General features: G+C 62.2%; 92 protein-coding genes and 1 pseudogene (1 of these 93 only partly in view). 57 read left to right on the top strand and 36 right to left on the bottom strand.

What is annotated here, in order from left to right; translation table 11 throughout:
* On the bottom strand, nt 1-366 hold the 5' portion of the coding sequence (locus HUK73_RS20840) for a hypothetical protein (protein WP_255326466.1). It extends 99 nt beyond the left edge of the window; 366 of the gene's 465 nt are visible here — the first part of the coding sequence; the start codon lies at nt 364-366; its stop codon lies beyond the left edge, outside the window.
* Nucleotides 367-807: 441 nt separating this feature from the next.
* Here HUK73_RS20840 and HUK73_RS20835 point away from each other — a divergent pair, with 441 nt between their 5' ends.
* The 12 genes from HUK73_RS20835 to HUK73_RS20785 all read left to right on the top strand — a co-directional run bounded on the left by HUK73_RS20835 (nt 808) and on the right by HUK73_RS20785 (nt 13,492).
* Nucleotides 808-1,632, top strand: coding sequence for an IS5 family transposase (locus HUK73_RS20835; protein ID WP_176593755.1), 825 nt, complete (start codon nt 808-810; stop codon nt 1,630-1,632).
* Between the two features lie 131 nt (nt 1,633-1,763).
* Nucleotides 1,764-2,036 carry a DUF4011 domain-containing protein gene (locus HUK73_RS26935; protein WP_255326465.1) on the top strand — a complete coding sequence of 91 codons (273 nt, stop codon included), beginning with the start codon at nt 1,764-1,766 and terminating at the stop codon, nt 2,034-2,036.
* Nucleotides 2,033-2,455, top strand: coding sequence for a hypothetical protein (locus HUK73_RS26930; protein ID WP_255326463.1), 423 nt, complete (start codon nt 2,033-2,035; stop codon nt 2,453-2,455). The genes HUK73_RS26935 and HUK73_RS26930 overlap by 4 nt, the downstream gene beginning before the upstream one ends.
* An 18-nt stretch (nt 2,456-2,473) precedes the next feature.
* A complete protein-coding gene (locus HUK73_RS20825) occupies nt 2,474-3,244 on the top strand; it encodes an SDR family oxidoreductase (RefSeq protein WP_176593754.1) in 771 nt (256 codons plus the stop codon).
* An 18-nt stretch (nt 3,245-3,262) separates the two neighbouring features.
* A complete protein-coding gene (locus HUK73_RS20820; RefSeq protein WP_176593753.1) occupies nt 3,263-3,718 on the top strand; it encodes a nuclear transport factor 2 family protein in 456 nt (151 codons plus the stop codon).
* The gene (locus HUK73_RS20815; protein WP_176593752.1) at nt 3,715-4,488 is read left to right on the top strand and encodes an SDR family NAD(P)-dependent oxidoreductase; all 774 of its coding nucleotides are present in this window, start codon (nt 3,715-3,717) and stop codon (nt 4,486-4,488) included. The genes HUK73_RS20820 and HUK73_RS20815 overlap by 4 nt, the downstream gene beginning before the upstream one ends.
* A gap of 72 nt (nt 4,489-4,560) precedes the next feature.
* Nucleotides 4,561-6,705, top strand: a complete 2,145-nt coding sequence (locus HUK73_RS20810; RefSeq protein WP_176593751.1) for an FAD-dependent oxidoreductase — start codon at nt 4,561-4,563, stop codon at nt 6,703-6,705.
* A complete protein-coding gene (locus HUK73_RS20805; RefSeq protein WP_255326462.1) occupies nt 6,702-7,424 on the top strand; it encodes an SDR family NAD(P)-dependent oxidoreductase in 723 nt (240 codons plus the stop codon). Before HUK73_RS20810 ends, HUK73_RS20805 begins: the two co-directional genes overlap by 4 nt.
* Before the next feature lie 92 nt (nt 7,425-7,516).
* Complete coding sequence (locus tag HUK73_RS20800; protein WP_176593749.1) at nt 7,517-8,647, top strand: LuxR family transcriptional regulator; 1,131 nt, start codon at nt 7,517-7,519, stop codon at nt 8,645-8,647.
* Between the two features lie 162 nt (nt 8,648-8,809).
* Nucleotides 8,810-9,928, top strand: coding sequence for a VOC family protein (locus tag HUK73_RS20795; RefSeq protein WP_369805585.1), 1,119 nt, complete (start codon nt 8,810-8,812; stop codon nt 9,926-9,928).
* Nucleotides 9,929-10,180: 252 nt separating this feature from the next.
* Nucleotides 10,181-12,754 carry a TonB-dependent receptor gene (locus HUK73_RS20790; RefSeq protein WP_176593747.1) on the top strand — a complete coding sequence of 858 codons (2,574 nt, stop codon included), beginning with the start codon at nt 10,181-10,183 and terminating at the stop codon, nt 12,752-12,754.
* Nucleotides 12,755-13,060: 306 nt separating this feature from the next.
* On the top strand, nt 13,061-13,492 hold the full coding sequence (locus HUK73_RS20785; RefSeq protein WP_176593746.1) for a cytochrome c family protein: 432 nt from the start codon (nt 13,061-13,063) through the stop codon (nt 13,490-13,492).
* A 96-nt stretch (nt 13,493-13,588) separates the two neighbouring features.
* Here the strand turns inward: HUK73_RS20785 and HUK73_RS20780 are convergent, their stop codons facing one another.
* Nucleotides 13,589-14,494 carry a transporter gene (locus HUK73_RS20780; RefSeq protein WP_369805584.1) on the bottom strand — a complete coding sequence of 302 codons (906 nt, stop codon included), beginning with the start codon at nt 14,492-14,494 and terminating at the stop codon, nt 13,589-13,591.
* A 255-nt stretch (nt 14,495-14,749) separates the two neighbouring features.
* Between HUK73_RS20780 and HUK73_RS20775 the strand changes: the two genes are divergently transcribed.
* The 3 genes from HUK73_RS20775 to HUK73_RS20765 all read left to right on the top strand — a co-directional run bounded on the left by HUK73_RS20775 (nt 14,750) and on the right by HUK73_RS20765 (nt 16,952).
* Nucleotides 14,750-15,049 (top strand): CYTH domain-containing protein, encoded by a 300-nt coding sequence (locus tag HUK73_RS20775; protein ID WP_176593745.1) that lies wholly within the window; start codon nt 14,750-14,752, stop codon nt 15,047-15,049.
* A gap of 62 nt (nt 15,050-15,111) precedes the next feature.
* The gene (locus HUK73_RS20770) at nt 15,112-16,740 is read left to right on the top strand and encodes a transposase (RefSeq protein ID WP_218036409.1); all 1,629 of its coding nucleotides are present in this window, start codon (nt 15,112-15,114) and stop codon (nt 16,738-16,740) included.
* On the top strand, nt 16,704-16,952 hold the full coding sequence (locus HUK73_RS20765; protein ID WP_176593309.1) for a hypothetical protein: 249 nt from the start codon (nt 16,704-16,706) through the stop codon (nt 16,950-16,952). Before HUK73_RS20770 ends, HUK73_RS20765 begins: the two co-directional genes overlap by 37 nt.
* 14 nt (nt 16,953-16,966) lie before the next feature.
* Here the strand turns inward: HUK73_RS20765 and HUK73_RS20760 are convergent, their stop codons facing one another.
* The gene (locus tag HUK73_RS20760; RefSeq protein WP_176593744.1) at nt 16,967-18,181 is read right to left on the bottom strand and encodes a TetR/AcrR family transcriptional regulator; all 1,215 of its coding nucleotides are present in this window, start codon (nt 18,179-18,181) and stop codon (nt 16,967-16,969) included.
* 375 nt (nt 18,182-18,556) lie between these two features.
* On the opposite strand from HUK73_RS20760, the gene HUK73_RS20755 reads away from it, so the two are divergent.
* From HUK73_RS20755 to HUK73_RS20745, 3 genes are all read left to right on the top strand, one after another.
* Entirely contained in the window at nt 18,557-19,822 is a 1,266-nt protein-coding gene (locus HUK73_RS20755) for a serine/threonine protein phosphatase (RefSeq protein ID WP_176593743.1), read from the top strand.
* A 2-nt stretch (nt 19,823-19,824) separates the two neighbouring features.
* Nucleotides 19,825-21,132 (top strand): MFS transporter, encoded by a 1,308-nt coding sequence (locus HUK73_RS20750; protein ID WP_176593742.1) that lies wholly within the window; start codon nt 19,825-19,827, stop codon nt 21,130-21,132.
* 83 nt (nt 21,133-21,215) lie between these two features.
* Complete coding sequence (locus tag HUK73_RS20745; RefSeq protein WP_176593741.1) at nt 21,216-23,426, top strand: TonB-dependent receptor; 2,211 nt, start codon at nt 21,216-21,218, stop codon at nt 23,424-23,426.
* Between the two features lie 136 nt (nt 23,427-23,562).
* Here HUK73_RS20745 and HUK73_RS20740 read toward each other — a convergent pair whose 3' ends face one another.
* The gene (locus HUK73_RS20740) at nt 23,563-24,327 is read right to left on the bottom strand and encodes an NUDIX hydrolase (RefSeq protein ID WP_218036671.1); all 765 of its coding nucleotides are present in this window, start codon (nt 24,325-24,327) and stop codon (nt 23,563-23,565) included.
* On the opposite strand from HUK73_RS20740, the gene HUK73_RS20735 reads away from it, so the two are divergent.
* On the top strand, nt 24,319-25,203 hold the full coding sequence (locus HUK73_RS20735; RefSeq protein WP_176593740.1) for a hypothetical protein: 885 nt from the start codon (nt 24,319-24,321) through the stop codon (nt 25,201-25,203). The two genes, HUK73_RS20740 and HUK73_RS20735, sit on opposite strands and share 9 nt — an antisense overlap.
* A 1-nt stretch (nt 25,204) precedes the next feature.
* On the top strand, nt 25,205-26,410 hold the full coding sequence (locus tag HUK73_RS20730; RefSeq protein WP_176593739.1) for an adenylosuccinate synthetase: 1,206 nt from the start codon (nt 25,205-25,207) through the stop codon (nt 26,408-26,410).
* A 166-nt stretch (nt 26,411-26,576) separates the two neighbouring features.
* Here the strand turns inward: HUK73_RS20730 and HUK73_RS20725 are convergent, their stop codons facing one another.
* A complete protein-coding gene (locus HUK73_RS20725; protein WP_176593738.1) occupies nt 26,577-27,176 on the bottom strand; it encodes a TetR/AcrR family transcriptional regulator in 600 nt (199 codons plus the stop codon).
* 108 nt (nt 27,177-27,284) lie between these two features.
* On the opposite strand from HUK73_RS20725, the gene HUK73_RS20720 reads away from it, so the two are divergent.
* The 4 genes from HUK73_RS20720 (at nt 27,285) to HUK73_RS20705 (ending at nt 36,118) form a co-directional block, all read left to right on the top strand.
* Nucleotides 27,285-30,263 (top strand): DUF2339 domain-containing protein, encoded by a 2,979-nt coding sequence (locus HUK73_RS20720; protein WP_176593737.1) that lies wholly within the window; start codon nt 27,285-27,287, stop codon nt 30,261-30,263.
* Between the two features lie 24 nt (nt 30,264-30,287).
* Nucleotides 30,288-33,683 carry an acyl-[ACP]--phospholipid O-acyltransferase gene (locus HUK73_RS20715; protein ID WP_255326460.1) on the top strand — a complete coding sequence of 1,132 codons (3,396 nt, stop codon included), beginning with the start codon at nt 30,288-30,290 and terminating at the stop codon, nt 33,681-33,683.
* Between the two features lie 238 nt (nt 33,684-33,921).
* A complete protein-coding gene (locus tag HUK73_RS20710; RefSeq protein ID WP_176593736.1) occupies nt 33,922-34,083 on the top strand; it encodes a hypothetical protein in 162 nt (53 codons plus the stop codon).
* A gap of 382 nt (nt 34,084-34,465) precedes the next feature.
* Nucleotides 34,466-36,118 carry a DUF6065 family protein gene (locus HUK73_RS20705; RefSeq protein ID WP_176593735.1) on the top strand — a complete coding sequence of 551 codons (1,653 nt, stop codon included), beginning with the start codon at nt 34,466-34,468 and terminating at the stop codon, nt 36,116-36,118.
* Nucleotides 36,119-36,169: 51 nt separating this feature from the next.
* On the opposite strand, the gene HUK73_RS20700 is transcribed toward HUK73_RS20705, so the two are convergent.
* The 3 genes from HUK73_RS20700 to HUK73_RS20690 are packed head-to-tail and all read right to left on the bottom strand — an operon-like array spanning nt 36,170 to nt 40,112.
* Complete coding sequence (locus tag HUK73_RS20700; protein ID WP_255326459.1) at nt 36,170-37,786, bottom strand: HAMP domain-containing sensor histidine kinase; 1,617 nt, start codon at nt 37,784-37,786, stop codon at nt 36,170-36,172.
* Complete coding sequence (locus HUK73_RS20695; protein WP_176593733.1) at nt 37,783-38,493, bottom strand: response regulator transcription factor; 711 nt, start codon at nt 38,491-38,493, stop codon at nt 37,783-37,785. The genes HUK73_RS20700 and HUK73_RS20695 overlap by 4 nt, the downstream gene beginning before the upstream one ends.
* An 11-nt stretch (nt 38,494-38,504) precedes the next feature.
* Nucleotides 38,505-40,112, bottom strand: coding sequence for a DUF4153 domain-containing protein (locus HUK73_RS20690; RefSeq protein ID WP_176593732.1), 1,608 nt, complete (start codon nt 40,110-40,112; stop codon nt 38,505-38,507).
* A gap of 392 nt (nt 40,113-40,504) precedes the next feature.
* Between HUK73_RS20690 and HUK73_RS20685 the strand changes: the two genes are divergently transcribed.
* Both HUK73_RS20685 and HUK73_RS20680 read left to right on the top strand, forming a co-directional pair.
* Nucleotides 40,505-41,500 (top strand): IS481 family transposase, encoded by a 996-nt coding sequence (locus tag HUK73_RS20685; RefSeq protein WP_176593731.1) that lies wholly within the window; start codon nt 40,505-40,507, stop codon nt 41,498-41,500.
* Between the two features lie 62 nt (nt 41,501-41,562).
* Nucleotides 41,563-42,972 (top strand): VWA domain-containing protein, encoded by a 1,410-nt coding sequence (locus HUK73_RS20680; RefSeq protein WP_176593730.1) that lies wholly within the window; start codon nt 41,563-41,565, stop codon nt 42,970-42,972.
* 99 nt (nt 42,973-43,071) lie between these two features.
* Here the strand turns inward: HUK73_RS20680 and HUK73_RS20675 are convergent, their stop codons facing one another.
* From HUK73_RS20675 to HUK73_RS20625, 11 genes are all read right to left on the bottom strand, one after another.
* A complete protein-coding gene (locus HUK73_RS20675) occupies nt 43,072-43,998 on the bottom strand; it encodes a hypothetical protein (RefSeq protein ID WP_176593729.1) in 927 nt (308 codons plus the stop codon).
* Nucleotides 43,999-44,006: 8 nt separating this feature from the next.
* Nucleotides 44,007-46,541, bottom strand: coding sequence for a fimbria/pilus outer membrane usher protein (locus tag HUK73_RS20670; RefSeq protein ID WP_176593728.1), 2,535 nt, complete (start codon nt 46,539-46,541; stop codon nt 44,007-44,009).
* Between the two features lie 4 nt (nt 46,542-46,545).
* On the bottom strand, nt 46,546-47,247 hold the full coding sequence (locus HUK73_RS20665; protein ID WP_255326458.1) for a fimbria/pilus periplasmic chaperone: 702 nt from the start codon (nt 47,245-47,247) through the stop codon (nt 46,546-46,548).
* A gap of 92 nt (nt 47,248-47,339) precedes the next feature.
* Nucleotides 47,340-47,915 (bottom strand): hypothetical protein, encoded by a 576-nt coding sequence (locus HUK73_RS20660; protein ID WP_176593726.1) that lies wholly within the window; start codon nt 47,913-47,915, stop codon nt 47,340-47,342.
* Nucleotides 47,916-47,946: 31 nt separating this feature from the next.
* Nucleotides 47,947-48,438 carry a hypothetical protein gene (locus HUK73_RS20655; protein WP_176593725.1) on the bottom strand — a complete coding sequence of 164 codons (492 nt, stop codon included), beginning with the start codon at nt 48,436-48,438 and terminating at the stop codon, nt 47,947-47,949.
* 114 nt (nt 48,439-48,552) lie between these two features.
* The gene (locus HUK73_RS20650) at nt 48,553-49,101 is read right to left on the bottom strand and encodes a hypothetical protein (protein ID WP_176593724.1); all 549 of its coding nucleotides are present in this window, start codon (nt 49,099-49,101) and stop codon (nt 48,553-48,555) included.
* A 316-nt stretch (nt 49,102-49,417) separates the two neighbouring features.
* Complete coding sequence (locus tag HUK73_RS20645; RefSeq protein WP_176593723.1) at nt 49,418-50,107, bottom strand: hypothetical protein; 690 nt, start codon at nt 50,105-50,107, stop codon at nt 49,418-49,420.
* 244 nt (nt 50,108-50,351) lie between these two features.
* Entirely contained in the window at nt 50,352-51,410 is a 1,059-nt protein-coding gene (locus HUK73_RS20640; protein ID WP_176593722.1) for an AI-2E family transporter, read from the bottom strand.
* A gap of 229 nt (nt 51,411-51,639) precedes the next feature.
* Nucleotides 51,640-53,070, bottom strand: coding sequence for an efflux transporter outer membrane subunit (locus HUK73_RS20635; RefSeq protein ID WP_176593721.1), 1,431 nt, complete (start codon nt 53,068-53,070; stop codon nt 51,640-51,642).
* Nucleotides 53,067-56,234 (bottom strand): CusA/CzcA family heavy metal efflux RND transporter, encoded by a 3,168-nt coding sequence (locus HUK73_RS20630; RefSeq protein WP_176593720.1) that lies wholly within the window; start codon nt 56,232-56,234, stop codon nt 53,067-53,069. The genes HUK73_RS20635 and HUK73_RS20630 overlap by 4 nt, the downstream gene beginning before the upstream one ends.
* Nucleotides 56,231-57,493 carry an efflux RND transporter periplasmic adaptor subunit gene (locus tag HUK73_RS20625; protein ID WP_176593719.1) on the bottom strand — a complete coding sequence of 421 codons (1,263 nt, stop codon included), beginning with the start codon at nt 57,491-57,493 and terminating at the stop codon, nt 56,231-56,233. Before HUK73_RS20625 ends, HUK73_RS20630 begins: the two co-directional genes overlap by 4 nt.
* Before the next feature lie 73 nt (nt 57,494-57,566).
* On the opposite strand from HUK73_RS20625, the gene HUK73_RS20620 reads away from it, so the two are divergent.
* Entirely contained in the window at nt 57,567-58,241 is a 675-nt protein-coding gene (locus tag HUK73_RS20620; protein WP_176593718.1) for a response regulator transcription factor, read from the top strand.
* Nucleotides 58,238-59,587, top strand: coding sequence for an ATP-binding protein (locus HUK73_RS20615; protein WP_176593717.1), 1,350 nt, complete (start codon nt 58,238-58,240; stop codon nt 59,585-59,587). The genes HUK73_RS20620 and HUK73_RS20615 overlap by 4 nt, the downstream gene beginning before the upstream one ends.
* A gap of 29 nt (nt 59,588-59,616) precedes the next feature.
* On the opposite strand, the gene HUK73_RS20610 is transcribed toward HUK73_RS20615, so the two are convergent.
* The 5 genes from HUK73_RS20610 to HUK73_RS20590 all read right to left on the bottom strand — a co-directional run bounded on the left by HUK73_RS20610 (nt 59,617) and on the right by HUK73_RS20590 (nt 66,173).
* Entirely contained in the window at nt 59,617-60,564 is a 948-nt protein-coding gene (locus HUK73_RS20610; RefSeq protein ID WP_255326457.1) for a polysaccharide deacetylase family protein, read from the bottom strand.
* Nucleotides 60,565-60,804: 240 nt separating this feature from the next.
* On the bottom strand, nt 60,805-61,758 hold the full coding sequence (locus HUK73_RS20605) for a diguanylate cyclase (protein WP_176593715.1): 954 nt from the start codon (nt 61,756-61,758) through the stop codon (nt 60,805-60,807).
* Complete coding sequence (locus HUK73_RS20600) at nt 61,755-64,583, bottom strand: hybrid sensor histidine kinase/response regulator (RefSeq protein WP_176593714.1); 2,829 nt, start codon at nt 64,581-64,583, stop codon at nt 61,755-61,757. The genes HUK73_RS20605 and HUK73_RS20600 overlap by 4 nt, the downstream gene beginning before the upstream one ends.
* Nucleotides 64,580-64,879 carry a hypothetical protein gene (locus tag HUK73_RS20595; RefSeq protein ID WP_176593713.1) on the bottom strand — a complete coding sequence of 100 codons (300 nt, stop codon included), beginning with the start codon at nt 64,877-64,879 and terminating at the stop codon, nt 64,580-64,582. Before HUK73_RS20595 ends, HUK73_RS20600 begins: the two co-directional genes overlap by 4 nt.
* Before the next feature lie 424 nt (nt 64,880-65,303).
* Nucleotides 65,304-66,173, bottom strand: a complete 870-nt coding sequence (locus HUK73_RS20590) for a pirin family protein (RefSeq protein ID WP_176593712.1) — start codon at nt 66,171-66,173, stop codon at nt 65,304-65,306.
* Nucleotides 66,174-66,298: 125 nt separating this feature from the next.
* On the opposite strand from HUK73_RS20590, the pseudogene HUK73_RS27300 reads away from it, so the two are divergent.
* A pseudogene (locus tag HUK73_RS27300) lies at nt 66,299-66,541 on the top strand (LysR family transcriptional regulator); the annotation flags it as partial.
* Between the two features lie 205 nt (nt 66,542-66,746).
* On the opposite strand, the gene HUK73_RS20580 reads toward HUK73_RS27300, so the two are convergent.
* The 3 genes from HUK73_RS20580 to HUK73_RS20570 form a co-directional block, all read right to left on the bottom strand.
* Complete coding sequence (locus HUK73_RS20580) at nt 66,747-67,502, bottom strand: slipin family protein (protein ID WP_176593711.1); 756 nt, start codon at nt 67,500-67,502, stop codon at nt 66,747-66,749.
* A gap of 3 nt (nt 67,503-67,505) precedes the next feature.
* A complete protein-coding gene (locus tag HUK73_RS20575; RefSeq protein WP_176593710.1) occupies nt 67,506-68,864 on the bottom strand; it encodes a nodulation protein NfeD in 1,359 nt (452 codons plus the stop codon).
* A 198-nt stretch (nt 68,865-69,062) separates the two neighbouring features.
* The gene (locus HUK73_RS20570; protein WP_176593709.1) at nt 69,063-69,959 is read right to left on the bottom strand and encodes a LysR family transcriptional regulator; all 897 of its coding nucleotides are present in this window, start codon (nt 69,957-69,959) and stop codon (nt 69,063-69,065) included.
* A 101-nt stretch (nt 69,960-70,060) separates the two neighbouring features.
* Here HUK73_RS20570 and HUK73_RS20565 point away from each other — a divergent pair, with 101 nt between their 5' ends.
* The 7 genes from HUK73_RS20565 to HUK73_RS20535 all read left to right on the top strand — a co-directional run bounded on the left by HUK73_RS20565 (nt 70,061) and on the right by HUK73_RS20535 (nt 77,951).
* Nucleotides 70,061-71,476, top strand: a complete 1,416-nt coding sequence (locus HUK73_RS20565; RefSeq protein WP_176593708.1) for an aldehyde dehydrogenase family protein — start codon at nt 70,061-70,063, stop codon at nt 71,474-71,476.
* Nucleotides 71,477-72,014: 538 nt separating this feature from the next.
* A complete protein-coding gene (locus tag HUK73_RS20560; protein ID WP_176593707.1) occupies nt 72,015-72,674 on the top strand; it encodes a hydrolase in 660 nt (219 codons plus the stop codon).
* 71 nt (nt 72,675-72,745) lie between these two features.
* Nucleotides 72,746-73,582 carry an alpha/beta fold hydrolase gene (locus HUK73_RS20555; RefSeq protein WP_176593706.1) on the top strand — a complete coding sequence of 279 codons (837 nt, stop codon included), beginning with the start codon at nt 72,746-72,748 and terminating at the stop codon, nt 73,580-73,582.
* Between the two features lie 22 nt (nt 73,583-73,604).
* Entirely contained in the window at nt 73,605-73,853 is a 249-nt protein-coding gene (locus HUK73_RS20550; RefSeq protein ID WP_176593705.1) for a XapX domain-containing protein, read from the top strand.
* The gene (locus HUK73_RS20545; protein WP_176593704.1) at nt 73,850-75,781 is read left to right on the top strand and encodes an amidohydrolase; all 1,932 of its coding nucleotides are present in this window, start codon (nt 73,850-73,852) and stop codon (nt 75,779-75,781) included. Before HUK73_RS20550 ends, HUK73_RS20545 begins: the two co-directional genes overlap by 4 nt.
* A gap of 30 nt (nt 75,782-75,811) precedes the next feature.
* The gene (locus tag HUK73_RS20540) at nt 75,812-76,717 is read left to right on the top strand and encodes a glyoxalase (protein ID WP_176593703.1); all 906 of its coding nucleotides are present in this window, start codon (nt 75,812-75,814) and stop codon (nt 76,715-76,717) included.
* Nucleotides 76,718-76,993: 276 nt separating this feature from the next.
* Nucleotides 76,994-77,951 (top strand): IS630 family transposase gene (locus HUK73_RS20535; protein ID WP_176591283.1). Its coding sequence is split into 2 segments (ribosomal slippage): nt 76,994-77,335 and nt 77,337-77,951, totalling 957 coding nucleotides; the frame shifts between segments, so codons are not numbered across the junction.
* Nucleotides 77,952-78,037: 86 nt separating this feature from the next.
* Here HUK73_RS20535 and HUK73_RS20530 read toward each other — a convergent pair.
* Both HUK73_RS20530 and HUK73_RS20525 read right to left on the bottom strand, forming a co-directional pair.
* Complete coding sequence (locus HUK73_RS20530) at nt 78,038-78,613, bottom strand: TMEM175 family protein (protein WP_176593702.1); 576 nt, start codon at nt 78,611-78,613, stop codon at nt 78,038-78,040.
* A 14-nt stretch (nt 78,614-78,627) separates the two neighbouring features.
* On the bottom strand, nt 78,628-79,557 hold the full coding sequence (locus HUK73_RS20525; RefSeq protein WP_176593701.1) for a LysR family transcriptional regulator: 930 nt from the start codon (nt 79,555-79,557) through the stop codon (nt 78,628-78,630).
* 114 nt (nt 79,558-79,671) lie between these two features.
* Here HUK73_RS20525 and HUK73_RS20520 point away from each other — a divergent pair, with 114 nt between their 5' ends.
* A complete protein-coding gene (locus tag HUK73_RS20520; RefSeq protein ID WP_176593700.1) occupies nt 79,672-80,370 on the top strand; it encodes a pirin family protein in 699 nt (232 codons plus the stop codon).
* A 164-nt stretch (nt 80,371-80,534) separates the two neighbouring features.
* Here the strand turns inward: HUK73_RS20520 and HUK73_RS20515 are convergent, their stop codons facing one another.
* On the bottom strand, nt 80,535-81,695 hold the full coding sequence (locus tag HUK73_RS20515) for a transporter (protein WP_176593699.1): 1,161 nt from the start codon (nt 81,693-81,695) through the stop codon (nt 80,535-80,537).
* On the bottom strand, nt 81,692-82,078 hold the full coding sequence (locus HUK73_RS20510) for a Zn-ribbon domain-containing OB-fold protein (RefSeq protein WP_176593698.1): 387 nt from the start codon (nt 82,076-82,078) through the stop codon (nt 81,692-81,694). The genes HUK73_RS20515 and HUK73_RS20510 overlap by 4 nt, the downstream gene beginning before the upstream one ends.
* A 132-nt stretch (nt 82,079-82,210) precedes the next feature.
* Between HUK73_RS20510 and HUK73_RS20505 the strand changes: the two genes are divergently transcribed.
* Nucleotides 82,211-83,701 carry a class I adenylate-forming enzyme family protein gene (locus tag HUK73_RS20505; RefSeq protein WP_176593697.1) on the top strand — a complete coding sequence of 497 codons (1,491 nt, stop codon included), beginning with the start codon at nt 82,211-82,213 and terminating at the stop codon, nt 83,699-83,701.
* 4 nt (nt 83,702-83,705) lie between these two features.
* Here HUK73_RS20505 and HUK73_RS20500 read toward each other — a convergent pair whose 3' ends face one another.
* Nucleotides 83,706-84,494: an SDR family NAD(P)-dependent oxidoreductase gene (locus HUK73_RS20500; RefSeq protein WP_176593696.1), complete on the bottom strand. Its 789-nt coding sequence runs from the start codon at nt 84,492-84,494 to the stop codon at nt 83,706-83,708.
* Nucleotides 84,491-86,617 (bottom strand): molybdopterin-dependent oxidoreductase, encoded by a 2,127-nt coding sequence (locus HUK73_RS20495; RefSeq protein ID WP_176593695.1) that lies wholly within the window; start codon nt 86,615-86,617, stop codon nt 84,491-84,493. The genes HUK73_RS20500 and HUK73_RS20495 overlap by 4 nt, the downstream gene beginning before the upstream one ends.
* Before the next feature lie 135 nt (nt 86,618-86,752).
* On the opposite strand from HUK73_RS20495, the gene HUK73_RS20490 reads away from it, so the two are divergent.
* From HUK73_RS20490 to HUK73_RS20450, 9 genes are all read left to right on the top strand, one after another.
* A complete protein-coding gene (locus tag HUK73_RS20490; RefSeq protein ID WP_176593694.1) occupies nt 86,753-88,273 on the top strand; it encodes a class I adenylate-forming enzyme family protein in 1,521 nt (506 codons plus the stop codon).
* A gap of 14 nt (nt 88,274-88,287) precedes the next feature.
* Complete coding sequence (locus HUK73_RS20485) at nt 88,288-89,283, top strand: NADPH:quinone oxidoreductase family protein (protein ID WP_176593693.1); 996 nt, start codon at nt 88,288-88,290, stop codon at nt 89,281-89,283.
* A 9-nt stretch (nt 89,284-89,292) separates the two neighbouring features.
* A complete protein-coding gene (locus HUK73_RS20480) occupies nt 89,293-90,081 on the top strand; it encodes an SDR family NAD(P)-dependent oxidoreductase (protein WP_176593692.1) in 789 nt (262 codons plus the stop codon).
* A gap of 70 nt (nt 90,082-90,151) precedes the next feature.
* A complete protein-coding gene (locus tag HUK73_RS20475) occupies nt 90,152-90,913 on the top strand; it encodes an enoyl-CoA hydratase-related protein (protein ID WP_176593691.1) in 762 nt (253 codons plus the stop codon).
* 3 nt (nt 90,914-90,916) lie between these two features.
* Entirely contained in the window at nt 90,917-91,693 is a 777-nt protein-coding gene (locus HUK73_RS20470) for an SDR family NAD(P)-dependent oxidoreductase (RefSeq protein ID WP_176593690.1), read from the top strand.
* Between the two features lie 31 nt (nt 91,694-91,724).
* Nucleotides 91,725-93,791, top strand: coding sequence for a 3-hydroxyacyl-CoA dehydrogenase NAD-binding domain-containing protein (locus HUK73_RS20465; protein WP_369805583.1), 2,067 nt, complete (start codon nt 91,725-91,727; stop codon nt 93,789-93,791).
* A 27-nt stretch (nt 93,792-93,818) separates the two neighbouring features.
* Nucleotides 93,819-94,994: an acetyl-CoA C-acetyltransferase gene (locus HUK73_RS20460; RefSeq protein ID WP_176593688.1), complete on the top strand. Its 1,176-nt coding sequence runs from the start codon at nt 93,819-93,821 to the stop codon at nt 94,992-94,994.
* Nucleotides 94,995-94,996: 2 nt separating this feature from the next.
* Nucleotides 94,997-96,088, top strand: a complete 1,092-nt coding sequence (locus HUK73_RS20455) for a CaiB/BaiF CoA-transferase family protein (RefSeq protein WP_176593687.1) — start codon at nt 94,997-94,999, stop codon at nt 96,086-96,088.
* Nucleotides 96,089-96,174: 86 nt separating this feature from the next.
* On the top strand, nt 96,175-96,825 hold the full coding sequence (locus HUK73_RS20450; protein ID WP_176593686.1) for a TetR family transcriptional regulator: 651 nt from the start codon (nt 96,175-96,177) through the stop codon (nt 96,823-96,825).
* An 86-nt stretch (nt 96,826-96,911) separates the two neighbouring features.
* On the opposite strand, the gene HUK73_RS20445 is transcribed toward HUK73_RS20450, so the two are convergent.
* The 3 genes from HUK73_RS20445 to HUK73_RS20435 all read right to left on the bottom strand — a co-directional run bounded on the left by HUK73_RS20445 (nt 96,912) and on the right by HUK73_RS20435 (nt 99,738).
* A complete protein-coding gene (locus HUK73_RS20445; RefSeq protein ID WP_176593685.1) occupies nt 96,912-98,081 on the bottom strand; it encodes a transporter in 1,170 nt (389 codons plus the stop codon).
* 1 nt (nt 98,082) lies between these two features.
* Nucleotides 98,083-98,502 carry a Zn-ribbon domain-containing OB-fold protein gene (locus HUK73_RS20440; RefSeq protein WP_176593684.1) on the bottom strand — a complete coding sequence of 140 codons (420 nt, stop codon included), beginning with the start codon at nt 98,500-98,502 and terminating at the stop codon, nt 98,083-98,085.
* A 93-nt stretch (nt 98,503-98,595) separates the two neighbouring features.
* Entirely contained in the window at nt 98,596-99,738 is a 1,143-nt protein-coding gene (locus HUK73_RS20435; RefSeq protein WP_176593683.1) for an acyl-CoA dehydrogenase family protein, read from the bottom strand.
* A 130-nt stretch (nt 99,739-99,868) separates the two neighbouring features.
* Here HUK73_RS20435 and HUK73_RS20430 point away from each other — a divergent pair, with 130 nt between their 5' ends.
* From HUK73_RS20430 to HUK73_RS20385, 10 genes are all read left to right on the top strand, one after another.
* A complete protein-coding gene (locus HUK73_RS20430; RefSeq protein ID WP_176593682.1) occupies nt 99,869-101,299 on the top strand; it encodes an aldehyde dehydrogenase family protein in 1,431 nt (476 codons plus the stop codon).
* 5 nt (nt 101,300-101,304) lie between these two features.
* Entirely contained in the window at nt 101,305-102,834 is a 1,530-nt protein-coding gene (locus HUK73_RS20425; protein ID WP_176593681.1) for an acyl-CoA synthetase, read from the top strand.
* Nucleotides 102,835-103,959 (top strand): acyl-CoA dehydrogenase family protein, encoded by a 1,125-nt coding sequence (locus tag HUK73_RS20420; protein ID WP_176593680.1) that lies wholly within the window; start codon nt 102,835-102,837, stop codon nt 103,957-103,959.
* Nucleotides 103,960-103,966: 7 nt separating this feature from the next.
* Nucleotides 103,967-105,166, top strand: a complete 1,200-nt coding sequence (locus tag HUK73_RS20415; protein ID WP_176593679.1) for an acyl-CoA dehydrogenase family protein — start codon at nt 103,967-103,969, stop codon at nt 105,164-105,166.
* An 89-nt stretch (nt 105,167-105,255) separates the two neighbouring features.
* Nucleotides 105,256-107,577: an enoyl-CoA hydratase-related protein gene (locus HUK73_RS20410; protein WP_176593678.1), complete on the top strand. Its 2,322-nt coding sequence runs from the start codon at nt 105,256-105,258 to the stop codon at nt 107,575-107,577.
* A 65-nt stretch (nt 107,578-107,642) separates the two neighbouring features.
* A complete protein-coding gene (locus tag HUK73_RS20405) occupies nt 107,643-108,635 on the top strand; it encodes a nitronate monooxygenase family protein (RefSeq protein WP_176594733.1) in 993 nt (330 codons plus the stop codon).
* Nucleotides 108,635-109,858: an acyl-CoA dehydrogenase family protein gene (locus HUK73_RS20400; protein WP_176593677.1), complete on the top strand. Its 1,224-nt coding sequence runs from the start codon at nt 108,635-108,637 to the stop codon at nt 109,856-109,858. Before HUK73_RS20405 ends, HUK73_RS20400 begins: the two co-directional genes overlap by 1 nt.
* Nucleotides 109,859-110,295: 437 nt before the next feature.
* Entirely contained in the window at nt 110,296-111,474 is a 1,179-nt protein-coding gene (locus HUK73_RS20395) for an aromatic ring-hydroxylating dioxygenase subunit alpha (RefSeq protein WP_176593676.1), read from the top strand.
* A gap of 74 nt (nt 111,475-111,548) precedes the next feature.
* Entirely contained in the window at nt 111,549-112,775 is a 1,227-nt protein-coding gene (locus HUK73_RS20390; protein WP_176593675.1) for a cytochrome P450, read from the top strand.
* Nucleotides 112,776-112,907: 132 nt separating this feature from the next.
* Complete coding sequence (locus HUK73_RS20385; protein WP_176593674.1) at nt 112,908-115,247, top strand: TonB-dependent receptor; 2,340 nt, start codon at nt 112,908-112,910, stop codon at nt 115,245-115,247.
* Nucleotides 115,248-115,343 lie beyond the last annotated feature (96 nt).

Below are 115,343 nucleotides of genomic sequence, written 5' to 3'. Positions count from 1 at the left end.
GCGTTGATAATCGTCGGCGATGTTGCGTGTAAAAACCGGCTCATGGTGGGCAATACGGTTCCGTAAGTGTCGGATTGCACGAAGGTCGCTATACGCAACGAGACGGCATTGGCTAATCGTCTGTTGTGTGGGAGCACCAGGAAAGCATGTGCGAAAGTACTTGTTCCAGATACGTGTTTCCTGCCCAACGGTGAAAATGTTTTCCCAGAATGCGAATTTGAGTTCGGCTATGATCTTGCCCGTCGTCGGGAGCCGTGCCGCGCAGGCCTGAAGATCATTGGCAGGAGTGTAATGGAAATTCTTCTTCGGTCGAGGAAGGCTGCGGATAAAACCGTTGCTCCAAGGCCATGTCGCGCCATGGACCATCTCGATCCCCTCCGCTATGCCATTCCGGATCGCAACTTCGCATACTTGCAAGGGCACGATAAGAGCCGATGAGAGGGCGAGATTCCACTCGTAAAGTTCGAGGGCCTTTATTCATCGCCTGGAGATAGGTGGCAAAGCGGGGCCCCGAAATGACATTAGGCAGCTCGTGAAGCTCGTCCTGAGTGAAAGGCAAGATCGGTTTCCTGTTGGCAACCTATTGACGAGATCGTCAACAGATCTATATAAAGATGCATCGGCTTTGAGAACGCGGGCTTATGCCCCCCCCTCATCGTCTAAGGATATTAAGGCTCGCCGTGAGGCGGGCCTTTTTATTTTTGGGTCTGCTCATGCGACGGAAATCCGCCATTTCGGTACGACAACAGCTTAGAGACCGTTTGAGAATGTATTGAACGCTTGGCGTGTGTGTGATTCAAGCTCGGGATGTGGACCCGAGCGAGCCGTAGCCGAATGGCAGGATTTGAGAAACGATCGAAGCGTTACCCGACCGATCTGACCGACGAGGAATGGCGGTTCATCCAGCCGTTCCTGCCGCCGGTGCCGAAGCGGGGGCGCAAGCCGACGACCGATCTGCGCGATGTTCTCGATGCCCTGCGCTACCTTGCCCGGACAGGCGGCGGCTGGCGGATGCTGCCGAACGACTTTCCGCCTTGGCAAACGGTCTATTGGTGGTTCAGGCGGTTCGTCCGCCGCCTGCTGTTCCGTACGATCCACGACGTTGCCCTGATGCTTGACCGCGAGCGCGAGAACCGGGAGCAAAGTCCGACCGCAGCGGTTGTCGATAGCCAGTCGATCAAGGCGCCAGCAGCAGAAAAGCGCGGCTTTGATGCCGGCAAGAAGATCGTCGGCCGCAAACGCCATATCGCAGTCGACACCGATGGCAGGCTGCTGATGGTCAACCTCACCACCGCCGACATCTCCGACAGCGCCGGTGCCCAGGCCATTGTCGCAGCCATCCGCAAACGCTGGCCCTGGCTCAAGCACCTGTTCGCCGATGGCGCCTATGACCGTACCCGCCTCATGGACGCTGCCGTCTATCGCGACTTCGTCCTCGAAATCGTGCGGCGCACCGATAAGGAGCCGGGCTTCAAGGTGTTGCCCCGACGATGGGTCGTCGAGCGAACCTTCGGCTGGATGACCAGATGGAAGCGCCTCGTCCGGGATTACGAACGACGCCTCGACGTCTCCGAGGCGATGATCCACGTCGCCCTCGGAAGCCTTATGCTTCGCAGAATCGTCCATCCATGACCATTCTCAAACGGACTCTTACATAGACCCAATGGCCAATGGATCAAGATGGTTGACGTCCGACCATGCTCTCGCAACGCTCCTAGCAATCCTACGCCCCTATCGACCTTTACCGCAAGGCGCGCAGTGACATGGCCGAAGGTGGGGCCAGCACGCTGTTCCTCTCCCTCGGATCCCTCAAATGGAAGAAGAAACCGGAAGATGAGGAAAGTTATCGGGCGCCGCTGATCCTGCTTCCCGTCAAGCTGGAGCGGAAAAGCGCGCTGTCCGGCGTCGTGATGACGCATCATGAAGATGATCCGCGCTTCAACCTGACGCTGATCGAACTGTTGCGTCAGGATTTTGAACGCAGCATCCGGTCCAGGAAGGGCCGCTCCCGACTGACGAGAGCGGCATCGACGTGACGGTGGTCGGGAATGTCGTGCGCAGGGCGGTGCGCGACATACCCGGTATCGAAGTCGTGCCCGACGAGGTGCTGGGCACATTTTCTTTCGCCAAATATCTGATGTGGAAGGATCTGGTCGACCGGGCTAATCTGCTGAAACAAAGCCCCGTGGTTCGCCACCTCATCGACCGGGACGGCGGTGCGACGCGAACTGGTGACGCCTTTCCCAAACCGAAAGTTCTGGACGGCAGGATCAATCCCGTCGATCTGTTTACGCCCCTACCTGCGGACAGTTCGCAATTGGCTGCCGTCGTGGCCTCAGCCAATGGGCATAATTTCCTGCTTCCCGGCGTGAACAGTCCGGCTAGTCAAATTGGGGGAAGTGGCGCCAGCCCATCTTCGTTAGCCCATGATCCGACACGCGGTCACTCGCGGTAACGCATGAAGGAGAGAAGAATGATCCTGAAGGACAAGGTGGTGATCATCACGGGTGCTGGTCCGGGCATGGGGCAAGCCCTTTGCCGTGGCGCTGCGGCAGAGGGCGCGAAGGTCGCGATTTCGGCCCGCTCGGCCGATGCAATCGCTGCGATTCGCGATGACATTGTTGCAGCCGGGGGCAAGGCGATCGCCGTACCGACCGACGTCAGCGACGTGTCTCAATGCCAGCGTCTGGTCGATGAGACGCTGAAGGCATTCGGACGTGTCGATGGCTTGGTCCATTCAGCCTATTATCATCCGGACTGGACCCCGCTGGAAAGTGCGGACATAGATCAGATCAGCCGCGCGCTCGACGTGATCGCCGTGGGCGGCCTGCGTATGGCGCAAGCGGTGATCCCGACGATGCGCAATCAGAAATCCGGATCGATCGTCAATATTTCGACGCTGGCGACCCGCAAGCCCAATCCGGGTGAAGGTGGCTATGCCATGGGGAAATCGGCGCTGGCCCAGCTTTCGCGCCAACTTGCCGTCGAGCTGGGCGGCACGGGCATTCGTGTCAACACCGCGCTGATGGGCTGGATGGACGGTGCGCCGCTCGACAATTTCTTCGCCAGCTTGCCCGACGGTGGCGAGGCGCTGCGCGCGGAAACGGCGGCGCGTATTCCGGTCGGCCATATTCCGCCGGACAGGGATTGCGCCAAGGCGGTCTATTTCCTGCTGTCGGACTATGCCAGCGAAGTCAGCGGCGTCGCGCTTGATGTCAATGGCGGCGATTGGGTTTCGCCCTGATCGAAGAGGAGATCGGCCATGACGAGCATCGCCAATCGCGACCTGTTCATCAGGATGCTGACAGCGCTGGGCGCCAAGGATTTCGAGACGTTCGAGGCGTGTCTTGCAGAAGACATCCTGCTGGAATGGCCCTTTCCGGTGATGGAGAGCTTTCCACTCGAACGGCGAGGTGCGCGCTGGTTTCGCGAGATGCTTGAAATCAGCTGGCGCGACTTTGATCCCTATGCCTATCGGATAGAGGCCATTCACGACATGGCGGCCGGCGATATGCTGATTGCCGAATATAGTTCACGCAGCCGCTACCTGCCCACGGGCGCACCTTATTCGAATCGCTATGTGTCGATCGTCGAATTTTCCGGCGGCCTTATCAGCCGTTGGCGGGAATATCTGAACCCGCAGGTGATCGCTCAGGTGCTCGGCACAGGCGCGCAATGGAATGGGGAACCCGGCCCGGTTTCGGGAGAGAAAATATGAGGGAAGGGCGATTTCCCGAGGGCTGCGTCCTGGTGGTCGGTGGCAGCGGCGGGATTGGGGCCGCCGTGGCGAAATGCTTCGCCGACGCCGGAACCGATGTCGCCATCACCTATTACAGCAAGCCAGCTGTGGCCGGCCGGGTGCGGGACGAGATCGGCGCCTTGGGGCGGAAGGCGACTTCGCACCGTGTCGATGTCCGCGATCCCGGCGAAGTCGAAGTGGTCATCGATCAGGCCATCGCCGAGCATGGCCGGATACACACCGTCATTTGGGGGGCCGGCCCATTGGTTGATCAGCAGATTCTGGCCGATACGACGCATGAGCAGTGGAGGCGGGCGATCGATGTCGAGGTGCATGGTTTCTTCAACGTCGTAAAGGCCGCGCTTCCACATTTTCGCACGAGCGGGGGCGGATCGTTCGTCACGCTTGGGTCGGCGGGGCATGACCGTTGGCCGGATAAGGATGGCCTCTCGGTTGCGCCCAAGGCCGCCAATGAGTCGCTGGTGCGCGGCATAGCCCGTGAGGAAGGCCGGCATAATATCCGGGCGAACAGCGTCCTTGTCGGCGTCATAGAGGCAGGCATGTTCCTCGAACTGACCCGGCAGGGGGTTTTCTCGCAGGAATGGGTGGACGAGGTGCAGAAACAGCTGGCGCTGAAGCGCTGGGGGTGCCCGGAGGAAATCGGCCATGCGGCGGTTTTCCTGGCTTCCCGTGAGGCCGCCTATGTCACCGGGCAGACGATCAGCGTGTCTGGTGGGTTCGGCATCTGACCCTCGTTCCAACCAGTCGATATTCAAATTGATCCCGCAGTCTGATCGCGGCTGATTTCAGGAGAGTGACCTATGGCATTCGCGCATCTGCTCCAGCCGGGGCGGATCGGTTCCATGGAATTGCGAAACCGCATTTTCATGACGCCGATGGGCTCGAACCTCGCCGATGAAGACGGTATTTCGGGTGAAAGGTTGCGAGCCTATTATACGGCCAGGGCCAAGGGTGGCGCTGCGTTGATCACCATGGGCTCGGTCTCGATCGGTTTCCCCGAGGGATCGAGCAACTGGCGGCAGGAAGCCGTGTCGGACGAACGGCATGTGCCGGGCATTCGGGCGATCGCCGACGCCGTCCATGCACATGGTGCGAAGCTTGCAGTTCAGCTTCATCATGCCGGTCTTGTCGCAATGAACGACATGCTTGCCGGTCGTCCCATCTGGACGCCGTCCGTTCCCGCCGTCGGCAAGAGCGACGGCGATATGATGGAGGGTTTCCTTGCCGACGAGTTGGCGATCTTCACGGCGCCTTTCGCCAGCATGGGGGAACCTCGCTATCGCGTGATGGATCGGGATGACATCGCCTATATCGTCGACCTGTTCGCGCGCGCCGCCGTCCGGGCAAAGCAGGCGGGTGTCGATGCGATCGAGATTCATGCCGGCCATGGCTATCTGATTTCGGCCTTTCTCAACCCGCTGATCAATCAGCGCACCGACGAATATGGCGGGACGATCGAGAACCGGACGCGTCTGCTATGCGACATCATTCGGGGCATACGTGCGGCTGTGGGGGCCGATACTCCCATCTGGCCCAGGATCGACAGCCAGCATTTCCTGATCGACGGCGGTATCACGGTCGAGGATGCCGCTACGACCGCTCGACTGGCGCAGGAAGCGGGAGCCGATGCGATCCATGTCTCGGCCGATGGCCATCCGGGCAGGGGCCTTACCTACTCCACGGGGCATGCCACCGATATGCGCAACGGTTTTGTCGAGGCGGCCGCCCGGATCAAGGCTGCGGTCGGCATACCCGTCATCTGTCCCGGCCGGATCGAACCGGCCGATGGCGACCGTTTCATTGGCGAAGGCAGGCTCGACTACATCACCATGGGGCGCAAGCTGCTTGCCGATCCCGATCTGCCGAACAAGCTGGCCAGCGGTGACAGTGCGGGCATCCGACCCTGCATCTATTGCTACACCTGCATCAGTCAGATCTTCTTCTCCCGCCCGGTCAAATGCGCGGTCAACCCGGAAACCGGGTTCGAGCGCGAGCGGGCCTTGAGGGTGGCGGTGAAACAGCGGAAAATTGCCGTCATTGGTGGCGGACCCGCCGGTATGGAAGCGTCGCGACGGCTGGCGGCGCAGGGCCATCGGGTGACGCTGGTGGAAGCGAGCGGTACGCTGGGCGGGACCGCGCGTTTCGCATCGATCGCCTATGCGCCCAATGCCGGTATCGTGAACTGGTTGCGGCGCGAAGTTTCGGGCACATCCAACATCACTCTTCGTCTTGGCACGGAAGCGACCGTCGAACTGATGCAGAGGCTGGCGCCCGATCATGTCGTCGTGGCAACGGGCGCGCGCAGGGCCATGCCCCCCATTCCGGGTGCCGATCGCGATTTTGTCTTCAACGGTGATGAAATGCGCAGCTTGATGCTGGCGCAGAATTTGGAATCGCTTGACGGCAAGGTGAACGCCACCACGCGGCTCGCGGTTCGGCTGGGGCGGTTGACGGGCCTGACCAATCGACCGGAGTTCGTGAGGGCGGCGAGCCGGCGCTGGATGCCGTTCGGCAAACGGATCGTCATCATCGGCGGCGAACTGGTTGGCATGGAACTGGCCGAATTTCTGGCGCAGCGCGGGCGACAGGTGACGATCATCGACCAGGCCGATCGCCTGGGCGCTGGACTACAGGTCGTGCGGCGTTGGCGTGTCCTCGACGAACTGCATCATCTGGGCGTCACGATGCTGGCTGATGTCCGGGATGTCGAGATCGGCGATCACCTTGTGCGCTACGCCAATCCCGCCGGGCAGCTACGCACGCTCGCCGCAGATCATGTCATCGTCGCACAGGGAGCGACCGGGGACACATCGCTGGCGGAGACGCTCGCGGTTGCAGGCTTTTCGGTTGATGTCATCGGGGATGCCAAGGGCGTCGGCTATATCGAAGGCGCGATGCAGGACGCCGCTGAACTGGCGCGGAAATGGGGAGAAGAGATCGTATGACGTTCGGTTTTTCCGACCGATTGGTCCTCGTCACGGGAGGGAGCAGCGGTATCGGCGCCGCGCTGGCGCAGGCGGTTTCTGACGCGGGCGCCCATGTCACGATCACCGGCACGGCGCCGGATGGCGGGGCATATGACGCTTTGCCGTCCCACGCCCGTTATCTGCCGATGAACCTGCTCGACCGCGCCAGCGTGGAGGCGGTGGCCGATGCCTGCCCGAAGCTCGATATCCTGATCAACAATGCCGGGCGCACCGCGATACCGGAGGATTTTGACGCCGCGATTGATGCCGGTCTGAAGGGCACTCATGCCCTTACCACGGCGTTGTTGCCGAAACTGGCGGAAAGCCGGCACGATGGTGGCGGCGCGGTGCTTTCCATGGCCTCCATGACGGCATTTTGGGGCAGCACTGTCCTGCCCGGTTATGGCGCGGCGAAAGCGGGTCTGCTCATATTGACGCGATCGTTGGCGCAGGCCTGGGGCGCACGAGGGGTGCGCGTCAATGCTCTGGCGCCCGGTGCCATCCGCACGCCGATGACCGCTGCGTTTGCGGACGACCCGGTTTATGGGCCGGGCACCGCGTCGCGCATTGCGCTTGGCCGCTGGGGTGAGGCGGAGGACATGGTCGGTCCTGCCCTGTTCCTGTGCAGCGGTGCGGCGCGCTATGTGACAGGGGAATGTCTGTCGGCCAGTGGCGGCTATATGATCGCGGACTCCTGACAGAGGTGCAAAACGGACTGGAGTTGGACGAAGGAATGGCGCTACGATCGGAGGAAACGTTGTTGAGAAGCGGTTCCGCCGGAGAAATTGAGTTGGGTATTCCTGTTGATCCGGTGGAGAGTTTCTCGACACTTGTTCTGAGCCTGAACACGTCGCTGGTGAGTGATAACCCCTGGCGCCGCTTTCTTCTGGAACTCAGTGCCCAGATCGATGCCAAGCATGGCACCCTCATCCTCGTCCCGCCTGATGCGGGCGGGCGTGGCACGATGATTACGCCCACATCGACGCCGCAGGAAATTCAGGAATATATTGACCGCTATCTGCTGATCGATCCGTTCGTGCGCTTGCCCGAGGGGCAGGTCGTTGCGCATTATGAATATATCGGGCCGGCCGCGCTCGAAAATGTACCGCCGGACTACAAGGAGTGGCTGGGGTCGATCGATGCTTCGCATATCCTTGGGGTCGACCTGCGGCTGGCAAGCGGGTTCGAGGCGCGCCTACGGCTATCGCGGGCGCCCGGGGGGGATGCTTTCACCCCCGATGAGAGGCGCTGGGTCGAAAAGATACTGCCGCATCTGCGCCAGGCGCTCGAAATCTATCAACGGCTGGAACTCTCCCGGTCCGAGCGGGCGGTGATGATCGACACCGTGGAGCAGTTCTCTGTCGGCACGGTTCTGCTTGATGCCGCTTTTTCCGTCCTCAAGGTCAACGAAGTCGCGGCGTCGATTCTGGCCGAGGCGGATGGGATGAAGCTCGCGGACGGCAAAATCCTGCTTTCCAACGCCGAAGCCGACCGGGATTTCAATGTTCTGTTGGCCGAGGCGCGAGAGGCACCCGCTGGCGCGCGCAACTTGTTCCCGGTCGAGCGGCCTTCGGGACGTGGTGATATCATGGTCATCGTGCAGCCGGTTCCGATACCTGAATTCATGCATGCAGGGGCTGTGCCTGCGGTGGCGCTGCTGATTACCGACCCGGCGCGCAACCGGCAGATTGACGGGACGACGGTCTGTCGGCTGTTTGGGCTAACGCCGACCGAAGGCGCGATTTCGGCGGCACTGGCGAACGGGGCGTCGGTGGGTGAAGCGGCGCAACAATTGGGGATCGCCGACAATACGGTACGCGCGCATCTGCGCTCGATATTTTCGAAGCTGGGCGTCAACCGGCAACTGCAGTTGGTGCACCTCATTCACACCAGTTTCCCCGAAACGCTATCGGCCAGCTGAGCCCCTGCCCTTTAACGGCGGAGACCGGGAGCGTTCGACGGTAACAGTTCATAATCGTTTGATTATAAGAATTGCTCTCCTTTGGTCCGCGTCGCTCGAGGACGGGATTGAAGGGGTGTCGGCGCGCATCTACTCCATTTTGACGAGGTCAGGCATCAGCCGATGTGCAAGACCGCTTCTCCACGCAAATGGATGATCAGGCGGCACCGGACAGATCCACAGGAGCGGATGAATGGGTTCACTCGAAGGCAATGTTGGGATTATTGCCGCCGCTGCATCCGGCATGGGGTGAACCGCGGCGCACGCGGACGAATGGGGCAACAATCACATAAGGTTCAAAGGACGCATCCAGCCGACGCCGGATGGCGATCCCAACATCAAGGAGCGAGGATCATGGTCAGACTGTCACATCGCGGGATTTGCGTGAGCGATATTGCGGTATCGGAGCGGTTCTACCGGGAGGCGCTGGGCTTCGAGCCTTATCAGGATCACGGCATCATCGAAGGCCCCGACATGTCCAGGACCATGGAGATTCCGGATGTCCGGTTGCGGGCGGTGATGCTCAAGCGCCCGGACGGGCCGGTCATCGAACTGCTGCAGTTTCTGAATCCGCCAGCCACCGGCGCCCGCGAAAAGCGGTCCACCCTGCAATATGGCCTGGTGCACATATCCTTCTATGTGGACGACATCGACAGCTGGGCGACGCGCATCACCGAGGCGGGCGGCACGGTATATGAAGAAACCAGGGCTTATTTCGCCGGTAACACCACCACCTTGCTTTACTGTACCGATCCGGATGGCGTGCGGGTTGAACTGATGAATGCGCCGGGCGAAGCGGAACGATTTTCTCATAGCGGTATCTGTGTGGATGATATCGAAGTCGCCGTCTCTTACTATGAGGCGCTCGGGTTCGTGCCTGCGGAAAACTATGTCCTTGATGAGGGCTACGACTGGCTTGGCGTGATCAACGAAGTGCCAGGGATCAAATTGCGTGCCCAGATGGTGCGGGACCCGGAGGGCAACACAATCGAGCTGTTGAAGGTATTTGAGCCGGCCAGCTTTGGATCGCGCGAACGCCAGCCGCTCAACCGGTTCGGTCTGACGCATCTGGCCTTTTGGGATGACGATCCGACCGCCACGGCAGCAATGCTGACCGATCGGGGCGGTTACTTCGTCGAAGAGGCCCATGTGAAGACCCCCGCCATCGAACTGATGCACGGCGCCGACCCGAATGGTGTCCGCATCGAACTGATGCGGTTACCGTCATCTGTCGGTTCATGACTGGAAACTGAGACTGCAAAGTTCCGGTCGCTGGTTCTTGGATCCCAGCCATGGCTGGCGGTGCGGAAGGCGGGCGCTCTGTGGGAGGGGAGCGACCGCTCCCACAGCTTGGCTGTCCGCCAGTCGTTGTGGTCAGCAGTGGCCTGGAAAATTCGAACCCTAGTCTGTTTTAAGGTATTGGCCACACGGCCGTAGCGTGAAACTGTACGCCTGCCACCGACATAAACGGGGCGAATCGAGAGGGAGGATTTTATGCGAAGCTTGCGCGCAATTCTGGCCGCCTCGCCAGCGGCTCTGGTGCTTTTGCCTACAGGGGTATTTGCACAGAGTACCGTCCAGCCAGCCCCGCCTCAACTGGCGACGCCGACCAGCGATATCATCGTCACCGCCCAGCGCCGCGAAGAACGCGCGCAGGACGTTCCCATCGCGATCAGTGCATTTTCCGGTCAGCAACTCGAGCAGCGAAATGTGAAGCAGGCGCAGGATCTGTACGGCAGCGTACCGTCGCTGGTCGTCGGCAATCAGGGGCAGGCGGTGCGCGATGTACAGTCCTATTCGATCCGCGGCCAGTCGACCGGCTTCCTGGCCTCGCCCGCCGTCGCAGTCTACCTGGCCGAAGTTCCATTGCCTGCGTCGGTCAATTTCAACTTGCAGGGTTCGCCTGGCATGTTTCTCGACCTTGAGAACGCCCAGGTGCTTGAAGGACCGCAGGGCACGCTGTTCGGCCGTAACACGACAGGCGGCGCGGTTCTGCTCGTTCCCAAAAAGCCTACGAACAAGTTCGAGGGCTATATAGAGGGCACCGCGGGGAATTATAACCTGCGCGGGATCGAGGGCGCGATCAACATTCCGATCATCAGCGACGTGCTGATGATCCGGGCCGCCGGCGCCTATCGCGATCGCGACGGTTATACGCAGGACCTCGTCTGGAACAAATCGCGCGACGATGTCCATTATTATACCGGCCGGATCGGGGTCATGTTCCGGCCGACCGAGCGGTTCGAAAACTATCTGATGGCCTATGGCACGAATTCGGACAATAATGGCGCAGGGCATATCCATCGGGGATGGAATTATGATCTGTTGAAGGCGGTCGGCTTCTGCTCCGACACCGTGCCGGTTCCGGGCCTGGGCGTGTCATGCGACGTCTATCGCCGCCAGACGCAGATCGCCGACCAGAACGGCCCGCGCAAGACCCGCAATGCGGTCGACGAGTTCGCCAAGATCAAGAATTGGGGTATTACCAACACGACCTCCTATGAACTGTCAGACGAACTGACGCTCCGTAACATCGTCAGTTTCCAGAAGCTGAAGGACCAATTCACAGTCGACCAGGACGGCACGCCGATCCAGCAATATGACACGTTCATTTTGAACAACCGCTTTCCCAGTGCCCCGATTACAGGGCTTTCGGAATTCGGCCTCCCGCTCACGCCGGGTAATGCCTATGTCAATGCTGACCCCAGCTTCAACCTGCCCGAAGACAATATCAAGCAGTTCACAGAGGAACTTCAGATACAGGGGAACATGCTGGACAAGCATCTGACGTTCACGGCTGGCGGTTTCTATTATAACGCCAAGCCGGATGGTCTGTGGGGGCGGCATAATCTTAATTTCTGTCCGGCACTGTTCACGGGTCTGTGCGGCCTTGGCAGCGCGTATAGCGGCGTCACGAACAAGTCGAAGGCGCTCTATGCGCAGGGCACGTTCGACTTCGGCGCGGTGTCGCCCGCACTTGAAAATCTGCGGCTGACCGCGGGCTATCGCTATACCTGGGACACGGTCAGCGGCTTCTCCTCCAGCTGGCGGCCGAACAGCGATCCGACAGCGCCGGGGACCGTCATCTGCAGCTCGACCGGGGCGATCAAGCCGGATGCGACGGCGCTCGCCGATTGCCGGTTCGACACGGTCTTGAAGAGCAAGGCGCCAACCTGGACGTTCGGGCTGGATTACAAGCCGGTTCAGAACCTGATGCTCTATGGCAAGGTCAGCCGGGGCTACAAGGCGGGCGGCATCAACACCTTCGCCGTGCATGTCGAGACGGAATCCTTCCAGCCGGAGAAGCTGACCAGCTATGAGGTCGGCTTCAAGTCCGACTGGCATGTGGGCAGCATGCCGGTCCGGCTCAACGCCAACTATTATTATTCCGACTATAAGAATGTGCAGCGGCCGGCGGGCGACTTCAACCCGGCGACCGGCGCGCAGGGGGCGCAGGTGCTCGGCGCTACCGCACGGATCCAGGGCTTTGAGGCGGAAGGCTCGATCCGTCCGATCCAGGGGATCGAGATTGGCGGGAACATCAGCTACACCGATGCGAAGTACAAGAAGTTCGAGCAGGTGGTGCTCTCGCCCGCCGGACAGATCGCCTGCAACAGCACGATCGTCGGCGGCAATGTCATTCCGGTCCCAGAGGGCAGCGTCGCCGACTATAGCTGCAACAAGTTCCAGTTCGTCACGCCATGGATCATCAATGCCCATGCCACCGTGGACATCCCGATTCCGGAGCGGCTCGGCGCGCTGTCGGTGTTCGTCAACTACTCGCATGTGTCGAGCCAGAACACGTCCCCACTCAGCCCGCCGTCCATAGGAGGAGTGCCGGTCGAGCCGGGCGTGTTGCTGGAAGGCTATGGCCTGCTTAACGGATCGATCGACTGGCGGAACATTGGCCAGACCGGGGTGGATGCCAGCCTGTTTGTCACCAACCTGACCAACAAGCTCTATCGCGTCAGCAATTCGGGTGTTTTCCAGACGCTGGGGGTCTGGTCGGAGCTGTATGGCGAACCGCGCATGTACGGGTTAAGGCTGCGCTACCGCTTCGGTGGCTGATCTGGTTGGAGGGGGCTGGCCTGTCAGCCAGCGCCCTCCAATCCTTCCGCGAGTGTGAACAGGGCTTGATCGCGACGCTTGACGTCGGATCGGGCCGATGGGCGGAGTTTAGGGAATGGATGCGACCGCCCGGTTGTCGCTTATCACGCACGGCGCGGGCATTCGGATCGACCAACGGCCAAGCCTTTCGAACTGATCTGGAGCGGTCTGCCCGAGCAGCTGCTTTTGGGATTGGAGCTGGGACAATCTGTCTGCTGCTGGCGCTGGTTCCAATCATGCTATGACGCGCATGAAAGGAGCAATGACATGCGGGGTCGGATAGTGGTAGCCTTGATGCTTGTCCTTTCAGGTTGCGGGAACGATCGCCATGACGAGCGCCTCCGCGCCGCAGGTCCCAATCCGACCCTCGATGCTCTCCTGAAAGTGGCCGATGCCAATGCCGGCGCACGCAAGTTCAGCCAGTGCGAAGGCTGCCACAAGATCAGCAGGGATGCGCCCGATATCGGCGGCCCCAATCTTCACGGCGTGTTCGGACGGCGCATGGGGCAGGGGAGTGCGCGCTACAGCTATACGGCTGCATTGATCGATGCGGGCGGCCGTTGGGACAGCCGGACGCTGGATGCCTGGATCGCCAACCCGCAGGAGGTGGTGCCGGGCACCAAAATGCAATTTGCGGGCGTTGCCGATCCCCTTGACCGGGCGGACATCATCGCCTTCCTGAAGCAACAATCGGACTGAGGCTGTGACTGGGACATTTAATTCAGGATCGCCGGCAGTACAGGATCGCCGGACGCCAGAGGCAATCGCGTAACTCGCGAACACGGGCCCGCCAGTTCAGCGTCGCATGAAGCCCATCCAGCGTAGCAGCGCATAGGTGATGGCGGCCGCACCGCCCGCCAGACCCGTCGCATGCCACGTCCCCCAAGGTCCTTCTGCAAAGGGCAGGCCGCCCGTATTCATGCCGAAAATGCCCGTCACCAATGTCGCCGGCAGCATCAGCGCGGTTACGATCGAGAGGATGTAGAGATTCTGGTTGGTGCGCTGCGCCTCCTGAATATCCAGTTCCTCCCGCAACAGGCGAAGCTGGCCCTGCACGCCCAATATGTCAGCATCGAGCGACTGGAGCCGCTGCGCAACCTGCTCGACACTGGGCAGAAGCGGGGCGGGCAGTTCCCGATCCTTCTCCAGTCGCTGGAACACGTTGCGCATGCCAGACAGCAGCCGGTGAAGCTGCGCCAGCCGGCGCCGGATGCCGATCAGGTCGCGCGCGGAAGGGGGGTGATGGCCTTCGAGAAACGCGTCCTCGGCCCGCTGCACATCCAGACTCAGCGTGCGGCTGATGTCAGCGATATTGTCCGCGATCGCATCGACCAGCAATTCCAGTGCCCGTGCGGGATCGATCACAGCGGTTTTATGCTCCAGCCTTTGGCGGACGATATCGGCGGATCGCAAGGGGTGCATCCGCGTGGTCAGCATCAGATCGGGCGTCAGCGCGATCCGCAGCGCGCCGATGCGGGCCGTGTCGATCACATCGAAATCGCGCTCGAAATCGTGCAGCACGCATCCGACCGTCTCACCGTCGACCAGCGAGAGTTGATGGGTGTCGGGGGACAGCAGCATTTCCCGCACGGAAGGAGGCAGGCTGGCCGCCCTCTCAATCCAGGCGCGGGTGCCGCGATCGGCCAGATTGAGATGCAGCCAACGGAAAGTCCCGGCGCGATCGGCATCGCACCGGTTCACCGACTGCGATCCTCCTGCCGTGAAATCCAGGCCCCATATGAGGCCCGGCCCCATATCCGCCATCGGCACGGAGACGCGAATGAGCGGGTCCTGCTGAACAGTCGTGGCGCGTGCCTCCCGTCGAAAGGACCGCATAGAGCGGCAGGATGACACTATCATGGCATCGACCGACAAAGCGAGACTCGCTTTCGGGCGGCAGGGAAGCTAATCTGGATCAGTTCGCCCCTCTCCCGGCGATCCCATGGCAGGACATGTATGCCGGTAGAGATCGAACGCAAATTCCTGGTCGTAAGCGACGCATGGCGGCGGACGGCGGATGGAGGGCGCCTCCTGCGTCAAGCCTATGTCGCGCATGAAGCGCATGCGAGCGTTCGTATCCGTCTTTCCGGCGAGCGGGCCTGGCTCACGCTGAAGAGCGGACGGGCGGGCATCATGCGGGACGAGTTCGAATATGAGATATCCTTGGCCGATGCGGAGGATATGCTCGACAGGCTGTGCGTCGGCCCGGTGATCGAGAAGACACGCTACCGCGTTCCCCACGCCGGGAAGGTGTAAGCGGGGCAAATTTCCGGGCAGGGGGACTGGACAAGGTTGGTTTGGCGTGATTCACACTGCCGATGACTTCGGGCAACGACATTGGCGGTACAAGAGGCGAGGAGGATATTCGTCGGGTTGTTGCTGCGCTGGTTGAGCGTTGCGACCGTCTGGAAGCGACGAACCAGGATCTGCTGATCGAGAGGGCGGCTGACAAGCTGGAGATCCAGGCATTACGGGACGAGATTGCGCGATTGAAGGGCGATCCGCCGCGTCCCCGCTTCAAGTCGAAGCCATCGGGGATGGAGAAGTCGACGTCACCGACACCGGGGAAGAAGCGGAGCAAGCGGAGGCGTGGGGCGGTGCAATCGAAGCTCACCGTCAGCCGGGATGTGACGCTGAAAGCGGCAGTTCCTGATGGCTCACGTTTCAAGGGTTACGAAGACGTCTTGGTGCAGGATCTTCGGCTTGAAGTTGACGTCATCCGCTATCGTCGCGAGATTTGGCGGGGTCCTGATGGTAAGCGGATCGCAGCAGAGTTGCCGGCGGGCATTTTGGGAGGCTTTGGCCCCGAGCTACGGCGCTTTATCACGGCGGGTCATTTCCAAGGTCAGATCACCAGCGAACGGCTGTGCTCGATGTTGAACGGGATGGGTTTGGCCATTTCCAAACGCCAGGTCGTACGACTGCTCAGCCGTGGGCTCGACGATCTGGTTGCCGAAGATCGGGCGATTTTAGCCACGGGGATTTCCACGGCGCAATGGATCAATGTCGACGACACTTCCGCTCCGCATGCTCGCAAGAATGGGTATGTCACCCATCTTGGGGATCGGCGCTTCGCGGTGTTTCGCAGCAGCTTTTCCAAATCGCGGCGCAATTTTCTCAATCTTCTTCAGGCGGGCATCAGCCATTTTGTCGTCAACGACGAAGCGCTAGCCAAAATGCGCGAGATGAACCTCGCGTCCGAACCGATTGCCGTGCTGGAAGCCCACGAAGCCAAGCATTTTGAGAGCCCCGAGGCGTGGCAGGCGCATCTTTGCGCGCTGGGCTTTGACAAGTTGAGCGTCACGCCCGATCCCACCAAGGTCGCGACCGAAGGCGCGCTATGGGGCGCCCTTTGCGAACAAGGTCTGCTCGGCGACACAGCTATCGTCTCCGATGGCGCCGGTCAGTTCCGCGTCGGCAGCAACCATGCGTTGTGCTGGGTACATGCAGAAAGGCTGGTCCACAAACTCCATCCCCGCTCGAAGAAAGATCGTGAAGCGCTCGAACTCATCCGCACGTTGATCTGGTGGTTCTACGCCGATCTCAAAGCCTGGCAAAAGCATCCGGATCCCAAACGGGGCCGTGCCCTCAGGGTTCGTTTTGACCGGATCTTTGCCCGCAAAACCGGCTTTGTGATGCTCGATCGGCAATTGGCACGCCTCTACCGCCAGAAAAACGATCTCCTGCGCGTTCTGACACGTCCCGAAATCCCGTTGCATACCAACGGTTCGGAAAACGATATCCGCAGCTTTGTCACCAAGCGCAAAATTTCCGGTGGCACCGTTAGCGAACAAGGACGGATCGCTCGCGACATCATGCTCGGCCTGATCAAAACCTGTGCCAAGCTTGGCGTCTCCTTCTACCAATTCCTCGGTGATCGCTTCGCCGTTCCCGGCGCGCCATCCGTTCCATGGCTGCCGGACCTCGTCAGCGCCGCTCCCGCCTGACCGCCCGGGAGTTTGCCCCGCTTACCGGGAAGGTCTGGGAAGTGGATGTCTTTGCAGGGCGGGCGGACGGGCTGGTTCTGGCTGAAATCGAACTGAATGCTCCGGGCGAACAGTTCGATCTTCCGGACTGGGTCGGCAAGGAGGTCACGGACGACCCCTGTTTCCGCAATTCCGCGATTGCCTTGATACCCGTGGCCGGAGTCGCTGCCTGAAAACCGTCCGCCGTTTAAAGCGCGCCGTCGAACACCAGCTTCAGGGTCAGTTCGGTCATCCCGGCTATGGCTGTCGATTGATCCTCTTGCGGCATGAAGCGGATCAGGCGGTAGCGCCCGGCCAGCATCGAAGCCCAGAGATAGGCGTCGAGATGATCGACGGCCAGGCCCAGTCTGCGGAGCAGTACAATGGAGGCCACGCCCCGCGTCTGGCGGATGAGCTGTGCGGTGCCGGTCAGTTCGGGCATCCTGACGGCGGCACGTAGAAGCGCGTCCATGGCCTTCATCCCTGACAGGCTGGCGGCATCGCGAAAGGCCAGCATCTGCGCAGCGGACTTATGTGGCGCATCGGTCATGCCATCTGGTAGCGTCAAACAATGTTGGCGACAGAGTTCGGAAAAGGCGGCACTGATGAGGTCGCTCTTGGTGCGGAAGAAATAGGTGATCGCCGCCAGCGAGACGCCAGCCCTTGTGGCCACTTCCCGCTGGGTCAGCCGTTCCGGGCCTTTTTCCGCGATGACGTCGAGCGCCGCGCCCAGAATTGCTTCGGTCGTCTCGCTTTCCGGCGCGGCCGCGGCGAGCCGCGCCGCATCCGGGCCGCCCAGCGCGATCAGATCGACGGGGCGATGGCGTAGCCGCTGACGCAGGCGTGTGGCCGGAGCGGATAGCCAGGGGGAGCGCCGGGCGGCATCGCCCTCCGACAGCATCAGTCCGGTCAGTCCCAGCGCCAGGCTGACCCAGATCTCGGCGGCGTCGACGCTTTCGCCATAGCTGATCGCGAGATCGCGCCAGAAATCGGCTTCCGTTGCCATTTCTTGTGCCAGTGCGGCGCGGATCGCCGGCTTTTCCCCGCCGGCCGTTTCATGTTCCAGCTCCTGCAACAGCGCAAGAACCATCCGGCTCTGGCTCAGCCGGTCCTGCAACAGCCCGGTGAAGACATGATCGAAATCGGCCCATTCGGGGGCCTGCGTCTCCTGCAAACTGGCGCGGCGGCCGCGCCAGTGCTGCGAGGTTTCGATGGCAAAGGCGCTGATCTCCGAAATCAGCAGGTCACGATTGCCATAATAATAATTGATCGCGGAGGGGCTCATCCCTGTCTCCCGCGACAGGGAACGGGCGCTGAGCGCTGCCAGGCCCTGATCCTGCGCCATGGCATAGGCGGTGTCCTTCAGCCGGGCGGCCTGTGGCGAGTCGGCTGTCAAAACCTTGTTGGAGGACGGTCGCGTCATTGAACCTCTGTACAAATGTTTGAATATTTCCAGTTGATAGCTGGCAGCCTTGGGGTGAGTGATTAGGCTCTGGATTGGCTTCGGGCAAGCAAATCCTTGCGAAAATCAGCAATCCTATGGATGAAATAATAATGTAATATGCATTGATGCCGGAATTTTTCCGCCGAAAAATTTTAACCTGTCATAGAAGCGTCAAACAGAAACCATAGCTGTACATCTGTTTCGATTCACGGAGAGGTCGCAGGAGCGGTGGACCGTGCAGGGCCGAATGGGGTCGCTGCGCGGCTGCATGCTTGCGCCTTTCCGCGAGAGGAATTGCCGCTCCCCCAGCTCGTGCCGGGGCAGGGCGGTCAGGCCCATTATTGGAGACATGAAGTGACCATATCGACCGAACCGTTCAGCGTGGCCGTGATCTGCGACACGCAAAATTATTCCAGCTACCGCAACCAGCGTGAGGCTGGTTTTCCGTTCAACGCCCGCGAAATGCTGTGGGACGTCATGCAGTATATCGCCCGTAATGCGCGCAAAAATGGCGGCGATATCGCTTTCGTGTCCGGTCTTGGTGACAGCTGGCAGCATCCCAGCAGCTGGGAACCTGACGCTCCGCATGTGGAACGCGGTGTTGCCACCATCCCCAATCCGGCGATCGAGGCGCTGATCCCCGCTTCCCCGCGCGAAGTGCTGGAGGTCGAAATCCCGGCGATCCGCAAGGCCTGGGAAATCATCGCGGACGAGCTGCCCTTCTTCCTCGTCCCCGGCAATCACGACCATGACAATATCTGGAGCGATCCTGCTTTCCCGCCGGAACCCAATGGCTGGATTCGCGACGGCATGTCCTGGGGTCTGGGCGCGCTGCATGTCGGTTCCCTCGACAATTGGACTGCGCACTTCGGCAGCGAGTCCGATCTGTTCCGCGGCAAGCCCTGGTATGTCGCCTCCTACAAGGATGGCTGCAACGCCGCCCAGGTCTTCGAAGGTGGCGGCTACAAGTTCCTGCATATCGGCATCGAAATGTGCCCGCAGGACGACATTATCGACTGGGCGCAGTCCGTGATCGACACGCATAAGGGCCTGCCCACCATTATCTCGATCCACGAATTCATCAACGAGAAGGGCGAGCGTCAGTCGATCGACTGTTTCGACCTGACCCGGATCGACCCGGAACGCAACAGCCCGCAAATGCTCTGGGACAGGCTGGTCGCGCCCAATGACCAGATCCTCTGCACGCTGAACGGCCATTTCCACGGCGTGATGAACCGTGTCGACACCAACAATTTCGGCCATAAAGTCTATCAGTTCCTGGTCAATTATCAGTGTCGCAAGCAGAGCTTCAAGACGACCGGATCGGACGTGGCGATCCTGGACGGCATCGGTGACGGCTGGCTGCGCCTGATGACCTTCGATCTGGCGGGCGAGAAGCCGACGCTGCGCCTGCGTGCCTATTCGACGCATTACAAGGCCTTCGCCTCGGACCTGCCGCTCTATACCGAGTGGTATGGCAATGAGCATCCGGAGATGAGCGATGCGGAATTTGTCGGCCTCGACGAATGCAGCTTCGATCTCGATGACTTTCGCGCCCGTTTCGGCATGCCCTCGTCGCAGGGTTCGGCCGAGCGTGAGCTGGCATTGGCCGGCGAATAATCATGGCCTCGCTCGCCGACTCCCTGCCCAATGGTGCCATCGCGGCATCATCTTCGGTCCGGCCGCGCAGGCAGGCCTTCTACGTCCTTGCGCTGCTGTGCCTGATCTCTCTGCTGGGCTATTATGACCGCTATCTGATCGCGATCCTGGTAGAGAGCATCAAGCATGATCTGGGCGTCAGCGATGGCGAGGTCGGTCTGCTGACCGGCTTTGCCTTCGCCTTCGTCTATTCGATCATGGCGGTGCCGGTGGCCCGCTATTCGGACGGGGGACGGCGAGTGCTTGTCCTGGGTGTCTCGCTGCTCATCTGGTCGGCGATGACGGCGTTGTGCGGTTTCGCGTCGAGCTTTGCGATCCTGCTGGTCGCCCGGCTCGGCGTCGGCATGGGGGAGGCGGGTGGCATCCCTACCACCCATGCGCTGGTGTCCGATACTTTCCCGGCACGCTGGCGGGCAACGGCGCTTTCCGCGACCGTAGTGATCGGCGGCATCGGCTTCATGATCGCCAATGCGGCAGGCGGTTGGGTGGCGGATCATTGGGGCTGGCGGGCGGCCTTTCTTGTCGGTGCTGCACCGGCGCCTTTGCTGGCCCTGCTGCTGTTCACCACCGTCCGGGAACCAGCCGTCTCCGCCCGCCAGGCGGAGGCGACCCCGGCGAGCCTGTGGCGCGCGGTCGGTACGCTGCTCTCCCGCCGGAGCTACGCGCTGCTGTGTCTGGGCATGGCGGTGGCGACGGTGGCGTCTTCGGCCATGCTGAACTGGATACCGGCTTTCCTCATGCGCAGCCATGGGATGACGGCGGGGCAGGTCGGGGGCAGCTATGGCCTGATCATGGGGCTTGCCACCATCGCCGCGCTGCTGCTGGGCGGGGTGCTGGGGGACGCGCTGTCCCGCATGAACCCGCGCTGGGGCATTCGCTTGCCGGCGCTCGCTTTCTGTCTGACCGCGCCGATGACCCTGGCCTTTCTGTTCACCCATGATCTGACCGTCGCCCTGATCATCGCCGCGCCCATGAATCTGGTCGGCACCGTTGCCACGACGCCCGCCTATGCCCTTGTCCAGCGGCTGGCCGGATCAGGCAACCGGGCCACGGCCACCGCCCTCTATCTGCTGATCGTCAATCTCTTCGGCATGGGGTTGGGGCCAGCCTTGGCCGGCTGGATCAGCGATGCGCTGGCGGAGCGATTCGGTCCGCAATCGCTCCAATATGCCCTTGCTCTTGTTTCCTGCGCCTATCTTGCCGGCGGCCTGCTGATCGCCAGTGGAGCGCGCAGCGTCATGCGGGACAGCGCCGCCGCCAACGGCGCCTGACCCGCTCCCCTCCCCAGCCTTCCGGTCGTCGGTGCATCGCTGTGCCGTCGTGCCATATCGCTCACCCTTTCAGGATCATTGCCATGAACAGCCTTTCTTTCCTTCCCATACGGCGCACTCTCCTCACCGGCGCGGCCTTGCTTGCGCTCACGGCTTCGCCCGTCCATGCCGAAGAGGACGCCGCGGGCGGCGAAATCATCGTCACCGCACAGAAGCGCGAACAGCGACTGATCGACGTTCCCTCAACCGTCAATGTCCTCAGCCCCGCCGCGCTGCGTGAGGCGGGCGTCAAGGATCTGATCGACGCCTCGCGCCTGACCCCCGGCGTGGTCGTGTCGCCGCAGATTTCGGGCGGGCGCACCATCCAGACCTTCACCATCCGCGGCATCGGCTATGACGATTTCCGCCCCAACGGCAACCCGTCTGCGGCCGTCAGCATCGACGGCGCCTATCAGGGATCGGCGGCGCTGGTCGGCGGCCAGATGTTCGATATCGAACGGGTCGAAATCCTCAAAGGCCCGCAGGGTACGCTATACGGCCAGAACACCACGGCGGGCGCGGTCAACATCATCTCCCGCCAACCAACGGATGAATGGCAAGGCGAAGCCCATGCCGAATATGGCCGGTTCAACAGTTGGCGGGCGGAAGCTGGCGTGGGTGGCCGTCTGGCAGAGGGCGTCAAGCTGCGTATCGCGGGTGTTTATGACAGCACCGACGGCTTCATGACCAATATCGGAACGCATGGTGTCACCGGATCAACCAATCCCGCCGTGCCCGCGCTCGCTGACCCCGGCGTCAACAACAAGGCCAATCGCTCCGAATATTATGGCGGGCGTGCCATCCTGTTGCTGGAACCTACGGACCGCACATCCGTTACCTTCAATACCCATGGATTCAAGGAATCCGGAGCCGTGCAGTTCTTCGAGCGCACCGCGACCGTCCGCGGTTTCGCCCCGCTTGCGCCCTTCACGACCGACTCCGCGATCGAACCGTCGCTCGAAAAGACCAGTTACGGCACTTCGCTGACCTTCAACCAGAAGGTGGGCGACGACATGCAACTGGTGGCCATTTTCGGCTGGGAAAAGCTGAAACAGCGCTATGCAGCGGCGGGTGACGTCGTGCCGACGCGCATCGGCGACACCATCTATCGTGATAATGTGGAGCAGGGCACCGCGGAAATCCGCCTGCAAAATGCGACGCCCGGCCGCTTCGATTGGGTCGTGGGCGCCAACGCCTACAAGGACAAGGTCCGGCTGCGCAGCACCCTTGATCTCAGTGACATCATCCTCAGCGTTCTGTCGGCGGACTATACCCAGCGCCGCCGTAGTGTCGCGGGCTTCGCTGATGGCAGCATCAAGTTGGGCGACCACTGGAAGATCGGCGCCGGCCTGCGCTACACCCATGATGAAAGCACCTTCAATGGCGTGACGGCGGATCTCAATCCCTATGGCATCAGCATCGCTCAAGCCGTTTTCGGCCCGATGCCCTTTGCCTTCGACCGCGACTTTGCCGACAACAGTCTGTCGGGGCGCCTGAATGTCAGTTATGAGATTTCGCCTTCCGCTACCACCTATGTCTCGGTCAGCCGGGGCTTCAAGGCGGGCGGCTTTGATGGATCGACCTCCTTCACCATGCCCGAAACCGACCCCTTCAAGTCGGAACGGGTATGGACCTATGAGGCAGGCATCAAGTTCCTGCCGCAAGGCGGACCGGTCCAGATCGACGCATCCATCTATTACAATGACTTCAACAATCTTCAGGCAAGCCTCAACAAGCTTATCAAGGGGCTGCCCAGCAATATCCGTACCAATGTCGGCAGCGCGCGGACTTTTGGTTTCGAAGCCAATGTGACTGTGCGGCCGGTCACGGGACTGGAAATTCAGGCCGGCGTCTCGCTGCTCGACAGCAAGATACTGGAAATGTGGTCGGATAGCGCGGTGGAGCGGGCGCGGCGTATTGGCAATGATCTGCCCTTTGCGCCGAAGATGACACTGACGGGTGCGGTCCGTTACGACCTGCCGTTGGGTAATGGCATGACCCTGACACCCTCAGTCAACGGCCGCTTCATCGATGACTATTATACGGAACTGGACAATTATCAACCGATCAGAGGCTATTTCCTTGGCAATGCGCAGATGGAACTGGCGCTGGGCAATGGTGCAACGGTAGCCGGCTGGGTGCGTAACTTCACCAATGTCCGCTACGCCACCGCGCTCTATGTCGCGCCGCCGACCTATTCGCAGATGAGCGGCTCGCCGCGCACCTATGGTGTTTCGCTGGGCTATCGTTTTTAAGCAGGGCAGGGCTGTCATCGCGTTCTTGAACGCTTTGGCAGCCCACCGTCTCCACGGGTTCAAAACGCATCATTCCAGAATCGGTCAGCCTAAGCCGATCGGAAGACATACGATGCGCCTGCTGCGATCATCGCAATCAAATTCGTCGATCGAAGAGCGTATATCCCTGCTTGAGCTGATACAGGAGCGATGGGCGGTTCGCTCCCGGTTCGCGGCGTCTCTGGCCCGTATCTGCCAGGAAATCACGCTCCATGACCTTCCGTCGGAAAGCGTCGATATTAAGCTTTTCGTCCAGCACGATTTCATAAACCCGATGCAGTTCGGCAAGCGTGAACTCCGGTCCGAGGAAACGTGCCGGCAGATCGGAATAGGCGCCTTTGCCGCGGAGACGTTCAACCGCTGACGCCAATATGAGATCATGGTCGAAGGGCATGCCGCCTGCTTCGTCCACCGGTTGCAGCTCGAGGCTATCAATCTCCAGGGCGGGCAAGAGGATCGCGACCGGTGAAAGCGAGAAATAGGCCACGCTGGCTGACCATCCACGCGGATCCCTGCTGGCTCCGGAGAAGGTGGAGAGCTGTTCGACATAGAGGTTCGTCAGACCGGCTTTCGTGGCCAGTACCCGTCGAGCCGTTTCGCCAAGATGCGCGTCTTCATCGACATGAACATAGCCGCCGATCAAGGCCGCACGTCCGGCGAAGGGTTCTGCGGCGCGGATTGCGCGGAGCACGCACAGGCGCCCCTCGCTAAGGGTCAGGGGTACGATATCAACGCTCAATATCGGCTTTTCGAACGGCTTACTCATAAACTGCACATTGCATCTTATTAAATAAAATGCAAAATGAATGTTATTGGCGATTCGGCAAGGATTGCCAAATGAGGGAGACGTTCGATGGGACATGGAAACTGGAGCAATCGAGATTGGGAAGCCTATGCGGCCCGCTCTGTCCATGGCCGCAACCGGGCCGAATTGTTCGGTGCGCGCGGCATGGACCCCGCTTATGATCCGACGCGCATTGCCATCCGTGAAGCGCGCGACAGTACAGAAAACCCTGCAGCCACCCCGATAATCATCGGCGTCGATGTGACGGGCTCCATGGGCATGCTGGCCGAGGAACTGGTCGTACGCGGGCTCAATGAGACCTTCACTGCCCTCATGGATCGCAAACCGGTGACGGATCCGCAGGTGATGGCCATGGCGATCGGGGATGCCTATTGCGACCGTGCGCCGTTGCAGGTGACACAATTCGAGGCGGATCTGCGCATCATTGAACAGTTGCGGCAATTCTGGCTTGAAGGCGGAGGCGGTGGCAACCAGGGCGAAAGCTATTGCCTTGCGCATGTTTTTGCAGGGTTGAAGACGGTGCATGACGCTAGGGAGAAGCGCGGGCGCAAGGGCTTTCTCTTCACCGTCGGCGATGAACCGGTGCTCGACGGCGTGGAACGCGAACAACTGGCGCGTGTACTGGGCATCGATGCGCGGCGAGGTGTGTCGGGCCGGGAGGCGGTCCGGCTCGCCAGCGAAGCCTATGAAGTGTTCCACATCATCGTGGATGGCAGCTACGCCGCCCGCAATATGCGTCAGGTCAGGCAGTCGTGGGAAGCGATCCTGCCGGAGCGGGTCATTTACTTGCCCGACCCGGCCCGTCTTGCCGAAACGATCGTTGCTACGATCGAATTGGCGAGCGGCCGGGACGCGCAACCACGAGCCGGTTTGTCCGCATTGCTGCCGGAGCCGCTGCGGCGGCTGCCATGGGCCAGCGCGGGGAGACGCTGATATGCGTGCTCTGGCTGTGATTGGAGCCAATTATGGCGACGAGGGCAAGGGGCGGACGGTCGACTGGCTGGCCGCCCGCCATGGTCCCGACGCTGTCGTGGTCCGCAGCAATGGGGGAGCCCAGGCGGGGCATACGGTGGTCACCGAGACTCAGAAGCGCCATGTTTTTCACCATATCGGATCGGGGACATTGCACGGCGCGCAAACCCATTTGTCGCGCTTCATGGTGTCGCACCCGATCCTCTTTGCTGAGGAGAAGGCGGCGCTGACGGGACTCGGTGTCCTATCGGCTGTCACGGCCGACCCCCGCGGCTATGTCACCACACCCTGGGACATGATGGTGAACCAGGCCGTGGAAGTAGCGCGGGGTGGCGGGAGGCATGGCAGCTGCGGACTTGGCTTTGGAGAAACGGTCGGGCGTTGCGAGGCGACGGGCTTCACCCTGACGGTTGCCGATCTACACGCTGGCGATTTGGCGGCGAAGCTGCGGGCGATCCGCGAGCAATGGTTGCCACAGCGGCTTGCCGCGCTGGGCCTTGACCCTGCGGCGCCATCGCTTGCATTCGCTGCCTCTGGCCAGTTGATGGACCGCTTCCTTGACCAATGTCGCGCCTTTGCGCACTCCGTGGAAATCCGGCACGATGCCGGAATCGCCGGCGGTGGAACGATCATATTCGAAGCGGCTCAGGGGCTGCTGCTGGATCAGAATGCGCAGGGTTTTCCTTTTCTCACCCGTTCGAACACCGGTCTGGCCAATATGCTGGCGATTGCCGAAGAGGCAGGGATTGAGGTGATTGATCCCATCTATGTGACGCGATGCTATCTGACGCGTCACGGTCGTGGGAGCATGGAGGATGAGCGTGCGATTAATCGCTGGTTTGCGGTAGAGGATGCCACCAACCGCCCCAATCCATGGCAGGAGTCCTTGCGTTTCGGCCTGATTGATCCGGTTCGATTGTGCGCGCGGATCGCGGCGGATGTCGTGTTGGCCAGAGGAGGCGTGATGGTGCGGCCATCGATTGCCGTGACCTGCCTTGATCAGGGAAGGGGACGGTCTGCGTGGCTTGACGGTGGTGATGTGCGGATCGGCTCCGTTCAAGACCTGAGAGAGAGTTTTGAGGAGAAGACAGGGCTGGCCTGCGCCGCAACATTTTCCTCTGCCGTTAACGAAGTGTGTCAGGCTGACCAGCCAATAATCCCATCATAGTCAGGATATGGCTCGCCACAGCGCTGCATTAAGGGCATGTTACCAATGACGCGACCGGCATGCCATTGGAACTGGGGCCGCCAGGGGCCAACTGTTGTCGAACCAGCTCGGTATGGGCCAGCTCGGTATGGGCCAGCTCGGTATGGGCCAGCTCGGTATGGGATTGTCAGACGCTTGCACCGGCGGCTATCAACGATTCCCTGACGCGGGCGACGGCCATTTCGAGTGGGTCCGTCTCGCCCAAAAGGGCGAAGCTGCCGTTCAAGGCAAAGGTGCAATGGCCGTGGACCGTGGCGACCAATGAGCGTGCGAGGCGTGGCGCAATCGATGCCGCGTGGGGTGGAAGGACGGCGGCGACTTCGCGCACCACGACTTCGGTGAGGCCAGCGCGCTGCTGGGCATAATCCTCCGGCATGGGGACGCCCAGCGGCAGGCGATGGTCGTAGATTGCCATCCAGATGTTCAGATTGTCGCGCGCGAAGGCAAAATAGCCTTCCACCAGCGCAGCGATGCGGTCTTTGGGATTGTCGTCAAGGCGGGCTTCCAGAAAGGCGGCCCAGAGATCGAAGGTGCGCGTGTTGATCGCGACGACCAGCCGGTCATAGCTGCCGAACACATTGTAGAGCGTGCCGACCGAATAGCCGATGCGCTTGGCGACCTCCCGCGAGGAGAAATGGGCAAAGCCAACCTCCGCCATGTGGCGGTGGCCCTGCGCGACGATCATCGCGGCCAGTTCTTCGCGGCTGTGGTCGGAGCGTCTTCCCATGGGTCCAGCGATAATAGATGAATTGAACGCTGTCTAATAAATTTATTGAACAGCGTCTAATTATACGGTAGCCACAGGATCGTTCGCCGGGCTTCAGGGGTGCGACTCATGCTTGTGACGCTGGTTCTGCTGGTTTTCGGAGTGCTGCTGTTCGACATGCGCAAGCGGCTGAAGGTCGCGGAAATGCGGTTGGCGATGCTGGAGGGTGTGCAAAGCCCACCCTCTGTTGATCGTCATTCCCGCGAAGGCGGGAATCTATCTCCTGAGCGTTCTGCATGGGGTGACCTGCGGGAGATGGGTCCCCGCCTGCGCGGGGATGACGAGGGTGAGGAAGCCGTGCCCCAGACTGCGCGGGTGGTGGTGCGGACGGTGGAAACTGTTGAGGCCCCTCCCCCGCCGCCTGTCGAGCCAGTGGAGCAACCCACCCCTCCTCCGGCCGAACCCACTCGGCCGTCCTTCGGCTTTGAGGACCTGTTCGGGCGGCGCTTGCCGATCTGGGCTGGCGGGGTGACGCTGGCCGTCGCAGGCGTACTGCTGGTCAAATATTCGATCGATGCCGGGTTGCTGTCGCCGCTGGTGCGCGTGGTGCTGGGGCTGTTGTTCGGAGCCGCGCTGATCGGTGGAGCGGAAGTCGCGCTGCGGCAGGAGGAGCGGGTGCGCGATGTCCGGGTACGGCAGGCGCTCGCCGGAGCAGGGCTGGCGACGCTCTATTTCAGCATTTTGGCGGCGCACGGGCTTTATGGGCTGGTGGGTCCGATGACGGCTTTTGTCGGGTTGGCCGGGGTGACGGCGCTGGCCATGGGGCTATCGCTGCGCTTTGGCGCGCCGAGTGCCTTGTTGGGTCTGGTCGGCGGTCTCGCCGCGCCTGCGCTGGTCGAGGCGGGGCAGCCCAATGTGCCGTTGCTGACCTGCTATCTGGCGTTGGCTGTCGGTGGCCTCACGGCGCTGTCTCGGACGCAGCGGTGGATGTGGCTGGGCGTCAGCGCGCTGATCGGCGGTGCAGGTTGGGGCGTGGTGCTGCTCGCCATGGGAGCGCTGGATTGGGCGTCTTCGCTGTCGGTCGGATTGCTGGTGCTGATGTTGGGAGTGGTGCTGCCTTTCTTTGCCCTTTCGGGTGCGTGGGCGCCGGTCCTGAGAGTCGGCGCGGCGGTGGTCGCGGCGGCGCAGATGGCGGCACTGGTGGCGACCGGGGGCTTTGCGTTGCTGCATTGGGGCTTGTTCGGGCTGCTTTCGGTCGCGTTGGTGTGGCTGGGGCGCGAGGCGAGCTTGCGGCCGCTGTCGGCGGTAGGGCTGGGTGTTGCGCTGTTGCTGGCGGGTGCCTGGCCTGAACCGGAGATGGGGCGGTTTGTGCTGGTTCTGGCTGGCTTTGGTGTGATGTATGGCGGGGCGGCGCTTTGGCGACTGTGGCGCGCGGCTGGTGGACTGATTGAGACGGGGCAGATTGCCGGATTGGCCCTGGGTGGCTTTGCGGTGGCTTTCCTGCATTTTTATCGGTCGGGGTTGGATCAGGCTTTTGCCGGGCTGGCCTTGGGGGCGGCAGTTTTGCCTGCAGCGGCTTTGGCGCTGGGATGGCGCAAGCCGCGTGAGGATGGGCGCTTTGTGATGCTGGCGACGGCGGTGGGGCTGTTGCTGGTGGTGGCCGGGGCGCTAGGGCTGGCGGGCTGGGCTTTGGCGGCGGTGATCGCGGCGGTAGCGGCGGGCTTGCTGGTGCTGGCGGAGAAGGCTGCGGACCAGCGGGTCGAGTGGAGCGGTTGGGCTTTTGCCTTTGCGGCGCTGGTGGCTGTGGCCGGGTCAGATGATGTCGTACGGCTTTGGGGAGAGGCAGCGGCGGGGATACCGCTACGCTGGATAGCCGTGGCGGCGATGGCGGGGCTGTTTGCCTGGCGGGCGCGGTTCGCGGAAGGGCGGGTCGTGGCGCAGGGGGCGGCGGTGCTGCTCGGCTATGGGACGATGGCGCAGCTCTTGCCGGCGGTCTGGGTGCCGGTGGGGGCGGCCTTGGGGTTGGCTCTGGTGGCGGAGAGTGCCAGATGGCTGGATGCTGGGCGGTTGGACGCTGGGCGGATGCTGGTGGGGCTTGGCGTAGCGGCGTCGATTGTCGGGCTTTGGGCGCTGTGGCCGTTGGCGGTCTGGCTTTCGCATGCGCTGCTGTCGCTGACAGGTGAGCCTTTGCTGGTGCGGGATTTGCCTGCGCTAGGAGAGAGTTTGCGACGGTTGGCGGTGCCGGCTGGGTTGTTGGGGGTGGCTTTGTGGCGCGCTGGCGCGGTGGTGGGGCCTTGGGGGCGGCGCGTTGGCTGGGGGCTGGCTGCGGTGCTGGGCGGGGTCGCGGTGCATGTCGCGTATAAGCAGGTATTTGGGTTGGGGAATGTCGGGGACGTGACGCGGTTGGCTTTTGCCGAGCGGACGGTTTGGGAAGGGTTGTTGATGGGGTTTGGGTTTGGGGTTTGGCGCGCTGTTGGACATGCCCTCCCCCGACCCTCGAAGAGAGTTACGTGCCTCTCTTCGACGCGAGCGGGAGGGGAGCTAATGCTGGTTGGTGCAGGATTGGGACATCTGCTGTTCTATTCGGTGCTGCTGCATAATCCGCTTTGGTTCCCGCAGGCGGTGGGTGGGTGGCCTGTCGTGAACCTGTTGCTGCCTGCTTTCGCCTTGGCTTTCGGGGCACTCTGGCTGATCGAGCGGATGCGGCCGGAGTGGGCTTGGATGCAGCGGCCTGCCGACATTCTCCGGATGGTGCTGATCGTGCTCTTTGCGCTGACGACGTTGCGGCAGATGTTTGTGGGATCGGTGTTGACGGTGCCGGGCCTCGGTCAGGCCGAAGATATATTGCGCTCCGTGCTCGCACTGGGGCTGGCGATCGGGTTCCTGCTTTGGGGTATCCACCGCCAAGCTCGGGACTGGCGCATTGCCTCTTTGCTGCTGATGCTGGCGGCGGTGGCCAAGGTGTTTCTGCTCGACGCTTCGGGCCTCTCCGGACTGTTGCGGATCGGGTCGTTTCTGGCGCTCGGCTTCAGCCTGATCGGGATCGGCTGGCTTTATAACCGGGTGCTGCGCGAGCCGGTTAACAACTCTGCGACAAATGCGGCATAATGCGTGAAGGACGGGGGTAAGAAGATGTCCGCACCTGATCTGTCTTTGCTGACCAAACGCCGTTTCGCGCCGCTGTTCGTGGTGCAGTTCCTGGGCGCGTTCAACGACAATCTGTTGAAGTTCGCGCTGCTCTTCCTCGCCAATTTCGGCCTCTATCATGCGCAGCCGGACAAGGCGGAGATGCTGGCGACCATCGCCACGGGGCTGTTCATCCTGCCCTATTTCCTCTTTTCGGCGCTGGCGGGGCAATTGGCCGACGCGTGGGACAAGGCGAAGCTGGTGCGCGCGGTGAAGGCGGCTGAGGTCGTCATCATGAGCCTTGCCGTGACCGGATTCTGGCTGGAGTCCGTGCCGCTGCTGCTCTCCTGCCTGTTCCTGATGGGGCTGCATTCGACGATCTTCGGGCCGGTCAAATTCTCGATCCTGCCGCAGCATCTGCACGCCGATGAGATCATGGGCGGAACCGGGCTGATCGAGGCGGGGACGTTCCTCGCGATTCTGAGCGGGCAGTTGCTGGCAGGCGTCATCGCGCCTTGGGAAGCGGGGCTGGTCGCGGTGGGGCTGGCGACGCTGGGTTTCCTCGTCAGTTTCGCGGTGCCCTCCGCGCCGACGGTCGTGCCGGACCTGCGGATCGAGCGCAATGTGTTCAGGAGTACCTGGCATATATTGAAGGCAGCGCGGCATGGTCGGGGCGTTTGGCTGTCGATCCTTGGCATCAGCTGGTTCTTCGCCGTGGGCGCGGTGCTGCTGGCCGAGTTCGCACCGCTGGTGAGTGGAGTGCTGAAGGCCCGCCAGGAGGTTGCGACCCTTTTCCTGCTGATCTTCTCGGTCAGTGTGGCGTTCGGGGCGATGCTGGTGAACCGGCTGCTGAGTGGAGCGGTGTCGGCGCGCTTCGTGCCAGTATCGGCGCTGGCGCTATCGGGCTTCATGATCGACCTGTGGCTGTCCACCAGTTTCTATGTGCCGGTGCATCAGGGAGCCGGGATCGCGGAGTTCGTCGGATCGCCGGGGAGCATGCGGGTCATGCTCGATCTGTTCGGCATCGCCTTTTCAGGCGGCATGTTCGTGGTGCCGCTCTATGCCATCCTCCAGACCCACAGTCCGCGCGAGGAGCGGTCGCGCACCATCGCCGCGAACAATATCGTCAATGCGGCGGTCGCCGTGCTGCTGGTCGGAGCGGTGACGGCGATGCTGGCATGGGGAGAAAGCGTGCCCGGCGTGATCGGTGTGATGGGCTTTGCGACCTTAGTGGTGGCGCTGATCAGTTGTTGGCTGCTGCCTGAAACCGTGATCAAGGCGATCGTGCGCGGGATGCTGCGGCTCTGTTATCGGGTCGAGGTGCTTGGGTCGGAGAACATGCCCGCTGCCGGGGAACCGGCGGTGGTGGTGGTCAACCATGTCTCCTTCCTCGACGGGCTGCTGCTGGCCGCCTTCCTGCCGGGCAAGCCGACTTTCGCCGTGCATACGCGCATCGCCAAGGCCTGGTGGGTGAAGCCCTTTCTGGCGCTGTTCGATGCCTTTCCGGTCGATCCCACCAACCCGCTCTCGGCCAAGGCGATGGTGAAGGCGGTGCGCGAGGGGCGGACTCTGGTGATCTTCCCCGAGGGGCGGATCACCGTCACCGGCGCGCTGATGAAGGTGTTCGACGGCCCCGGCATGGTCGCGGACAAGGGCGATGCGCCGATCATCCCGGTGCGGATCGACGGGGCGCAGTTCACGCCCTTTTCACGGCTGAAGGGCAAGGTTCGGTTGCGACACTTTCCCAAGATCACGCTCACCGTGTTGCCGTCGCGCCGTTTCACCATAGAGGGCGAGATGACGGCGCGGGCGCGGCGGGCGATTGCCGGGCGGCGGCTCTATGACGAGATGAGCCAGATGATGTTCGCGACCTCGGACACGGATCGGACCCTGTTCGAGGCGCTGCTGGAGGCGCAGCATGTCCATGGGCGGGGCGCGGCCGTGGTCGAGGATGTGAAGCGCGAGCCATTGAGTTATGGGCGGCTCGTGACGGGTGCGCTGGTGCTGGGGCGGGCCTTGGGACGTTCGACGCGGCAGGGCGAGGCGGTTGGTGTGCTGTTGCCCAATGTGGCGGGGGTGGCGGTCGCCTTCTTCGCGTTGCAGGCGGGCGGGCGCGTGCCGGCGATGCTGAACTTCACCGCGGGGCTGGCCAATCTGAAGGCCGCCTGCACCGCCGCGCAGATCAGGACGATCATCACCGCGCGCGCCTTTGTCGAGCAGGGGAAACTCAGTGATGTCGTCGCTGGACTGCAGGTCGAGGGGATCGGCTTTCTCTGGCTGGAGGATGTGGCGGCGGAGATTGGGACCGGCGCGAAGCTGCGGGGGCTGGTCGCCAGTCCTTTTGCCGCTCGGACACATAAGCGGCTTAAGATTTCGCCTGATGATGCGGCGGTCATTCTCTTTACCTCAGGGTCAGAGGGTTTGCCCAAGGGGGTGGTGCTGACCCATCGCAATCTGCTGTCCAATTGTCGGCAGCTTGCGGCGCGGATCGATTTCAATTCGGCCGATGTGGTGCTGAATGCGCTGCCGGTGTTCCATAGTTTCGGGCTGACGGGAGGGACGCTTCTGCCAATCTTCCATGGGGTGAAGACTGTGCTTTATCCCAGCCCGCTGCATTACCGGATCGTGCCCGCGCTGGCCTATGACGCCAATGCGACGATCCTGTTCGGGACAGACACCTTCCTGTCGGGCTATGCGCGGATGGCGCATGGCTATGACTTTTATTCGCTGCGCTACATCTTTGCCGGGGCGGAGCGGGTGCGGGACGAGACGCGTAAAATCTATTCGGAGAAGTTCGGGCTACGCATCCTGGAGGGCTATGGCGCGACCGAGGCCGGCCCGGTGATCGCGGTCAACACGCCGATGCATTTCCGTGCTGGGTCGGTCGGGCGGCTGTTGCCGGGGATCGAGGCGCGGCTGGACGATGTGCCGGGGATCAGTGAGGGTGGGCGGCTGTCCATCCGGGGGCCGAATATCATGGCGGGCTATATGAAGGCAGATGCGCCCGGCCTGCTGCAACCGCCCGAGGGTGGCTGGCATGATACGGGCGATATCGTGACCATCGATGAACAGGGTTTCGTGACGATCCGGGGGCGGGCGAAGCGCTTTGCCAAGATCGGGGGGGAGATGATCTCGCTGCCCGCGGTGGAGGGCTATGCCTCGGCGCTATGGCCGGACGCGGAGCATGCGGTGGTGACGCGGCCCGATCCGCGCAAGGGGGAACAATTGGTGCTGTTCACCACGGCGCGGGAAGCGAAGGCGGCGGCGCTGGCCGCATGGGGGAAGGCCAATGGGGTCACGGAACTGGCCTTGCCGCGCGAAATCCGGGTACTCGACGCACTGCCGCTGCTGGGAACCGGGAAGACCGATTATGCGCTGATGACGCAGTTTGCCAGGTCCTAGTCCGGTGCTGTGGAACGCATCGCCATCCTGCGGCTTCAACCGGAACTGAAATTGCATCCAGTGCGTGGATGAAAAATCGTCCACGCACTGGATCGCAAGCGGTGCCCGCCCGCAGATATGCACATGATCTCTCCACCTGTGCGGTATGAAATCTAGTTCCGCCTAAGGGCAGTGAGGATTGTGAGCCGGGCACGGCGTTGGAGTGGGCGTCGGCGTTGGAGTGGGCGTCGGCGTTGGAGTGGGTGTCGGCGTTGGGGTGGGTGTCGGCGTTGGGGTGGGCGTCGGCGTTGGGGTGGGCGTCGGCGTTGGAGTGGGCGTTGGAGTAGGCGTCGGCGTGGCCGAGCCGGAAACGCTGCTTGCGCTGCTGGCGATGCTCCCGGCCATGGCGCCTTCGAGATAGTAGGCCGCGACACCGACGCCTGAGGCGATTACCGCAAGTATCAGGGCATATTCCGCGGCCGATGAACCGGAGGTGTCTTTGATAGTTCGCCGAATCATGTTTCCCCCTCCTGGATACGACCAAGCCGCAACACGCTTCCCCAAGCGAGCAGAGCTTAGCATGTTTTGATCGCGATTTGCATTCATTTTGCAAGCGCACCGATTGCCCTGAAGTATTACCTATTAATTGCCATTTCGCGGCACAATAGCTTCCCTGGCAGCTTCCCCGAACCGCGCAGCGCAAGCCGCTTTCGGCACTGGCGACGTCAGCGTGACTCCAGTATCAAGTCCACTTCTGCAATTGTGCGGGACGCCCTCGATGCGGACCGGCCCGGGAGTAGAATATGGAATTGAAATGCTTCGTCTATCCAGGATGGCAACCACGCATTCGTCCGGCACAGACGAAGAGGCAATGGATGGACGATGCGCCAGAGGCCTTTCCCTATCGCTGCCTGCCGCTCAACATTGCCAATAGTCATGGCTGGGAGATTCTGAGCACCTGCGGGTTTGAGGCCGTTTGGAACGGCGGGATGGCCCCCGAAGACGTTGTTATCCGCGCTGATCCAGGCAGCAAGGTCGAGGACGTACCCCAGGCCCTTTTTGGGCAAGGCACCTTTACCATCCACTTGCCCGGACTGCTTCGTACGCCTCCCGGCTGGAACCTCTATGTTTCCGGCGCGCCCAACATATTCAAGGATGGCGTAGCGCCGCTGGCCGGTATCATCGAGACGGACTGGTCACCCTATAGCTTCACGATAAACTGGCGTCTCACGCGGCCTCACATGCCGGTACGCTTCGAAGAGAATGAGCCGGTCGCGCACTTCTTTCCGATCCAGAGGGAGGCGGTCGAACGGTTCGAACCGACATTCGCGCCGATCGGCGATGATCCCCATCTCAAGGAGATGTTCGAGAAATGGTCGGCGTCGCGCGACGCCTTTCAGCGTCATGTGCGCGAACATCCACCGGAACGGCCGACCGACAAATGGCAGAAGCTGTATTTCCGTGGTCTCGATCCTGATGGACATTGCCCCGTCGCCGACCATCGGGTCAAATTGCGGGTCGGTGAATTCGACCATGCTGAACTGACTGGCCAAGCGGTCGATGCCATGAAAAAGCCGATCGCAGCCGAACCTCGGGAAGGATCGGCAATCGGGAAATCATCGACAACCGCGACCCTCAAATATGAATGGTTGCTTGCAATCCAAGAGCAGCAGCGCGCCCTGTCCGCCGTGGCCAGCGATGTTCCGCGCTGCCGTGACATTACAGGTGAGCAATTCCTTGACCTCTTCTATGCACCCTCACGCCCGGTCATCTTGTCTGGTGAGATCAGGGAATGGCCGGCCTGTACCCTTTGGTCGCCCAAATATCTGGCCGAAAAAATCGGCAATTCCGTCGTTCAATATCAAGGTGGCAGAACGGCAAGCGGCAATTTCGAGCGACATAAGGAAGCGCACAGGTCCGAGATCGCGTTCGACACGCTGATGCAGATCATGGAGAAAGAACCCGGAAACGGCGCCTATATCACCGCATTCAATGCCTCTTTCAATTCTCACCTGTTGGAAACTCTTCAGGCCGATACGCGAAATCTGGATAAATATCTTACGCATTCACCCGATGCAGTTGATGGAATGATGTGGATCGGACCGGAGGGAACGTTCACGCCGCTGCACCACGACCTGACCAACAACCTTTTCGTCCAGGTGGTCGGACGGAAAAAGGTCATCATGGCGCCCGCGAACCATCTGCCGAACATGTATAATGACGTCCACGTATTCAGCAGGATATCGGATATAGATTCTGCAGACATAGACCTGGATATTCACGATAAGCTCAAAAATGTGCAATTCTACGAACTGATCGTCGAACCTGGGGATTGCCTGTTTATCCCGGTCGGCTGGTGGCATCAGGTAAGAGCTTTGGATTTCAGTGTCTCGATCACATACACGAATTTCAAGTGGCGAAACGATTTTTACAAGAGCTACCCGCAGGTTGAATAAAGGGCCTGATGCACGAGAGAATGGCGGATAAACGCGGTCGCGGCGCGTCGGTCATGCACCGGGAAAATTCGCTTTGCCGGCAGTTGCCATTCTTTCATTCTGGATTGCGACGACAAGCCGGAAATGAGCGCCTTGCCCTGAAGGCAGCAGGTGAAGTTCGCCATTATATGCGGCGAGCAGCGAACGGGCTATCGCGAGGCCCAGACCAGTCCCTCCGTCGTCCCTTTTTGTGGTGAAGAAGAGGTCGAAGATGCGGGACTGATCCCCGTGCGGGATGCCGGGGCCATCATCGACGAAATCGATCCATGCGACATCGCCCTGCAGCGCAATGTTGATGTCCAGCCGTGAAGCGCCAGCCTGACACGCATTTTCTGCAAGAGTTGTCAGCACGGCTTCCAGCGCAGCCGCGTCCACGGACAGTGGAGGAAAATCGTCGGGCAGATTGAGGGCAATAACGAAGCCCTTGCAAGTAAGCGCATCCACCATCGATACCAGCAATGGCTTGGCGATCGTGCAAGCGTCATTTTCGCCCACCAGCACGTCGGCCCGCGCCAGCTCCATCAGTCGCCGCACCAGCCGCGACAAGCGCTCGGCATCGGCGGCCATATTGGCGAGGAAGCGCTCGCGGTCGGCGGGAGCCATGTCAGCGCCATGGTCCTGCAACAGTTCGATCGCGCCGGAAATGGCTGCCAGCGGCGTCTTGAACTCATGGCTGACCGAGGAGGCGAAATCGCGCAGATAGCGGGAGCGCTTCTCGATGCTCTCGGCCATCTGCTCGAAATCCTGATAGAGCGCCCTGATCTCGACCACCTGCAAGGAGGGATGGTGCGGCGTGACCCGGCGGCCAGAGGCCAGCTCGCGGGTCGCCCGGCTCAGTCCCTCGATCGGGCGGACAATGGCGCGGGACAGCACGGCCGACAGCAACAGCAGCAGCAGGAAGATCGCCACCACGCCCAGCGCGATCTTGCCCCGATCCTCATAGAGTCCCAGAAAGAGCGCGCGCGGCGAGCGTGACACCAGCAGCACCCCAACCACCTTGCCATCGACGCTGATCGGCCGCGCATGGTGCAGGCGGATGCTCGCCGCCCGGCTCAGCCATTCCAGCGGAATATGGGCGACCGTGCCCTCATTCTCCCGGAGCACCGTCACCGCCTGGCCGTCCAGCGCCGCCCGGATCTCCGGCAGCGCGGCCAGGCTCCGCCCGCCTTCCCGGCCGTTCAGCACCACGCCGCGCCGGTCGAGCATCAGGATCGAGGACAGGGTCGTCACCTTGGTTTCGGCAAAGGCGGGCATCAGCTGCCGGGCGAGCGCCACCGCCGCACCGTCGGGCCGGTCGCGCGTGACCGCTGCGCGTGGCCTCGGCGGCAGGATAGGGGAGGAGCGCAGGTCCACTTCCGTCATCCGGTCATGATAGCGCACCGGTGCTGAGGGGAGGGTGGGATCGGCGGTCATGCCTTTCCACACCACTGCCGCGCTCGCCGCCAGTGCGGCACCCTGCGCCACCAGTTCCGCCTCGGTCCGCCGTACCAGCGCATTTTCATAGACGCGCAGGAAGATCGCGCCAAAGCCCGGCAACGCCGCCACGAACAGCAGAGTGCCCAGCAGGATCGTGCGCAGCCGCAGCACCGGCCAATGCCGGGCAATCCGCGCCTTCAGTCCCGCCATCATGCAGGCGGCGCCGTCCCGCTGCATCCGCCCAGCCGATAACCGATCCCCGCGCGCGTTTCGATGATGTCGACGCCGCCGACATCCGCGAATTTACGGCGCAGATTGCGGACATGGCTGTCCACCGTCCGGTCGGTCAGGGCAAAGCCTGGCCCGCGAAAACGGTCGATGATCTGGTCGCGCGAGAAGATACGGGAAGGCATGGCGAGCAAGGTACGCAATATCGTGAACTCCGTCACGGTCAGGCTGACCTCCTCCGCCCCCCAATGGGCCGACCAGCTTTCGGTGTCCAGTGCGAGCCGGCCATGGCGCATCATGCCGACATTCTCCATCACCGGCGGCCGGGCGGCGGTGCGGCGCAGGATCGCCATGGAGCGCGCCACCACCTCCCGCGGCGAAAAGGGCTTCACCACATAATCGTCGCCCCCCAGTTCGATGCCCAGCACCCGGTCGATTTCGTCATCGCGCGAGGAAAGGAAGAAGATCGGCACGTCATTATGCGCGCGCAGCCTGCGGCAGACCTCCAGCCCATCCATGCGTGGCATGTTGATGTCGAGGATGACGAGGTCGGGCGCGTGCCGCTCCACCTCCACCAATGCCGCCTCGCCATCGGCTGCCTCGATCGTTTCCAGCCCCGCCTTGCCGAAGGCGAAGACGAGCAACTGACGGATATGTGGGTCATCATCGACGATCAGGATGGTACTAGGCATGGGGCATAGGATCATTTCCCGATCTCCCCTGTCAATGTGCGGACGGCCTTGGGGGCCACATTCCTGGCCGACAAAGCTGTCGGCACGGATAAGGGCAGGGGCGGCGGGATCAGGGCGCCGCCGCAGTCCCTAGGCCCCGGTTTCAGAACCACCGATCCGCGCCTCGGCAGCATCGCCCGTGCCTGCTCCAGTCGCCTTTGGCCAAGCAAGGTCCAACCGTGGCGTTGATCCTGTACCATCGCGCCATATACGCCCAGCCTCACCGCCTTCACCCGTTCGCGAAATTCGGGCCGCAAGGCGGGCCGCTGTTCAAGCGAGAGCAGAGGCAGCAACGCGGAATCCCCCAAATCGCCAAGATAGCAGAGGTCGAGCGCCACCCCCTTGCCACCGACCTCCCGTGCATGACGCACATTCCATTGGGCTGCTATCGCCCCCAGATCAACGAAACAGATAGCGCTCAGCATCAGCCCCGCCGTTGCCAGATTGGTGTTGATCAGCCAGGCCGCGCTCCGCTCGCGCAACAGGCGCCAACAGATCGTCGCCAGCCCGAAGCCCACCAGCGCCATCCACACCAGCGCCGCGATCCGCAGGCGGGTGAGCGAATAGGCCTCGATATAGTCCGTCGTGCGCAGCATGGAGGAGGCGACGAGGAAGATATTCTGCCCGATCCACAGCATCACCAGCTTGCGGATGCTCCCCGTCTGGGCGGTTTCCGATCCCGGCCGCAGCGTCACCAGCACGAACAGCGCCGCCAGCAGCGCCGTCGCGATCAGGGGATAGGCGCCGCGATGGGCATAGGCCGCCATGGTCATGCCCTCCGGCATCGGCGCCCAACCCCAGAGCCAGGCGGCATCCATCAGATTTTGGGCCGCGAAGATCAGGTTGAAGACGAGCAGCGACAGCGTCACCGATGCGGCCGACACGCCGGGCAGATGCCAATCCCCCCGCCCATCGAATGTCGGCAGCAGACGCTGTGCCAGCCTTGGTCGGAGCAGGCTCCACATCATGACGAACAGCAGTCCCCAGAAGACCAGCCGCACGATCAACTCCGGCGACAGGTCGGGCAGCAGCAGGGAGGAGAAGAATTGCTCGATCAGCGGATTGGCCGCCGAAAACAGCGTCAGGATCACCACGCTCCCGATCACCGGCAAGGCCAGCGTGGCCATCGCCGCATGCAGGCTCCAGTGTCCGGCTCGCCCTGCCGCGCGGACTTTCAGCAAGCGCCTGAGATCGATCAGCGGCCCGAATGGCGCCCGCACCGCCAGCCAGAGCAGACGCTGGAACCAGCGCCACCCATCATCGAAGCGCGCCGTCGCCGGGATCAGCGCAGCCATGCCCGCCGCGGCCCAGAACAAGACCCATGCCAGCAGGCTTGCATCATAAATCAGCGCAAGCCCAAACAGCACTGCCGCCGCCATCGTCACCCATGCCCGTCGATCACGCCACATAAGAGGCCGCCCGGCCAACATTGCGCCGATCACCGTCAACGCGAACAGCCCCAGATAGCCGCCATGAAGATGGTGCTGATAGAACAGCCAGTCGCCCATCCCGACGATCAGCATGGCCGGCACCAGCTTCCAGCGGAAGCGCGCAGCCAAGGTAAAAGCAGAGGAACGCATCGATTATCTCCCTGAATGTCAGGGGCAAGATGCAGCTTCGCCAAGCAGACGGACGGGGGCCGCCGATCAATAGTTGGCGCAGATCCGGTGCAGAAAATGTGCAGGCCGCATCGGAAAGGACGGAATTCCGCCAAAAAGGCCGGCCGTTCTGCACGGCCAGTTGGGGACGCGGCTCGACCGTCTTCAACTCGTCGCTTGTCAGCTCCGTTTTGTCGCCTCTATTTTCTCTCTACTAAAGCAGTGGAGAAACCAGGATGCGCTCTCGCATGGCAATCACCCTTGCCCTTTTTCCCGGCCTGATGTCTGGTTGCGACACATCATTGGGACATGGTAAGCAGCGCTATTGCGGATCACGCATGGCGCTTTGCTGCTCTTGTTGATGAGGTTTTGTGATGGTGCAGATACATCCCCAGGCCCGAACCACGCCTGTTGTGCGGGCGGAAATCGCTCGTTCTACCGAGTCTGCCAGTGTCGTCGCAAAGCGCTATGGCATCAGCGACGAAACCGTCCGCAAGTGGCGCAGACGCGGCGAGAAGGAGGTCCAGGATCGCTCAAGCCGGCCCAAGCGCCTGGCTTGGTGCATGTCCGAGGAAGAGCGCGCCATCATCTGCGCTGTGCGCAGGTCGACTGGCTTCGCCCTGGATGATCTCACCTTCGTGCTCCGGCACTTCCTGCCACACCTCAATCGCGACAGCATCTATCGGGTGCTCAAGGCCGAGGGGCTCAACCGCCGCCCACCCAAACCCACGACGCAGCCGCGCAAAGGGCAAGGCCGCTTCAAGGACTATGATCTGGGCTTCGTCCACATCGACGTAAAACATCTGCCCAAGCTGCGTACCGCGGACGGTGAGATCCGCAAGCGCTTCCTCTATGTAGCCATCGATCGCTGCTCACGGTTCGTCCATCTCGACGTCTACGACGCCGAGAATGCCGCCAACGCTATCACCTTTCTCAACGCCGCTAGGAAGGCGTTCCCTTTCCGCATCACCCATGTCCTGACCGACCGGGGATCCTGCTTCACCGCCGACGATTTTGAACGCACTTGCGCCAAGATCAAGGTCACTCATCGCAAGACAAAACCCTATACACCCCAGACAAATGGCATGGTCGAGCGCTTCAACGGCCGCATCGCCAGCGAGGTGCTGGGCATCAACGTCGCCGGCCACGCGGATCTCGAAATCCTGTTGGCCGGCTTCAACCGCGCCTACAATCGACGACGACAGCGCGCGCTCCAAGGCAGCTCACCACGCCAGAAGGTGGAGGAACGGATCGCACTGGCACCCGCGCTCGCCAATCCTCTTTACAAACCGTCGGTACCGGACGATCTTATGACTAAAGTCGACGACATCTTATATTATGCCAATGATGTGTCGCAACCAGACACCTGATCCTCGCCGGATGCAGTCGGGCTCCCAATGGTTCCGCCTATGAAGCCGCAAACAGCGCGGCCATGGCCGAAAATGGCGAACGCTATGACGGTCATCCGGTCAGCCCGATTCATGAGGTCGCGGCCGAGCCGATGTCGACCTTCGCGGTCGATGTGGATACCGGAGCCTATGCCAATGTCCGCCGTATGCTGCGGGGCGGCCAGACCGTTCCCGCCGACGCTGTGCGCACCGAGGAGATGATCAACTATTTCCGCTACGACTATCCCCTGCCCGACGACCGGTCCGCGCCGTTCAGCGTCACCACGGATGTTTCGGCCACGCCATGGAATCCGGGCACGCGGCTGCTGCGCATTGGTCTTTGCGGCTATGATGTCGCCCGCTCGCAGCGCCCGCCCGCCAATCTGGTGTTCATGGTCGATGTGTCGGGATCGATGCAGGATGCCGACAAGCTGCCGCTGGTGAAACAGGCGCTGTCCACCCTGGCCGATGGTCTGCGACCCAACGACAGCGTGTCGATCGTCACCTATGCCGGTTATGTCGAAACGCTGGTCGAGGGCAGCCACGACCCGGCGGAGATCAAGGCGGCGCTGGACAGCCTCGCCGCCAGTGGATCGACCGCGGGTGGGCCGGCGCTCGAACGTGCCTATGACATCGCTCGCGCCCACTTCATCTCCGGTGGCATCAACCGCATCATCATGGCGACCGACGGCGATTTCAATGTTGGCCTGTCCGACCAGAAGAGCCTGGAGGCGATGGTGAAGCAGAACTGTAAGGACGGCATCTCCCTTACCACCCTGGGCTTCGGCCAGGGCAATTATAATGATGCGATGATGGAGGCGGTGGCTGATCTCGGCAACGGCAACCATGCCTATATCGACAGTGCGATGGAGGCGCGCAAAGTGCTGGATGAGGAGCTGTCCTCCACCCTCTTCACCATCGCCAGGGATGTGAAGGTGCAGGTCGAATTCAACCCTGCGCTGATCAGCCAATATCGGCTGATCGGCTATGAAAATCGTGGCCTTGCCGAGGAGGATTTTGCTGACGACCATGTCGATGCGGGCGAGATCGGCGCCGGACATCAGGTGACGGCGCTGTACGAGATCGTCCCTACAGGGGAAGCGGGTTGGGTGGCCCCGCGCAAATATGCCGCCAACCGCGCCGCAGTCGTGTCGAAGGAGGAACGGAATGAAATTGCCACCGTGCGCCTCCGCTACAAACTGCCCGAAGGCAGCAGCAGCAGGCTAATCGAACAGCCGATCCCCGCAGCCTATCTCGCCAATGCGGTCAAGCCGCTCGGTGATATGGCCTTTGCAGCGGCGGTCGCCGCCTTTGGCCAGAAGTTACGCGGCGACACGCGACTGGGCGATTTCAGCTATGCGGACATCACCCGGCTGGCCGGTGCCCAGAGCGACTATTGGCGGCAGGAATTTGTTCAGCTTGTCCGCCTTGCCAGCAATGATGGAGGCTTTTGAGATGAAACCGCTCGCAGATCGGCACTCCGGACCAGACTGGCCCAGCTCTCAGGTCCGGACCGGCCGCCTTTCGCTTCCCGGCTCTCCAGCCGGTCCAATTCAGGAACCGGGTGACAGAATGACGGTGATGATGTCCGAATAAGTGCCCGCAAGCTTGCCGGTCGGTTGACCCGGCAATGTCAGCACCAGCGACTTGCTCGCACCGCTTACACCCGCGCGCGCCAGATTGGTGAGATTGGCGCCGGCTGATGGAACATTCTGCCCGTCGAAGCTCATCGAATATCCGATGACCGAATTTGCAGGATAGGGCGATTGCGCGCCGGCAAGCACCATCTGATTATGGTTCGCCGTAGAGATATTGGCGTTGATCGACCCCGTGCTCTTGAGCGACACGGCAAGATTTTGTGTCGTCGTCGTGAAAGCGCCAAAATCAATTGTCTGTGGCCCGGCGGTAACGACGGTCAATCGATTGGGGATGGTTACGGCAAGATTGAGGCCACCAAGAGTGGAGTAACTTCCTTGCGAAGTTCCATTCGATTTAAAGCATTGGACGGTCATGCCGAGGTTTTCCGAATAAGTTCCCGATGAGAAATCTGAACCTTGACTGTTTGCCAGGAGAGAAAAATTCAATGTTCTCTGAATGGCACTTTGAGAATTGCCATTTGCAAATGTGAACTGGAGGGGGCTCGGCTGAGGTGTGCCTGTGGCAAAAGCCACATCAGCGGCCCCGGATTTTATGGAATATTGCGGACCGACAAAGCCTCCATTGCTTCCTACGCGTATCGGAGTGCCCGTGTCGGGATCGGAGAAATAGACCAGCGCATAATCCGTATTGGGATTACTCGATGCCCGCGTTACGGTAACAGTGAAGCTCGTGCTTGGCGTATCCGCTGGGTCCAGCGGATTCCAGCTGCCGATTGATACGGGAGACGAACTGAACGAGACGCTCACGACGCTGCTACTGCTGCAAGCCAGGGCATCCGATACCGTTCCCATCGCCAGAAGGGCGATTGCCAGCCGAGCCATTTTCCTCATCATTTCCCTCCCTGCGTTCCGCCGGCTGCATGCACATCGCCCAGCTGAACCACGTCATTGTCCGCCTGCCCCACGATTATTTCAAAAACGGTCGGCGGCTGCGTCGGCATTTCAATCCGCCAGCGCCCAGGCCGCATGCCCTGCGCGCCGAATTTCCCGTTCCGTCCTGTGAAGATCGTCATCGCCTCCCGTTTGGGATTGCCAAGGTCAGTCGCCTTGCCTGCCAAAAGGGAGATGGGTTCGCCATTGGCGTCGATCAGGCGGCCGAACACCAGCAGATGATAGTCCGACCCGATCGGCAGCTTATAGCCGGAGCGATAGGGCGGCCTGACCTGCGCATTACCCTGTCCCAGATCATAGCCCGCGGGCGCATCGGGCACATCATAGGTCATGGTCCGGTTGGAATAGGCGCTCAAATTGGAAGCAAGGGCGGGTCCAAGTGCACCCGAATGCGCCGTTTCTCCCTGCGCCTGCGGTTCCAGCCGAACCGATTTCGATCGCAGGCTATGGTGCGGAACCGCGATGAGAAAACTGTTCGTGATCGGGCGTCCAACCGCGACCGCGCCATCGGCAAAGGCGATCGATGTCCCCATGCGCAGTGATGTCCGCTGATCCAGCCCTTGCCCACTGCCGTCCGCAAAGGCAGCGATATGACTGACGCCCCATTCCGCACGATTGCCGGTATAGGTCCCGCCAGCATTGAACGTCGTACCTTGCGGTGTGCGATTGACGTCGGCGGAAAGCGACCATGCGCCAAGACCCTGTCCGCCATAGGCCTGATAGGATCCCTGCATCACGCCCTTCGATGTCGCTTCTGCGCGCAGTTGTGCGCGAGACCCGAGCCGCCTGATGATGCCGACGCGCAATATGCCGTCGTTGCGGCGATCGAGCCGCCGATATTCGGCCTCGGCTGTCAACCGCATCGTTTCGCCCAGCCGGACGCCGGAAAGGGTGCGAACGCCAAATTCCGAAGGCTGACCTGCAAGACGGGAGTAGCGCAGGTCAAACCCGACATAACGATCCAGCCCGAGATTGCGGTTGTAGGTCAGCGATGCCCGCAGGGAGCCGGATGGAAGAAGCTGGAAATCCCCCGGAATGGCAAAATGGACACTGCGATATTCGAAGGCCGCGCGCAATGATTGTGACTGAAGCGAATTCAGGCTTTGCCTCAGCAACTGATAGGTAACGGCAACGGCCATGCCGCTCCGTCCGTCATCCGACCTGGAACCTGTCAGGTCGATTCCCACCAGCCCCCAGGCTGAACCGAACAGCAGTTCAACGCCAAATTGCTGCGCCCGGCCATCAGCCTGGGCGTTGATGCCGGCGGTCAACTGCTGCGTCAGGCCCCGGCGCCAGAATGCCGAACCAATGGCCCGTCGCGAATAGCTCAGCCCCGCCCGGGACGGCAGGGCCAATGCGCCGCCGCTCAGTGAAAATTCGCTCAGGCCCGGCTGGAGGAGCGCCCTGTCGGAAAACTGGCTGAAATCGATGGTCCGGCGATTACCGGTCTCATCCTCTATCACCAGCCGGACATCATTGGCCCCGTCCGCCAGCGGGAAATCCGAAAGCGCATAGGTTCCCGGCTGCATGCGCCGCCGCTCTATGCTTCGACCGTTGACGATGACCTCCACGGTGCTCGGTCCAAGGATGCTGAAGCTCTGCTGGCCGGAGGATCGTATTTCGCGCTGCGGCTCCAGTTCGCTATAGAGCCGCCCTACCGCCAACCCACCTATGACTGGCGAGCCCTGAAAGCTGCGGGCGAGCGGGCGCACATCGCCAGCGACCCAGCGCATCTCCCGCTGCATATCGTCATAGACAAGGCGTGACCCCACCCGCCGGAAGGGCACATCCCCTGGGCGCGCGGAGACATAGGCTTCACCTTCGGCTACCACATCGGCTATGCGCACCGCGCCGTCCATATCGGTGACGGGTGCCTGTATGCCCGCATCCGGCCCCTGATAGACGATGTCTGCCGAAGAGCGCAGGTTGAGATAGGCCGAGACATGGGCGGGGGCGAGGTTGGTCTGGATCTGCCCCATCCCGTTCCGCAGGCTGATGTCCTTCGTCCGCCGGGCGACGACGGGAATGAGGATCGTCAGAGCAAGCCGGGCACTGTCATAGACCAGAACGATGCCTTCTCTGCCCAGGACCGGTGCACCCACGGTTTTCGCATCTCCGGCGGCGGCGGTGATGTGCTGATACACCTCGTCACGGACGAGCGGCTGGAGCAGTTGAAGGAAGCGGGGCGTTGCAACCGACAGTTCATCGCCTGGCGAAACCGCCAGCTCGACGTCGCCCAGATAGGCCGGGCCATCGGCCAGCGGCACGACGAACCATAATGTCCGCTTCGTCGGATTGATGCGCTGCGGCTGCGGCCCGCCTTCGGCCGGTGAAGCGGTGGCAGACTGCGCTGGCACGAGATCGCGGCCATCCTCCGGTTTTGGCGCGCCATATGCAGGTCTGTTCAGCATCATGGCGATGGCTATCGCTGTCGCCGTGCGCGACAGCGGGTAGCAGCGATGGCGGGTCGCCAAAACACTATTCCCTCTCGTCGAGCATCTTGGCGTTGAGCTGGCCGGTCGGGGAGGGCAGCTCCAGCGGGATGGTGAGGTTGCGCGTCTGGTGTGCCGCAACCAGACCATAGCCGACCAGCTGTTGGAATTCAGCTCCGCTCATCGTGCGGGAGAAGATTTCGGCGCCCGCCGCGTTCTTCTCTGAAATCGTGATCCGATGCTGGCTCAGATAACCATGCGCCGTGCCTGAATTGGTCACGCGCAGGACCGGGGCAGGCTTGCCGTCATGGGTGCCGAAAGACACGGAATCGATCGCCAGCGCTGCTTTCCCATTGGGGGAGGACACGTTCACCAGCACCTGGAAATTATAGACGATCTGCACCGCCGATTGCCCCTCCGGCAATTTCACCGGTAGCTGGTTGACGCTGACATAATAATGTTTGCTGCTATCGAGTGCAGGATCGCCGATCCACTGGATACGAAAGGTCTGCGTCTGCCCGGCCGGAATGATCGCGCTGGGCGGCACCACCAGCAGATTGCCGTCATCCTCCCCGCCCGGATTCAAGCCATTTTCTCCGGCGACCAGGGGCTGGACTGCGATCTCCATGGGCAGTGGGCCGGCTCCGGTGTTGTTGACGCTGACATTGGCCACCACGCCGCGTCCGGCTGATTGCAGGTCGACGACAACAGGGGATACGGTGGTCGCCCCGACTGGTGTGGCTGCCATCGACACAGCCATTGCCAGTGCGCCTGCAAACCCAAATCTCATTTTAAACCCGCTCATAAATATTCTTGCCCCATTGCCGTCATGCCGCGAGTTCAGACCGAGGGCGTAAGTGTCAAAATGATCGTGGCACTATAAGTGCCGTCGATCAGCTTCGCGCTGTTCGCCGAACTCCCCTTGTTCGTCGATACACTGAAGTTGCTTACCGATACGATAATGCTGCCCGTTCGGGGCGCGCTCTGCGTCTGGGGCGTACCTGTATAAAGGGTAGTGCTGCCCAGCGCCGTGCTTTCTCCGGTCGTGATCGTTGCGTCGGCCGTGGTCCATCCATTGGCTCGCGCGGTGAAATTGACGGTCTGGGACTGCGATGGTGTCAGGCTGGTCTGCGGATTGTTCAGCCGTAGTGCCCGCGCCGAAATGGACAGCCGCGATCCTGCATTGCAGGACCAGCCAGAAAGCGTCCAGCTGACATTGTTAAGGCCCGGATCGAGCTTGCCATTGGCTGGAACAACGGTGGACAGCGTGAGCGGTCCCGCCTGCGGCATGACGCAACTGCCGCCGACCGTTCCACCGACCGGGAAATTCCCCTGACGCGACGGGGCGGCCCGCGCCGGCATGATACCGGCGCAGGCAAGAATGATCGCGGTTCCCCAAATATATCTGCGCATCATCCCGCTCCCCTGTTGCGACCCTGTTACCCTCTTATACGCCGGGCGTCAGCGTGACAGTGATCGTGCCGCTATAATCACCTGCCACGGGCAGCTTGTCACCGGGCGAGGTGAGAGTATCGGCAGTCACGACCAGATTGGCGGCGACAGCACCAATGGTTGCCCCGCTAGTGACGGGACTGCCGCCCAGCGTCACCTTCGGCGTATAGGTCAGGTCGCTGGTGAAAGCGGCATCCGTTGTCGACTTGCTATTATGGATGGTGTTGCTGTTGGCGCCCGAAAAGCTGAGCGTCGAAGCTACGCCGTTACACCAGATGGGGGTGGCGGTGGAACTGGCGCTCTGACCCGAATTCAGCTTGCCGGTCGAGGCGCTGATACCGATCGTACCGAAGCCGATCGCACTCGTGGTGATGGCCGAACAGGTTGCGGAGACGGAACCCGACACCGCAAAGTCCTGTTGCTGGGCCATGGCCGGAGCGACATTAAGCGCCGCAAGCGCGATTGCGCCAATCATTAACTTCTTCATGACAATTTCCCTTTCACTTGCTCAACACATGGGAATGGGAATGCCCCCCTTCCCGGCACAGTCGCGGGTGGCAGGGTCGCCGGTCCGCTTTCTGTCTCCTTTGTCCGCGCCCCGTCATTGCTGGGCCGCGATCGTAATCGTCAAAACATCGGAATAGCTGCCCGCGACAAGACGGGTCGTTGTCGGCAGCGTCCATCCTATGTTGAGCGCCGCATTCTGATTGACCGATGTGCCATTGCCCGATGACAGTCCAGTTCCGGCTGGCGAGAGCTGACAGTTGCTGGCGCCCGCGACCAGTGCTGTCGATGCGCAGGTGGCGCTGATGGTCCCGCCTCCATTGTCCAGCGGCACGGAAAGACTGAAATTATAGGCCAGCAGATTGCTGAAGCTGCTCGACGGTGCGGCAGTCGCATTTTTCAGCCCGCCGCGAGCCGATGTGGCCTTGACCACATATTTGAGGTTGCAGTTGACCACTGCCGCCGCGGTAACGGTTCCGTTTGCGTTGAGATTGGCATTGCCGAACTGCCCGGATGCCGTCAGGCCGCAGCTTTTGGCGATCGTGCCCGTGGCTGTGACGGTCAGGGTTTGTGCCTTCACTGGTGCGGTCAGGCTCCAGCCAGACCCGCACAGCATCACCATTGCGGTAAAGTACGCCGCGCGCATGCCTCCCTCCCCGACAAGATCGCCATTCTTGCCCCAAAAGAAAGATGCGATCTCTTGCTTCAGTGATATGCGATTCGGGAAATCGTTACAACGGCGTTTACCAACTTTCTTGATGAAATATTCCGGGAATCAGTCATTTTACCGTAATGTACATCCCAAAATAATTGTAATGTTCCAATATGATACAATGATAATTCATTATATTTCTTAGGATATATATCTATAGTTTTGAGCATTATTGGCAATTCATCTTACAGGGGCAAATCGAAGGAGTCGCCATTTCCCCATGGCCCCTCATGTGACAATGTCCGCAGCCTCAAAAATGAAGAGTGAAGTTGAGCGTCGCTCGTGCATCCGAACGGATGTCATTGTCAGCCGCGAGTCCCAAATCCCGCATCGGCCGTCGCAGGGAGGCGAGGGTCAACCGCCAGTTGCTCTGCCCGGCTGCCGTACCGGAACCATGAGAGAAAGAAAGTTCCGGCCCGTGCCCGGTGGCTGGAGCGCCGCCCAGAGCTTCGGCGAGACGTGTCAGTTCATTCTGACCCGACGACCTTTTTACCGACAGATAATCCAGAAACAGACTGCTGTCGTTGCCGAAGGTAAAGCCGCCTCCGAACTGGGCCATAGTGGTTGCCAGCCGATGCGGCGTCACCTCCAGAACAGAAAGCCTGCGTGCCATACGCGCATATTGAGCGTCGAGGACGAAGGCAATCGATGGTGCCAATGGCAGGGTTGCGGACGCGCCGAGGAATTTCAGCGCCCAGCGATCCACTGTTAAAGGCAGGGCGTAACGCTGCTCGAAATTGGCGGCCCGGCCACCGGACAGGCTCAATTCGACCGGCCCAAGGTCGGTCTGTGCCGAATGAAATTTCGTGTTCGCCAGATCGAAACGATCCAGGTCCCGCAGGCCGGCATGCCAGTCCAGTCCCGCCGATAATCGACGGCCCGAGCGCATATTATATGTTCCAAGCTTCTCGCCCATTCGGGCAAGGAGAAGGCTGGCCATCCTTGGATCAGGGTCCGGCCGTGCAAGGGCAGGGGTTGTGCCCGCACCTAATGCCAATATCGTCCAAATCACTATTGGATAGGGTTTGCATCCTGTCATCCGACCAGCCTCCCCGCTCTATCCAGAGACGTTGTCGCATGGTCCAACCGCAGTTCATGCGTGGAAGTTTTTCTTCCGGCGATTGCTGATTGGCGTCCAGCGCGGCCGGATTATCTTGCCAGTGGCAGGAGATGAAGGGCATCGATTAGGCGTCAGCCACCTCAACAGTCGTGAATTCGCGCCAGAGCAATATGAGCGCAGCCATCGTGGCTGGGCCAATGAAGAGCCCCAACAAGCCAAAGCGTTCGACACCGCCCAATATACCGATGAGTACCCAGAGAAACGGAACCTTGGTGGCTCCTCCGATCAAAGCGGGCCGGACGAAGTGATCCGCAATGGCAATGACCAGCAAGCCGATGGCGACAATTACGGCCGCTGCAAGCAAGCCTCCATTGGCCACCAGCAAAAGGGCTGCAATGCCAATGGCGATGATGGCCCCGAAAGGGATCATCGCCGCGATGGCCGTGAGGACGCCCAGCAGGACGGCGTGAGGAACCCCGGCGATCGCATATGCGACCGCCATGGCCGCTCCTTCGCCCAGGCCCACGAGAACCAGGCCGTCTATCGTCCCCCGGACAGAGCGCACGATCTGCTCGGCCAACCGTTCCCCGCGCGGCCCCAGGCTGCGGTCGATTGCCGTCCCGATCTGATCCGCGACGGAGCGATGCTCGCGTAACAGGAAGAACAGGGCGATCATCGTAAAGGCAAAGATCACGGTTCGATGAATGATGCTCGCGCCCAGCATTTTCGAATGGGCAATCACCGTCGCTGCGTCGAGCCGCCGAAATTCCTGCTGGGCCAGTTCCGGTGTTGCGAGATGCGCCCGCCACCAGCCCGATACAAATTCTCTGCCGACCGGCAAATGCCAAACCCAGGAGGGTTCAGCTACGCCCGTCCGCTGGGCGGCATTGAACCATTGCGCCACATCACGCGCTTCGCTGGCAGCTTCCGCGACGATCAGCGAGAGCGGCACCAGAATGATAAGAGCGACGCCCGCCGTGAACAGCAGCGGCAGGACAACCCGCGCCCCGCCTTTTCCCGACCGCTTCTCAAAGCGCTCATAGAGCGGCAGCACGGCGATTGCGACGACGGCCGCCCAGAGGAGCGCGGGCAGCATGCTTGCACTGAGCCACAAGCCCAGGAAGAGCAATGCTCCGGCCGTGAGCAGCAACGACATTTTACGGACACGCGTTAACTCGTTCATTCGCCCTCCTGCGATCGCAAGCCTGCCGATTGAGCTCCACCGCACCATGAACAGGGCGGTACCGCGATTCCATGGGTAATGATATCGAGCAATGAGAGAACTGGCACTTTCCTGATCGCGATGGTTGCTTGCACGATCAGGCGTCGATCCAAATGCGGCATTGGTCGCCAAATTTGGGATCAATCAAAAGCAGAGCAACGCCTGCCGATAGCTCCTCCTATTTCCGCTCTTAATCGATCCCGCCGCCGCTGGCCTGATACAGCGCCACCATGTCCGAGAGGCGGGCGGAGCGCGCCTGAATCAGCTGAGCCTGTGCCTGCGCGTTGGCTGCGGCAGCGGTCAGGACAGTCAGTGTCCCGGCGTCGCCCAGCTCCAATTGGCGCTTGGCAAAGCCGAAGCTTTTCGCCGCCGCGCTGGCCGCGCGATCGGAAGCGTCCAACGCCTGCGCATCGGTCCGAAGCCCCGTCAGGGCATCGCTCACATCGAGAAAGGCCTGGAGTACGGCGGCGCGATATTGCGCCTTCGTGACATCCAGCGCGGCTTCAGCGGCATGTTGCTGATGCAGCAAGGCGCCCGCGTGGAAAATTGGCTGGGTGATGCCGCCGATCAGGGACCAGAACGGATTGCCGTCGACGAACATGCTGCCGAAATCCTGCGCGATGCCGCCCGCGCTGGCAGTCAGCTGGATCGACGGCAGACGCGCGGCGATCGCGGTGCCCAGATCGGCCCCGGCGCCGGCGAGTTGCGCGCCCGCCGCCAGAATATCGGGTCGGCGCGCGACCAGCGCGCTTGGTATGGCAACCGGGATCGTCCTGGGCAGGGCAAGGCAGGATTGGCCCGGCAGATCGGGAATGTCCGTCCCGGCCGGCTGTCCTAACAGGATCGCGATCAGCGCCCGTTCATGCGTTTCCGCCCGCAGCAGCGGCGGCAGCGCCGTTTCGGCCAAAGCCAGCGCCGTTTGCTGGGTGGAGACGTCTGCTGCGCCGACGGTGCCCAGTGCCTGCCGCTTTTGCAGCAGGATCAGAATGTCCCGATTGGCCGCGATGCTGGCCCGCGTGGCGTCGATCTGCGCGGCCAGAGAAGCCCGCAGGATCACGGCGTTGACGAGATTGGCAACGGCCGTCTGTCGAGCGGCCCGCAAGCGGTAGCGCTGGACGTCCGCCGCCGCGTGGGCCGAACGGATTTTCGAATGAACTCCGCCGAAGATATCCAGTGGATAGGTAATGGTGAGTTGTGCGCTATGCAGCGAATAGAGCAACTGGTTGGGATCGGTGACAGGTGGCGCCAGGCCGGCGGACGTCCGGGCACGCTGCGCCTGATAGCTGCCGTCGATCTGCGGCAGGGCGGCGCCTCCGGCGGCGGCGGCTAGTTCCTGTGTCTGGCGGAGCGTTGCCTCGGCGACGTGGATGTCTTCGTTCGCGTGGAGCGCCTGATCGACAAGCCTATCCAGACCCGGACAGGCAAAGCTCGTCCACCAGGTCGAAGGCGCGTCCGCACCAACCGCGATGGTCTGTACCGGGCCGTGCTCCGGCGTGATCGGTGCAAGGGAGGCGCCGGCGCCGCCGTCAGCGGGCAGGGCAGGGTGCGCGTCGATGTGCCGGGGACCCATGGAACAGCCGGCCAGGGCCAGCGACGCGATCAGGGCGATCGAACGCTTCATACCGTTACCTCATGATGGCCGACATCGCGCCCATGCGCGCCCCGATCCTCCGGCGAGACATGCCGGGAAAAACGGTCGACCAGAGCTGGCAGGACCAGCAGGATCAGTGCGGGTGCCAATGTCATGCCGCCGACGACGACCAGCGCCAGCGGTTTCTGGACCTGACTGCCGATGCCGTTCGACAGGGCGGCCGGCAGCAGGCCGATCGCCGCGACAAGGCAGGTCATGATCACCGGCCGCATGCTGTGCCGGGTGGCCAGCGCCAGCGCTTCGGCGCGCCGGCTGCCTTCATCCATCGCCTGATTGAAGTTGGTGACGATCAATATGCCGTCCATGACAGCGATCCCGAAGAGCGCGACGAAGCCGATGGCGGCGGAAATGCTGAACGCCGTGCCCGTCAGCGCCAGGGCCAGCACACCGCCCACGATCGCCATCGGAATGGCGGAAAAGGCCAGCAGACTGTCCCGGATCGACCCGAAATTGGCGTAGAGCAGAATCAGGATCAGCAGCAGGCTGATGGGGATGACGATTTCCAGCCGCGCGACGGCGTTGTTGAGATTGTCGAGTTCCCCGGCCCATTCCAGATGATAGCCTGACGGCAGATGCACATCATGCTGGATACGCTGCTTGGCCTCCGCCACCGTGCTGCCCAGATCGCGCCCACGCACGCTGAATTTGATCGGAATGTAGCGCTCCTGATGCTCGCGATAGATGAAGGAGGCGCCGGACGTCAGGCGAACGTCCGCGATTTCTGACAAGGGCACCTGAACCACGCCGTTGCCCGACGGTGAGGGCGCGCCGACGGTGATCCGCTTGATCGCCTCGACCGTGTCGCGCTGTTCGGGCTTCAGGCGCACCATGATCGGAAAATGGCGGTCGGTCCCGTGTTCGTAGAGATTGGCGGGCGACTGACCACCGATCGCCGCAGCCACCGTCTGGTTGATATCGTCGGGCGTCAGGCCATAACGGGATGCCCGCGCGCGATCGATGTCGATGCGAACCGTCGGCTGGCCCAGCGACTGGAACACGCCAAGATCGGTGATGCCGCGCACCTTTGCCATCTGATTGCGGACATCATCGGCCAACCGCTCCAGCGTTGGCAGGTCAGGCCCAAACAATTTGATCGAATTGGCGCCTTTGACCCCGGACGCCGCTTCTTCGACATTGTCCTCGATATATTGAGAGAAGGAGAAGTCGACGCCGGGATAGCGCGCCGTCAACCGTTTGGAGAGTTCGGCGGTCAGCGTCTCCTTCGTGACCCCGCTCGGCCAACTGCCGAAGGGCTTTAGCGGTACGAAGAATTCGGCGTTGAAGAATCCGGTCGAGTCCGTTCCGTCATCGGGCCGGCCATGGGCGGACAGAACCGCCTCGACCTCGGGATATTGCATGATCATGCGGCGAACGCCGTTGACCACCGGCTGGCCGGCCTCCAGACTGATCGACGGCGGCAGGGACGCCCGAATATAAAGATTGCCCTCCTCCAGATGAGGCAGGAACTCAACCCCGAGCGAACGGACACCGATCAGCGCGGCGCAGATCAGCAATGTCATGCCGCCAAAGGTCAGCAGCCGGTTGGCCAGCGCAAAAGCCGCCGCCGGTTCATAGAGACTGCGCAGTTTTGCGACGATCCTCGTCTCGACCTCCGACAGCCGGTCGGGCAGCAGGATCGCGGAGAGAACCGGCGCAACCGTGAAGGTGGCGATGACGCCGCCGGAAATGGCGTAGGCGTAGGTTTTCGCCATCGGGCCGAAGATATGGCCTTCCACGCCGGTCAAGGTGAAGAGGGGCAGGAAGCTGGCGATGATGATCGCGGCGGCGAAGAAGATGCCGCGACTGACCTCATGGCTTGCATGCAGGATCGAGGACATGCGCGTCGCGCGCGAAAAATGGCCATGGCCCGCATCCACGGCGGCTGATCGCTCGACCATATGGCGGAAGATATTCTCGACCATGATGACGCTGGCGTCGACGACCAGCCCGAAATCGAGGGCGCCGACCGACAGAAGATTGGCGCTCTCTCCCTGCGCGATCAGGATCAGCACGGCGAAGGCCAGCGCGAACGGAATGGTCGCCGCGACGATGAGTGCGCTTCGCAGATTACCGAGAAACAGCCATTGCAGGGCAAAGATCAGGACGATGCCGGCGACCAGATTTTCAAGAACGGTATGGGTCGTCAGCCGGATCAGATCGGACCGGTCGTAGATGCGCTCCAGATGCACGCCGGGCGGCAGGGTGCCGGAGGCGTTGATGTCCGCGACCTCCTTCTGAACGGCTTCGATCGTCGGCATCGATTTTGCGCCGCGCTGCATCAGCACGACGCCCTGAACGATATCGTCCTTGTCGTTGTAGCCAGCAATGCCGAGGCGCGGCGCATTGCCGATGCGGATTTTCGCGACATCCTTCAGCAATATGGGCTGGCTACCGGCCGTGCCCACAAGGACATTTTCGATGCCGCCGACCGACTGGATCAGGCCGACGCCGCGAACAATGGCGGCCTGCGACCCGAAATTGATGGTCTGACCGCCGACATTGGCGTCGCTCTTGCCGAGCGCTGCCATGACCTGCGCAATGGTGACGCCATGGGCGATCAGCCGGTCATTGTCGATGACCGCTTCATAGGTCCGCAGCTTGCCGCCCCAGCCGGTCACGTCGATGACGCCGGGAATGCGCTTGAAGCGCCGTTGCAATACCCAGTCCTGCAACGTCTTGAGGTCCATGACCGAATAGCCGGCAGGCGCGGCGATGCGATAGCGATAGATTTCGCCGATCGGGCTGGTCGGCGAGATGGCGGGTTGGGCTCCCCCCGTCAGCGGCTGCAATTGCGACAGGCGATTGATGACCTGCTGCTGCGCCTGTTCGAACGTCACGTCATAGCTGAACTGCACCTTGATATCGGACAGACCGAACAGGGAAATCGCCCGAACGGTGGTCAGGTGCGGCAATCCGGCCATCTGCACCTCGATCGGGATGGTGACGTTGCGTTCCATCTCCTCGGCCGACAGGCCCTGGGTCTGGGTGACGATCTCGACCATCGGCGGGACGGGATCGGGATAGGCCTCTATGTTGAGATTGATGAAGCCGATGACGCCCGCGATCAGGATCGTCGCGAACAGGGCGACGATCAGCGGCCGCTGGCGCAGCGCAAATCCGACAATGCGATTCACTGGCCAAGGCCCGCTTCATTCACGAAAATGGCGCCTGCGGTCACGATCCGCTCCCCGGTCTTCAACCCGGACATGATCTCGACCGAGCCATTCTGCTCGTCCCCGGTCCGCACCGGGCGCGCGGCGAGCAGGCCATCGCCCCGCAGGACCCAGACCCGCGCAGTTTCGCCTTCATGAATGACCGCGACCGCCGGCACGTGGATCGCGGGGTGGACGGTTTTGCCGCGGATGGCGAAACTCGCGAACATCTGGGGTTTCAGCACGGCTCCGGGATTGGGCACGGTCGCTCGCACCGGCAGGCGATGGGTGGCGGGATCGAGGGCGGCGCCAACGGTGTCGACCGTTGCCTTGAAGATACGGCCGGGGAAAGCGGGCGTCGTCACGTCGACCAGATCCCCGACATGCACCGACGCGGCATCGCCTTCGGCAATCTGGGCCACCAGCCAGACCCGTGAGGGATCGGTGATGGTGAAGACCGGCTTGTCCCCACCGGCGGCGACATATTGGCCCGGCGACACGTCCCGGCCCGCGATCAGACCGGCAATGGGCGCGTGCAGCGTGGTCTGTTCATGCAGGCCGGAAACCTCGCGCACGGACTCAAGCCGGCCGATTTCAGTGGGTGACTTGCCCAGGATCGCCAGCTTGTCACGGGCGGCGCCCAGCGCTGCTTCGGCCGTGCGCTCCTGCGCTTGCGCGGATATGAGGTCGGTGGTTGACTGCTGATAATCCTTCAGCGCGCCGCCGGCGGTTTCGTAGATCTGCCGTTGCCGGTCGGCATTGCGCTTGGCGCTTGCGACCTGCGATTGCGCGGTCATCAGCGCCGAACGCGCGGAAAACAGCGCATTGCGTGCATCAACGAAGTCGGTTGTCTTCACGATCAGCAAGGGCTGGTTTTTGGTCACATATTGACCGGCATCGACCAGAACGCGGACGACCTGCCCGGCATAGGGCATCAGGACGGGCGTACTGAGATCGCCGTCGGCGGTGATCGTACCCGTGGCCGATGTGAGATTGGCCAGATCGCCCATGCCGACAGTCTGGATGGTCATGGCCGCCAGTTGGTCATGAGTCGGCCGGAAAGTGCCCGGCGGCGTCACCGGCTCGGCGGCGGGCGCGCGATGCAACAGCGGCCCGGCGAAGGAGATGATCGTGAGGACTGCAGCGAAACCCCCGGCCGCGATGCCCAAAATCCGGAGTTGGGTTCTGGAGGTCAGCCTCCGTCCCTCCGGCATGTTCACATCGTCGATCGTCTCGTTCATCGTCCGCCTTCCCAATCTGGCGGAACGCGATAGATATGCTGGCTTACATGAAACTTACGACTGGCGACGGCCGATGCGCATTCTGATTGTCGAGGACGATATCGAATTGGCCGGCACGCTGAGGGAAGCGCTCAGGCAGCGCGGCGTCGCCTCCGATATCGCGCATAGCGTGCAAAGGGCGGAAGACTCTCTGGCGGTCCTCGATTATGCGGCGGTGCTGCTCGACCTTGGTCTGCCAGATGGAGACGGGCAGCAATTGCTCGGCAATATGCGAAGCCGCCGCGACGGGCGGCCGGTAATCATCCTGACCGCGCGCGGCGAAACCCGCGCGCGGATCGACGGGCTGAATGCAGGAGCGGACGATTATCTGACCAAGCCCTTCGATGTCGATGAACTGCACGCCCGGCTGATGGCCGTGCTGCGGCGGCAGGGTGGATATCAGGGAACGTCCATCCACTGCGCCAATCTGCGGGTTGATCTGGGCGCCCATGCCGCGTTCGTGGACGATAGTCCGCTCACCCTGTCGTCGCGTGAAATGGAATTGCTTGAACTGCTGTCCCGGCGGTCTGGCCGGATCGTCCCGAAGCGTCTGGCGGAGGATCATCTGTTCGGGCTGGACGGCAATCTCGATTCCAACGCCATTGAGGTCTATATGCACAGGCTCCGCCGTCGCCTGAAGGCCGTCAGCGCCAAGGTGGTCATCGAAACCGTTCGCGGCGTGGGTTATATGCTGGCCGCGAGGCCATGAGGGTGCCGGTCCGCCGATCGCTTCTGGCGCAGGTCGTGTTCCTGTATGGCGCGACCGCCATTGCCACAGCCATTGTGCTGCCCTTCGCGGTATCGGCCATGCTCCGCAAGACCGCGAGCCGTTATGAACATGGCATCCTGTCGGCCCAGACGAACAGTCTGGCAAGCACATTGGCGGCCCGCGGCGCATCCGATTGTAATATTCCGACACCGGCCTCGCCTTCCCCCATGCAGGAAGGCCTCGCCTATATCGTGACCGACCGTACCGGACGGGTCCTCAGCCGCCATGGACCGGCACGGCCCGGACTAGAGCGAGCCGCACCTCGTGAAACGGTGCCCCGCTTTTTCCGGGTGGGCCCGCTCGAAGGCCTGAGTACGCCGCTGGATCAGGGGCGTTGCGCGTGGATCATCATGTCTCAGGACAGGGACGCGCCGCAATTTGTCTCCGATGATATCGTTCGAAGCTTTTTGGCGCAGTTCGCGCTGCTTTTCATTCCGCTCCTGTTTCTGGTTCCCGCCATCGGGGCTCTGTTGACGGGACGCATGATCCACCGTTTGAAGCGGATCGCCGATATCGCAACGTCCATCGGTCCTCGCACGGCCGATATCCGATTACCGCTCGACAGTCTGCCCGCCGAAGTCGTCCCTCTCGCCTCCGCAACCAATCGCGCGCTGGACCGGCTGGCCGACGGGCTTCGCGCCCAGTCGGAATTTGCCGCCAATGTCGCCCATGAGTTGCGAACGCCGCTGGCATTGATCAGGCTGAAGGTCCAGACACTGGAAGAAACGGAAGATCGCGGGCAATTGCTGAACGCGGTCGACCGCGCGGGGCGGGTCGTGACCCAGCTTCTGGCGCTTGTCGAACTGGAACGCTCGGATGAAGCGGCGCCATCGCTATTCCGCCCCAAGCCGGTGGTGGAAACCATGCTGGTGGATCGTGCGCCGCATATCTTATCGACGGGCCGGACGATCGAACTGCTGGAGGGAGGAGATGATGCGTTGCGCGTGGGGCAACCAGAGATGCTGGCCCTGGCGCTCGACAATCTTCTCGACAACGCGCTCCACCATACGCCGCCCGGTACGAACATCTCTGTCACGGTTCATCCCGACGGCAGTATCTCCGTGGAGGATGACGGTCCGGGCATAGCGCCCGAATTTATGGGCAGGATCACCCAGCGTTTCTGGCGGGCCGATCGTCAAAGCGGCTCGGGCGTCGGTATTGGACTTTCGATCGTCAACCGGATTGCATCAAGCAATGGAGGGAGGCTGGAAGTCTCTATACCATCGAGCGGAAGAGGGATCAGGTTCATGCTGACGCATCGCGCCAATGGGGAAGGGCAGAACTGAAAGGCGCCAGTGCGCACCCTGTACGTCCGTCATCGACCATGCGGGGCATGCGCCATATTGGCTGGCTGATCATTGTCGATGCGATCATAGGCCATTTTGATGTCAGCGGGCGGGTCGATGAAGTCGTCCCAGGGTAAATCCTTATGGAGCGTCAACGACCATCGCTCCAGCCATTCGATTCCGTCCCTGCCGGAATAGGGATCTATCGTGCGATAGGCGGGATCTTCCAGCGCTTCGTCCAGACTGACGGCGCGCAGATTAGCGTGACGCAGTATGGCAGCAATAGCGGCAATGCTGTCGGCGTTAAGCCGCGTCGCGTGCAACAGCAGCACATAGGAAATGTCACGGCCAAACAGCGCGCGCGCGGATTTCCGATACCAGGCGATCATGCGGGCGGTATAGTCGAGATATTCCTGCCTGATCCGACGACGCTCGCCCCCGTCTCGCCGGGCGACAGCCGCATCATAGGGTTCCGCAAATTCCCAGTCCGACGCGTCGATCGTCACCGGCGCGACGCGATAACCATGCTGGGCGAGCCAGGTATCGATCTGCGCCTTCACCTCCTCGGGCGAACCGGTTTCCAGATAGGGATGACGAAACCAGCGCAGCGTCTTGTGCTGCTTTTCCAGCAAAGCCCGTAAAACCGGCTCACCGCGAATAATATCTTCGATATAGGCTTTGGCGCCCAATATATTGGGCGATTCATGCGAATAGGTGTGATTGCCAAGATCAAAACCGTTGTCCAGCCATTCTTCCAGCACGGCGCTCTGTCGCTGACGGTCCAATTCCCCCAGCTTTCCTTCATTGACGAAGCCTGTGGTGGGCAAATGATGCCGTTTCAGTCCGCGAATGAGCTTCCGGTTCAACTGATCGACATAGGATTGATCCCGCAGGACCGTCAGGGCCGGAAGGTCGTCGAAGGTGAGGGCGATCTTGCCGCTGCTCGCGTGCGCCGTCGGACAGGAAAGGACAAACAAGCTCGCAAATATCATGAAAGCGGGCTGGAATAGGCGCATTCTCGTTTCAATCCCTTCATGGCCGAGAATCGCTGATTTAGCCGGGCTTGAACGGAGCGACAATGGCAGCTTTGGCCATGGTGCTGCTGCAATAGTCCTCGCTGCACCGGAAGGCTTTTGCCTGCGTTCCGACCAACATATTGCATCAGCTTGAAATTGCTGTCCTCGCGACCATCCGCCCGGATGAGATGGCCATAACGATCATGCGATACGCCTGAGTTCGTCAATGTTCGGAACCTCGGGTTGCGCTCCGAATATATTTGCGGCAATCCTGTTCCTGCCTTCCGCTTTACTCACATAGAGTTGGGTATCCGCATTCTCGATCCATAAGTCGAATGGCATGCCCGGCAGACAGCGCGCACTTGTAACGCCGACACTCACCGTCACATAGGAACTGATCGTGGAGGTCATGTGCGGAATGCCCAGGGAACGGACCTGGGCCTGGATGTCCTGCGCCACCGCCAGCCCGGCTTCCGGCGTTGCGCCAGGGAGAACGCAGGCAAATTCCTCACCCCCATAGCGGGCTGAAAGGTCTGCCGCGCGGCGTACCGCCCGATTGAGCGCGGCAGCGACCATAGCGATGCAGCGGTCGCCGACAGGATGTCCATAAGTGTCGTTGAACAATTTGAAGAAATCGATGTCGACCATGATGAACGACAACCAGTCGCCTGTCCTGGCGAGACGGGCGGTTTCCGTCTTTAGGACATGCTCGAGATGCCGCCGGTTGCTGAGCCCTGTCAGTGCATCTGTTACGGCCATCTCGGCGAGCTGATCCCTCAGGCGCTTGAGTTCGATGTGATTGCGGACACGCGCGGTGAGGATGACCGGCTGGATCGGCTTGGTGATATAATCAATCGCGCCCAGCGACAGGCCGCGAGCTTCGGCATCCTGATCGTCAAGACCCGTGGAGAAGATGATCGGGACATCGGCCAGCAACGGGTGCTGCTTGAGGGTATGGCAGACCTCATACCCATCCATGCCCGGCATCAGCACATCCAACAGGATCAGGTCGGGCAGCACGGATTTGGCTACCTCGATCGCCTGCTCGCCGGAGGTGGCGAAGCAGACTTCATATTGGTCTTCCAGCGCCGCGTTCATGATCTCGATGTTCGATATCTCGTCATCGACGATCAGAATAACCGCCCGTTCAGTCATGCCCGCACCCCCTCGACCCGATTATATGCTTCATCGCCCAACGCAGAGAGCGCGCTTTCAAAATCCAGCCTGTCGATCGCCAGCTTGACCGGATGTGCCTGTATCTCGGCGCCCACCATGCCGGCCGCCGTCGCATAATCTTCAAAGGCGCCCCGCGCCCGCAGGCTGCGCCGCTGAAGCGCCAGTTCCAGCGCCCTGGCAGCAGCGGCAAAAGCACCGGCGTCAATGGGGGCATCTGCTCTATGTGCAGGGGCTGCCGCACCGGCCGTCAGGGTCCGGGTGGCGGCAACCGCCGGCGCCAGCAGCCGTTCCAGCTTTGAGAGCCGCTCCTCCATCCCGTCCATGTCGGTCGCGGCCAGCGCCTGTTCGATCTCCGCTGCGACATGAGCGACTTCGCCCAGCTCCAGAGAGCCGCTGACTCCCTTGAGCGTGTGGGCAAGGGTTTGCGCCTCCCTGAGCGCCCCATGCGCGATCTGGTCCCGCAGCGTCTGTGCAGCGCCGGAATATTTTTGACCGAAATCGACGATCAGCTTGCGCAGCAACGGCGCCTTGCCATTGACGCGCCGCAGGGCCGCAGCGAGGTTGAAGGGCGGGAGATTGTCAGGCAGGATCGCGGATGGCTTGGCGTCGACCACTTGCTGGGCGTGTCCATTGCTGGCGAAGCCGGCACGCGGCTTCAGCCAGCGATTGAGCGTCTCCACCAACAAGGCGGGATCGACAGGCTTGGCGAGATGGTCGTTCATGCCGGCCGCAAAGCATCTCTCACGTTCCGCTGCATAGGCATGGGCGGTCATGGCGATGATGGGAAGATCGTCCGCCGACCAGCTTTCCCGAATATGGACCGTCGCTTCAATACCATCCATTTCCGGCATCTGGACGTCCATGAGGACCCCGGCATAAGCCGCTCCGGCGTCCCGCACCTGGTCCCAGGCCTGAAGGCCATTTTCGGCTATGTCGACTTCCAGCCCGGCGTCCCGCAGCAATTCTATGGCAATTTCCCTGTTGATCTCATTGTCTTCGGCCAGCAGCACGCGTTGGCCACGAAGGGCCGAAATGACCATCGGGATCGAGCCAGCGGCATCGGCATGCATGCCGTTATGGGCACGGCCGCCGGCGAACAGGCCGGTGATCGTTTCCAGAAGTATTTGCGGATCGACCGGCTTGATGAGGAAGGAAGCGATATCGGCGCCCGCTGCTTCCGACCGAAATTCCTCAGGCCCGTAAGCGGTGACCAGCAAAATCGCCGGCAATGCCTTCAGTGCGTGGTTGGCGCGCATCGCCTTGATCGTTTCGATGCCGTTCAGGCCGGGCATCTTCCAGTCGAGCAGAAGGAGGTCGTAGGGGCTTCCTTCCGCTTCGGCAGACGCAACTGCGCCGAGCACCTCCGCCCCTGACGCGACCTGCTCGACTGTCATGGACCAGCTGTTGAATATCTCCTGCAATATTTCTCGCGATGCAGGATTGTCGTCGGCGATGAGAATCCGCAGGTCCTGCAGCTCGGACGGCAGCATCGATGCCTTGGGCGCAGGGAGGTTTTCCGCATGCCCCATATTGACGGTAAAGCTGAATGTGCTGCCTGCACCCGGGCGGCTTTCAACCCGGATCACACCGCCCATCAACTCGACGATCTGCTTGCTGATCGCAAGACCAAGGCCCGTTCCGCCGAAACGCCGCGTTGTGGAACTGTCCGCCTGGCTGAAGGAGTTGAACAGACTGTCGACCTGCTCTTCGGTCATGCCGATGCCGGTGTCCTTGATCGACACCTGCAACGTGACTGCCTCATCGCTCCGGCCCGCGAGCGAGATGAAAACGGTGACCGATCCCTCCTCAGTGAATTTGACCGCATTGCTGACGAGATTGAGCAGGACCTGATTGAACCGCAACGCATCGCTCACCACGGTATCAGGCACGGCGCCATCGATCATGGCGCGAAGCACGATGCCTTTCGCCTTCGCGGCCATTCCGGCGAATTGCAACTGTTCGTCGACTGCGGCCTGCAGTTTGAAGGGGCGATGCTCCAATGACAGCTTGCCCGCTTCATTCTTGGAAAAGTCCAGAATGTCGTTGATCAGCCGTAGCAGTGAAGTGCCCGCACCGTTGATCTTGGTGACATAATCGCGCTGCCGGGGCGTCATGTCGGTACGCAGAGCCAGATGGCAAAAGCCCAGAATTGCATTCATCGGCGTTCTGATTTCGTGGCTCATATTGGCCAGGAACATGCTCTTCGCGCGATTGGCCGCCTCGGCTTCCTTTGTCCGCTCCTCCAGTGCTGCGTTCTTGGCCATGATCTCGCTGCTCATGGCGCTGATCCGGGTGAAGCTTTCGACGAGCATGTCGCTCAGCCACACCAGCACGGTGGTCTGGAAGGCGACGATGGCGGCGTGAAGGACGACCCTGGCGATGTCGCCGTCGTTGGGAAAGACAGCGACCGGCAGCAGGAGGTCCAGTATCAGGTGATGGATGGCGACCGTCACCGCCGCAATGAGCACTGCCCGTCTGTCGCACCAGGCGATCGTCAGCGCGAGCATGGCGAAGAAATACATGTGCATGTCCATCTGCCATGCTTTTCCGGCGAACAGATAGACCAGGAGCGCAGGTTCACCCATCAGCGCCACCGCTGACAGATAGCGCGTTGAAGGCGCGCTGCCGCTACGCCACCACGCCAGGTGGTAGGATAGGGCAAGCAGGGTGCTGGCCAGCATCACACCGGCCACCGAACCATCTACAATTCGGGCCGCCAGCGCCAGAATGGGAACATGCAACCAGAGCAGGGCGACCAGAAAGCGTCCGAAACTGTTACGGACCTTGTCGAGTTCGGATATCATGACCGTGCCTTAGGATCGCGCGCTGCAGTGGAACCACAGCCGCGCAGATGGATGGGATCGAGCACCAGCCAGGCGCCTGCCCGATACAGTTTCGAAACAAAGCCCGGCTCGTTGGACTGAGCGATGACGACATGACGGCCGCTGCGCATGTCCGCTACCAGCCCATCGGCATGTTGTATGAGGGAGACAGTCTGCCCCAGAGTGTACCAGGGCGGAGCGATGACGGCATATTGGCCGTTCTTGCCTGATGGGCTGACCGTTGCGACAATGATCCCCAGCAGACCTGTCGCAAGCAACAGCAGGGCCGGCCCGAAGTCGCGCCACCCCTGGCCTTGATCAATTGCGCCGTCAGTTTTTCTCGGCCGGATCAGATGACGCCGCTTTTTTGATACCGGCAGCGTGGAAAAAAGCATAGTTCCACATTATTGCGGAATCGTTCCGATATGGTTAACAATGCTGGTCCGTGATGCTGGCCGGATCGGCGCGCACCTTTTCTTCTCCTATGCTTGAAGAGTTAAGCTGACCGCAGCCAACAGGACATCCTGGAAACCGGATGTTCGCCGGCTTCCCGTTCCGGAAGCCGGCGATGCCGTTGGCGGGAGCGGCCCGTTATTTGCCTTGCGTCAGCAGGGTCGATCTGGACGGCGCGAACGCATCGCCGTCCGATTTCAGGGGAAAGGGGTGGGCCCGGTGCTCGAATGAGATGCCGGGCCCGGCAGATCAGGTCGCCTGACTGGTGAAGCGGCCGCTGTTGAAGTCCTCGACGGCCTGGCGGATCTCCTTTTCCGTGTTCATCACGAAAGGCCCATGGCCGAAGATCGGCTCGTCGATCGGCTCACCGGTGAGGACGAGCAGCGTTGCATCGCCATCGGCATGAATGGCCACATCACCGCCTTCACGGCTGAGCAGGACCATTTCCGCCGTGCCCGCCGCCATGGTGGCGTTGACCGTGACATGGCCTGACAGCACGACCAGCATGGCGGTGTGGCCTTCGGGCAGCGGTAGCGACACGTTGGCGTCCCCGTTCAGTTTCACATCCCACATGTTGATGGGGGTGAAGGTTCTGGCCGGCCCCAGGGCGCCCAGGAGGTCGCCTGCGATGATCCGGGCGGTGCCGCCCTCATCGGGCAACTGGACCACCGGAATATCGGCCGACAGGATACCCTGATAGCCGGCCGCGGCCATTTTGTCCTTGGCTGGCAGGTTGACCCAGAGCTGCATCATGCGGAACGGGCCGCCCGTCTTTGCGAAGGCGGGAGAATGATATTCCTCATGGACGATGCCGCCTGCGGCGGTCATCCACTGCACGTCGCCGGGGCCGATGATGCCGCCATTGCCCGCCGAATCCCGATGCTCCACCTCGCCGTCATAGACGATGGTGACGGTTTCGAAGCCGCGATGCGGGTGTTGGCCCACGCCGCGCCGATCGGTCGTCGGCTCGAAATAATGCGGGCCGGCATAGTCCAGCAGCAGGAACGGGCTGATATGCGCTCCCAGGCTGTTGTAGGAAAAGAGCGAGCGGACGGGGAAGCCGTCGCCGACCCAGTGGCTGCGATTATTGCCGTAACGGCCCAATATGGTCTTGGTCACGATATGTCTCCGAGGCGACCCTGCAGATAGGATGCCGGTCGCTGTTGCAGTGGAGATAGAACCGCAACGCTGATCGTAAAAGATTGGTGAATTGGACGCAGCGTCCTATAAACAGGATAATATAGGACCTCAATGACCTCTATTATTTCGTGCAGGTGGTGGATCATGGCGGCTTCGCGGCCGCCGGCCGTGCGCTCGACATGCAGAAATCGAAGCTCAGCCGGCGGATCGCACTGCTGGAGGAGCGGTTGGGCGTGCGCCTGCTCAATCGTTCGTCACGGCGCTTCTCCGTCACCGAAATCGGCCGGGAATATCATGATCGTTGCGTTGTCAAGCTGCCGGCAATGCTGATTGCGCCCGATGTGGCGGTCGGACGGCTGATCCGCGTCCTGCCGGACTGGCAACCGCGGGCGGGATCATTCACGTCGTCTTCCCGTCGCGGCGCGGCCTGCTGCCCTCCGTGCGGGCCCTGCTCGATTTCCTGGCCGACGGATGTGACCGTCCGCGGCAGCATATCATCGGCTTGATGGCGCAATGAGGGGTGGTCAACCGCTGTGGCCATGACAGCAGGCCTTAAGATGACAGGCGATCCTTCAGCCATTGCGCAAATTCGACCGGGAAGGGGAAGACGATCGTCGAACTCTTGTCACCGGCGATGAAGTTCAACGAACTGAGATATCGCAGTTGCATGGCCTCCGGTCGTTGTCCGAGGATTGCAGCTGCTTCCAGCAATTGCTGCGCGGCCTGGCGTTCGCCTTCGGCATTGATGATCTTCGCTCGCCGTTCGCGCTCGGCCTCGGCTTGCCGGGCGATGGCGCGGATCATGGTTTCGGTGATGTCGACCTGTTTGATCTCCACATTGGCGACCTTGATGCCCCATGCGGCGATCTGGCTGTCGAGAATGTCCTGCACGTCATTGTTGAGCCGGTCCCGCTCGGCGAGCATCTCGTCCAGTTCATGTTTGCCCAGGACCGATCGCAGCGTGGTCTGGGCAAGTTGGCTCGTCGCGTTGAGGAAATCCTCCACCTGGATGATCGCGCGTTCGGGGTCGATGATCCGGAAATAGATCACCGCATTGACGCGGACCGAGACATTGTCGCGGGAGATCACATCCTGCGGCGGCACGTCAAGTACCGTCATGCGCAGGTCAGTGCGGACCATCTGCTGGACGAAGGGGATCAGGATGATCAGCCCCGGCCCCTTGACCCCGGTGAAGCGGCCGAGCGTGAACACCACGCCGCGCTCATATTCGCGCAAGATCCGGATCGCCGCCGACAGAAAGATCAGCAGCAGGATGATCGGGGGCAGGTAGAAAGCGAGATCCAACATTATCTAAACCTCCTTCGCCGCATTGCCTTCGACTTCGACTGTCAGGCCCGAAAGACGGGTGATGCGGACCGGCTGGCCCTGCGTGAATTCACCACGCCCGACCGCCGCCCAGCGCTCGCCATGGACGAACACATGGCCGTTGCCGCCGCTCCAATCCTGCACGACTCCGGGGGCCCCGACCATTTGCTCGACGCCACTGACGACCACGCGCTTGCGCGCGCTCATGGCGGTGCGAACGACCAGCAGCAGGAAGGCGGCCGATGTGATGGCGAGGCCTGCGATCAGCGACCATGAGATACGGAAGTCGGGCGTATCGGCATCGATCAGCATGGCCGCGCCCAGCACAAAGGCGACGATCCCGCCGACCCCAAGAACGCCATGGGAGAAGAGGAACGCTTCGGCGACGAGCATGCCGATGCCGAGGAGGATCAATGCGGCGCCGGCGAAATTCACCGGCAGCGCGGCAAAGGCGTAGAGGCCGGTGAGCAGGCAGATGGCGCCCAGCGTGCCGGGGAGGAAAGAAGCTGGATTCATGAATTCGAAGAACAGGCCATAGACCCCTATCATCATCAGGATCAGCGCAACATTGGGATCGGTGATCGTCGCCAGCAGTCGCGTCCGCCAGTCCGGCGCGATCTCCTCTACGGGGTGATGGACAAGGGCGAGCTTCACGGATGACTGGCCCAGCTTGACGGTGCGGCCTTCCAGCTGGCGCAGCAGGACGGTCTGGTCCTGCGCTTCGATATCGATGACATGGGCCTTGAGCGCCGCCGAAGCGGACAGGCTGGCCGCGTTGCGCACCGCTTTCTCCGCCCAGGCAGCATTGCGGCCGCGAAGCTCGGCCAGCGACCGGATGAAGGCGACGGCATCGTTGACGGCCTTGGCCTCCATCGGATTGGCGGGTTTTTTCTGCTGATCCTTATCCTGCGTCGGCGCGACGGTGCCGATCTGCACGGGGGTGGCCGCGCCGGTATTGGTGCCCGGTGCCATCGCTGCGACATGGCTGGCATAAAGAATGAACGTCCCCGCGCTTGCCGCCCGCGCACCGCTGGGCGCGACATAGGAGACGACCGGCATGGGCGAGGCGAGGATGCTCCGGATGATGACACGCATCGATGTGTCGAGGCCGCCGGGCGTGTCCATGCGCAGGATGACCAATGGTGCTTGGCGAGCCGCCGCTGCGCGGAGACCCTTGGTCACATAGTCCGCAGTGGCTGGCCCCACCGCTCCGTCGAGCTTGAGGACGATGATGGGGGCAGGCCCGGCTGCGGCGGGCGCAAGGCAGAGAAGGATCGCACCGATGAACAATGCGAACAGACGGCAAAGGCCTTGCCAGCCGAAGATCAAATGCCGCACGGGCATTTCCATTTTCCGATCAGGTCCGCGGCAGACCTTGCTTATAGCATGGAAAAGGCGTGAAAGCAGCAGGGGGGACGGAAATGCCGTCCCATGCCGTCGATCGTCGCCCGTGACGGTGCGCAGATTGGTGGAGCCGGTCTGGTTAACAGCGATGGGCTGATTGGCGGGCGTGCGGTGGGGCCCATTGCATCGCAATATTCTCTAACCGGAACTGCGCGACCGGATAAGATCGATCAGCGCCCGCAGCCGGGGTGGAATATGTCGCCGTCCAGCGAAGTACAGGCACGGTCCTGGATAAGGCGGCGTCCAGTCTTCCAGCGCCACCATCAGCCTGCCGTTCGCGATATGGTCGGCGATTGTCGGCTCGGCGAGATAGGCAAGGCCGATACCCGCCAGCGCCGCCTCCACCATCAGGCCGCTTTCGTCGAGCGTCAGCGTGCCGGGCGCGTCGATCAGCACGGTCTCGCCGTGGCGCTCAAACTCCCAGCGGTAGAGTTTGCCACTCGCCATGCGGGCACGAATGCAGCGGTGGCGATAAAGGTCGGCCGGGACATGAGGAATATCGGACGCCGCGAAATAGGCTGGTGCGCCGACCACCAGCGATCGGATCTCCGGCAGAATCGGCACGGCGATCATGTCCGGCGGCACTGTCTCGGCAAGGCGGATGCCAGCGTCAAACCCCCGGCCCGTCACGTCGACTAGTGCGCCCTCGGTGACAATCTCCAACTCCACGAGCGGATAAAGGCGGCAATATTCGAGGAACAGCGGCGCCAGGAACATGTAAGCTGCGCCAAGCGAAGTATTGATACGCAACATACCCGACGGTTCGGCGCCTTGTTCGGCCGCATTTTCGATCGCGCCGTCGATCGTCGCGAGCGCGGGCGCGATCTCGGCCACGAAACGCTCGCCTTCCACCGAAAGCGCGACGCTGCGTGTCGTGCGGTTGAACAGCCGGACGCCGAGTCTTTCTTCGAGCGCGGCGACGGCATGGCTCAGCGCAGAGGAGGATTGACCAAGCTCGCGCGCCGCCGCGCGAAACCCGCCTAACCGTGCCACGGCGGTGACTGCCTCCAGTTCGATCAGACTGGCTCTGGCCATTGCGCGATTTTCCTTATCAGACTGTCCCAATTTGGCCTTCTTATCAGAACAATGGGCGCGAGTCATATACAGGGCAGCCCATCCCAATGTGGAGTTGTTCCATGTCTGCTATCGACAAGATCTATATCGACGGTGCGTTCGTTACCCCTCATGGCAAGGAACATGCGCCGCTGTTCAACCCGGCGACCGAGGAACAGATCGGCGTCGTGCAGCTTGGCGACGCGCGCGATGTCGATGCCGCCGTTGCCGCCGCAAAACGGGCGTTCCCGGCCATGTCCCGCACCTCGAAAGCCGAACGCATCGCGATGCTGGAGCGGCTTTCCGACGCCGTTGCCGCGCGGACCGACGACCTCATCGCGACGATGATCCAGGAATATGGCGCGCCCGCCCTTTTTACCGGCTTTGCCGTGCCGCATGCGGCCTCCGTGTTCCGCGAGATGGCCGAAACTCTGGAAAGCTATTCGTTCAGCCGCACCATCGGCCGCGCCGAGGTGGAGATGCGCCCCTCCGGCGTCGCCGCCGCGATCACGCCATGGAACAGCAATTACGGTTTCATCTGTGCGAAGCTCGCCACCGCGATCGCCGCGGGCACCTCGATCGTCATCAAGCCTTCGGAGATGAGCGCATTCCAGACGCAGCTTCTCCTGGAATGTCTCCATGAAGCCGATCTGCCGCGCGGTGTGCTCAATATCGTCAACGGGACCGGAGCGGTGGCGGGAGCAGCGCTGAGTGCGCATCCGGATATCGCCAAGATCAGCTTCACCGGTTCGACCGTCACGGGCCGCGCCATCTTCGGGGCGGCGGCGCAGGGTATCAAGCGCGTGACGCTGGAGCTGGGCGGCAAAAGCCCCACGATCATCCTCGACGATGCCGATCTGGCAACCGCAATCCCGCAGGCGCTGATGACGGGCCTGCTTAACAGCGGGCAGGCCTGTATCGACGGTACGCGCATTCTTGCGCCAGAAAGCCGTCTTGACGAGATTCTGGACGGGCTGAAGACGGCGGCGGAAGCACTCAAGGTTGGGCCCGCCACTGATCCGGCCAATGAGATCGGCCCAATGGTGAGCCAGAAGCAATGGGAACGCGTCCAGACCTATATCCGGCTTGGGCAGGAAGAAGGCGCAACCCTGCTCGCCGGTGGGGAAGGGCGGCCCGATCATCTCGACCGCGGCTGGTTCGTCCGCCCGACGGTTTTCGCGAACGTCACCAACCAGATGCGGATCGCACGCGAGGAGATATTCGGTCCGGTACTGTGCGTGATCCCCTATCGCGATGAGGAGGAGGCGATCGCGATCGCCAACGACACGGACTATGGGTTGGCCGCCTATGTCCAGTCGTCTGATCGGGAACGGGCGAAGCGCGTCGCCGCACGGATCGATGCAGGACGTGTGACGATCAACAGCGCGCCGCACGAACCGTTCGCACCGTTCGGCGGGTTCAAGCAATCGGGGATCGGGCGTGAGTTCGGGACCTATGGACTCGACGCGTTCCTCGAACCCCGCGCGATCATCGCTTGAACCCTGCACCATAGACGCGTGCCGATTGAATAAAGCCGCCGCCGGTCAAACCGGCGGCGGCTTTATTCCCGTTAAAGGGTCTGCGCAAATTCCTCCAACTGCGCAAGACATGCCCCCGATCCCTGGAAGAATCCTGTTTTTCATGCCAGGCGCGAAGCCGGGGCAACAGCCTCAGGCTTGGGCGCAAACCATTGCCTGAACAGCGTCGCCTTCACCGTCCGTTCCAGGCTAACTATGATGCGGAAACCAACTTGCCCGCTACCGCAGGCCGGCTTGATTGGGATCAGCATTTGACGGGCTGCGATATCGCGCTCGACGAATGAACCTGCCGAACGATCGCGGATTTGCGGGCATGTGCGTTACGGCGCCGAACTGGCATAATGATAGGCATCGGGTCGATCTGAAGGGCGATGAGTCTTTCTATTTTATCGAACATATGTCGATATTTTATCCTACTGTTTCGCAGAAACTCTTCGACATAAACCTGCTCTCACCCCGAGGCAGTCGGGAACCGCAGAATTTCAGGAGGAAATGCACCATGTCCATCAACGCCACCCCGACCCCCGCCAAATCCTTGCTCGCTCCCGGCAATCACGCTCTGGTCCTCATCGACTTCCAGTCGCAAATGGCCTTCGCCACCAAGTCGATCGCGCCCGAATTGCTGCGCAACAATGCCGCGCTGATTTCCAACGCCGCCGCTGGCTTCAATGTCCCGACCATCCTGACCACGGTTGCCGAAAAGAGCTTTTCCGGCCCGATGTTCAGCGAAATCACGGATGCCTTTCCGGGGCAGAAACTGCTCGACCGCACGAGCATGAACACCTGGGAAGATGCAGCGGTGATCGAGGAAGTGAACCACATCGGCCAGGACCGGCTGGTCTTTGCCGGCCTGTGGACTTCGGTGTGCATCGTCGGCCCGGTCCTCTCGGCCATCGAGCAGGGCTTCGAAGCCTATGTCATCACCGACGCGAGCGGCGACATTTCCACCGAGGCGCATGAACGCGCGGTTGAACGCATGGTGCAGGCTGGTGCTCGCCCCATCACCTCGCTGCAATATCTCCTTGAGCTTCAGCGCGACTGGGCGCGTGTCGAAACCTATGACATGACCACCGGCATCGCCCGCAAATGGGGCGGCGCTTATGGCCTTGGCATCACCTACGCCAAGACGATGTTCGGCGCCTCTGAAGGCGGCCACTGATCCGACCGCCAGGGCCGGAGCCCGCAAAGCCCGGCCCTTGTTCTTTCGCAGAAACTCGAAAGGAATTCGTCATGAGCTATGTCACCACGCAGGACGGTGTTGAGATCTTCTTCAAGGATTGGGGTCCCAAGGATGCCCAGCCGATCATGTTTCACCATGGCTGGCCGCTCTCGTCAGATGATTGGGACGCGCAGATGCTGTTCTTCCTCCAGCATGGCTATCGCGTCGTGGCGCATGACCGGCGCGGGCATGGCCGCTCGGCGCAGGTGAGCGACGGGCATGACATGGATCATTATGCTGCCGACGCGGCGGCCGTGGCCGAACATCTCGACCTGCGCAACGCCGTCCATATCGGCCATTCGACCGGCGGTGGCGAAGTCGCGCGCTATGTTGCGCGTCACGGCATCCCCCAAGGCCGCGTCGCCAAGGCGGTTCTGGTCAGCGCGGTCCCGCCGATCATGCTCGCGACCGATCGCTATCCCGGCGGTCTGCCGATCGACGTGTTTGACGGCCTTCGCGCAGGACTGGCGGCCAATCGGGCGCAATTCTTTCTCGATGTGGCGTCGGGACCATTTTACGGCTTCAACCGACTTGGCGCGACCGTCTCTGACGGCGTCATCCGGAACTGGTGGCGGCAAGGCATGATGGGCAGCGCCAAGGCTCATTATGAAGGCGTCAAAGCCTTTTCGGAGACCGACCAGACCGATGACCTGAAGGCGATCGCCGTGCCGACCCTCGTCCTGCACGGCGATGATGATCAGGTCGTGCCCTATCGGAATGCGGGCGTGCTTCAGGCGGAGATCCTGCCGAACGCGACGCTCAAAATCTATCCCGGCTTCTCGCACGGGATGCTGACGGTCAACGCCGATGTCATCAATCCCGACCTGCTCGCCTTCGTGAAGGCCTGAAACAAGAAAAAGGACGGACGCCATGAAAGCCTATCTCATCTCTCTCGGCGCCGGCTTGCTGGTCGGCATCGTCTACAGCCTTCTGGGCGTCCGTTCTCCCGCCCCACCCATCATAGCCCTTGTCGGACTGTCGGGCATATTGCTGGGTGAGCAGGTCATTCCCATCGTCAAACGGCTGGCCGATCGGACGGAACTGGCCCGCTTCGTCCGGCAGGATTGCAGCCAGCATGTCCTGGGCACCCTGCCCGCGAACAGGGATTGCGACGCATGACCCCAGTCAGCCGGCGACAGGCGCTCGGAAGCGCCGCCGCCACTGCCCTTCTTGCCTCAACGGAGAGCTACGCCATGACCCAGTCCGACCTCATCATCGTCAACGCCAAAGTGACCACCCTGGACCGCGGCAATCCGCAGGCCGACGCCGTTGCCATTCGCGACGGGAAATTCCTCGCAGTGGGTCATGAGGGCGAAGTGCGTGCCGCCGCGGCCCCCAATGCGAAAGTCATCGACGCGAAGGGCCGGCGCCTCATTCCCGGCCTGATCGACAGCCATATCCATGTCATCCGGGGCGGCCTCAACTATAATATGGAACTGCGCTGGGAAGGTGTGCCGACGCTGGCTGACGCCATGGCGATGCTGAAACGGCAGGCGGACAATACCCCGCCGCCGCAATGGGTGCGCGTCGTTGGCGGCTTTACTGAACATCAGTTCGCTGAAAAGCGCCTGCCGACAATTGACGAGATCAACGCGGCCGCACCGGACACGCCGGTCTTCATCCTCCACCTCTATGACCGCGCGCTGCTGAATGCCGCCGCGCTGCGGGCGGTGGGCTATACCAAGGACACGCCCAACCCGCCTGGCGGAGAGATCGTCCGTGATGCGGCGGGCAATCCGACCGGCCTGCTGCTCGCGCAGCCCAATGCGACGATCCTCTATGCGACGCTGGCCAAGGGGCCAAAGTTACCGCCTGAATATCAGCTCAATTCCACGCGGCATTTCATGCGGGAACTGAATGGCCTGGGTGTCACCAGTGTAATCGATGCGGGCGGCGGCTATCAAAATTATCCCGACGACTATGAGATTATCGAAAAACTGCACCAGGATGGTGAGTTGACGCTACGCATCGCCTATAATCTCTTCACGCAAAAGCCCAAGGAAGAGTTGAAGGACTTTGCTGCCTGGTCGACCAAGGTGAAGCCCGGTGACGGCGACGATAGCTACCGCCATAATGGCGCGGGCGAAATGCTCGTTTATTCGGCTGCGGATTTTGAGGATTTTCGTGTCGCTCGCCCGGACATGCCGGCGAATATGGAAAGTGATCTCGAACCTGTTATCCGTCTGCTCGCCGAGCGCCGCTGGCCATGGCGGCTCCATGCTACCTATGACCAGACGATCGGTCGTGCGCTCGATGTGTTCGAGAAGGTGAACCGCGACATTCCCCTCACGGGCCTCAACTGGTTCTTCGACCATGCCGAGACGATCAGCGAACGCAATATCGACCGCATCGCCGCGCTGGGCGGCGGTATCGCGGTGCAGCACCGCATGGCGTTTCAGGGCGAATATTTCGTCGAACGCTATGGCGCGAAGGCCGCCGAAGCCACTCCGCCGATTAAGCGGATGATGGATGCGGGCCTGCCCGTTGGCGCGGGTACCGATGCGACCCGCGTGGCGAGCTACAATCCCTGGGTTTCGCTATCCTGGCTGGTCACCGGCAAGACGGTCGGCGGCATGACGCTTTACCCGGTCCGCAACCGGATGGACCGCGAAACCGCGCTGCGCCTTTGGACCGAAAAGAACACATGGTTCTCCAGCGAAGTTGGCAAGAAGGGACAGATCAAGGCGGGCCAGCTTGCCGATCTCGCGCTGCTGTCGGACGATTATTTCAGCGTGCCTGAAGGTGATATCGCCCATCTGCGCTCTGTCCTCACCATCCTTGGAGGCAAGGTCGTGCACGGCGAAGGCGATTATGGTCCCATTGCCCCGTCGCTGCCCAAGCCGATGCCCGACTGGTCGCCGGTCGCGACCTTCGGTGGCCATTATCGCCGGCCCGAAAATGCGCAGAAAATGGCGGCGGCCTGTGGCTGCAACCATGGGTGCGGCGTTCACGGACATGACCATGCCGCCGCCCTTGGCGCCAGCGTCCCCGCCGCCGACGTCCAGAGCTTCTGGGGTGCGCTTGGCTGCGGTTGCTGGGCCGTCTGATTTTTTCCCCTCCGTTAAAGGAAATCGACCATGCTGCGTCTCAAGGCCCTGTTTGTCGCATCCGCGCTCAGCTTCGTCTCGTTGACCCAGGCTGTCGCGGCGCGTGATGCCGTCCCGGCCAGCGCCGATTATGCGGTGGGCCCGCAATATGACACCACCCATGTCTATGTGCCCGAAGCACAGTTCGACACATTCGTCGCCAGCTTCGTTGCAACGTTCGGCGGCACCACCAGCAAGCAGGGAGAGTTTCAGGTCACGCCGACAAAGAGCCTCACCAAATCGCAACTGGTACTGACGCCTGCGGGCACCGTCTCGGTCTTCGGGTTCAAGACGCCGATCCCCTATCCGTTCGGGGCGGAACGGACGGGCTATCTCGTCCGTGACATGGACGCCGCGGTCGCCGCGGCGCGTAAACATGGCGCGATACGGGTGGTCACCACCTTCCCTGATCCGATCGGGCGTGATGTCGTGGTCCAGTGGGTCGGCGGGGTGAACATGCAGCTTTACTGGCACACCCAGAAGCCCAGCTATGCGCCGCTCACCACGTTACCGGAAAACCGCATCTATCTGACAGAGGATGCAGCCGACAGGTTCGTCGGGCAATGGCTGGCCTTTTCGCATGGGCGCGTGACGGCTGACGATCGCGCGGCCCCGGGTGCGGAAATCGGCCAGCCGGGCAAGACCATCCGGCGCATCGCCATCGACAGCGGCTATGGCAAAATGATCGTCTTCGTTTCCGACAATCAGTTGCCATGGCCCTATGGCCGCGACCTCACCGGTTACGAAGTCCAGGATCTTTCCGCCACGCTGGACAAGGCGAAAGCGGTGGGTGTGGAAATGCTGGTGCCACCTTTGGACGTCCCCGGTCGCAAGAGCGCGCTCGTCCGCTTTCCAGGCGGTTATATCGCCGAAATCCATCAGCCTGCGGCCCGGTAAGCTGCCATGGCCTCCGCCTCCTGACCGGGCGCCTGATCTGGCTGGGGGCGGGGATGCTTGGGTTGGCAGGAACTGCATCTGGTAGCCGGCGTGCCGGCAGGGGCCTAGTGACCCGAATCTGAAGTTCGTCCCACTATTGGGCAGGCGCTGAACGAACTTCAGATTCATCAGGGTCACTAGCAACTATATGTTTCTAGAGCAGTGAGCGCAAAGTAGGAATCGCGGACGATTCCTTTTTGCGCGGATTTGTGATTCATGTGCCTGTGGAGGTGAACCATGGGCAGAGCATATTCGGCTGATTTGCGGGAACGGATATCGGCGCACGTAAGGGCGGGACACTCGCGCCGGGCGGCGGCCCGCCATTTCGGTGTGAGCGCGAGTTGCGCAGTGAAGTTGTTGCAGCGAGTGGAACGAACAGGTTCGGCTGCTTCTTCACGAATAGGGCGGCCACGCGGCGCTGGTAAGTTGGCGCCGTATATGGCCCGGTTGACGGGCTGGGTGGATAGGGAACCAGACATCGGCATGTCGGAGCTGTCCAACAAGCTTGCAGCGGAGACGGGCGTAGTTGCCCATCCGGCATCCCTCTCGCGGGTGCTGATCCAGGCTGGCTATCGGGTAAAAAAAAACGCTGCTGGCCAGCGAGTGCGGACGCGATGATGTCGCTCATGCGCGACTGCGATGGCGCCTCGACCGGCAGCCGCAGATGCGCGCAAAGCCTCATCACCTCGTCTTTCTGGATGAGACGGCGACCACCACGAAGATGACCAAGCTTCGTGGCCGGGCGCCAAAAGGAGAGCGTCTCAAGGCCCGCGCTCCGTTCGGTCATTGGAAAACGCAAACCTTCATCGCGGGGCTGCGCTGCGATTGCTTGGTTGCCCCGTGGGTGATCGACCAACCGATGAACCGGCGCCTGTTCGAAACCTATATCGAAACCCAGTTGGCGCCAACGCTCAGCCCCGGCGATGTTGTGATCGCCGACAATCTGTCGAGCCACAAAAGCGAAAAGGTCAAAGCCTGCCTTAAAGAGCGAGGTGCGTGGATCCTTTTCCTCCCCGCTTATTCACCCGATTTGAACCCAATAGAAATGGCCTTCGCTAAATTGAAATCGCACCTGCGACGGATCGGGGCGCGGACCATCGATGAGCTATGGAAGGCTCTCGGACATATCTGCGACCTCTATTCTGCCGAAGAATGTTGGGAATATTTCAAGGCCGCCGGATATGCGTCCAACTAATCGCTCACCGCTCTAGTGTGGTTTATGGATTTGAAATACGCTCCCCACCTGGCCGCTATAATGAGGCCTATTTCAAATCCACCACACTAGTTTTTGAGCTGCCGCTCGATCCTTCGGTCGGGAATGAGCCAGAGCAGGATCACCACGACATAAAGGGCAATCGACACCCACTGCACATAGAAGGCGACAGGCACCGCCACCGTATAGAGAAGCAGGCTGAGCTTGCCCTTGCCATCGAAGCCCACGGCGCGCGCCACGGCTGAATCCCGCCCGTTGACGGTGATGATCGCCCGTTCCGTGAGCGTATAGCCAACGGCTGCCAGCCCCAGCACCACGCCATAGGCCGCAGTCGCCATGGGCGAGAAGGCGCTTTCGTCCAGCCAGCGGATCACGAACGGCACCAGCGACAACCAGAACAGCAGGAACAGATTGGCCCACAGAACCCGGCCGTCGACCCGCTCGGTCGCCTGCATCAGATGATGGTGATTATTCCAATACAGCCCGACATTGATGAAGGAAATGACATAGGCCAGCAGGATCGGCACGCTTTGTGATAAAGCGGCAAGGCTGCCGTCATGTGGCACCTTCAATTCCAGCACCATGATCGTGATGATGATGGCAACCACGCCATCGGTGAACGCTTCCAGCCGTCCTGTCTGCATTGTCCGTTTCCCCACTAAATATCGCCCATGCCGTCCAGTTCCCGGTCTCCTGCTCCCAGCGCAACGAACTGGTCGAGCAGCCATGACGCCGCGGGCCCCGGCGGAATGTCGCGTCGCCAGATACCGGCGAAGCGATAGGTGCCACCAGGATGGTCCGGCATGGCGAGGCGGACCAGTGTTCCCGACACCAGATCGGGCTCGATCATCGGCAGAGGCATGTTCCCCCAACCAATCCCTTCGCGCAGCAGCGCATGTTTCGCGCCCAGATCAGCGAGCCGCCACGTTTTCGGGCTCATCACCGAATAATCCTGACCTTCCGTGAAGGGGGAGCGGTCGGTGAGGACGAGCTGCGTATAGTCGCGCCCCGCACCGGGGGGAATGTGATCCATTCGGCCAAGCGGGTGATCGGGCGCGGCAACGGGCACCATCGGGATCGACCCGGCGGCGATGCACTCGACGCCGTCGACCCCCGCCGCGAGTGGCCCCGATATGCCGACGATCGCCTTGCGGTCGAGCACCATGGCGGTGACCGCCCCCAGCGCTTCCGCATGCAGGCGGAGCTGGACTGTGGGAAATTCGACCGCAAAGGTGCGCAGCACTTTCCCCAACCGCTCGGTCGGCAGCATCACGTCGACCGCCAGATCGATCTCCGCCTCCAGCCCGTCCAGCAGACCTTTCACCTTGGCGCGCAGTCCATCAATGCCCAGTGAGATGGCGCGTGCTTCGGAGAGCAGCGCGCGGCCCGCCACCGTCAGCTGCGGCTTGCGCGTGCCTTCACGCTCGAACAGCGTCAGGCCAAGCTGGGCTTCCAGATTGGCGATGCCATAGCTGATGACGGACACCGCACGGTTCAGCCTGCGCCCGGCTGCTGCAAAACTGCCGGTATCCACAATCGCGAGGAAGATGCGGAGCTGGTCGAACGTCGGTGTGCCGGGGTTATTCACTTTTCCAATTCCTCGAACATTAGAGAGGAATTTATCCCTCTGATCGGGAAAGTCCACAATCTCTAAATGGGTCTGGACAGCGGACGATCCTTTGCCCGCGCCTGGAGATGAACCATGATAGAACTTCGCCCTTTCAACAGCCTCGGTGCCGCCGATCATGGATGGCTTGACGCGCATCATCATTTCTCGTTCGCCGGATACCATGATCCCAAGCGGATGCACTGGGGCAATCTGCGTGTCTGGAACGACGACATCATCGCCCCGAACAGCGGTTTCCCCCCGCATCCGCATCGCGACATGGAGATCATCACCTATGTCCGCGAAGGCGCGATCACCCACGAAGACAATCTGGGCAACAAGGGGCGCACCGAAGCAGGCGACGTCCAAATCATGAGCGCGGGCACCGGTATCCGCCATTCGGAATATAATCTGGAAGACGTGACGACGAAGATCTTCCAGATCTGGATCATTCCAACCCGGGCAGGTGAAGCACCCAGCTGGGGAGCAAAGCCGTTCCCCAAGGGGGATCGCGCAGGTCATTTCGTGACGCTCGCATCGGGCTATGACAATGAAAATGACGCGTTGCCGATCAGGACCGATGCACGGGTCGTGGGTGCGACGCTCAAGGCTGGAGAGACCGCCGAATATCCACTCGGCAAGGAGCGCAAGGCCTATCTCGTGCCCGCAACGGGCGCGGTCCAGATTGAAGATATCCGCGTGAATGCTCGTGACGGTGCGGCTATCAGTGATCTCGATGTCCTGCGCGTCACCGCGATCGAGGATAGCGAAATCGTGCTCGTGGATGCGGCTTGAGGCAAATCCTGATCGGGTCGGTGCGAGGACAGGCCTGTGACGACCTGTCAGGATTGCTTTGAATGATGATGCCGGCCACGGTCGCTATGTCAGGACCGTGGCCGGCATAGCATTTTATGGGCTGCCCGACGGCTGAGCGGATCTCAATCGGCGCCAGGAGGCATTCAAAGCGTTTCGGGGGTACCGAACAGAGCGGAACTCAGCAACGGGGTGGAAGGGCCACCGGTGACGAGGCAGAGTCGTGCGTCCGTGACCGGATTGCTCGATTCCCCGCGCAATTGCCGTACGGCCTCCACTACCAGACCCATGCCATGGGCGTTGCCCTCCGCGATCAGGCCGCCGCTGGTGTTGATGGGCAGCCGTCCGCCATCGGCGATCAGATTGTCATAGGTCAGCATTTCGGCGGCTTCTTCGATGGAGCAGAGGCCGTGGCTGATGATCGCGGCGACCGCTGGGCCGCTGAAATTGTCGTAGATCTGCGCGACGTCCACGTCCCCGGGGCCATAGCCGGTTGCACGCCAGAGCCGCCGGGCAATCGGCTCGAAGCCGCCGGAGCTATAGTCCGCGTCATTCTCCCAGCCTTCGCCGGTGATACCGCCCTGCTCGGCGCCCAGCAGATAGACGGGCGCCTTGGCGAAATCGCGGGCACGTTCTGCCGAGACGAGGATGGCCGCGACCGAAATATCATTCTCGCGGGAGCAGTCGTAGAGACCGAAGGGATCGACGATCGGGCGCGCGGCGGCATAGGCCTCATGGTCGAGCGTCCGCCCGAAGGCCTGGGCACGCGGATTGCGTGAGGCATGATAATATTGCGCCCGCACCAGCGCCTCCAGCGCCCTTCTGGGGACACCACGATGCAGCAGCCGCTCGGTGCGGAGGCCGCAAATCTGGGCGGGGGAGGCGATCAGGTTGCGGGTATATTGGTCGCCCATGTCATAATGGGCGACCGCGTCTTGCAAACGGCCGCTCGCCTGTTCGGCGAGGGTGCGATAGACCGCAACGACCTCCGCCTGACCGCTATGGATGGCGGCCGCCGCCTGGCCGACCGCGCCCAGCGCGCCACCACCGCCGCCGCCCCAGACCATACTGGACCAGCGCATTTCCCGCGTGCCCAGCCCGCGCATCAGCGTGAAGCCGGCATTGGCGTCATCGGCATAGGAGGCGAAGCCGTCGACGTCGCATGGATCGATCCCGGCATCCTCGCAGGCGGCGACGATGGCGCGCAGGGTCAGCTTCTGCTCGCTGTCGGGTGAGGTTCCGCGTTTGTAATAGGGCGTTTCGCCAACGCCCACGATAGCGACTGAGCCACGAAGAGGACTGGTCATGGCTTGAGCCTCCAGCGCAGGGCGAGGTGGTCATCGGTATCGCGGATCACTTCGGCCGTGACAGCGGCCCCGATCGCCAATCCTTCGCCGGCGCCTTCGAGCAGGCCCAGCAGCCGGGCGCCGCCTGCCTGCGGCAGCTCCACCAACAGATTGGCAAAAGGCGTGCGGCCGCTCATGGCGGGGGTGAAGGGGTGCCGGACCCAGGTGAAGCTGTGGACGATGCCCTCCATCGCGATCGCCTCCCAACCCATGTCCCAACTGCCGCACGGACCACAGCGTTCTTGCGGCGGCCATGTCCATTGCCCGCAGGTGGCGCAGCGCTGGATGCGCAACTGGCCCTTGGACAGGCCATCCCAGAAGGGTTGATCGATGGTTTCGCTCATGTTTTTCCTGCTAGCCAGCGGCGCCTGGCTATATGATCTTGACGGAAATCATAAAGCCGGTAGAAATTCAATCAACCAAATAAATAAATTTACCATCGAGGCGATGTTTGCCCGGAATTGGAGTTTGTCTGAATGCCGATGACCATCGATCATGCGTTCCGCTGGTGGGCCATGGAGCATCCCGATCGGGACATGATCGTGAGCAATGGCGAGCGGGTCAGCTATGCGGCGTTCAACCGTTGGGTGGGCCGGGTTGCGGCGATGTTCGTCGATCGGGGTTTCGTGCCCGGCGACCGCACTGTCATCTGCGCGGAAAATTCGACCGAATGGGTGGTTGCCATGCTGGCCTCGATCCGCGCTGGGGGCATGTCGGCGGGGGTCAGCACCAAGCTGGTGAAGAGCGAACTCGACTGGCTGGTGCAGGACTATACGCCGCGTGTTCTCGTCACGGACGAAGCCAATGCGCCCAAGGTGGCGCGCGCGCCGGCGGTGCTGATCGATTGCGCGGAGATTGCGGCGCTTCGGCAGGGCGAGGATCGCGATGTGCGGCTGGCCTTGAAGGACGAGGATATCACCATCATCGTCACGACCAGCGGCTCCACCGCCCGGCCCAAGGGCGTGATGTTCACAAACCGCGCGATCTGCGAGCATAATATGTGGCAGCTGGTCAGCGATCCGCTGACTGGTCCCTATCGCCGCCTGCTGGTCGCGCCGATGAGCACTTCGGCCGGGACCATGCCCTTCCTCCACACTTTGCTGTCGGGCGGCACCGCCTTTCTGGAAAGCAGGTTCGACGCGGCCGAAGCCTTGCGCCTGATCACGGAAGAGGGCGTCAATTTCGTCACCGGCGCGCCGATCTTCTTCCAGCGCATGGCCGACCTGCCGGAATTCGATGCGGCCGATGTGAGACACCTCGACATCGCCCATACCGGCGGTGCTACCGTCGTCCAGCCGCTGCTGGAGAAATGGGCGGCCAAGGGCGTGTTGCTGCGCCAGATGTTCGGGCAGACCGAAAGCGGCGGCACCGGTGTCATCAACGCGCGCCACCATGCGCTGAGCCGCCCCGAAATGTGCGGCGGCATGATGATGTTCACCGACGTCGCGGTGATGGATGCCGACGGCAACATGCTGCCGCCCGGCGAGCAGGGCGAGATCGTGCTGCGTGGGCCGGGCATGATGGCGGGCTATTGGAACAATCCGGCGGCAACGGCCGAGGCGATCTGCGACGGCTGGCTGCATACGGGCGATCTGGGCGTGCTGGACGAGCTGGGGCTGGTGCGGATGGTGGACCGGATGAAGGACATCATCATTTCGGGCGGCCTCAACATCTCCGCGGCCGAAGTGGAGCGGGTGATACTGGAACTGGGCGTCGAGGAAGTGGCGGTGATCGCGGCGCGCGACGACAAGTTCGGCGAGGTGCCGATGGCGGTGGTGTTCGGCAGCGTGCCGGAAACCGAGCAGCTGATCGCCCATTGCTGTGAGCATCTGTCCAACTTCAAGGTGCCGCGCTATCTGATCCGGTCGGAAGAGCCGCTGCCGCGCCTTGCTTCGGGCAAGATTTCCAAGCCTGCGCTGCGGGCGCTTTATGGTGGTGACAAGCCCTTGCCGGAGCGGGTGCGCTGAACCGTCAGGCGGTGGCGACGCGTCCGCCGTCGACGAAGATCACCTGACCCGTCACATAGCTGGATGCCGGAGAGGCGAGGTAGAGGACCGCGCCGACCACTTCGTCTGGTGAGCCCATGCGGGCAAGGGGAAAGGCTCTGGCGGCGGCGCGCATCGTTTCGGATCGCTGCGTCGCCTCGATATTGGAGGGTGCGATGGCGTTGAAGCGCACTTCGGGACCGCAGCCCTTGGCGAGATAGGTCGTCATCGTCGCCAGCGCCGATTTGGTGGCGGCATAGGCCATCGCGGGCATGATCGGCGTGAAGGCAGCCGCTGCCAGATTATTGATGATGACGCCGCCGCCGCGTGCCTTCATGCTCGGCACCAACGCTTTGGCGAGGCGGAATGGTGCCATGACATTGAGGTTGAAGCAGGCGCTCCAATCCTCTTCCGTGCAATCGAGCGGAGAGACATAGCCGGTGAAGGTGCGGTAATGGCCCGCATCGAGCGCAAAGGCGTTGTAAAAGGCGATATCGATGCCGCCGAACCGTTCTGTCGCAAAGGCCAGCAGGCGGTCGAGCGCTACCGGATCGCCCGCGTCGGTCGCAAGCCCGGCGGCAACGTCGCCATGCCGGGAACGCAGCGTCTCAACCAGATTGTCCACCGCGTCCGCGCTGCGAGCAGCGACGACGACATTGGCCCCTGCCTCCGCAAAGCCATGGGCGACGGCCGAACCGATGGCCGGACCGATGCCAAGGACCAGCGCGGTCTTGCCGTCGAGACAGAAGCGATCGAGTGCGGATGACTGGGTCAAGCGGCGATCCTCCTGATGCTGACGGGAATGGAGGAAAAGCGCGGCATGGCGTTGATCTTCTCGACAAAGCAGTCGGTGCGCACGAGCAGGTTGGTCGAAACGCCCATTGCCTCGAACGGCAATTCTTCTTCGGGCAGGCCGCCCCAGCAATGGCTCATCGACAGCGTACCTGGCCGCACGGTGGGATCGGTGGCGGCGATGGCGATGATGGTGCCGGCATCGGACTCGATCTCGACATGGGCGCCTTCCTCCAGCCCCAGTGCGGCCATGTCGTCGGGATGGAGATTAGCGTCATTATAGGGGTGACGGCGGCGCAGTTCGGGCTGGATGATGCCCAGGGAGTTCATGATGCCGCGCAGGCGCCGGACCGTCAGCAAATGGGTGAAGGGGGCTGGGGCCTCTGGTCCATGTTCCGCCAGCAACTCCTCGATCTCCGCTGCGACATCGTCGGGGATGACGTCGAAACGGGGCGTATCCTCGCTGGCGGGCGGCTGGACGAAGGCGGGTTCGACATCGAAGATCTTGCCGCCCGGATGGCGCTTGATCTCCTCGAACGGCACCTGCGAGTCCTTGAGGACGAGGGCGAGCAGATCGTCCGTCGTCGGTGGCGTGCTGGGGTCCAGCTTCGTGCCCATGAAGGGCAGGGGGATGCCCAGCCGGCTGCACAAGGCCCAATAGGGATACCAGTCGTCCACTACCTCCGACCCGCTTGGCGGTTCGACCGCGGGCGGTACATATTGCACGAAGGGGGCGTCGATCAGTGGCTCATAATGGGGCGGCGGAACCGTGTCGGTGCGCTCGAACATCAGGCGCGGCGGCAGGATATAGTCGCATAATTTGGCCGTCGCGGTCATGAAGGGTTCGATGGCGACCAGCAGGTCGAGCGCCTTCAGCGCGCCGATCGCCTTATTCTGGTCGGGCAGGGCGACGGCGGGATTGGCGCCGTTCACGAAGAGGGCTCGGATGCGGCCTGGATCGTCGCGCAATATCTCGTCCGCCAGCACACCGCTCATCAACTCGCCGAACAGGGTGCCATGGCCGGTTCCGGTCCTGGGGCTGCTTTCCCATTCGCGGAAGGGGGCGACGACCTCTGCCACGAAGGGACGGCGCTTGTTCTGCACGCCGGGATTGGGGATGCGGTCGCCCTCGCGATAGAAGCGGCCGCAGATCACGTTCAGGCATTCGACCATATGATCGGCCAGGTTGGAACGGGGCGACATGGAGGGACCCGTGCCGCAGGTCGCAATGCCCTTGGCGCTGTCGCGGGCGAACATCTCCGTCGCAGCGCGCAACTGGCCGGGGTCGATCCCGGCGCGGGCGGCGACAAGGTCGGGGGTGAAGGGCGCCACCGCCTCGGCCAATCGGTCGAGATCCTTGACATGCCGGTCGCAAAAGGCCCGATCGTGCCAGCCTTCCGCCAGAATCATGCGGATCATGCCGGCGGCGATGGTGATATCCTCGCCGGGGCGGCATTGCAGATGCAGGTTTGCGTTTTGTGCGGTTTCGGTGCGGCGCGGATCGATGACGACCAGCTTCATGCCGCGTTTCAGCGCCGCCTTCATCCGCTTGACGGGATCATAGGTGAAATTGGTGACGGCGACCGACAGCAGCGGATTGCCGCCGAAGATCATCATCACGTCGCAGTCCTGAAGTCGGGGCTTGCCCGCGTTCCAATAGCCCATGCGGCGCATCGTCACCTGCTTGCAGGACTGGTCGATGGTGATGGTCGTGAACAGGCGGGTGGAGTTGATCGCGGTCAGCCAGGCATTCAGGAACAGATGGCCGGTGACATTCTTCCAGACCTGCGTGCCCTTGAACACGGCGACGGATTCTCCGCCGCTCTCGTCGAGAATGACGCCCAGCCTTTCGGCTATCTCGTCCAGTGCGGTTTCGAGGGGGATTTCGCTGAAACTGCCGTCCGGCTGGCGCTTGAGCGGGCGCAGGATGCGGCCGGGCTGATACATGGCCTCGACCGACTGAAGGCCGCGAATGCAGGCGAAACCGTCGGTGAGCGGGCTTTCCCGGTCGCCGCGCACCGATGTCAGCTGCCCATCATCGTCAATCGTGGCGACCATGGAGCAAGCGCCGCAGCAATAGCGGCAGGCGGTCTTCGTCGTGCGCATTCCGTCTCTCCTCACGGTCATATTAGTCCTATAAAATTTAATCGTGCAATTGAAAAAATGTCCTCTGCCCGTTGACGCGCCCGTTGTTGCATGCCAGCTAATTATTCGATTAAAACCTTGGGAGAGGCGCGCATCATGTCGGCAATGCAGGCGACCATCGATATGGCCTTGCGCTTCTGGGCAAAGGAAAGGCCGGATCAGACGGCCATCCGCGTTTCTGACGTCGCGCTCAGCTATCGGGAGCTGGATGGCTGGGTCGGTCGAGTCGCGAATTTGCTGGCGGCGCAGGGGCTGGTTCCCGGCGAACGGCTCGCCTTTTATGGCGAAACATCGATCCATTGGTGCGTCACCGCCTTCGCCGCCATCCGCTGCGGCGCCATTGTCGCGCCGATCAACTCGCGCATGGTCCCGGCTGAGGTCGACTATCTGCTGGGGCAATATGAGCCCCGCCTGATCTTCGTCGATGCCGAAGGGGGCGAGCGGCTCAAGGACAGCGAAGCCGTTGCCCATGTCGCCAAGCTGCGGCCGGAGGAGGTGGCGAGCCTGCGCTCGGGGGAGGCTTCGGCCGAGATTCTGGCACTCGATCCCGATGCGCCGATGGCGATCATCACCACCAGCGGATCGACCGCCCGGCCCAAGGGCGTCGTTTATTCGCACCGCGCGATGATCGAATATGCGTGGGAGGAATATGTCCATAATGCGCCCGATCTGGACGGTGGGCCGACGCGACTGCTGAGCACCGCGCCGCTCAGCACGGCGGGCGGGTTCAACCTGATGGTTCATATGATCGTCATCGGCGGGACCATCTATCTGCTGGAGAAGTTTGAGTCCGAAGCGGCGCTGGCCTTGCTGCGCGAAGAGCGGATCAACAGCTTTCGCGCGGCGCCGATCTTCTTTCAGCGCATTGCCGAACTGCCGGATTTCGCCGGCGCGGACCTGTCCTTCATCCGCACCGCCACCATCGGGGGCGCGGCGCCGCCGCCCTGGTTGCAGCAGGCGTGGTTTGACCGGGGCGTGGCGCTGCGGCAGCTCTATGGCCAGACGGAGGCGGGCGGCGCTGTGACCGTCAATCCGGTGCGCTATGCCCGCAGCCATCCCGATCGCTGCGGCTTTGGCGGACCCTTCACCCAGATCACGATCATCGATGCGGAGGGGAAGCGTGTGCCACCCGGCACGCCCGGCCAGATCATCGTGCGCAAGCCGGGCGTGATGATCGGCTATTGGCGCAACCCGCAAGCCACTGCCGAGGCGCTGATCGACGGCTGGCTGCATACCGGCGACATTGGCGAGGTCGATGAACTGGGCCTGCTCAAAATGGTCGACCGGATGAAGGATTTCATCAAATCGGGTGGCTTCAACATCTCCGCCGCCGAGGTCGAGCGCGTGATCATGGAGGTCGATGGCGTGACTGAGGTCGCGATCCTCGCCGTGCCGGACGACAGGTTCGGGGAAACGCCGCTGGCAATCGTCCATGGCGCCGATTGCTGCACGGATGCCATCATGGCGCATTGCCAGAGCCAATTGTCGAGCTTCAAACTGCCGCGCTACATTGTCGTGTCGGACGCGCCCTTGCCCCGGCTGGCGATGGGCAAGATTTCCAAGCCAGCCCTGCGGATGCTCTACAAGGATGCGCGGCTGCCGGCACCGGTGCGATAAGCGGGAGAGACAGGATGAAAGCCTTGGTCAGTCAAGCGGTGGGCGGCCCTGAAACTCTGGTGATCCATGAGCGGCCCGTGCCCCAGCCCGGACCCGGCGAAGTTCGCATCCGCGTGGCGGCCTGCGGCATCAACTATCCCGACGCGCTGATCATCGAGGACCGCTATCAGTTCCGGCCCGAACGCCCCTTCTCGCCCGGCGCGGAAGTGAGCGGCGTCATCGATGCCGTGGGCGAGGGGGTAAGCGGCTTTGCGGTCGGCGACCGCGTGCTGGGCGGGGCGGTGTACGGCGGCCTTGCCGAGCAGTTGGTGATCGCGGCGTGGCGCTGTTTCCGCATTCCCGACGAAATGCCCTTCGATCAAGCGGCGGCCTTTTTGATGACCTATGGCACGTCGCATTATGCCTTGAAGGATCGGGCGCGATTGCAGCCGGGCGAGAAGCTGCTGATTCTGGGCGCGGCTGGCGGGGTGGGGCTGGCTGCGGTGGAACTGGGCAAGCACATGGGTGCCAAGGTGATCGCGGGCGTCTCCAGCGAGGCGAAGGCCGATGTCGTCCGGCGTCATGGCGCGGACGAGGCGATCGTCTATCCGGCGGGACCGCTCGAAAAGACGCAGGCGCGTGCCTTCACTGACGCGGCCAAGGTTGCCGCGGGCGGCGATGTTGATGTGGTCTATGACGGCGTGGGGGGCAGCTATTCCGAGCCTGCGTTGCGGACGCTTGGCTGGGACGGGCGGTTTCTGGTGGTCGGCTTTCCGGCTGGCATTGCCAGCATCCCGCTCAACCTGCCGCTGCTCAAATCCTGCTATATTACGGGCGTCTTCTGGGGCGCGTCGATCGAGCGCGATCCTGATGGCTTCCGCGACAATGTGCGGGAATTGTTCGGCTGGTATCGCGACGGGAGCCTCAAGCCCCTGGTATCGGATCGCTTTCCCCTGGCGCGTGGTGGCGAGGCGATCGCCCTGCTCTCGTCGCGCAAGGCCGTGGGCAAGATCGTCGTCGAGATGGAATAGGAAATGCTCATGCAACAGTCACCCGCGCCCGAAATCAGCCGGGTTTTGGAAGGTCAGATCGCGCTTGTGACAGGCGCTTCATCGGGCCTTGGTCGCCGCTTCGCGGAAACGCTGGCGGCGGCAGGCGCGCGCGTTGCGGTCGCGGCGCGGCGTGCCGACCGGCTGGACGATCTGGTCGCGACCATCGAGGCCCGAGGGGGCAAGGCGGTGGCGATCGCCCTCGACCTGATGGACCCTGTCGCAATTGTCGCAGCGGTCGACAGGGCCGAGGCGGCCTTGGGCGGTCCCGTCACGATCCTGGTCAACAATGCCGGGATTTCCGAGGCACGCAGCGCGCTCAAGCAGAGCGTCGAGGAAATGGACCGGCTCTATGCTGTCAATGTGCGTGCGCCTTTCCTGCTGGCGCAGAAGGTTGCGGGCGGCCTGATCGACGCGGGAAGGAAGGGCCGGATCATCAACATCTCGTCCATCGGCGCGTTCAACTATGACGGCAAGATTGCCTGCGCCATGTATGTGGCGACCAAGAGTGCGGTGGTTCGCCTGACCGAAGCGCTCTCCGTGGAGTGGGCGCCCAAGGGGATCAGCGTGAATGCGATCGCGCCGGGCTTCTTCCGATCGGAAATGAGCGCGGCCAGCATCGAGCGGCAAGGGGAGGAGGTCTTCGCCTCCATTATGCCGCGCAAGCGGATCGCTGAACCGCATATGCTGGATTCAACTTTGCTCTATCTCGCGTCCCCGGCGTCGGAGGGCGTGACGGGCACTTGCATCAAGGTCGATGACTCGCAACTGCCGCGCTGATGGTTGCAATTAACCGATTAAACTATACAGGGATGAACAGTGGAAAGTGATTCAGCCAACGGGGCGTGCCATGGAATATGAACTGATCGAGGTCGAATATCAGGGGGCTGTCGGCATCCTGCGGCTCAATCAGCCGGACAAGCTGAACGCGATGTCGGAAGCGATGGCGGAAGAGATCGCCAAGGCCGTCGATCAGATCGAAACCTCGGCGCGGGTGATGGTCGTGACCGGCGCGGGCCGGGCCTTTTGTTCGGGCGCTGATCTGGGGGAAATTCCCGAGGATTTCGGCCTCGTTCTGGAAACCCACATCAATCCGCTGATGACGCGTTTGCGCAATCTGTCGATCCCCTGGATCAGCGCCGTGCGCGGCGCGGCGGCAGGGGTGGGCTGCTCGCTGGCGTTGGCGGCCGACATGATTCTGGCCAGCGAAACCGCTTGTTTCCTTCAGGCGTTCAGCAAGGTCGGGCTTTGCCCCGATGGCGGTTCCTCTCATCTGCTCGCTCGCACGATCGGTCGTCCGCGCGCCATGGAAATGATGTTGCTGGGGGACAGGCTTCCAGCGGGGACGGCGCTCGAATGGGGTCTCATCAACCGGGTGGCGGCGGATGATGCGCTGGAGAGCGAGGCGCTGGCTCTTGCGGAGCGTCTCGCCCATGGTCCGCGCAGCCTGTCCCTGATCCGCGCCATGGCCTGGCACGCTGTCGACGCCGATTGGCAGAGTGCGCTCGGCCGGGAACGGCGGGACCAGAAGACTGCTGGAAATAGCGCTGACTGCGCCGAGGGTATCGCCGCCTTCCTTGAAAAGCGTAAAGCCGTGTTTACCGGAGCCTGAATCATGCCCTACGGTTATTCCTTCGATCTTGGCAACCGCGTGGTGATGATTACCGGCGCCTCGTCCGGCATCGGCAAGCATCTCGCCCGCCGCTGCGCCGAAAGCGGGGCCAAGGTGGTGCTGGCCGCACGGCGGACCGCGATGCTGGACGATGTGCAGGCCGCCATCGAAGCGGCGGGCGGACAAGCGCTCGCGGTTCAGATGGACGTGGCCGATGAAGAGTCCACCATGGCTGCCTTCGACGCGGCCGAGGCGGCCTTCGGGCCGGTCGACAGTGTCGTTGCCAATGCCGGTGTGGCGATCGGCGGTAGCGCGCTGGGCCTGCCGATGGACAAGTTCGACCAGATGACCGGGGTTAATTTCCGCGGCGTGTTCCTGACCGCGCGCGAGGCGGCGCGGCGCATGATCGCGGCAGGCGCCGCCGACCGCCAGCATGGCCGGATCGTGCTGATTTCCTCGATCACCGCCAGCTTCATCGATGCGGGCCAGGTCACCTATGCCGCGACCAAGGCGGGCGTGGTGCAGATGGGCCGTGCCATGGCGCATGACTGGGCGAACAAGGGCATCAACGTCAATGTGGTCTGCCCCGGTTATATCCGCACGGAACTGACGGATCAGCATCTCGATAATGCTGGGGGCAAGGCGCTGGTCGACGGGTTCGTGCGCAAGCGGATCATGGGGATCAACGTGCTGGACCCCACCATCCTTTATCTCTGTTCGGACGCGAGCGCGGAAGTCACCGGCTCGGTCTTCACCATCGATGATGGCCAGTCGCTGTAACGACGGCCCAGGCTTTTACTGGAGAATGCAAGTGAGCGAAGCGGCTGTGGCAGAAGGGGTTTCCACCTATAAGGTGACGGACGGCGTTGCCGTGCTGGCGATCGATTCACCGCCGGTCAATGCGCTGGGCTATTCCGTGCGTGTGGCGCTGGATGAGGGGATCAGCCGTGCGGTGGCCGATGATGCCGCCAAGGCGCTGATCATCCGCTGTGATGGCCGCACCTTCTTTGCGGGCGCTGACATCAGCGAGTTCGGTGGCGAACTGCGCAAGCCCGACCTTAACGATATATTCTTGGCGATAGAGGCGTCGGCCAAGCCGGTCGTTGCGGCGATCCACGGCACGGCGCTGGGCGGCGGGTTCGAACTGGCGCTGGCCTGCCATTATCGCGTGGCGGTGGCGTCCGCCAAGGTCGGCCTGCCCGAAGTGTCGCTCGGCCTGCTGCCCGGCGCTGGCGGTACGCAGCGCACGCCGCGCATCGCTGGCGTCGAAACGGCGCTGGAGCTGATCGTCGGCGGCCGTCCGCTGGGCGCGGCCAAGGCGCAGAAGACGGGATTGATCGACGAGATCATCGAAGGCGATCTGGAGGCGGGCGCGGTCGCCTATGCCCGCAAGCTGGTGGAGGAAGGCGCGCCGCTGCGCCGCGTGCGCGACATGAGCGTCGATCTAGACCCGGAGGCGGCCAAGGCGGCCATCGAAGCCTATCGCGCCGCGCACAAGCGCGACTTCCGGGGCTTCAAGGCGCCCGGCAATATCGTCAAGGCCATCGAGGCGGCGGCGACCCTGCCCTTTGATGAAGGGCTGAAGCGCGAATGGGAACTGTTCGAGGAGCTGATGAGCTCCAGCGAATCCATCGCCCAGCGCCATCTCTTCTTTGCCGAACGCACGGCGGGCAAGATTCCCGTCGCCAGGGATGTAAAGCCGCTTGTCGTCGCCAGCGTGGCGGTGATCGGCGCGGGCACCATGGGCAGCGGCATCGCGACGGCCTTCCTGAATGCGGGTGTGCCGGTGACGCTGGTCGACCGCGACGAGGCGGCGGTAGAGCGCGGCGCGGGCGGCATTCGCAAGACCTTTGCCGGTCTCGTCGCCAAGGGACGCATTACCGAAGCCGAGGGGGATCGTCGCTCCGGCCTGCTGACGACCAGCACCGATCTCGCCAGCGCGGTCGCCCCTGTCGATCTGGTGATGGAAGCGGTGTTCGAGGATATTGACCTCAAGAAAACCGTCTTCGCCCAGATCGATGCGGCGGCGAAGCAGGGTGCGATCCTGGCGAGCAACACGTCCTTCCTCGATCTCGACAGAATCGCGGCGGCGACCTCGCGCCCGGAATGGGTGATCGGCCTGCATTTCTTCGCGCCTGCCAATATCATGCGGTTGCTCGAAGTGGTGCGCGGCGCCAAGACCTCTGACCCGGTGATCGCCACCGGCATGGCCATTGGCCGCCAACTGGGCAAGATCGCGGTGCTGTCGGGCGTGTGCGATGGCTTCATCGCCAATCGCGCCATGACGCCCCGGATGAGTTCCGCCGAGGCTCTGGTGCTGGAAGGCCCGACCCCGGCGCAGGTCGACAAGGCGATCAACGACTATGGTTTCGCCATGGGGCCGTTCCAGATGATCGACCTCGTCGGCCTGGACGTCATCGGCTGGGACCGGGAGAATAGCGCTGGCCGCACCGTGCAGGAGGTGCTGTGCGAAATGGACCGCTGGGGCCAGAAGAAGAATGGCGGCTATTATGATTATGACGAGGCGCGCCGGGCCTCGCCCTCGCCGGTCGCCGAAAAGGTCATCCGCGATTTTGCCGAAAAGACCGGCGTGCCGCAGCGCAGTTTCACCGATGCCGAGATTGTCGAACGGCTGCTCTACCCGGTGGTGAATGAGGGCGCCAGGATCGTGGAGGAGGGGATCGCGCTGCGTGCCTCCGACGTCGATGTGGCGCTGGTGACGGGCTATGGCTGGCCGGTCTGGACCGGCGGACCGATGTGCTGGGCCGACAGCGTGGGCCTGCCCAAGATCGTTGCCGCGCTGGATGAGATCATCGGCCCGGACGCCGTGTCGCCCCTGCTGCGCAAGCTGGCGGCCGAAGGCGGCAGCCTCACCTGATCATAGGGATAAAAGGAGCAAAGGAACATGGCTGAAGCCTATATCGTCGCGGCAGGCCGCACCGCCGGGGGGCGCCGGAACGGGAAGCTGGCGAGCTGGCACCCGGCCGATCTTGCTGGAACCGTGCTGGACGCGCTGGTCGACCGCAGCGGCATCGACCCCGCGCTGATCGAGGATGTGATCCTGGGCTGCGTCAGCCAGGTCGGTGAGCAGAGCATGCATATCGGGCGCAGCGCGGTCATGGCCTCCAGCCTGCCCGACAGCGTGCCCGCCGTGACCATCGACCGCCAGTGCGGATCGTCGCAGCAGGCGATCCAGTTCGCCGCGCAGGCGGTGATGAGCGGGACGCAGGATGTCGTCATCGCCTGTGGTGTCGAGAGCATGACCCGCGTGCCGATGGGTACGCCCGCGGGGCTCGCGGCAAAGGCGGGCATTGGCGTTGGTCCCTGGTCGCAGAAGATCAAGAACCGCTATGGCGTGGAGGAATTCAGCCAGTTCTACGGCGCCGAGATGATCGCGGACAAATGGGGCTTTTCCCGCGAGGATCTGGATCGCTATGCGTTGGAAAGCCATCGCCGCGCAGTCGCGGCAACGGAAAGTGGCGCCTTCGACGCGGAAATCGTGCCGGTCGAGGTCGACGATGGCGAGGGCGGCCGCACGCTGCACGTCAAGGATGAGGGCATTCGCTACGACGCCTCGATGGAGTCGATGGCGGGCGTGAAGCTGATCCAGGAAGGCGGCAAGATCACCGCGGCCAGCGCCAGCCAGATTTGCGACGGCGCGTCGGGTGTGCTGGTGGTCAGCGAGCGGGCATTGAAAGCCCATGGCCTGACGCCGCTGGCGCGCATCCACAATCTGACGGTGACGGCGGGCGATCCGGTCATCATGCTGGAAGAACCGCTGCCGGCGACCGAGCGGGCCTTGAGCCGCGCGGGGATGAAGATCGGTGACATCGACCTTTATGAAGTGAACGAGGCCTTTGCGCCGATTCCGCTCGCCTGGTTGAAGGCGCTGGAGGCTGATCATGCGCGGCTGAACGTCAATGGCGGGGCGATTGCGCTTGGTCATCCGTTGGGCGCTTCGGGCACCAAGCTGATGACGACGCTGATCCATGCGCTCAAGGCCCGGGGCAAGCGCTGGGGCCTGCAAACCATGTGCGAGGGCGGCGGCATCGCCAACGTCACCATCGTCGAGGCGCTCTGATCATGGCGGGGCCCCTCACAGGCGTGCGCATCATCGAGATGGGCGGGATCGGGCCGGGGCCTTTTGCGGGCATGATGCTGGCCGATCATGGCGCGGAGGTGATCCGCGTCGATCGGCCGGGTACGCCGCATGATCCGTGGGACCCGCTCTTGCGGTCGCGGACGTCGGTGGTGCTGAACCTCAAGTCGCCCGACGATGTCGCGACCCTGCGGGCGCTGTGCAAGACGGCCGATGGGCTGATCGAAGGCTATCGGCCGGGGGTCATGGAGCGGCTGGGGCTGGGGCCAGATGTGCTGCTGGCCGACAATCCCAAGCTCGTCTATGGCCGCATGACGGGCTGGGGCCAGACCGGGCCCTGGTCCGCCGCTGCCGGGCATGACATTAATTATATCGCTCTGTCGGGTGTGCTGGGCATGGTCGGCGTCGCCGGGCAGAAGCCGGTGGTGCCGCTCAATCTGGCGGGCGATTTCGGCGGTGGCGGCATGATGCTGGCCTTCGCCATGGTGAGTGCGATCCTGGCAGCGCGGGGCGGCGGTGAGGGGCAGGTGATCGATTGCGCGATGACCGATGGCTCGGCTTTGCTGTCCGCAATGATGTGGGGCTTTCGCGCTCAGGGTAGCTGGCACGAAGCGCATGGCACGAACCTGCTGGACGGTGGCGCCCCTTATTATGACAGCTATGAAACGGCGGATGGCCGCGCCATGGCGATCGGCGCGATCGAGCCGCAATTTTACGCACTGCTTCGCAAGGTGACGGGCACCGAGGGAGATCCTTTGTTCGACGAACAGGAGGACCGCACCCTCTGGCCCCGGCAGAAGGAGGCGCTGGCTGCGATCTTCCGCACGCGCACGCGGGACGAATGGGCGGAGGCCTTTGGCATATCGGATGCCTGCGCTGCGCCGATATTGAGCATGTCGGAGGCGATCGAACATCCCCAAAATCGCGCGCGGGAGACGTTCATTGCGGTGGGCGGTCATGTCCAGCCTGCCCCGGCGCCGCGTTATTCGAAGACGCCATGCGATGCGCCTCAAATGCCCGCTCAACCCGGCAGTGACACCGACGCCGTCCGTGCGACAGCCGGCCGTGCGGCATGAAATAGCTTGACAACCGACTTCCTAGTCGCGAGGCAGGAGAATTGCTTTTCAATTGATCAATTACTGCAGTGGGATTGGGTTCGGACATGGCGTCGAAGGTGGAGCGGGTCGAAGTGGAGGAGCCGAAAGTTTCGTCCCGCGAAATATTGCTGAACGCGGCTGGCGCGCTGATGACAGAGCGCAGCACTGTCGACATTTCGCTCAGCGACATTGCCAAGCATTCGGGTCTCAACTCCGCGCTGGTGAAATATTATTTCGGCACCAAGCAGGGCATGATGCTGGCCTTGGTCGAAGACGTGCTGGGCAAGAGCCTCGAACGGCTCGACGAACTGGTCGCAATGGAAATGAGCGCGACGGAAAAGCTGAAGCTGCACGTCCAGGCGATCATCACCATTTATTTCCGCTATCCGTTCATCAACCGCCTCATCCACTATCTGTTCGAGGACCCCGAGGCGGGCAAGGAAGTCGCGGAGAAGATTTCCAAGCCGCTCGCGGAAACGCAGCGCCATCTGCTCGAACAGGGCTTCGCCACCGGGGAGTTCAAGCCGGTCGATCCGATGATGTTCTATTTCATCATCCTGGGCGCGTGCGACCATCTGTTCTTCGGCCAGCATATCCTGCGCGAAGCCTTTGGCATCAACGTGATCGATGACGCCATGCGTCGCCGCTACACCAAGACGCTGCTGGACATGATCCTGGGTGGCATCCTTCAGGACAAGGGCGCGGACGCGGCTTGAGGCATGAGAGTCCGGCTTAAGCGATAAGCTGTTCCTGCGCAGGAACAGCTTATCGCTTCCATCTCATTGGAACGGACTCCAGCGGATCAGCCAATGATCCCGCTATTGCCGAAAATCGCTGAACTGACGGTGGGCGCTGCCGGGCCACCGGCCAACAGGCAGGTTCTGGCATCAGGCACCGGGTTGGCGGATTCCCCGCGCAGACAACGTACCGCCTCGATCGCCATGCCGATGCCGTGGATGAAGCCCTGCGCTGTATTGCCGCCATGGGTGTTGACCGGCAGGCCACCGCCCGGCGCGATCAGATTTTCGAAGCGCACGAATTCCGCTACATTCTCATAAGTACAAAAGCCGTGGTCGATCAGCGACGCGACGCCCTGAGCCGAGAAATTCTCGTAAATCTGGGCGACATCGATATCGGCGGGCGTCAGGTCGGTCTGTTCCCAGAGGCGGCGCGCCACGGTCGCGAAACCGGCCGATGCATAATCCTCATCATTGTCGAGGAGGTCGCCCCAGCCCTTGCCGGTGCCCTGCGTCGCGCCCAGCAGATAGACCGGCGGCTTGGCGAGGTTGCGGGCGTGCTCGGCTGAAACCAGCAATAAGGCACCCGCGCCATCATTCTCGCGTGAGCAGTCGAACAGGCGGAACGGTTCGGCAATGAGGCGTGATCCGGCATAGGCGTCATGGTCGAAAGCGGTCTGATAGGCGATGGCGTCGGGATTGTGACTGCCATGATAATAACAGGCCTTGAGGAACTCTTCGGCGGTGGATTCCGGCACGCCATGATATTCGAACAGGCGCTGAGCCCGCATCGCGCACACCTGTGCCGGGGCGACGATCCCCGCCGCGACCATGTGGCGGTTGAGATGGTGCGCCATGACCGCCGCTGACAGGCGCCCGCTCATATCCTGCACCAGCGCGCGGAATATCACGACCGCCTTGGCCTGCCCCGAGATGATGGCAGCGGCTGCATCGGCAAAAGCGCCGGCAATGCCGCCTCCGCCTCCGCCGAGCACCGCCATGGACCAGTTCAGTTCCTTTGTCCCCAGAGCGGACATCAGTCGCGCAGGCTCATTCTTGTCATCGCCATAGGTGACGAAACCGTCGACATCGGCGGGGGCCAGTCCGGCATCCTCACAGGCATCGACGATCGCATGGGTCAGCGCCTGTTGCTCCGACATGGGGGCGCTGGCGCGCCTGAACTGGCGGATGCCGACGCCTGCGACGGCGGTCTTTGCATAGAAGGTCTTGTTCATCTTATGCTTCCCCTCCATCGCGCAGCCGCCAGATGATCACGGGTACATCTTCCTCGCCAAACCGGGTGGACCCGATCCGGCCGGTGATCGGCGCGCCGATCCGTACCCGATCCTCTTCCCCCACGCCTTCCAGCAGGCCCATCAGCCGCTTGCCATCGGTCCCGTCAATCTCCGCGAGCAGGCTGACATAGGGAAGGGGCAGCGCTTCCGTGCCGCCGAAGCGATGCCATGTCCGCGTCCAGGAGAAGATATGGCCAGAAAGCGGCACGTCCTGCCATTCGCTGCCCCAATGGCCGCATTCGCCGCAGCGTGCGGCTACCGGCCATTGCCACTGCCCGCAACCACTGCATCGCGGCAGGGAAAGCTTGCCTTCGGCGAGGCTGCTCCAATAGGGGGTTTCGAGACCAGTGTGACCGATCATGGGTTATCCTCGCACGCTTCTATCCCTGCGGATAGAACTTAAAACAGAATATCAGTCAATCGATTAAATAATGCCAGCTCTCGCTAGTCTCCTTCAGATCGAGCGAGCGATCACTTCCTTCATGATTTCCGATGTGCCGCCATAGATGCGAGTAACGCGCGCATCGCGCCACAGCCGCGCGATCGGATATTCGTTCATATAGCCCGCGCCGCCATGCAGTTGCAGGCATTTGTCGGTGATCCGGTTCAGCAATTCGGTGTGGTGGAGCTTGGCCGAGGAGGCTTCGGCGGTGGTCAACTCGCCCCGGATATGCCGCGCGATCGCCCAGTCCAGATGCGCCCATCCGACCTGCAACTGGGTCTTGATCTCGGCCAGGATGAAGCGGCTGTTCTGGAAATCGAAGACGGCCTGGCCAAAGGCCTTGCGCTCCTTGGTGAAGTCGACGGTCAGATCGAAGGCATGCTGGCTGCTGCCCATGGCGCCGATGGCGATGGCCAGCCTTTCCTGTGGCAATTGCGTCATCAGCGCGGCAAAGCCCTGACCTTCTCCGCTGAGCAGATTGGAGACGGGCACGCGGACATCATGGAAGAAGAGTTCGGACGTATCCGCCTGATGCTGGCCGATCTTGTCGAGATTGCGTCCCTTTTCAAAGCCCGCCCGGTCCGCTTCCACCAGGATCAGCGAGACGCCCCGCGCCCCGGCATTGGGATCGGTCTTGGCCGCCAGGATCACCAGATCGCAATGCTGGCCATTGGTGATGTAGGTCTTGGCGCCGTTGATGACATAGGCGTCGCCCTCGCGCTGGGCCGTGGTGCGGATCGCCTGAAGGTCCGAGCCGGTACCCGGTTCGGTCATGGCGATGGCCGTCACTGCCTCGCCGGACACCATGCGCGGCAGCCAGGTCCGCTTCTGCTCCTCCGAGCCATAGGCGACGATATAATCGGCGGTGATGTCCGACTGGAGCGTAATCCCGGATGAGCAGCCGGCATAGGCCAGTTCCTCATCGACAATGGCATTATAGCCATAGTCCAGCCCCAGCCCGCCATATTCCGCCGGCACGGTCGGACACAGCAATCCGGCCTCGCCTGCCTTGTTCCAGAAACCGCGGTCGATAATGCCCGCCGCTTCCCAGCGGTCATTGTTCGGCAGTACCTCCCGCTCCACGAATCGGCGCACCGAATTGCGGAACATGGCGTGTCCGTCCTCATAGGGGAGTCGCCCTTCGGTCGGTATCATGGCATCATCCTCTACTGTTTCGGACAGAAAATTAATCAAATGCCCGATTAATTTCGGTTTGCTTGGGGCGGAAGCCGGTGATAGTCAAGCATCAAGCGAACAGTTTTTGCAGGATCGAGAGGACGCGGTGATGGACTTCGACACCCCCTATGTGATGACCATAGACGGTCGCGATGCGACCGGCCAGGGTATGATCGACATCGTCAATCCGGCGACCGGCCAGCCCTTTGCCAAGGCGCCGAGAGCGGACGCGGCGGATCTGGATGCCGCCGTTGCCGCCGCGCGCAAGGCGTTGCCAGGCTGGCGCGCGCTGCCGATCGAGGAACGGCGCAAGGCACTGGTCGGGATCAGCGGCGCCATCGCCGCGCGGGCAGAGGAATTTGGCCGTCTGTTCACGCAGGAGCAGGGCCGTCCGTTGGCCATGGCGATCGGTGAGATCAAACATGCCGCCTATTGGATCAAGGCGACGTCCAAGCTCGACCTGCCGGTGGACGTGACCGAGGACAGCGACACCCGCCGGATCGAGGTGCATCATGAGCCGGTCGGTGTCGTCGCCGCGATCGTGCCGTGGAATTTCCCGTTCCTGCTGGCGATCTGGAAGATCGCGCCGGCGCTGCTGGCGGGCAATACGCTGGTGGTGAAGCCCTCGCCTTTCACCCCGCTCTGTTCGCTCAAGCTGGGCGAGCTGATGCGCGAATTTCTGCCTGCGGGCGTGCTCAACGTCATTTCGGGCGGCGATGAGCTGGGGCCGCTGATGACGGCGCATCCGGGCTTCAACAAGATCAGCTTCACCGGCTCCACTGCTACGGGGAAGAAGGTGATGGAATCGGCCGCCCGTGACCTCAAGCGCGTGACGCTGGAGCTGGGCGGCAATGATGCCGCGATCATCCTGCCCGACGTCGATGTCGATGCGGTGGCGGAGCAGATTTTCTTCGGCGCCTTTTACAACAGCGCGCAGGTCTGCATCGCGACCAAGCGGCTCTATATTCATGAGGATGTGTACGACGCGCTGCGCGACCGGCTGCACGCCATTGCCCGGCGCGTGACTGTGGGCGACGGGTCGCAGCAGGGCAGCGATTACGGCCCGCTCCAGAATGCGCCGCAATATCGCCGGGTGCTGGGTCTGCTGGAGGAGGCGAAGGCGCAGGGGCTCACCTTGCTTCAGGGGCGCGATGTGCCAGAGCAGGGCTATTTCGTGCCCCTGACGCTGGTGGATAATCCGCCCGAGGAGTCGCGCGTGGTGCAGGAGGAAGCCTTTGGCCCGATCCTGCCGCTGCTCAAATATAGCGATCTGGACGAGGTGATCCAGCGCGCCAATGATAGCGAATATGGGCTGGCGGGCGCGGTCTGGTCGGGTGATATCGACAAGGCGGTGGCCGTCGCCAGGCGGATGGAAACCGGCACGGTCTGGATCAACCAGAATCTCCAGAACACGCCCTTCACGCCCTTTGCCGGGGTGAAGCAGTCGGGCATCGGCGTCGAAAATGGCCTGCCGGGCCTGCTGGAATTCACCCAGCCCAAGACTTTGTTCATTCCCAAGGTCTCCCAAGCGGTCGAGTGACGGGCATGGCGGCGCTGTTGCATCCTGCCCAAGTGGCGGCGGAACGGCCGGATCATCCGGCCTATGTGATGGCGTCGTCGGGCAAGGCGGTCAGCTATGCGGAGCTGGAGGCGCGGTCCAACCGGATCGCCCAGTGGCTGCGGCGCGAGGGGCTCAAGGCCGGAGACACTATCGCCATTGTCGCGGAAAATCATGAGGGGCTGTTTCCGCTGGTCTGGGCGGCGCAGCGGTCGGGACTTTATTATGTGCTGGCCTCGACCGGGCTGTCGGCGGGGGACCTGGCCTATATCGTCAATGACAGCGACGCGGCGATGCTGGTTGCGACCGTCAAATATGAAGCGCTGGCGGGTGAAGCCGCGCCGCTGATCGAGCAGGCGTCGATTCATCTGCTGGAACAGATCGAGGCGCGAGACGACCTGCCTGCCACACCGATTGCCGATGAAAGCTGCGGCATCGACATGCTCTATTCCTCGGGCACGACGGGGCGGCCCAAGGGGGTGCGGCGGGAGATCGAGCCGGGCCTGCCGATTGGGACATTGTCCGCGCTCGACCATCTGGCGGCGCAGACTTACAGCTTTACCGCCGATACGCGCTATCTCTCACCCGCGCCGCTCTATCATGCCGCGCCCCTGCGCTGGTCCATGTCGGTGCAGCGGCTGGGCGGGACCGTTTATGTGATGGACAGGTTCGATGCGGAGGCGGCGCTGGGGCTGATCGAGCGCTTTTCCATCGATGCTTCGCAATGGGTGCCGACCCATTTCGTGCGGATGCTGCAACTGCCCGAAGAGGTGCGCGCCCGCTATGACATCTCGTCGATGCAGGTGGCGATCCATGCGGCGGCGCCCTGCCCGATGGCGATCAAGGAGCAGATGATCGACTGGTGGGGACCGGTTCTCTACGAATATTATTCGGGCACGGAGAGCAGCGGCTTCACCGCCATCAATTCTGCCGAATGGCTGGCGCATAAAGGGTCGGTCGGCCGCGCGCTGGTGGGCGAGGTCCGGATTTGCGACGAGGCTGGGGAGCCGCTGCCCATTGGCGAGATTGGCGAGGTGTTTTTCGCCAATGGCCTGCCCTTTTCCTATCATAAGGACCCCGCCAAGACGGCTGCGGCGACCAATCGCCATGGCTGGACGACGCTGGGCGATGTCGGGCGGCTGGATGCGGAGGGCTATCTCTACCTCACGGACCGCCGCAACTTCATGATCATTTCGGGCGGCGTGAACATCTACCCGCAGGAGATCGAAAATTGGCTGATCACCCATCCCGCCGTACGCGATGTGGCGGTGTTCGGCGCGCCCGACCCCGACATGGGCGAGCGGGTGGTCGCGGTGGTCGAACCGCGTGACGGGGTGCGGACGGATGAGGCATTGGCGCGCGAACTGATCGACTTTGCAAGGGGTAAGCTGGGGCCGATCAAGGCGCCCAAGGCCGTGGATTTCATGGAAAGCCTGCCGCGTCAGCCGACCGGCAAATTGTACAAGAGGCTGCTGCGCGACCGCTATTGGGCAGTGGAGCCTAAGGGAGGACAGTAGATGGATTTCAACCTGACCAGCGAGCAGGAACAGCTGCGCGACAGCCTGCGGGCCTTCCTGGCGGATCGCAATGATTTCGAGACGCGGACCAAGGTCAGCCGCAGCGAGCCGGGCTGGCGCGAATCCCTGTGGCGCGCCTTTGCCGACGAGCTGGGCATATTGGGCGCGCCGCTGCCGGAAAGCGCGGGCGGCCTCAATGGCGATGCCGTTGATACCATGGTCATCATGGAGGAGCTGGGCGGCAGTCTGGTGATCGAACCCTATCTGGAAAGCGTGGTGATTGCCGGCGGGCTGCTGAGGGGCCGCGACGCTGACCTCGCGCGGATCGTGACGGGAGATGCGCGCTTCGCCTTCGCCTGGGCGGAGGCGAGCAGCCGTTACCGCTTCGAAAGCGTGGCGACCAAGGCGGTGCGCGACGGTGATGGCTGGCTCCTGTCGGGGGACAAGGCGGTGGTGATGGCCGCGCCCTGGGCGACCGATCTGATCGTCACCGCGCGGACGGCGGGCGTACCCGGCGACAAGGAGGGCGTGTCGCTGTTCCTGGTCGATCCCAAGGCGGCGGGTGTTGTCCTCACAGCCTATCCGACCATCGACGGGCGGCAGGCGGCGGATATCCGCTTTGACGGGGTCAAGCTGTCGGCTGATGCGCTGATCGGTCCCGAACATGACGCGCTGCCGCTGATCGAGAAGGTCGGCGACGCGGCGATCGCGGCGCTGGCGGCCGAGGCTGTCGGGGTGATGCGGCAGCTGGTGCAGGACACGATCGACTACACCAAGCAGCGGCGCCAGTTCGGCCAGCCCATTTCCAGCTTCCAGGCGCTTCAGCACCGCATGGTCGACATGGTTATGCAGCTCGAACTGGCGACCTCGGCCGTCTATCTGGCGACCCTGAGCCTCGACGCCGATCCGGTCGAGCGGGCCAAGGCGGCCTCCACGGCCAAGGTCGCGGTCGGCAATGCGCTGCGCTTCGTCGGCCAGAATGCGGTGCAGCTGCATGGCGGCATGGGCATGACCGACGAACTGGCGGTCGGCCATTATTTCAAGCGCGCCACCGTCATCGAAAGCGAGTTCGGCAGCGTCGACTATCATCTCGCCCGCTATGTGGCGCTTGGGAAAGCCGCCTGAGAAGGCCATGGAGATCGCCCTCACGCCAGCGGAGCGCGCCTTTCGGCAAGAGGCGCGCCGCTTCTTCGCTGTCGACTATCCGCAGGACATATTGGCGAAGCTGCGCGGCGGCGACCGGCTGACCCGCGCCGACCATGTCCGCTCGCAACAGGCGCTGCAATCGCGGGGTTGGTTAGGCATTGGCTGGCCCAGGGAGAATGGCGGGCCGGGCTGGACGCCGGTGGAGCGCTATCTGTTCGAGCAGGAACTGGAACAGGCGGGCGCGCCCAATATCATCCCGATGGCGATCATCTATATCGGTCCCATCATCTGCGCCTTTGGCACCGATGCGCAGAAGGCGCTGTGGCTGGACGATATTTTGCAATCGCGCGCCATGTGGGCGCAGGGCTATTCGGAGCCGGAGTCGGGGTCCGACCTCGCCTCTCTGCGCATGACGGCGGTGCGCGATGGCGACGACTATATATTGGACGGTACCAAGATCTGGACCAGCGGCGCGCATTGGGCGGACTGGATCTTCTGCCTGACCCGCACGTCGCGGGAGGAGCGCAAGCAGGACGGCATTTCGATGATCTGTGTGCCGATGGGCGCGTCGGGTATCCGGATCGAGCCGATCATCTCCATCGACGGTTCGCACGAGCTCAATCGCGTGACCTTCGATCAGGTGCGCACCTCTGTTGCCCATCGCATCGGGGAGGAAGGCAAGGGCTGGCATTATGCCAATGTGCTGCTGGCGTCCGAGCGTGTGTCCTATGCCCATGTCGGCCGCAAGAAGGCGGACCTTGCTGCTCTCCGCGTCAAGGCGGCGATGATGCCGGGCGATGCCGCGCCGACCATGCTGGACGAGCCGCGCTTCGCCGCCCGCCTTGCCGCGCTGGACATGGAGGTGGCGGTGATCGAGATTTCGGTGCTGCGCGCGCTCACGACGCAGATGGACCCGGCCATGGTGTCCTCGCTGAAGATCGCCTGCACGGAAGTCGCGCAGAAGATCACCGAACTCTGGCTGGAACTGGCGGCGCGCTATCGCTCGCCCCGGCTCGACCGCGGGCAGGAGGGCTGGGCCGATGTCTTGCCGCCGCAGATGCGCTTTGGCGTGCCCGAGACGGCCTCCTATCTGTTTGAGCGGGCGCAGACCATCTATGGTGGCGCTACCGAGGTGCAGAAGAATATCATCTGGCGGCAGCTCGCTCGCGCCGATGCGTTGCCTTGATTGCAATTCTCATGTAATTAATCAATTAAACTTGCGATATGTCGCGGGCGGCGATAGGCCCGACGAGAGAGGACAGGGACCAGACCAACATGACTCGCACGCCGGAACAGACACCCGTCATCGTCGCCATCGGGGAGAAGGTGGACCGCCCCGCCGACCCGTCCCTGGCGCTGGAGCCCGTCGCACTGATGGCGGAGGCGCTCCGCGCCGCCGATGCGGACGGCAAGGGTGGCTGGCTGGGCAAGATCGAATCGATCGAGCTGATCGGCCTCATCAGCTGGAAATATAAGAATCCGGTCGGTCTGCTCTGCGAGAAGCTGGATATCGCTCCCGCGCGGCAGGTCAATGCCAGCATGGGCGGCGAGACGCCGATCCGGTTGATCCACGAAGCGGCGGTGCGGATCGTCAAGGGCGAGCTGACGACCGCCGCCATCGTCGGTGGTGAAGCGACCAACGCGCGCAATCAGGCGAAGAAGACCAAGGCGCAGCTCAACTGGACGCCGATGGCCTCGGCTGAGGAAGCGGTGCAGTTCCCCATGTCCAGCTATGCGATGAGTCCCGTCGCCAAGAAGCTGCGGATGCGCGATCCGGCGCAGGTCTATCCTTTCTACGAGATGGCGACGCAACATGCATGGGGCCAGACCCCGGCGCAGGCGCAGCGCCTGTCGGCGGAGCTGTGGGCGGACTATGCGCGCGTTGCGGCAGACAATCCTTCGGCCTGGATCAGGACCGCGCCCGATGCGACGACGATTGCCGAGCCCACCGCCGACAATCGCCTTATCAACTGGCCCTATCCCAAGTTCATGGTCGCCAATCCGAGCGTGAACCAGGCCGCCGCGATCATCGTCACCAGCCTGGCAGCGGCGCGGGCGGCGCGCGTGCCAGAGGAGCAGATCATCCATATCTGGGGCGGTGCCAAGGCCGAGGAACCGGAAGATTATCTGCTGCGCGACCGCTATGACCATAGCACGGCGCAGACTGCCGCGCTGGAAGGCGCGCTAGAGCTGGTGGGGGGCGATGCCCACCGTTTCGACGCGATGGAACTGTATAGCTGCTTCCCGGTGGTGCCCAAGATGGCGCTGCGCACGCTGGGGCTGGAGCAGGGTGCGAAGAAGCCGAGCGTGGCCGGAGGCCTCACCTTCTTCGGCGGGCCGCTCAACAATTATATGAGCCATGCGGTCTGCGCGATGGTGCGCCAGCTGCGCGCGCATCCGGGCGAGATCGGCCTGCTTTACGGGCAGGGCGGCTATGTGAACAAGCATCACGCGATGGTCGTCAGCACCACGCCGCCGGCCGAGCCGATGCGCCAAGACTATTCGGTGCAGGCCAGGGCGGAAGCGGCGCGCGATCGGGTGCCGGAACTGATTGAAAATTATAGCGGCCCGGCGACGATCGAGACCTATACCATTACCCATGGCCGCGACGGCAAGCCGATGGAAGGCATGGTCATCCTGCGCACGCCCGAGGGCAAGCGCAGCATGGCGCGGGTCCGGGCCGATGATGAAGAGACGATCGCGCTGCTCCAGACCACGGATCACTCGATCATCGGCACCCATGGCTTTGCGCGGGTCGATACGTTCGGCAAGCCCGCCTGGTCGGTCGTCGATCCGGCGAGCCGTCCGCGCAAATATTGCACGGTGGAGCGGGAAGGGCCGCTGACCATCGTGACGATCAACCGGCCGGAGGCGATGAACGCCCTGACGGCGGAGGCCAATGCCGAGCTGACCGAGGTTTTCGACGCCTTCGCCGCCGATCCCGATCAGTGGGTCGCGATCCTGACGGGGGCAGGCGACAAGGCCTTTTCCGCAGGGAATGACCTGAAGGCGATGTCTGTCACCATGGCGCGGGGGGCACCGCTGGAAACGCCGTTGAAGGGCTTTGCGGGGCTTACGTCGCGTTATGACCTCAACAAGCCGATCATCGCTGCGGTGAACGGCATCGCCATGGGCGGCGGGTTCGAGATCGCGCTGGCCTGCGACCTCATCATCGCGGCGGACAGTGCGGTCTTCGCGTTGCCGGAGCCGAAGGTGGGTGTGGCGGCGCTGGCTGGCGGCCTGCTGCGCCTGCCGCGCCAGATCGGGCTCAAGCAGGCGATGGGGATGATCCTCACCGGTCGCCGTGTGGGGGCCGGGGAAGGGCAGAGTCTGGGCTTCGTCAATGAAGTGGTGTCGGCCGCCGAATTGATGGCGGCGGCGCGGCGCTGGGCAGGGCTGATCCTGGAGTGCAGCCCGATGTCGATCCGGGCGTCGAAGGAAGTGGTGCAGGGCGGGCTCGCCACTGCGTCGCTCGCCGAGGCTGACAAGCAACAGAATCGTGGCCCCGCCGTGGCCGCTTTGTTCAAATCTGCTGATCTGCGGGAAGGGCCGCTGGCCTTCGCGCAGAAACGCAAGCCGAACTGGAAGGGGCGCTAGAGCATTTTCAAGTCAGATGGAAACATCTGACGACATGGAAAATGCGGCAAACAAAAGGCAATGGGATCATGATCAAGACACGTTTTACTGAGCTGTTCGGCGTCGAACACCCGATCGCGCAGGGCGGCATGCAGTGGGTGGGCACCGCCGAGCTGGTGTCCGCCGTCGCCAATGCCGGGGCTCTTGGCTTCCTGACCGCGCTGACGCAGCCCACTCCTGAAGCATTGGTCAAGGAAATCGCGCGTACCCGCGAGATGACCGACAAGCCGTTCGGCGTGAATCTCACCATCCTGCCGTCGATCACCCCGCCGCCCTATGACGAATATCGGCAGGCGATCATCGAAAGCGGGATCAAGGCGGTGGAAACCGCCGGTTACAAGCCGCAGGAGCATGTTGGCGCCTTCAAGGCGGCGGGGGTCAAGGTCATCCACAAATGCACCGCTGTCCGCCACGCGCTGTCGGCCGAGCGCATGGGCGTGGACGCCATCTCCATCGACGGCTTCGAATGTGCGGGGCATCCGGGCGAGGATGATATTCCGGGCTTGATCTTGATCCCGGCCGCAGCCGACAAGGTGAAGGTGCCGATGCTGGCTTCCGGGGGCTTTGGTGACGGTCGCGGTCTGGTGGCGGCGCTGGCGCTGGGCGCGGAGGGCATCAACATGGGCACGCGTTTCTGCGCCACGGTGGAAGCGCCGATCCATGACGGCATCAAGCAGGCGATCGTCGAAAATGACGAGCGGGCGACCGAGCTGCTGTTCCGCAGCTATCGCAACACCGCGCGCGTCGCCAAGAACAGCATCGCGGTCGAGGCAGTGAAGATCGAGCGGGAAGGCAATCCGTTCGAGGCGATCTCGCATCTGGTCAAGGGCACGCGCGGCCGCGAAGGCTTGAAGCTGGGCGATCCTGAGCATGGCATCTGGACCGCTGGCATGATCCAGGGGCTGATCCATGATGTGCCCACGGTCAAGGATCTGGTCGACCGCATCATATCCGATGCCGAGGCGATCATCGATCAGCGCCTCGGTCGCCTGATCGGCCACAATGAGGTGGCGGCCTGATGGATATCGCATGGTCGCCGCAGGATCAGGCCTTTCGCGAGGAAATCCGCGCTTTCCTCGATGAGAATCTGACCGACGAAATCCGCGAATCCGGCAGGCTGATGACCAGCGTCTATGCCGATCATGATCGGTCCATGGCCTGGCAGCGCATCCTGAATGAACGTGGATGGGCCGCGCCCGCCTGGCCCAGACGCCATGGCGGCGCTGAATGGAGCGTGGCGCAGCGCTATATCTATTCGGTCGAGCGGGTCCGTGCGGGCGCGCCGCCGGTGTCGCCCATGGGCATCCAGATGTGCGGCCCGGCGATCATCGGTCATGGTACGGAGGAGCAGAAGGCTTTCTATCTGCCGCGCATGCTGTCGGGCGAGCATTTCTGGTGTCAGGGCTATTCGGAGCCGGGCGCGGGGTCGGACCTCGCTGCGCTCCAGATGCGCGCCGAGGAGGATGGCAATGATCTGATCTGCAACGGGCAGAAGATCTGGAACACCCATGCCGATATCGCGAACTGGGGTTTCTTTCTGGTGCGCACCGGCAAATATGACCGGCCGCAAAAGGGCATTACTTTCCTGCTGATCGACATGGCGACGCCGGGCGTCACTGTACGGCCGATCATTTCGCCCTCGGGCGAGCATATCCAGAATGAGATTTTCCTCGACAATGTCCGCGTGCCCAAGACGAATGTCATCGGGCAGATCGATCAGGGCTGGACGGTCGCCAAATATCTGCTGGAGTTTGAGCGCGGTGGGGTAGCCTATGCGCCGGAATTGCAGGTCCGGCTCGACGCGATCGAGGTGGCGGCAGGGCAAGTTGCGGGCGATGTCTGCGACACGCTGGCCGACGATCCCGCCTTCGCCACCCGGATCGCGGCGGCGCGGATTGAGATCGGTGCGCTGGAGATTTTCGAATTCCGCGCCATGTCGGCGGAGGCTCGGGGAGAATCGCCCGGTGCGTCGGCCTCGATCATGAAGATACGCGGCACCGAATTGCAGCAGTTGATGACGGAACTTGGCCTTCTGGTCGCCGGGCGCTATGGCATGGCCTATCAGCCGCAGGCCGGCTGTCCGGGCGGGCCGGTGTCCTTTCCGCATGGTCAGGGTGGCTTTGTCGGACCGCGCGAGGCTGCGATTGCACCGCTGCGCTATCTGAACGAGCGGGCGGGGACTATCTACGCTGGATCAAACGAGATTCAACGCAATATTCTGGCCAAGGTGCTGGGGCTTTAAGGAGATGGGGCGCTGGATGGTTCCGGCGCCCTGACCATCGGCAATCCACATGTAACGGCTGCCGCTGCGAACACTGCGACTTCCCGCAGATCGGCGATGGTCATCGTCGGTCGCTCAATTTTCTGATGCGATAGCAGGGCCTCTGTGTTCCGGCGAGGCGGTGGGGCGCTGACGAAGCGCAGGCCATGGGCCTTGCTGCCCGGATTTTCCCCAATACCGATTCTGGCGATGGGGGGTTGGGCAACGGCCCAATCCGCCTGCCAGCGATCATGTGAACAATCCATTGGTCGGAACTGCCGCCAGCCAAAACGCCACGCGGGGCAGGCAGGTGTTGCCTTTTTGCCGATCATCCAGCGCAAATTTAATGGGGTGCATAATCACCTATTGATTGTAGATAATTGATCAGTTAAAGTTTCTGGAACAAGGAGGAGAGGGCCATGGAAGCCGCTGCGGATGGGAAGTCGAGTGAACGAAAGATCACCACGCTTGGCATGCTGAATGTCGATCTTCAGGCTGCCATTCGTCGCATTCCGGCGGAAGCGGACGCCGTGATCGAGCCCATCGGCGCGACGCGGACCAATGCAATCTTTACCGGCGCCGAGCGCTTTGAGGCGGAGCAGGCACGCATCTTCCGCCGTTTCCCCGTGCCCGTGACCTTATCGGCGCTGCTGCTCGAGCCGGGTATGGTTGTTGCGCATGATGGCTATGGTATTCCGTTGCTGATCAGCCGGACAAAGAGTGGCGAAATCAAGGCCTTCATCAACGCCTGCCAGCATAAGGGCGCCAAGCTGATCGAGGATTGCGAGGTCCACAGTCAATCGCGCATGACTTGCCCCTATCATGCCTGGACCTATGGCATTGACGGCAAACTCATCGGTGTGGCGCGCAATGAGGCGTTCGTTGGTCTCGACAAGGCGCAGCGCGGCCTTGCTGAACTGCCCGCGCGTGAATGGGGCGGTGTCGTCTATGTGCAATTGGATGGTCGCGAGCCTGACTGGTCGCAATTGTCGGATCAGGTGGCGCAGGACTTCGACTCGCTCGGCATCGCCAAGGCGCATGTCTATGGCCGCAAGAGCTTCGATCTCAAGGCCAATTGGAAAGTCGTTCTGGAACCGTTTCTGGAAGGCTATCATGTCCAGCGTCTTCACGCACAGTCAATCGGCAATCAATTCCCGGATGCGCCCAATATCGTGACCATGTTCGGAGCGAATGTCCGTCAGATTTCTGGCCGGATCGGTTATGTTCCTTCCATGTTGGATGAGGATGCCGATGCCAATATCCACAAGTTGGTGACGCACGCCTATACGACTTTCCCCAATTGCGTCGTCGTTACCAGCCAATATTATATCAGCGTCATGCTGCTGATGCCGCGGGCACCCGACCGGACTGTGGTCGACTATTTCATGCTGACGCCGGAACCGGCCTCTACGCTCAAGGCGGAGGAAGTGTTCGAGCGGTCCTTCCGCCTGATTCTGGACGTCTTTGGCAATGAGGATTTCCGCGCGGCTGAAATCAGTCAGCAGGGTCTGAACGCCGGTGTGCCGAAAGAGACCGTCTATTGCGGCCTCGAAACCAATATCATCCGTTATTACGACGCGATTGAGGCTTTGCTCTGATCCATCCGGGCGACAGGCCAATTTAAGGCCGCGCCCACGGAGCAGTTCGAAAGGTTCGTTAGGGAGAGATCGTCATGAACAGCATTGCCTCGATTGACCTGCCGCATGTGGTTCCCGACCATGTGCCGCCGCATCTGGTCTACGAATTCGATATTTATGGGGACAAGCGCATCAATCAGGATGTGCAGGGCAGCTATGTCGAGGCGATGAAGGCTGCACCTGATATCTTTTGGACACCGCTGAATGGCGGGCACTGGATGGTGAAGGGCTTTGACGCGATCCAGAGCGTCGTCACCGATCCGGAGCATTTCTCGGTCCGTGAGATGCAGATTCCGCGTGTCGAAAATCCGCCCTTCTTCATTCCGCTCAGCCTTGATCCGCCGGAAAATCTGCCCTTCCGCCGCGCGATGACGCCGATGTTCGGTCCGGTCGCGATCAAGGCGATGGAGCCGCATATTCGCGAATGGGCGGCGAAGATCATCGATACGGTCGCTGACAAGGGTGCCTGCGATTTCCAGGCCGACGTCGCCAAGCTGTTTCCGGTGTCGGTGTTCATGGAACTGATGGGCATGGACCTGTCGCGACTTCAGGAATTCCGCCATCTGGCCGAGGAATTTTTCGACAGCCAGAATGATGCCGAAGCATTGGCACGGCTCTCCGCGCAGATCCTGGGCATTTTGAAGGAGTTGATCGAGGAAAAGCGGTCCAATCCAGATGGCAAGCTGATGAGCCATTTCATCACCGTTGATCTGGATGGCCGCACCATGACGGACGATGAAATCCTGGCGATGAGCTTCGTGCTTTTCCTGGGCGGCATGGATACGGTGACCAATGTGACCGGCTTTGCTTATCAGCAACTGGCGCAGATGCCCGAATTGCAGGCACGCCTTGCAGCCGATCCGTCGCAGATTCCGGCTTTCGCGGATGAGGCGGTGCGGCTTTTCGGCGTGGTGAACACCCCGCGTCTGGTGGTCAAGGATATCGATATTGGCGAGGCCTGGTTCCGCGAGGGAGAGATGGTGCTGTGCATCCTCTGCGCGGGCAGTCGCGATCCGTCCAAGTTCGATGCGCCCAATCTGCTCGACATCGACCGCAAGCGGGTCGCGCATCTGACTTTTTCTTCGGGGCCGCATCTGTGCATCGGCCATGTGCTGGGGCGGGCGGAAATCCGCATCCTGACCGAGGAATGGCTGAAGCGGGTTCCGTCCTTCAACGCTGTCGCGGGTGAGCGTCATGCCTTCCGTATCGGTACGGTGATGGCGCTCGAGAATCTTCCGATAGAATGGAAGGTCAAAACCTAAGTCTATCGATTGCCCGCCACGACAGGAACTTGACGGGAAACCAATAAAAATCTGGAAATATGCAAGGGAGAAATGGAATTGTCCTATCGCTCATTCTCTAATCATGTCGCTATTCTACCGTTGGCGATCGGGATGCTGATGTCATCCGGCACGGTTGCCTTGGCTCAGGAGCAAGGCCCGGCGGAGCCCGCCGCAGCCGCAAAGGATGCAGATCAGGACATCATCGTGACGGCCCGCCGCCGTGACGAACGTCTGATCGATGCGCCTGTCGCGATCACTGCGATTGGTGGCCAGACACTGCAAAATTATTCGGTTACGCGCGTCACCGACATGGCGACGCTGGTTCCCAATCTGGTCGCGGGCAAGGCGGCGTCGGGTTCGTCGGCCAGCATCTTCCTGCGCGGCGTAGGGTCGACCGCGCTCAGCGCCGGTTTCGACCAGTCCGTGTCCTTCGTGATCGATGGCCTGCCGATGAGCCGTGGCCGTGAAATCAGCCTGCCGCAGTTCGACATCAAGGGCGTGGAAGTGCTGAAGGGCCCGCAGGCGCTCTATTTCGGTAAGAACACGACAGCCGGTCTGATCGCCATCACCTCCAATGGTCCGGGCGATCATTTCGAAGCCGGCATCAAGGCGGGCTATGGCTTCAAGGCATTGGACAAATATACGGAAGGCTATATTTCGGGGCCTGTGACCGATCGGTTCGGCGCTCGTCTCGCGGCGCGCTATTCCAATTCCGAAGGTGCGTTTAAAAATACCGCTGCGGAGGATTCGACCGACGTGCTCGGTCGCGCCCAGCATCGCTTTTCCTCGCGCCGTGGCGGCTCTGAATCCTTTGGCGCGCGTCTGACGCTCGACTGGGATGTGACCGACAATTTCAAGATGGAACTGAAGACTGGCGCGACCTGGCTCAATGACGGCGGCCCGACCGATCTGGTTGAACGCATCTGCGCGGCGGGTCGCACCACACCGGCCAGTTCCAACGGCATTCCGCCCAGCCCGAACGCGGACTGCAAGGTTGACGGTCGGGCGGACGTCACGTCCCTGCCGGTCGAGGTCGCACGCGCCAATTATCGTTACGCCAGCAGCAACGGCAAAATGTATGCGAAGTTTCGTTCGCAATATGGTGTTTTGACCAGCACGCTGACGTCGGACCCCTTCGATGTCACGTCGATCACATCCTATTATCATTTCAAGCAGACCGACCTCAACAATGTGGCCGGTGAATCCTATCCATCGACCTTCTCGCAATTGGCGGACTTCGAGCAATTCTCGGAAGAGGTCCGGTTCCAGTCGAAGCTGGAAGGTCCGTTCAATTTCCTGGCAGGAGCCTTCTATTCGCACGGCGATTTTGTCTTCAACACCGACGCCTATATCTTCCCGATTCCGGTCGATCCGACGACTGGAACGGCTACGACGTTCAAGCGTGACGATGGTTTCAAGAGCGATTCCCTGTCGATGTTCCTCCAGGGAACATTGGCGCTGGGTCAGTTCGAACTGTCGGCGGGTGCCCGTTACAGCGTTGAAGCGCGCAAGTCCTACCAGCGCTCGCTGGCTGCGGCCTCCGCTTTCGCGGCGGCCTTCCCGGCTGGTATCGTGATCAACGACAAGTTCGATGACGACAATCTCTCGCCGGAAGTCACCCTGCGTTACAAGCCGAGCACGGACACCACTTTCTATGCGGCCTACAAGCGCGGCTTCAAGAGCGGTGGCTACAACATCTCGCAGGCCCTGACCCCGGCGGCATCGCAGGCGGCTGGCCGCTTCGGCAGCGAGACGGCGGAAGGTGGCGAGGCTGGCGTCAGGACGCTGCTGTTCGGCCGTGCTCTGGCTGTCAATCTGACCGCCTATAACTATACCTATTCGGACCTGCAGGTGCAGACCTTCGATCCGGAAACCATCAGCCTGATCGCGGGCAATGCCGGTAAGCTGCGCACGCGCGGCGTTGAGGGCGACTTCAACTGGCGTGTTGGCGGCGGCCTCTCAATCCGCGGTGCTGCGGCCTATAATGACGCCAAGTACAAGGACTATATCGGTCAGTGCTTTGGTGGCCAGACGGTCGCTGAAGGGTGCAGTCTCAATGGCGGTACCGCCCAGAACTATAGCGGCCGTACGCCTCCCAAGGCGCCCAAATTCGCGGGCCGTCTGGGCGGCAGTTTCAAGACGCCGGTTACAGATAGCCTCAACCTCGCCATCAACAGCGATGTCAGCTATACCTCGTCCTACAACTTCACCGATACGCTGCGGCCCGATGGGGTGCAGAAGCGCTTCGCAAAGGTTGATGCGTCGGTCATCCTTTCGGGTCTGGACGACAAATGGTCGGTATCGCTCATCGGTCGCAACCTGACGAACAAGCTGGTGGTGACGTCCGCCAACGACATTCCGTTTACCGGCGCCAATGGTACGCGGGCGGATATGTCGGCCTTCATCGAAAATCCGAGGGAGATCGTTCTGGAAGTCGGTTTCAAGTTCTGATGGCGACTGGGGGGGCGGAACCGACGTTCTGCCCCCATCTTTCATTAATTGCATAATCAATATATCCTGCGACTTCGTTCAGGGATAAGGACAATC

It is taken from the genome of Sphingobium sp. EM0848 (assembly GCF_013375555.1).
Taxonomy (GTDB): Bacteria; Pseudomonadota; Alphaproteobacteria; order Sphingomonadales; family Sphingomonadaceae; genus Sphingobium.
The sequence above is the reverse complement of the archived record's forward strand: the minus strand, read 5'-3'. Positions and strand labels throughout refer to the sequence as shown.

Coding starts and splice junctions, on each gene's coding strand:
- HUK73_RS20835 (WP_176593755.1), top strand. CDS start 808: ATGTGGACCCGAGCGAGCCGTAGCCGAATGGCAGGATTTGAGAAACGA.
- HUK73_RS26935 (WP_255326465.1), top strand. CDS start 1,764: ATGGCCGAAGGTGGGGCCAGCACGCTGTTCCTCTCCCTCGGATCCCTC.
- HUK73_RS20825 (WP_176593754.1), top strand. CDS start 2,474: ATGATCCTGAAGGACAAGGTGGTGATCATCACGGGTGCTGGTCCGGGC.
- HUK73_RS20820 (WP_176593753.1), top strand. CDS start 3,263: ATGACGAGCATCGCCAATCGCGACCTGTTCATCAGGATGCTGACAGCG.
- HUK73_RS20815 (WP_176593752.1), top strand. CDS start 3,715: ATGAGGGAAGGGCGATTTCCCGAGGGCTGCGTCCTGGTGGTCGGTGGC.
- HUK73_RS20810 (WP_176593751.1), top strand. CDS start 4,561: ATGGCATTCGCGCATCTGCTCCAGCCGGGGCGGATCGGTTCCATGGAA.
- HUK73_RS20805 (WP_255326462.1), top strand. CDS start 6,702: ATGACGTTCGGTTTTTCCGACCGATTGGTCCTCGTCACGGGAGGGAGC.
- HUK73_RS20795 (WP_369805585.1), top strand. CDS start 8,810: ATGTGCAAGACCGCTTCTCCACGCAAATGGATGATCAGGCGGCACCGG.
- HUK73_RS20790 (WP_176593747.1), top strand. CDS start 10,181: ATGCGAAGCTTGCGCGCAATTCTGGCCGCCTCGCCAGCGGCTCTGGTG.
- HUK73_RS20785 (WP_176593746.1), top strand. CDS start 13,061: ATGCGGGGTCGGATAGTGGTAGCCTTGATGCTTGTCCTTTCAGGTTGC.
- HUK73_RS20775 (WP_176593745.1), top strand. CDS start 14,750: ATGCCGGTAGAGATCGAACGCAAATTCCTGGTCGTAAGCGACGCATGG.
- HUK73_RS20770 (WP_218036409.1), top strand. CDS start 15,112: ATGACTTCGGGCAACGACATTGGCGGTACAAGAGGCGAGGAGGATATT.
- HUK73_RS20765 (WP_176593309.1), top strand. CDS start 16,704: ATGGCTGCCGGACCTCGTCAGCGCCGCTCCCGCCTGACCGCCCGGGAG.
- HUK73_RS20760 (WP_176593744.1), bottom strand. CDS start 18,181: ATGACGCGACCGTCCTCCAACAAGGTTTTGACAGCCGACTCGCCACAG.
- HUK73_RS20750 (WP_176593742.1), top strand. CDS start 19,825: ATGGCCTCGCTCGCCGACTCCCTGCCCAATGGTGCCATCGCGGCATCA.
- HUK73_RS20745 (WP_176593741.1), top strand. CDS start 21,216: ATGAACAGCCTTTCTTTCCTTCCCATACGGCGCACTCTCCTCACCGGC.
- HUK73_RS20735 (WP_176593740.1), top strand. CDS start 24,319: ATGGGACATGGAAACTGGAGCAATCGAGATTGGGAAGCCTATGCGGCC.
- HUK73_RS20740 (WP_218036671.1), bottom strand. CDS start 24,327: ATGTCCCATCGAACGTCTCCCTCATTTGGCAATCCTTGCCGAATCGCC.
- HUK73_RS20730 (WP_176593739.1), top strand. CDS start 25,205: ATGCGTGCTCTGGCTGTGATTGGAGCCAATTATGGCGACGAGGGCAAG.
- HUK73_RS20725 (WP_176593738.1), bottom strand. CDS start 27,176: ATGGGAAGACGCTCCGACCACAGCCGCGAAGAACTGGCCGCGATGATC.
- HUK73_RS20720 (WP_176593737.1), top strand. CDS start 27,285: ATGCTTGTGACGCTGGTTCTGCTGGTTTTCGGAGTGCTGCTGTTCGAC.
- HUK73_RS20715 (WP_255326460.1), top strand. CDS start 30,288: ATGTCCGCACCTGATCTGTCTTTGCTGACCAAACGCCGTTTCGCGCCG.
- HUK73_RS20705 (WP_176593735.1), top strand. CDS start 34,466: ATGGAATTGAAATGCTTCGTCTATCCAGGATGGCAACCACGCATTCGT.
- HUK73_RS20700 (WP_255326459.1), bottom strand. CDS start 37,786: ATGATGGCGGGACTGAAGGCGCGGATTGCCCGGCATTGGCCGGTGCTG.
- HUK73_RS20695 (WP_176593733.1), bottom strand. CDS start 38,493: ATGCCTAGTACCATCCTGATCGTCGATGATGACCCACATATCCGTCAG.
- HUK73_RS20690 (WP_176593732.1), bottom strand. CDS start 40,112: ATGCGTTCCTCTGCTTTTACCTTGGCTGCGCGCTTCCGCTGGAAGCTG.
- HUK73_RS20685 (WP_176593731.1), top strand. CDS start 40,505: ATGGTGCAGATACATCCCCAGGCCCGAACCACGCCTGTTGTGCGGGCG.
- HUK73_RS20680 (WP_176593730.1), top strand. CDS start 41,563: ATGGCCGAAAATGGCGAACGCTATGACGGTCATCCGGTCAGCCCGATT.
- HUK73_RS20675 (WP_176593729.1), bottom strand. CDS start 43,998: ATGGCTCGGCTGGCAATCGCCCTTCTGGCGATGGGAACGGTATCGGAT.
- HUK73_RS20665 (WP_255326458.1), bottom strand. CDS start 47,247: ATGGCAGCCACACCAGTCGGGGCGACCACCGTATCCCCTGTTGTCGTC.
- HUK73_RS20660 (WP_176593726.1), bottom strand. CDS start 47,915: ATGATGCGCAGATATATTTGGGGAACCGCGATCATTCTTGCCTGCGCC.
- HUK73_RS20655 (WP_176593725.1), bottom strand. CDS start 48,438: ATGAAGAAGTTAATGATTGGCGCAATCGCGCTTGCGGCGCTTAATGTC.
- HUK73_RS20650 (WP_176593724.1), bottom strand. CDS start 49,101: ATGCGCGCGGCGTACTTTACCGCAATGGTGATGCTGTGCGGGTCTGGC.
- HUK73_RS20645 (WP_176593723.1), bottom strand. CDS start 50,107: ATGGCCAGCCTTCTCCTTGCCCGAATGGGCGAGAAGCTTGGAACATAT.
- HUK73_RS20640 (WP_176593722.1), bottom strand. CDS start 51,410: ATGAACGAGTTAACGCGTGTCCGTAAAATGTCGTTGCTGCTCACGGCC.
- HUK73_RS20635 (WP_176593721.1), bottom strand. CDS start 53,070: ATGAAGCGTTCGATCGCCCTGATCGCGTCGCTGGCCCTGGCCGGCTGT.
- HUK73_RS20625 (WP_176593719.1), bottom strand. CDS start 57,493: ATGAACGAGACGATCGACGATGTGAACATGCCGGAGGGACGGAGGCTG.
- HUK73_RS20620 (WP_176593718.1), top strand. CDS start 57,567: ATGCGCATTCTGATTGTCGAGGACGATATCGAATTGGCCGGCACGCTG.
- HUK73_RS20615 (WP_176593717.1), top strand. CDS start 58,238: ATGAGGGTGCCGGTCCGCCGATCGCTTCTGGCGCAGGTCGTGTTCCTG.
- HUK73_RS20605 (WP_176593715.1), bottom strand. CDS start 61,758: ATGACTGAACGGGCGGTTATTCTGATCGTCGATGACGAGATATCGAAC.
- HUK73_RS20600 (WP_176593714.1), bottom strand. CDS start 64,583: ATGATATCCGAACTCGACAAGGTCCGTAACAGTTTCGGACGCTTTCTG.
- HUK73_RS20580 (WP_176593711.1), bottom strand. CDS start 67,502: ATGTTGGATCTCGCTTTCTACCTGCCCCCGATCATCCTGCTGCTGATC.
- HUK73_RS20575 (WP_176593710.1), bottom strand. CDS start 68,864: ATGCCCGTGCGGCATTTGATCTTCGGCTGGCAAGGCCTTTGCCGTCTG.
- HUK73_RS20570 (WP_176593709.1), bottom strand. CDS start 69,959: ATGGCCAGAGCCAGTCTGATCGAACTGGAGGCAGTCACCGCCGTGGCA.
- HUK73_RS20565 (WP_176593708.1), top strand. CDS start 70,061: ATGTCTGCTATCGACAAGATCTATATCGACGGTGCGTTCGTTACCCCT.
- HUK73_RS20560 (WP_176593707.1), top strand. CDS start 72,015: ATGTCCATCAACGCCACCCCGACCCCCGCCAAATCCTTGCTCGCTCCC.
- HUK73_RS20555 (WP_176593706.1), top strand. CDS start 72,746: ATGAGCTATGTCACCACGCAGGACGGTGTTGAGATCTTCTTCAAGGAT.
- HUK73_RS20550 (WP_176593705.1), top strand. CDS start 73,605: ATGAAAGCCTATCTCATCTCTCTCGGCGCCGGCTTGCTGGTCGGCATC.
- HUK73_RS20545 (WP_176593704.1), top strand. CDS start 73,850: ATGACCCCAGTCAGCCGGCGACAGGCGCTCGGAAGCGCCGCCGCCACT.
- HUK73_RS20540 (WP_176593703.1), top strand. CDS start 75,812: ATGCTGCGTCTCAAGGCCCTGTTTGTCGCATCCGCGCTCAGCTTCGTC.
- HUK73_RS20530 (WP_176593702.1), bottom strand. CDS start 78,613: ATGCAGACAGGACGGCTGGAAGCGTTCACCGATGGCGTGGTTGCCATC.
- HUK73_RS20520 (WP_176593700.1), top strand. CDS start 79,672: ATGATAGAACTTCGCCCTTTCAACAGCCTCGGTGCCGCCGATCATGGA.
- HUK73_RS20515 (WP_176593699.1), bottom strand. CDS start 81,695: ATGACCAGTCCTCTTCGTGGCTCAGTCGCTATCGTGGGCGTTGGCGAA.
- HUK73_RS20510 (WP_176593698.1), bottom strand. CDS start 82,078: ATGAGCGAAACCATCGATCAACCCTTCTGGGATGGCCTGTCCAAGGGC.
- HUK73_RS20505 (WP_176593697.1), top strand. CDS start 82,211: ATGCCGATGACCATCGATCATGCGTTCCGCTGGTGGGCCATGGAGCAT.
- HUK73_RS20495 (WP_176593695.1), bottom strand. CDS start 86,617: ATGCGCACGACGAAGACCGCCTGCCGCTATTGCTGCGGCGCTTGCTCC.
- HUK73_RS20490 (WP_176593694.1), top strand. CDS start 86,753: ATGTCGGCAATGCAGGCGACCATCGATATGGCCTTGCGCTTCTGGGCA.
- HUK73_RS20485 (WP_176593693.1), top strand. CDS start 88,288: ATGAAAGCCTTGGTCAGTCAAGCGGTGGGCGGCCCTGAAACTCTGGTG.
- HUK73_RS20480 (WP_176593692.1), top strand. CDS start 89,293: ATGCAACAGTCACCCGCGCCCGAAATCAGCCGGGTTTTGGAAGGTCAG.
- HUK73_RS20475 (WP_176593691.1), top strand. CDS start 90,152: ATGGAATATGAACTGATCGAGGTCGAATATCAGGGGGCTGTCGGCATC.
- HUK73_RS20470 (WP_176593690.1), top strand. CDS start 90,917: ATGCCCTACGGTTATTCCTTCGATCTTGGCAACCGCGTGGTGATGATT.
- HUK73_RS20460 (WP_176593688.1), top strand. CDS start 93,819: ATGGCTGAAGCCTATATCGTCGCGGCAGGCCGCACCGCCGGGGGGCGC.
- HUK73_RS20455 (WP_176593687.1), top strand. CDS start 94,997: ATGGCGGGGCCCCTCACAGGCGTGCGCATCATCGAGATGGGCGGGATC.
- HUK73_RS20450 (WP_176593686.1), top strand. CDS start 96,175: ATGGCGTCGAAGGTGGAGCGGGTCGAAGTGGAGGAGCCGAAAGTTTCG.
- HUK73_RS20445 (WP_176593685.1), bottom strand. CDS start 98,081: ATGAACAAGACCTTCTATGCAAAGACCGCCGTCGCAGGCGTCGGCATC.
- HUK73_RS20440 (WP_176593684.1), bottom strand. CDS start 98,502: ATGATCGGTCACACTGGTCTCGAAACCCCCTATTGGAGCAGCCTCGCC.
- HUK73_RS20435 (WP_176593683.1), bottom strand. CDS start 99,738: ATGATACCGACCGAAGGGCGACTCCCCTATGAGGACGGACACGCCATG.
- HUK73_RS20430 (WP_176593682.1), top strand. CDS start 99,869: ATGGACTTCGACACCCCCTATGTGATGACCATAGACGGTCGCGATGCG.
- HUK73_RS20425 (WP_176593681.1), top strand. CDS start 101,305: ATGGCGGCGCTGTTGCATCCTGCCCAAGTGGCGGCGGAACGGCCGGAT.
- HUK73_RS20420 (WP_176593680.1), top strand. CDS start 102,835: ATGGATTTCAACCTGACCAGCGAGCAGGAACAGCTGCGCGACAGCCTG.
- HUK73_RS20415 (WP_176593679.1), top strand. CDS start 103,967: ATGGAGATCGCCCTCACGCCAGCGGAGCGCGCCTTTCGGCAAGAGGCG.
- HUK73_RS20410 (WP_176593678.1), top strand. CDS start 105,256: ATGACTCGCACGCCGGAACAGACACCCGTCATCGTCGCCATCGGGGAG.
- HUK73_RS20400 (WP_176593677.1), top strand. CDS start 108,635: ATGGATATCGCATGGTCGCCGCAGGATCAGGCCTTTCGCGAGGAAATC.
- HUK73_RS20395 (WP_176593676.1), top strand. CDS start 110,296: ATGGAAGCCGCTGCGGATGGGAAGTCGAGTGAACGAAAGATCACCACG.
- HUK73_RS20390 (WP_176593675.1), top strand. CDS start 111,549: ATGAACAGCATTGCCTCGATTGACCTGCCGCATGTGGTTCCCGACCAT.
- HUK73_RS20385 (WP_176593674.1), top strand. CDS start 112,908: ATGCTGATGTCATCCGGCACGGTTGCCTTGGCTCAGGAGCAAGGCCCG.